This window comes from Pseudomonas sp. BGI-2 (assembly GCF_004310295.1).
GTDB lineage: Bacteria > Pseudomonadota > Gammaproteobacteria > Pseudomonadales > Pseudomonadaceae > Aquipseudomonas.
Map to the genome: position 1 here is coordinate 1 of NZ_SISB01000003.1, position 115,343 is coordinate 115,343.

Below are 115,343 nucleotides of genomic sequence, written 5' to 3' on the forward strand. Positions count from 1 at the left end.
GCGTAATCATCGAGTGCTGCGCGAGCATATTCGTAGCCCACAGGTGCATGTTCCTTCCTCGCCGACAACTGACTTCCAGCGATATCAGTATGGAAGAGAAAGGAACGGACTACCTATATCGCGAGCAAGCTCGCTCCCACATTTGATCTCCTACAAATCCGACTCTTTGACTACCCGCACCTTCGCCGCATCCAGCGCATACGCCGCATCTGCCAAATCATTGTTGACCTTCTCGATCTTCAGCGTGCCGGTCACCCACAGCGGCGTGTAGATATCATCCAGCTTCAAACCTTTCGGATAACGCACCAGCACCAACTGATTCGGCGGCGGTGGCGGCACGTGGATGCAGGCGCCCGGGTACGGTACGAGGAAGAACAGTGTGCTGCGGCCCTTGGCGTCGGACTCCAGCGGCACCGGATAACCACCGATGCGGATGTTCTTGTCGTTCATCGACGGCACGGTTTTGGTCGAATACATCACCGCCGGCAAGCCCTTGCTCTGCTTCATGCCACCCTTTTCGGTAAAGGTGCCAGTGGCTTCGGGGGAGTTGTGGTCGATTTCGGGCATGGCCTCGAGGGCCTTCTGGTCCGCCTTGGGCATCAGTTCGAGCCAGTCGGTTTCCGGCAGTTCGCCGGCATGGGCCAAACCACTGCCCAAAAGGAGGAGAGTCAAAAAAAGACGGCGCATGGAGTTGCTCGGTAAGGAAAGGACTGTATAACGCCGAGCATTCTAGCCCTCCCCGCGTGCGCCGCAGAGAGGACTTTGTCGCTTGAATCAGTTCTTTCTGATCAAGCCGTAGATCACCAGCAACACCACCGCGCCGACCAGCGCACCGATGAAGCCTGCACCTTCGCCCGCGCGATAGATGCCCAGAGCCTGACCGCCGTAAGTGGCCGCCAGCGAACCGCCGATACCGAGCAGGATGGTCATGATCCAGCCCATGCTGTCATCGCCCGGTTTCAGGAACCGAGCCAGCAGGCCGACGATCAAGCCGATAAAGATGGTTCCGATAATTCCCATGGCATTTCCCTCTGAATGGTTTTGTGTGTCCTGTCTCACCAATACGTTCCTCTTTTGGCGAGTGGCTGTTGTCGTCAGGCAAGGCGCCGCGACGAGTCATAGCCTGCTATGGCGAGGAGCGGCAACGCAGCATGACGGCAACAGACGCCGTCAAAAAGGAACAGTATTGGTGAGACAGGATACCTAGCCCCAAGCCTAGTCAGACTTTGGCATCCTGCCATGAGAGAACGGCGAGCCTTAATGGTTCCGCCGCTGCCACATGAAACTATTTATTCGGCGATGAGCGCTTCGACCTTGAGGATCTGCTGCTCCAGCGTGGCCTTGTCAGCACAGCGCAGGTTGGCGTGACCGACCTTGCGGCCGACCTTGAACGCCTTGCCATAGTGGTGCAAATGGCAATCGGCGATGGCCAGGACTTTGTCGGTCTCCGGCACTTTACCGATGAAGTTGAGCATTGCGCTCTCGCCGACCTTGGCCGTCGAGCCCAGCGGCAGGCCCGCAACGGCCCGCAGGTGGTTTTCGAACTGGCTGCATTCGGCGCCTTCGGTGGTCCAGTGCCCGGAGTTGTGCACACGCGGGGCGATTTCGTTGGCCTTGAGGCCACCGTCGACTTCGAAGAACTCAAACGCCATCACGCCGACGTATTTCAGCTGTTTAAGTACGCGGCTGGCGTAGTCTTCGGCCAGTGCTTGCAGCGGGTGATCGGTGCTGGCCACGGACAGCTTGAGGATGCCGCTGTCGTGGGTGTTGTGAACCAGCGGATAGAACTTTGTTTCGCCATCGCGAGCGCGCACGGCGATCAACGAAACTTCACCGGTGAACGGCACGAAACCTTCCAGCAGGCAGGCCACGCTGCCCAGTTCGGCGAAGGTGCCGACCACATCTTCCGGTTTGCGCAGGACTTTCTGGCCCTTGCCGTCGTAACCCAAAGTGCGGGTTTTCAGCACGGCTGGCAGACCGATAGAAGCGACGGCGGCATCCAGATCGGCTTGCGATTGAATGTCGGCGAACGCCGGGGTGGGAATCCCCAGGTCCTTGAACATGCTCTTCTCGAACCAGCGATCACGGGCGATGCGCAGGGCTTCGGCGCTTGGGTAGACCGGGACGAATTGCGACAGGAACGCCACGGTTTCAGCCGGGACGCTTTCGAACTCGAAGGTCACCAGATCGACTTCATCGGCCAACTGACGCAGGTGATCCTGATCGCCGTAATCGGCCCGCAGGTGTTCGCCCAGTGCGGCTGCGCAAGCATCCGGCGCCGGGTCCAGGAAAGCGAAGTTCATGCCCAGCGGAGTGCCCGCCAACGCCAACATGCGACCCAACTGGCCGCCACCGATTACACCGATCTTCATCGTCAACAACCTCAGGCGATGCGTGGGTCTGGATTTTCCAGGACGCTGTCTGTCTGCTCAGCGCGGAATTTTTTCAGCACCGCGTGGAATTGCGGGTGCTTGGCGCCGAGGATACTCGCCGAGAGCAGCGCTGCGTTGATCGCGCCGGCCTTGCCGATGGCCAGGGTGGCAACCGGGATGCCTGCTGGCATCTGCACGATTGAGAGCAGCGAATCGACGCCAGACAGCATCGACGACTGCACCGGAACGCCCAGCACCGGCAGGTGGGTCTTGGCCGCACACATGCCAGGCAAGTGGGCTGCGCCACCGGCACCGGCGATGATCACCTCGATGCCACGCGCCTCGGCCTCTTCGGCGTACTGGAACAGCAGGTCCGGGGTGCGGTGGGCAGAGACCACTTTCACCTCGTAAGGAATGCCGAGCTTTTCCAGCATATCGGCGGTGTGGCTAAGGGTGGACCAATCGGACTTGGAGCCCATGATCACGCCAACCAGTGCACTCATCGTCGTGCCTCTTCTCTCTGGGCGCCCGCAGGCGCGTCAAAAAACAACAAGCCACGCAAATGCGTGGCTTGATTGTACGAATTATGGCCAGTCGAACCGGCCGAAGGCCGCGCAGTATACCTCAATGAAGCAGATAAACAGCCCCCGAAACGACCATCTGTCATACGGCGCAAAGTCCCGGTTTTATTGACTCGCAGGTCAGGCAAAAACATCTTAAATCGACCTAACCTGTAGGAGCCAGGCTTGCCGGCGAAGGCGATCTTACGGACGCCTTCGCCGGCAAGCCTGGCTCCTACAAAACCTTATTGCCCGGTTGTGCCCTGGGCTGCGCCGCCTTCAAGCTTGCGCCACAACAACCGCACATTCGCCTTGCGCACCAACGCGCAGCGATACAGGCGAATCTCCAGCGGCACATGCCATTGCGGGCCGCCGCAGACCACCAGTTCACCGCGCGCCAGTTCGGCGCGAACGCTGAGTTGCGGCACCCAGGCAATTCCCAATCCCTCCAGCGCCATGCTTTTCAGGCTGTCGGCCATGGCGGTCTCATAGATGGTGGTGAATCGCAGCGCACGCTGGCGCAGCAACATGTTCACCGAACGTCCGAGAAACGCACCGGCGCTGTAGGCGAGCAGCGGCACACTGCCTTCGCCCTCCAGGTCGAACAACGGCTTGCCGTCGGCATCCGCCGCGCACACCGGCAGCATCTCGGTGTGGCCGAGGTGCAGCGACGGGAAGATTTCCGGGTCCATCTGCAATGCCGCGTCCGGGTCATAGAAGGCCAGCATCAAGTCGCAACCACCTTCACGCAGCGCATGCACCGCGTCGCCGACGTTAGTTGCCACCAACCGCGTGGCAATGTTCAGGCCTTCATTACGCAATTGCGCGATCCACCGTGGAAAGAAACCCAATGCCAACGAGTGAGCGGCAGCAACCTGCATCACCTCGCCCTGTCCGCCCTCCAGGTGATGAAGGTGGCGCAGCACTTCGCCGAGCTGTTCGACCACGGTTCGCGCGGTCACCAGGAACAGCTGCCCCGCCGCCGTCAACTCGATCGGCGTGCGCGAGCGATTGACCAGCTGCAGCCCCAGCGCCGCTTCCAGGCTGCGGATTCGGCGGCTGAACGCTGGCTGCGTTACGAACCGTCGTTCGGCAGCCTGGGAGAAGCTTCGGGTGGCGGCCAAGGCGCTAAAGTCCTCGAGCCATTTACTTTCCAGATTCATCACGTCCTCCCGGACACGCACCAATTTAGGTCACACGCTCGCCGCACACGCGGCGTCACATGGGCATTATGCCGAATGTGCATAGGCCAGTGTTTAACAGCATTGGCCGAAAATTCTGCACAAGCCTAGCATTTGCAGTGTTCCGGCACAGACCGGGTCCATATCGAGATGATTTCTATCATGTCCTCCGCTGCATCTTTCCGCATAGAAAAAGACCTGCTTGGCGTACTCGAAGTACCTGCGCAAGCGTATTACGGCATCCAGACCCTGCGAGCGGTGAACAACTTCCGTCTCTCCGGCGTTCCGATTTCGCATTACCCGAAGCTGGTTGTCGGTCTGGCGATGGTCAAGCAGGCCGCCGCTGACGCCAACCGCGAGCTGGGTCACCTGAGCGAAGCCAAGCACGCTGCCATCAGCGAAGCCTGTGCACGTTTGATCCGCGGCGATTTCCACGAAGAGTTCGTGGTGGACATGATTCAAGGCGGCGCTGGCACTTCGACCAACATGAATGCCAACGAAGTCATCGCCAACATCGCACTGGAGGCCATGGGTCATCAGAAAGGCGAATACCAATACCTGCACCCGAACAACGACGTGAACATGGCGCAGTCGACCAACGACGCCTACCCGACCGCGATCCGTCTGGGTCTGCTGCTGGGTCACGATGCGTTGCTGGCCAGTCTCGACAGCCTGATCCAGTCGTTCGCGGCCAAAGGTGTAGAGTTCAGCCACGTATTGAAGATGGGTCGTACCCAGCTGCAAGACGCCGTGCCGATGACCCTGGGTCAAGAATTCCGCGCCTTCGCCACCACGCTGGGCGAAGACCTGGCGCGTCTGAAGACACTGGCTCCTGAGCTGCTGACCGAAGTGAACCTGGGCGGCACCGCGATTGGCACCGGCATCAACGCCGACCCACGCTACCAACTCCTGGCCGTTCAGCGTCTGGCACTGATCAGCGGTCAACCGCTGGTTCCAGCCGCCGACCTGATCGAAGCCACCTCCGACATGGGCGCCTTCGTGCTGTTCTCCGGCATGCTCAAGCGCACCGCGGTCAAGCTGTCGAAAATCTGCAACGACCTGCGCCTGCTGTCCAGCGGCCCACGCACCGGCATCAACGAAATCAACCTGCCGGCGCGTCAGCCAGGCAGCTCGATCATGCCCGGCAAGGTCAACCCGGTTATCCCGGAAGCGGTCAATCAGGTGGCGTTCCAGATCATCGGCAACGACTTGGCGCTGACCATCGCGGCCGAAGGCGGCCAATTGCAGCTGAACGTGATGGAGCCGCTGATCGCGTTCAAGATCTTCGACTCGATCCGCTTGCTGCAACGCGCCATGGACATGCTGCGCGAGCACTGCATCGTCGGCATCACCGCCAACGAAGAGCGTTGCCGCGAACTGGTCGAACACTCGATTGGCCTGGTCACCGCGCTGAACCCGTACATCGGCTACGAAAACGCCACTCGCATCGCCCGTATCGCGCTGGAAAGCGGCCGCGGCGTGCTGGAACTGGTGCGTGAAGAAGGCTTGCTCGACGACGAAATGCTCGCCGACATTCTGCGCCCGGAAAACATGATTGCTCCGCGTCTGGTGCCTCTGAAGGCTTAACCGAACGCAACGCCGGCGCTTGCTCTTTTAACGAAGAGCACGAAGCGCCACGCTCACCAGGTCGAGGGACTAGACACCTCTCACCTTTTGAGGGCTTGGGGATTTATTCCCCAAGCCCTTTTTTTTAACTCATTGGCAGGAAAAAGACTTCTGTGGAAATGGGGCTCTCGCCCTCCCACACGAGCCTGACTTCAAAAAAGTCAGGTGTTTCAAAGGCTTCGTTTCGTCGCTTGCACCACAACCGTGCAGACGGATGGCACGCTCATAGGTATAGTGCCGCCCCTCTTCGCGTGAGCGGTCGTCGGTAACGAGGCCCAAACCCATGCGAAACCCGAACTAATAACAAACCTGCGATATGGGCCCGGGACGAACACTCGCCTCACTGTTGTGCCACGCGCACGTCGGTGTAACGCGATGTTTCTACCTGCCCAGCATTTGCCTACACAAAAAACAGCGAGGAATAATCCATGCTCGAAGTCATTAACGACTTCCTCTCAGGGAAAGTACTGATCGTGCTCATTGTCGGGCTCGGTAGCTACTTCACGATCCGCTCGCGTTTCGTACAATTGCGCCACTTCTTCCACATGTTCGCGGTGTTCCGCGACAGCCTGAAAAGCAGTGCCGGGCAACTCAGTTCGTTCCAGGCCTTGATGCTCAGCCTCGCCGGCCGTGTCGGCGCGGGTAACATCGCCGGTGTCGGCATCGCCGTGACCCTGGGTGGCCCAGGGGCGGTGTTCTGGATGTGGGTGACCGCGCTGGTCGGCATGTCCAGCAGCTTCTTCGAATGCTCCCTCGGCCAGCTCTACAAACGTACGGATGCCGACGGCACCTACCGTGGCGGTCCGTCCTACTACATCCAGCACGGTCTGCAGAAGCGCTGGTTGGGCATGATCATGGCATTCCTGCTGCTGATCACCTTCGGCTTCGCCTTTAACGGTCTGCAATCCCACGCCGTGACCCATTCGCTGAAAAACGCTTTCGACCTCGACCCTACTTACACCGGGCTGGCGTTGGCGGTGTTGCTGGGTCTGGTGTTCATCGGCGGGATCAAGCGGATCGCCAAGGTCGCTGACCTGTTAGTGCCGGTCAAAACCCTGGTGTACATCGGCGTGACCATCTACGTGATCGTGCTGCAATTCGACCACGTTCCGGGCATGTTGATGACCATCGTCAAAAGCGCCTTCGGTCTGGATCAAGCCTTTGGTGGCCTGATCGGCAGCGCTATTGTCATGGGCGTGAAGCGTGGCGTGTTCGCCAACGAAGCGGGCCTTGGCAGTGCGCCGAACGTAGCCGCCGTGGCTTCGGTCGAGCACCCGGTGGCACAAGGCGTGGTTCAGGCGTTCAGCGTGTTCCTCGACACCTTTGTGATCTGCACCTGCACCGCGTTGCTGATCCTGCTCTCGGGCTTCTACACACCAGGCTTCGAAGGCGACGGCATTGCCCTGACCCAAAACTCGCTGGCCGCCGTAGTCGGTGACTGGGGCCGCAGTTTCATCTCCGTGGCTCTGTCGTTGTTCGTGTTCACCTCGATCCTCTACAACTACTACCTGGGCGAGAGCAACCTGCGCTTCCTGATCGGTGAAAACCGCAAGGCGCTGATCGGCTACCGCGCACTGGTACTGGTGTTGATCTACTGGGGTGCGATCGAGAACCTGGGTACGGTGTTCGCCTTCGCTGACATCACCATGACCCTGCTGGCGTTCGTGAACCTGATCGCGCTGTTCCTGCTGTTCAAAGTCGGCATGCGCATCCTGCGTGACTACGATGACCAGCGCGCGGCCGGTATCAAGACGCCAGTGTTCGATTCGAGCAAATTCCCGGATCTGGACCTGGACTTGAAAGCCTGGCCCGCCAATCCGCCAGCCGTCGCCCCTAAGGCCGAAGCTGAACCGCAAGGCGTACCCGCAGCGCAACGCTGATCGGTAAAAAACCGGGCGCATCCCCTGCGCCCGACGTGACACACCGTGCGGTCAGCGTCATGCTCGACCGCACGCTGTCATCGTTCTCGGAGAACCCCCATGAATTCCTCGACCTATCCTGCCGCCCAGCACGTCATGGTGCTCTACACCGGCGGCACCATCGGTATGCAAGCCAGCGCCCACGGCCTGGCCCCGGCGTCCGGTTTCGAAGCGCGGATGCGCGAGTATTTGCACAGCCAACCTGATCTCATTGTGCCGCAGTGGCGCTTTCGCGAAATGTCGCCGCTGATCGACAGCGCCAACATGAGCCCGGCGTACTGGCAGCAACTGCGTGAGGCGGTGGTCGACGCCGTTGATGTCCAGGGCTGCGACAGCGTGCTGATCCTGCACGGCACCGACACCCTCGCCTACAGCGCGGCAGCCATGAGTTTTCAACTGCTCGGCCTGCACGCCCGCGTGGTGTTCACCGGGTCCATGCTGCCAGCCGGCGGGACCGACAGCGATGCCTGGGAAAACCTCAGCGGTGCGCTGGTTGCTCTGGGCCAAGGCCTGGCGCCGGGCGTGCACCTGTACTTTCACGGCGAACTACTGGACCCGACCCGTTGCGCGAAAGTTCGTAGCTTCGGTCGTCATCCGTTCAAGCGGCTGGAGCGTCAGGGCGGTGGTGCGAAAGCCACTTCGCTGCCAGCTCAATTGAATTACAACCAGAGTAAGCAACTGGCGAAAGTCGCGGTGTTGCCGTTGTTCCCCGGCATCGGCGCCGAGCAACTTGATGGCGTGCTGAACAGCGGCATTCAAGGCCTAGTCCTCGAGTGCTACGGCAGCGGCACCGGGCCCAGCGACAACCCTGAGTTTCTCGCCAGCCTGGAACGGGCACGGGACAAGGGTGTTGTGGTTGTGGCGGTTACGCAGTGCCATGAAGGTGGTGTGGAGCTGGATGTGTACGAGGCCGGCAGCCGGTTGCGTGGTGCTGGCGTGCTTTCGGGTGGCGGCATGACCCGTGAGGCGGCGTTCGGCAAGTTGCATGGGTTGTTGGGGGCTGGACTCGACACCACTGAAGTGCGGCGCCTGGTCGAGCTCGACCTCTGCGGCGAACTGGTCTGACACACTGCAGGACCTGTAGGAGCGAGGCTTGCCCGCGAAGGCGTTTTCGATAACGCCAAAAGCTTCGCGGGCAAGCCTCGCTCCTACATATGACTTGTAAGCGGCATACAACTTGCTCCGTTCCAGCATCCAACCGCTGGAACATCCCATGCTCCACTCCCACCTCACCACCCTCAACGCCGTCTCCCTGGTGCTCAACACCTTCAAGGCCGAAGGCTTGTCGAGCGAAGCGCTGCTGGCGGGAAGTGGCATCAGCGCGGCGGATCTGAGCCGGGCGGACACGCGCATCACCACCAACCAGGAGATGCAGGTCTGCGCCAACGCGGTCGCGCTCAAGCGTGATATCGGCCTGGAACTGGGGCGTCGGATGCACGTTTCGTCGTACGGAATGCTCGGTTATGCATTGCTCACCTGTGCCACCTTCGGTGACGCTTTGCGATTGGCGATGCGTTATCCGGCGCTGTTGGGAACACTTTTCGAGTTGAGTCTGGAAAATGACGGCGAGCGCATCTGGTTCGTGGCTGCCGATTACCGGGAGAACCCGGCGCTGGCGGTGTTCAACGCTGAGTTCTGTCTGGTGTCGTTGAAAGTCATTTGCGATGACCTGCTCGGGCACCCGCTGCCATTACTCGCAGCGCGTCTGGAACATGCGGCGCCGGACTACCAGGCGACCTACGCCGAACACTTCAACTGCCCATTGCACTTCGACGCGCGGGATAACGCCTTTGCCTTCGACAAGCGCTGGCTCGACCAACCCTTGCCGCTTGCCGATGTCATCACCCATCAGGCCATGGTCGAACGCTGCCGCAAGCAGAACACCGAATTTACCGGGCGTCAGGCGTGGTTGGGGCGGATTCGAGAGTTACTCCGTGCGCAACTGAATGCAGCGCCGGGGCTGGACGGTTTGGCGTTACAGATGAACTGCTCGGCGCGGACGTTGCGTCGCCATCTCAAGGACCTGGGGTGCAGCTATCAGGAATTGCTCGATGAACTGCGCTTCGAGCAGGCCAAGCTGATGCTTTGTGAGGATCATCTGCCGATTTACCGGATCGCCGAAGCGTTGGGCTTCAGCGAAACCGCGAGTTTCCGCCATGCGTTTGTGCGCTGGAGCGGTGTGACGCCCAGCCAGTTTCGGCCCTGACCCCCCACCGCTCGCTCCTACAGGGGTGGGTGCCCAACACCTGGGCAAACCCGCGCCAATAAAGGGCGAATTCCGGTCAAACCTTTTGGCCATATCGATCCCCTTTTGGCCTTTCCTGCCGTTCTCCCAAACGCCGCCTCCCGCAAGACTGTGTTCAACCGAATCAGCCTACGGAGAACAAGAAATGCTGACGATCTACTCGGACGATCACCACCTGCACCACGGCCGTTGTGAATTGATGGACGGGCAATTGATGCCCTGCTTCGAAATGCCCTCGCGAGCCGACCATGTGTTGCAACGTGTGCAAAAGCAGAATCTCGGCCCGGTCGAAGCGCCCCAGGATTTTGGCCTGGACCCGATCGCGCGCATCCACAGCCGCGACTACCTCGACTTCTTTATAGGCGCCTGGGCACGCTGGACCGAATTCAATACCGACGGCGACTTGCTGCCCTACACCTGGCCGGCCCGCACCCTGCGCCGGATCATCCCCACCAGCCTGCACGGCCAGCTCGGCTATTACAGCTTCGACGGCGGCGCACCGATTACCGCCGGCACCTGGCAAGCGGCGTACAGCGCAGCGCAAGTGGCCCTCACCGCGCAAGCCGCGATCCAGCGCGGCGCCCGCAGTGCCTTCGCGCTGTGCCGGCCACCGGGACATCACGCCGCCAGCGATTTGATGGGCGGTTATTGCTACCTCAATAATGCCGCCATTGCCGCTCAGGCGTTCCTTGATCAGGGCCACAAAAAGGTCGCGATCCTCGACGTCGATTACCACCACGGTAACGGCACTCAGTCGATTTTCTATGAACGCAGCGACGTGCTGTTCACCTCGATCCACGGCCATCCGGAAGCCGAGTTCCCGTTCTTCCTCGGTTATGAAGACGAGCTCGGCGAAGGGGCCGGCGAAGGCTTCAACTTCAACTACCCTTTGCCGGCCGGCAGCGGCTGGGACAGTTGGAGTGCCGCACTGGAGCAAGCCTGCAAAGAGATCGAACAGTACGGCGCCGACATCATCGTCGTCTCCCTGGGCGTGGATACGTTCAAGGACGATCCCATCTCCCAGTTCAAGCTCGACAGCCCGGATTACCTGGCCATGGGCGAGCGCATCGCGAAGCTCGGCAAACCGACGCTGTTCGTGATGGAAGGCGGTTACGCGGTAGAAGAAATCGGCATCAACGCCGTGAACGTTCTCGAAGGTTTTGAAAGCGCCCAATGAGGAATTAGAACAATGAACAGACTAAAGCGTTTTATTGCACCGGCGCTATGCGCCACGGTGCTCGGTGGCGCCGCCCACGCTGAAGAGCGAACGTTGCGCGTCTACAACTGGTTCGACTACATCACCCCCAAAGCGCTGGAAGACTTCAAGGCACAGAACACCCAGACCAAACTGGTCTACGACATCTTCGACACCAACGAAGCACTCGAGGCCAAGCTGCTGACCGGCAACTCTGGCTACGACGTGGTGGTGCCCTCCAACGTGTTCCTCGCCAAACAGATCGAGGCCGGCGTGTTCCAGCCGCTGGACCGCAGCAAACTGCCGAACTGGAATCACCTTGATCCGAAGCTGATGAAGCTGCTCGAAGGCAACGATCCGGGCAACAAATTCGCCGTGCCGTACATGTACGGAACCATCCTGATCGGCTTCAACCCGGACAAGGTCAAAGCCGCGCTGGGCGACAACGCGCCGGTGGACAGTTGGGATTTGATCTTCAAGGAAGAGAACATCAGCAAGCTCAAGCAGTGCGGCGTCGCCCTGCTCGATTCGCCGTCGGAGATCCTGCCGCTGGCCTTGCAATACCTCGGTCTGGACCCCAACAGCAAGAAGCCTGCGGATTACGAAAAAGCTGAAGCGCTGCTGATGAAAATCCGTCCGCACATCACCTACTTTCACTCCTCCAAATACATGGCCGACATTGCCAACGGCGATATCTGCGTCGCGGTCGGTTATTCCGGCAGCTTCTCCCAGGCCGCCAACCGCGCCAAGGAAGCCAAGAACGGTGTGATCGTCGACATGCGCCTGCCGAAAGAAGGCGCGCCGATCTGGTTCGACATGCTCGCAATTCCGAAAGGCGCGAAGAACACGGAAGACGCCTACACCTTCATCAACTACCTGTTGCAACCGCAAGTGATTGCGCCGGTCAGCGACTTCGTCGGCTACCCGAACCCGAATAAGGACGCCACGGAATTGGTCGACCCGGCGATCCGCAACAACCCGAACCTGTACCCGACCGAAACGGCCATGGGCACGCTATACACCCTGCAACCGTTGCCACGCGATGCCGAACGCGCGCGGACCCGGGCCTGGACCAAGATCAAGTCCGGGATCTGAAACCACGCCTGAAAACCGAAGACCCGCCGTGACGCGTAATGCTGTTCACTTAAGCGCGGGCAGTCATTTGTGGCGAGGGGATTTATCCCCGTTCGGCTGCGAAGCAGTCGTAAATCCAGACAACTCGGTCTGTCTGAACGGGCGCAGGGGACCGCTTCGCAGCCCAACGGGGATAAATCCCCTCGCCACAGGTTCTCGCTCGACTGATGATTGTCTTAAGTGAACAGCATTACGCCGTGACGCGGGTCTTTTTTTGCCTGCGATATTTATGTACCGCCATTCACTTCGGGCCGCCCGATACCTTGCCCTGATCCAGCGCTGCGCACTCAACAGCGGCGCGCGCTCAATCAGGAGACGACCATGTCCGAAACCGTTGCCCCGAGTGCAGAAGAGGTACTGACCCAACTGGTCACCGGCCCCTCGATCAGAGAGGTCGCCGCGAGCGCGTTGAGTCCTGCGCTCAATGCGCTTTATCCGCAGTTGAAGATTGATCCGACGCTCGCCACGGTCGTCACCCCGACCTGGGTCGATACCGGCACCGATGTCGTGTCCGGCCACAACTTGTATGAATCGCTCACCGATGTGCTGGTGCGACTTGGTTGGTCGGGAACAACGGTGACGCTCATCGATGGCGAACATTTCCTGACCCTGCAACCGGGCGCTGAACCGCTGGCTCAACTGCCGGTGAAAATCGACGCCATCGGATGCCTGCTCAACACGCTCGCACCGCAGCTGTTCATCGCCTATCAGCAACAGCAGCTTGATTACTGGAATCAGGAGACAAGCCCTTCGACCCCGCGCTGGCATTCGCTTTCGCAATCGCTGCAGGACATCTGGAACCTGGATGGGGTCACTGACTGGGATGCGGATCACAAAGCGATGGCCCGAGCAGTATTCAACCATCCGGATCGCGCAACACGGCGGTCACAGGACAAGTACCTGACCAAGGCCTGCCTGATCGACACCGACCGGGTTGAAAACGCGGTGAGCGAACATCTGCGTGTCCTGGATATCGCCGTGTTCGTGGGCACGTTGGGCACGCGAACCCTGGTGCTGACGCACTCGATTGCCGAAGGGTTCAGGTGTTACGACTCTGTTGAGGCACTGGGTAAAACATTGTTCGCCCAGCCTGGAACGTCAAGCGTTGAGCTGACACTGCAATGGCGTCTGTATGAACCCGATGGCAATTTCTTTCACCACCAGGCCTGCGCGCTGATCGCACTCGAAGCTGAAGCCATCGGTCAATTCAATACGTTTCAGCGTGCTTCTTTTACGAGTCTTTCACCACAAATCAGTGCCGCGGCAAAAAGCTTCACTGAGTTTGAAGCCCTGCCGTCGTCGCGCTTCAGCAAGGTTCAAGGGTTACTGACAGGCTGGTTGAAAAACGCTTCGTCAGCGGACCTCACTCGGTACAGCCGACATTTGATGGACCTGGCGCAGCTGCGGGAACAGGACGCTGGAAAAACCTTCGACGAAGGCATCTCGTCACTGCCGCAATTTGCGCTGCAAACCCTGCGAGAGCAGATGATCAAGGATCATCCAGCGGCAGCGGACCTGGACCTGAAAGACATTGAAATCAACATCACCAGCGTCGTAGTGCTGGGCGCCGTCGTGGTACCCGGCAAGACGCAAACCACCACGCTGTCGCTGGTCGAACTGGCGCTGCAAAACCTGATTGCCGTTCCGCTGGGCAACAAGACGGTGCGCTACAAAAACGGCAACGCGGCGCCTGCGTGGATGACCCCGGCCTATCTGGAAAAGCTCGTCACGCAGGTCGATATCGGTGCGGTTTACCCGGCACTGATCAAGCGCAAGCTGCTTGAAGACCCACCAGAAACGTTGCGACGCCAGGCTCTCTACACTCGCCATCTGCGCATCCAGCTGCCCTTGCAGGCGTTGCAGCACAAGATGCGCAGTGAGGCCGGGATTGATGAACGCGGGTATCAATACGTCAATGCGGCCATGCAGGAAAACGCTGCCGATCGCTGGGTGAACGGACAGGAGATTGTCATTCGACCGTTGGCCTTTATTACCGGTGATTCCGCCGACAGCAAAGGCGATGAAGTCGCCAACATGTTCGTCATCGGTCCTCGGCTCACCGACAAAGGACCGTGTCTGCTCTACCGGCCATTGCTCTCCCCCTCGCTGACGCAGCACCCAAGCGAGGCCAATCTGCTGTATGCGATCAAGCACGAAAAACCCCTTCGCCAATCGATCCTGGCCTGGCTGTCCGACGATGTGCGCTTCAACTACTCCCAGTATGTGTTTTCGGGTGAGTTACCTTCGGTCTGGACGCTGACCCAATTGCTGGTAGATCCCACTTCAGCCCTGGGCAAGATGGGCGCGGTTTCGCTCAGTGCGGCAGCCCTCGATGACGCGCCGCTGGCGACCCTGTTCAAAGCCAACGCCAACGCGATGATTACTCTGGCTGACCGTCAATCGGTGTCCAATGCGCAAGCTCGCTGGGCGACGCTCAAGCAAGGCACATGGATGCTGTTCAATGTCGCGTTGCCCTTCCTCGGTCGCACTGCCGGTGTTGCCGCGTGGATCTGGCAGATCATGGACGACTTGCAGGACATTACCGACGCCGCTGAGAACGACGACAGTCAACTCGCCTGGTCCGCCGTGACGGATCTCCTGTTGACGCTTGGCATGGTGCTGGCCCATCGGGCTGCCGCTCGCCATAAACCCGTCTCGCGGTTGCCCGAAAAGGTCGAGCTGCCACCCGTCACACCCGAAAGCAAGCCTGCCGGAAAAATAACGATCTCCCACCTAACCGATCTCAATCAGCTTCCACCGTCCCATGAGACATCTCTGCACGCCATCGCGACGCTGCCTACTTCATCCCTGGGCGCCTTGCTGGATGAACTGGCCATCGCCGAGCCCAAAGGAATGGCAGCCGCCTCCAGCGAGCCCGATCCTTATCAACACCTCAGTTCGCTCAACGGGAAAAGGTACGCGAAGGTCGGTCAGCGATGGTTCGAAGTCACCCTCAACGACAACAACGATGTGCAGATCATTGACTCACGCCAGTCTCCTATGCGCGCCGGACCGTTACTGATCAAGAACGCCAGAGGCGAATGGTTCATCGATACACGACTGAGGCTTAAGGCCGGAGGCAAGGAGAAACATCGGCTGGAACAACAAAACCAGCAACGCCAGGCTGAACTGAAACAGCAAATGATTGCGTTCGAAAGCCAAACCAAAAGCCGCGAGACCGAACTCAAGGAAGCTCAAAAAAACGCGCAGGCGCCTACAGCCACCGACACCCATCGCCGCTTGTACCTTGAAATGCTCGACGCGCAGATGTCGTTCATCAGCGCCAACATGGAACAGATGAAAGCCTTCAATGCTCGCGAGGCCATTCCCAATTACCGAAAAGCGATGATCAGTCGCCTGGATTTCCAGCTTTCGCTGCTGCAAAAATGGTTCGATCACCAGCGTCCGCGTTTCGGCAGTCAAATGCTTCTTTCCCTCGACCTACTCGACAAACAGCCAACGGAAGACATACAGACCGCCCGGCAAACCCATCAACTCATGAGCGATCTGACCGCAAGCTACATCAACAAAATCGAGTTCGCGCATTCGCGCTTCGAGCAACTGAACCTGCTTGGCAAAGAAGCCGTCGAAGTGATCCGCGACGTCAAAGCCAACTTGCCGACATTCAATTTACAAGACCTCAAACTGTTCCAGATCACACTGGGGCAAGAGTTGTGCCTCGACGACAGTGTTACGACCGCGCCTGAAGCGCGCCAGGCACTGGAGAACGTTGTCGAAAACGCAGCCCTCGCCATTCAGGCATCACTGGACCTGGCCGCTGACGAAGAGGTGCGGCGCCTACCGGAGCGGATCGATGGGCTGAGCGATCTGGTGGAGCAGCTCTCGATCACCGACCAGCGCATCGTCGATCTGCCCACCGAGTTTCCCGGTCAGCTCCTGCAACCATCGCTCGACTTGATGCGCCGACGTATCGACGGTTTTCAACAGCGCACCGTGAAGCATCTGGCGATGCTGCTGCGGGAACGCCAGGCACTCGAGCCGCAACCGGGCCCTTCCCGCCTGCCGACCGCTCCCGCCAAGCGAATCATCAAGACCCGCTACAAAGGTACGGTGGTCGGCCAGATAAGCGCCGATTCCGTGGCGCATGGGTCAGAACTGATTGACGTGACCTCGGCGTTGACCGGCAAAGTCATCTCGACCTTTCATGAGAAGACTCCGGGTGTCTGGGTTGAAAGAGTGGCGCCGAAACCGGTTTCCCCCGTCGTCGTCCAACCCGACTTGAGTGCAAGCAATGTGCTTGGCCAGGCCTTGCTGGACGGGTTGGATGGGTTCATTCGTCGAACAGAGGCCCACTCAAAAGGGACGCGGCGAATACCCGTGGAAATAGAGGAAATTTTTCATCAGCAGGCCCATCGATTGCAGGAAGCCGCCAGCGCAATCGAAGAAGCGCTGACTGCCACTAATTCCACTGAAGGCGGTCCGGGTTCCGCCGTCACACTGGTCAAGCAGTTGAATGATGGGGCAACCAGACTCTACAACCAGGGACGCGTGACGCGCATCAGCATGACCAAACTGCAGCCGCCGACGGCGGAGCGCGTCCGGTGGCTGCAAACCGAAGGTCAGGTCGACATCGTCAAGAACCCCGGCCGACGCTTGCTCAAAAGCCGTAAAAGAGACTACCTCGAGGAGTATGAGATCCGTGATCGCAGCACCAAAGAAGCTCTGTGGTATGCCCACTTCCACTATTCAGAGCCCGCGTCGCCTGCACAAACCTTCACGGCGGCGCACCTGAAAACCGTGCAGCAACGGCTGCTAGGGGGCGCATCCGAGTCCCGCAACGCGAACGACGATCTCCGGGCGATTTCGATCTACCGCAGCGAGATCAGCCCGCAACTGGCGACCACACTGTTCTTCACAAAAGAGCCGTCTTCGGCCTCAGGATCGTAAGGCGTACGTTGTGCTGAACCCGAGACCCGCATTAGCGGGTCTTTTTTCCCTCCGATATATATATCTACCACCCCGGAGGGCCGACGCCTGAGTACCTTCGATGCATCAAGAGGCTTTCCCTGCCTCGCTTTGCCCCAGGTATCGCCATGAGCAACAACACTTCATCGCCCCAAACTGAATCGACGCCCTTGGTGGAAACCAGTGACCTGGTGAGCCTGACCAGCCATGGTCCGATGCTCAGCGAAGTGGCATCAAACCTCCTGCGCCAGATGTTGGAAAAGTCCTGGCCAGAATTGCAAGTCGACCCAGACAAAGCCTTCGTCGCCACGCCTCGATGGCTCATCGTGGACGACCACGTCGAGGCTGGCCCGACCGAGTTCGAATCACTGACCTTGGCGCTGATGCGCCAGGGTCTGTATGGGACGGTGGCCAACTATCTCGAAGGCGAGCATTTCCTGACCCTCGAACCGGACAGCGAAAACCCGGTTCACCTCGCCGTCAGCATTGAAGACATTGCAAGAATACTCAATGACTCGGCGTCGATACTGTTCGTCGAGGCTCAAGTACGGCAGCTGGAGTTCTGGAATGCAAAGGGGCATGTGATCCCCCGCTGGCAGGAGCTTTCGGATACGTTGCGCAAGGCGTTGAACGTGCAGACGGTCAAAGGCTGGGACGCCGATGAATGCGCGATGGCGCGAGAGGTCTTCAACGCCCCGGACAAAACCACCCGTAAAAATGTAAAAAGCGAATTTTCTGCCATTCAGGCGTGCCTTCTCGATGTCGATACCGTCGAGAATGACATCGCCCGCCATCTGTTGATTGGCGGCGCGCTGGTGCTTAAGGCCACGTATCGCAAGCGCGAACTGCTGGTGATGTACACCATCGAGCGCGCCTACGAGTCGTTCAGTTCGCTGGAAGAACTGGGTAGCTCGCTTCCCGCACGCTTGGAGGAACAACAGTCAGGACGTGGTCTGACGTGGCGGCTTTACGAGCCGGAAGGCAACGTCTTCGATCACATGGCGTGGGCGTTGGTGTCGTCACAATTGGATGCCATCAACTCATTGCAGTTTCTTGAAGCACCGGCAGTCGATGTCGAGCCCGAAACCGGGCTCGACCCCACCGAAAAAGCGCAACTCCTGCAACTGAACAAAGCGATTCCCGATTGGCTGCGCAACGCCTCGTACAACGATGTTCAAGACTACAGCCGTTACATCAGCGCACTGGGCAAGCTGTACAGGCAACCGAACAGCAAACTGGCCAAAGCCGAGATCCCGTCCATCACCGATTACGCTCAGCAGTTGATGCGTGAAGCGATCATCGCGGATCCACTGGCGGTCGGCAGCGCGAATCTTGCGCTGGACGATCTGCGGATCAAAATCACCAACAGTTTTTCCGCCGACAATTTCACGCTCCCCAACCCCCTCGATCAGCGTATTGAAACGCTGGCCGACTTCGCTCTTGAGAATGAAGCGCCCTATATGGCGACATTGTTTTTCAAGGGCGGAGAGGCGGTGCCTGATTGGCTGACTGCTGAACTTCTTACCACCGTGTCAGCGCGAGTGGACGTCGGCAAAGCTTATCCAGAACTGATCAAGCCCAAGCTCCTGGAGGATCCGGTCGCCTCCCGACGTCAGGAAAACTTCTATCGCGACCAGCTGCGTTCTTTGCTGCCACTCCAGGCATTAGAGGCCAGATTCAAGCCTGAAACCGGTGTGGACGAACGCGGTTATCAATACGTCTGCGAGCTGCTCGATCCCGATGTCTCAGCCAAAACCATTGCCCTCTACCCGCTGACGATGACACCACAACATCGCTTGATCAACAGCAGCGACACAGTCGACAACATGTTCATCATCAGCCCTCGAGAGGCACACGGCGGGCCTTGCCTGCTCTATCGGCCGATGCTCGATGAGCCCCTGCTGCAATACCCCTCAAGGCAAAACCTTTTGTACGCGTTGCATCAACCCGGTGACCTCAGGGATTCGGTACTGGCCTGGCTGCCCGGTAAAAATCTGAGCTTTGAATACGCCCAGTATGTTTTCCCCACCGGACTGCCCTCTCCGTGGCTGATCGCGGAACAAGTCGTCAATCCATTGCAGCGGGCAGACAAGTTCGGGCGCGTGGTTTTCGAAAGCGTCGAGATCACCGGCGACATTCTGTCTGCGCTGTTCAAAAGCAACGCGCAGATGCTGGTCAACCTCGCCGACCGTAAATCGCGATCCAATGCCGAACGGCGCTGGAGTGTTTTGAAAGACAGTGGCTGGGCGCTCTTCAACGTCGCCTCAAATTTCCTCAGCGGTGCGGTCGGTACAGCCGTCTGGGTCTGGCAAACCATCAACCAGATTCAGCAGGCCCTCGATGCCCATGACAAGGATGACCGTTTCATCGAATGGACGTCGGTGTCGGACATTCTGCTGGCGATCGGCATTATCCTCAGCCACCACGCCGTGATGCGACGCAAGAGGGTTTCGAGCAAACCCCGAATTGAGCAGGTGTCGAAGGAGAAAGCTGCAAAACTCGTCGCCGAACCCGTGACCGTCACGCTCAATCCCACCCCGCTGGCTCCGGATCTTCCGCCCAGTCACCTTTCCTCGCTGGAGTTGGCCGGCTCGGTCCCACGCCGAGCACCGACCGCGCTGGGCGCCTACCTGGACACGCTAAAAGTCACGGCCCCCGATATTTCCAGCGCAAGCGTGACGAAGGTAAAGGAAGCTCCTCCGCATTTTTACCAACATAAACTCAGAAACTACGCACAGGTGGGTGATCGGTGGTTCTACGTCGACGTGAAAGGCGACGAAGAGGTTCATATCGTTTACCCGGATCAACCTGAGCGAAACGGTCCGATGCTGATGGATAACGGCAAAGGGCAATGGGTGCTCGACCTGCGTCTGCGTTTGCGAGGGGGCGCCGGAAATGCGTTCAGTCGCCACCAGGAGGCGGCTAACGAGCAGCGCAGAGTCAATCTGGGTGAAGCACTGAGATCCTTCAAAAGCCTCGAAAAGGCGAAGGAAACCGAACTGACAAAGTTACATGACGGCATCCGGCAAGCCAGCGCTGAAAACTACGATCAGCGCACGGCGGCGTACATGGAAAAGCTGGATGCAACGATCGGCGAGTATCGCCGGGCGCTGGAACAACTGCGCGAATGGCGCACCCTCGGCGGGACGGAAAACTACCGAGAAGACTTGCTTCGCATGAGCGTGGTGCTGCAGAAGAACCTGTCTTTGTGGTTTGTCCTGAAACGATCCGAGTATGCGCAGGCCACGAGTGTCATGACCAAGGCCGGACAAAACGAACCAGTCCCCAGGCAAACTTTCGTCGACAGTGCCCAGAAAGCGTCCGACCTCGGTCAGGAGATGAGTGAAAAGCTGACCCTGTCGGCGTTGACACTCGAGGGCATGCACGCAGCCGGACGACCTGGCATTGAACGCGCGATGGAAATCAAAAAACTGGCGCCTTCGTTTACCGTGCTGGATATCAAGGCCAACGAGATCGGCATGGCGCAGGAGCTGTGCCTCAATGAGCAGGCCAGCCCCCTGATGCAGCAGGCTCGTACTGCGGTGGCAAATATCGTTGTGAGCGCAGCGAAGGCCGCGATTCAAGTGGCGGACCTGATGAAAGTCGAAGGCGAACATTCCGGTGTAAAGGAGCATGTCGAGGATCTGAACAGTCTCGTGGAGACATTTGCCGACGCCGACCAGCGCATTCAGGAATTACCGGGCACGTACGCCGGACTGGTCAAACCGTCCAAACTCGAACATCTGCAATCACTCATCGATGAGTTCTCGCAACTGGCACACAACCGATTACAGGCGTTGCTGCCAGAGCCCATTGCTGTGCAGCCTCCTGTAGAGCGAGTGCAACCGGGCACGTCACGACAACCGATCAAAGTGCGCAAGACCCGGCCACGCGACTCCAGCAAGAATGAAACCGAAAAAACCACGGAGGATCCGCTCAAGCCGTTTACCCCCGCCGTTTATAAGCAACCCGTTCCGGTGCTGGATGATGCGGAAACGGTCGAGGCCGGCATAGAGCTGGACCTGGACACGAACACATTCATCGAACGCACCCGTAAAGACGCTCTGCTCCCAAGACGCATCCCTGCCGATATCCAGGATGTATTTGATCAGCAGGCACTGAAACTGGAGCAGGCTGCCAGCAGCGTTGATCAAGCCGTGGCCAACAGCAGGAAGGCCGGAGGTGACCCAATCCCTGTCGCCACGCTGAGCCGCGATCTACGTGATGGAGCCAGCCGTCTGCGCAAAGAAGGTGTCAGCGTTCGAGCCGACCTGTACACGCGGCGGAAACCGACCCAGAGCATTTTCAAATGGATGCATGAAAACGGGCAGCTCGACATCAGCCGCGACAAGCGAGGGCGTATCCAGACCAAAGGGCTCGGCGACTTTTTCCAGGAATACCGGATTTTCGACAAGCCCCAGAATAAGCCGTTATGGGTTGCGCATTTCCACTACGAAACCCTGACAAGCCCTGCGAACGCGCCCACCGCGGCCCATTTGAAAGTTTCAGATGACTATCTGAAAACGCTGACACCTGAACTGCAACAGGCGTTGACGACCTTCGAGCCCATCGATGGGGTGTTCAGAAAGATAGAAGATCCTGGGCTACGCAAATTGTTTCTGGACCTGGAACCACAGGCAAAAACTGCATCGTAATCCCTTAACGACGCCAGACCTTTTCCAGTCGCCCGAGTGCGGCGCTGATGGCCGCCTCGGGCACCGCCGCGAAACCCAGGACCAGCCCGGCGCGCTCGTCCACAGGTTTTGCCGAATCCGGCAACCAGTAGCTGCTCAGCGCATTGATCTCGACATCGACGCTAGCCGCCTGCTCCACCAGTTCGCGCTCGCGGGCCTGTGAGTCGACCGCCACCGTCAGATGCAGCCCTGCCGCTACACTTGGTAGGCTGCCAACGCCGGGAACGTTCTGCGGCCAACCGGCCAGCAAGGTATTGCGTCGGCTCAGGGCTGCGCGGCGCATGCGACGGATATGCCGCTGGAAATGCCCGGCAGCCATGAACTCGGCCATGACCGCTTGGGTGCTCACTTCGGAATGCCGAACGTCCACTGCTCGACGTTGCGAGAACGCCTGCACCAGCGTTGGCGGCAACACCAGGTAACCCAGTCGCAGCGCCGGGAAAGCAACTTTGCCAAACGTCCCGACGTACAAAACCCGACCCTGCCGGTCGAGTGCGGCCAACGGGGCCAAGGGCGCGCCGCTGTAGCGGTATTCGCCGTCGTAGTCGTCCTCGACGATCCATCCCTGGGTGCGTTCGGCCCAGGCCAGCAATTCGAGGCGACGAGCCAGGCTCATCACCGCCCCGGTCGGGTATTGATGCGACGGCGTGACATACGCCAGCCGACAATCGCTGAGGCCGTTCAGTTCGTTGCAATTGATGCCCTCACTGTCCACTGCCACGCCATGCAATTGCGCACCGGCCACGGCGAATGCATGACCTGCCGCCCGATACCCCGGATTTTCAATCGCCACCCCATCTCCCGGCTCTACCAGCAGCTGTGCACAAAGGCTAATCCCTTGCTGCGCGCCACTGGTGATCACTATTTGCTCAGCCGAACACTGCATCCCTCGCGAACTGCGCAAATACGCGGCGATCATGCCGCGCAAGCGCTCATCACCCGCCGGATCGCCATAACACAGCTGCTGTAAATCCGGTTTACGCCAGAAAGCCGCATTCAGCTTGGCCCAGACCTCAAAGGGGAATAAATCGAACGCCGGAACACCCACCCGAAACGCTCGCGGCGGACCACTCGGCGGGGTGGGTAAATGGTTATTCTCAACCCGCCCCAACGCCCCCCTGTGGATAACTTTACTGGATGGAACCACAGGTAAATCGAGCCAATTTGTGGATAAGGTTGTGGGTAACCCTGTTGGCAACCCTGTGGATACTTTTGTGGATAATTTTTTCGCCGGCAGAGCTTCTTGGGGTAATTGCGCAACGTAAGTCCCGTCGCCGACACGCCCCTCGATAAACCCTTCGGCGTAAAGCTGATCGTAGGCTCGCACCACGCTGTTACGTGAAATCGCCAACGCTGCTGCCAGATCCCGGCTGGCTGGTAACCGCGTGCCGCTGGCCAGCCGACCGTCGAGCACCCGCAGGCGCAATGCCTGGTACAGCTGACGGCTCAGGCCTTGGCGACGGTCGAGTTCGATACCGGCTGGGTTGAATGACAGGGACAGCGGCGCTTCGCTCATGGCAATGGACCTATGAAATTGGTCATTAATGGCTCTTACAACAGACCAATAGCCTGCCTAGGATGGAGGCATTCGCCAAGGAGTTTTTCCATGTACAACCCCAACGGCTTTGCCATCAAAGATTTACATGAACTGCAGCAGCAGATAAGGGGCACCCGTCTCGCCATGGTGGTCACCCACGGCGAGCAAGGCCTGAAAGCCAGTCATCTGCCGTTGCTGTTCAATCCTGAGCAGGGCCCGAATGGCACCCTCTACGGCCACTTCGCCCGGGGCAATCCCCAGTGGAAGGAACTGCAAAACGGTGCCGAAGCCCTGGTGATTTTTGCCGGTGCCGATGCGTACGTCAGCCCTGGGTTTTATCCAAGCAAAACCGAGCACGGCAACGTAGTGCCGACCTGGAACTACGTCGCGGTGCACGCTTACGGAACAGCCGAAGTGTTCACCGATGCCGATCGCCTGCTCAACCTCGTCAGCGATTTGACCAATCGCCATGAAGCCGGCCGCGCGCAACCGTGGAAAGTGACTGATGCGCCCGCCGACTACATCGACGGCATGCTCAAAGCCATCGTCGGATTCGCCCTGCCGATCCAGCGCCTGGAAGGCAAACGCAAGCTTAGCCAGAACCGCAGCGTTGCAGATATCGCTGGTGTGCGCGAGGGGCTCGCCGCCAGCCCTGATGTGCACGACCAGGCCCTCGCCCACTTGATGCGTTAAGGAATGAACATGAGTCTGATTGAAATCCGCCAGGTCACCGCCGACGATCACGCGGCCTGGCTGCCACTGTGGCAAGCCTACCTGCGCTTCTACAACACCGAGTTGCCCGAGGCTGTCACTGACAGCACCTGGCAGCGCATGCTCGACCGCAATGAGCCGACTCATTCGGCGTTGGCGTGGGTCGATGGCAAAGCGGTCGGCATGGTGAACTTCATCTACCATCGTTCGAACTGGAGCATCGAAAACTCCTGCTACCTTCAAGACTTGCTGGTAACGCCGCAGACTCGGGGCACCGGCATCGGCCGCAAGCTCATCGAATTTGTGTATGCCACCGCCAAAGCGGACGGTTGCTGCAAGGTCCACTGGCTGACCCACGAAACCAACGCCACCGCGATCCAGCTCTACGAGCGCATCGCCGAACGCCCCGGTTTCATCCAGTTTCGCAAAGCCCTTTAAAGTTCAAGGAGAACAACATGTCGACTTCACTCGCAGACTGGAAAGGCGTCCCGGCGCCGACGGTTCAAACCATCGAAGGGCGCTTCATTCGTCTGGAAAAACTCGACCCCGCGCGTCACGCCGATGGTTTGTGGAAAGCCCTGCAAGGCCCGGGATCGGACCCGAAACTCTGGGACTATTTGCCGTACGGTCCTTTCCCGGAGCGCAGTGCTTTCAACGATTGGCTGAACAACCATGCGGCCAATAGCGACCCGTATTTCTTCAGCGTGATCGACCGTGCCAGTGGTGAGGTGCAGGGCATTCTCAGTCTGATGTCGATTGTCCCGGCGCAAGGTCGCATCGAAATCGGCCACGTGACTTTCGGCGCGCCGATGCAGCGCTCGCCGAAAAGTACCGAGGCGGTCTACTTGCTGGCCAAGGAATCCTTTGCTCTGGGTTACCGGCGTCTGGAGTGGAAATGCAACAACGGCAACGCCCGCTCCAAGTACGCGGCAGAGCGCTTGGGCTTCAGTTTTGAAGGCGTGTTCCGCCAGCACATGGTGGTGAAGGGGCAGAACCGGGATACGGCTTGGTACTCGATTCTGGATTCGGAATGGCCGGCGATTGGTGCGGGGTTTGAGCGGTGGTTGAGTGATGAGAATCAGACGGGGTCGGGGCAGGTGAAAACGTTGGCGGAGTGCCGCGGGTGATCTTCGATGTTTGAAAGGACGCCTTCGTGGGCAAGTCGGATCGCCGCACCGCTCTCTCCTACAGGATTGTGGCAAGACACAATTCTTGTGAACGCCTATAAATCCGTAGGGGCGAGGCTTTCCCGCGAGGCATTTAATGCGTTGACGCACCGCTAAACCCAGAAACTCAACGCATCCAATGCGTTACAGCCATCAAATAAAAAATGATGGCCTAAAGGTTACGTTGGCTCAACAAGTACGTTCAGACTCGAAAGTCGACTCACACCGTTTTGTAGCAACACAAGATTTTCGGGTTCAGACATGAACCATGTAAAGGATCCCCAAGCCAAACCTGTTACTGTTTTTTTGAATCCCGCTCCTTCTCTGTCTGCATAAGCGGTCACAAAAGCAATTTGTGAGCGACTAAACCCGCCTTTGTCAGCAATCGCGTACAGCGCTTCCTGCCTACGAGGCGTAATCGCGCCGTCAGTTGCGACAACCTCAACAAATACAATCAATGGTTCGACCGGAGCAAGGTCAACCAGAATCAAGTCTGGAAGATTTTTCTGTGTTTCTATGTCGAGACCGATCATTGATGAGAGTTTAAGATCAGGATGGGCTACCTTATTTCCTGACTCACTTAGCCAAATAACGCCTGGACGCTCTAGAAACTTGGCTGCAAACACTTCAACAACCGCTTTTGAGATGTCGGAACTAGGCCCTGACGCTAGCCGACGAGTTTCTCCATTCGGGAAACTTACAAGGACTCCTTCCTTTCCCGCAGTACCTGCCCGCATAAGGGATACACGTGCTCTAGCGCTGCGTGAGAGGTGTTTTTCCTGCCACATCAAGATAGCGGCGTTCAAGTCCTCTCCTACCAGGGCAGGATCGAGAAGAGCCGCAAGCTCAGCCTTGAGTGCATAGCGAGGAACACCCGATGTCGTAGGTACATCTGCTAATTCAAGTACCGCGCCAACGACTAATAAACCTTCCCGCAAAGTTTCGTCACGAATAGGCTCACGGGTATTGTCTGCATACCAACGCCTACCAGGGACCTGGAAAGATTTTTTCCGCAAATTCGTGCGGTAATTCAACCGAGCAGTCTCGCAGCAGTCTTCTGCCTGCATATCTGTCATTCGGTAGACGTGTACCGGTCCAAGCCAGACATCCGCACCTTCGACTGCTCCGATGTAAAGCATGGCGAAAACTGTACTTGCCGCCAACTCACGTGTGCAATAAGAACGGTTAGGCGTTCCCTCTGGAAAAATCAGAGGTAGCCTTTCAGATATCAACGCCCGTGAGACATAAGGTGGTAACACTATTTCTTCCTTAGAAAAGCATGGAGCAGGCGGCTTCGATGGACTCTTTTGAACCACCGGATTCAACCAGCCTCGTTAACTCCTTCAAGGCCGTGGGTGCGGGCAATGGCAATGACTCTAGCTCGTAAGCTGAAACAGCCACTGAGCCACTAACGCAGCGAAACGCACGATCAGCCGCGCCACTATTAAGAAAAGCAGCAAGCACTGAAGCCTTAATTTTCGGAGCGTCAGTGATGGGTCTAACCATATTGATGTGGTTCTCGATAACAACTCCACCGTGTGACTGCAAAAACGCAAGGGGCAAAGCTGTCGCAATAAGGCGACGGTTCTGCTCTTTTGCAGTGGTTCGCTGCAAGAGAACACATGGTTTGGTTGTTACTAACCACTGATCAGATGGTTTCAGCTCAAAATACGGAGCGTGGTTCTTTTTTTCTGCCCTGAAAATGAATTCGCCATCAGCCGTAATGGCTTCAGCCCAAATTAGCGGCAGTCGGTTGCTGCCCGGTTGATAGGTCAATTGTGATTTATGACGATTCCAGACCAATGGACCAGTGCTGACGCCGTAACCCCAGTCAGCAAGACGGAAAGGCATATCAACAAGCGTCGCTACGAGTTCAGTTTGGTTTGAGTTTCTGGGCAGCAACCATGGCAGGGTGAGATCTTTCGGAAGTGTGATCGAGCCCGTTTTTATGGCTTCGACAACACCACCGGACGAGGTAATTTCAGAAATCGCTACCGGAACTGCCTCACCTGCTCTGCGATAGGTGGTTAGCGCCATTTCCTGAAGCACATCATCAAAAACACCTTTGCGCGCTGCAACAAAGTCGATCGCAATTGGAGGTGCTTCACGGCCTATCAACGCACGGAGGTTTTTGAAATACCCTCCGGCGAGGAAAGAAGTCGGAGTGACATAAGCGATCAATCCACCGGGCTTGGTCTGGCGAATAGCAAAATCAGTGAACAAGCCATACAAATTGGCATGTCCATACAGTGAGCGCTTGTATAGCTCTCGAGTCTCGACATCTAGCTTGGCTCTACCATATGGGGGATTCCCAATGACCAAATCAAACCCATCTTTGATTGGGCTATGTCGCAAAGAATCACAAACGGTCACCATGACTGGGAGCCGCAGACCTGAGGGGCTGCTAATTGGCAACAACACAGCGTCTAGTGCAACTTGGCTCAACCAGGCACCGAATGGATCAATCTCAAAACCATGCAAACGGTTTCCGATGCTCTGCATCAGAAGCTTTGGACTGCAATGCGCAAGCGTTTTCATGATTCGCTGCGCGATGGGCGCAAGGAACGCACCACCGCCGCACGCCGGGTCCAGAACACGACATTTCGCCCAATCAACGTTAGCCGATGTAGCTTGATCGATGAGCCTGGCAGTCAAAGCGGGCGGAGTATAAAAAATTCCATACTCACCACGATGCTCCACAGGAAGCATGCTGGTATACGTAAGACCGATTTGGTAAGCAGCAGTCTCTGAATCGAACTTAGCTGCTGCCGAACCAATCTGCTCCGCAAGAAAACTGGCGGAGTTAATGAGTGTCGAAGTCTCAAATGCAGAGATGGGTGCTCGAAGCTCTTGAGGAACTGCCTCTTGCTCGGTGAGACCTCGCCACCAAGCTTCGATTACCCGAACACCAAAGGTTCTGGCAAAGACAAGCTGATTTTCTGCGGGGATGGTGTTCGCCATCGCTCGGGCCATTGCCCGAACCGCCTTCAATGACTGAACAGGAGCCTCCAAAGAGAAAGGACTAGCCTGCTCAGCAAATGTGATTTGCGCCTCTTTTGCCATACACCCCCCATTGCGGGTCGCGATTCTACCTTGCTTTGAAGGTCTAGGCGTCCCGCCCATCGCTGTTACGCGATGTTGCGTTAAAAAAATATACTCAACAATTGGCAATTGATCGGACCACAAAAATGAGCACAAATAGAAAGCAACAAAGCTGTATGAATATACAGCCTTGTTAGCTCAATGCTAGCGCTTCGGCTAAGCGGTTATGCCGATTGATCCACCAATATTTAAGTGGAGCGGCTAGAGGGGTGGCGCACCAGGCCCAGATTTTCGATCAAGACTCCAGCCTCACGCATCCAACGCGTCGCAGCCGTCCTGAACCAAAATATGAGCAGCGTTGGCGAAGTGTTCGTAACCGTCCGCCCAGCACCCACTCCTGACAACCACCCAAATTAGCCAAGATAGTGTCCACCATTTTTTAGTGGACACTATCTTGGATACAATTGCCCCCGCCCGTCGAACCGGTCGCCGTCCCAACTTCCCGTTGGACTTCAAACGCCAAGTCGTCGAGGCCACGCTCCAGCCGGGCGCCTCCGTGTCGTTGATCGCTCGTGAGCATGACGTCAATGCCAACCTGGTGTTTCGCTGGCGGCACCAGTATCAGGAAGGGGCATTCGGCCCGGTTAACCAGATTGCAACGTTTTTGCCTGTCCAGGTGATCGAGGCGTCGACGGATGTCTCGCAAGCCGCCCGGCCGCAACTCGAGTTTCATTCCGAGCTGGTTGTTGAAGTGGGTAAAGCCACGCTACGCATCACTGGCACGCCTGACCCGCAGACGATGCAACTCGTCTTGCAGCAGTTACTGCGATGATTGCCCCGCCCGCTGGAACCCGTATCTGGATCGCCGCCGGCTTCACCGACATGCGTCGTGGCTTCGACGGCTTAGCGGCACTGGTGCAGACTCAGCTTGAAGCCGACCCGTTCTCCGGCCAGATCTTCGCTTTTCGCGGACGGCGCGGTGATCGGATCAAGCTGTTGTGGTGGGATGGCGACGGGTTGTGCCTGTTTTGCAAACGGCTGGAACAAGGACGCTTTGTCTGGCCGCAAGCAACCAATGGCAGCGTGTCGCTGACGGCCGTGCAGTTGTCGATGCTGTTTGAAGGCATTGATTGGCGTAGGCCAATTCGTACCGCGCCTGTCATCGCGGTCTGACTTGCGGCGCTGAATAACCCCGGTAACATTCGGGCATGACTTCCATGACCGACTCCCTGCCGAACGATCTTCAGGCCTTGAAGGCTCTGGTCGCTGCCCAGCGTGCAGAGATTGAGCGCTTGAAGATGATGATCGCCAAGCTGCGTCGCACGCAGTTCGGTCGTAGCTCCGAGCAACTGGACGCGATGATCGACCAGCTCCAACTGAGTCTTGAAGAGTTGCAAGTCAGCCAGACTGAACTGACACCGCCAACCGAACCGCCATCTCGCCCTGTCTCTCGGCGCAAGCCATTACCTGAACACCTGCCACGCGAGATCCACGTCCATCAGCCCGAGTCGCAATGCCCGGGCTGCGGTGAGGCGCTTCGCCATTTGGGTGAGGACGTGGCTGAAGTGCTGGAGTACGTCCCGGCGCGTTTCAAGGTGATTCGCCATGTCCGCCCCAAGCTGGTCTGCCGCTGCTGCGAGCACATCGCCCAGGTGCCGGCGCCGAGTCGCCCGATAGCTCGAGGCCTCGCTGGCCCGGGGTTATTGGCCCATGTACTGGTCTCCAAGTTTGTCGATCATCTTCCGCTGTATCGGCAATCCGAGATTTACGCCCGCGAGGGCGTAGATCTGGAGCGCTCAACCCTGGCCGACTGGGTCGGCCAGAGCAGCCAATTGCTCCGACCTCTGATCAACGCCCTCGAGCGCTATGTCATGAGCGGCCATAAAGTTCATGCCGACGACACGCCGATTGGCGTACTCGCGCCAGGCAACGGCAAAACCAAAACAGCTCGGTTGTGGACGTACGTGCGGGACGACCGACCTGCCGGTTACACGACGCCAGCGGCTGTATGGTTTGCTTACTCGCCGGATCGCAAGGGGCAACATCCGCGCGCTCACCTCAAGGGCTTCAGCGGGATCTTGCAGGCTGACGGCTACGCCGGTTTTGCTCAGCTGTATGCCTTGGGCACCATTCAGGAAGCTGCGTGCTGGGCTCACGCCCGGCGTAAGTTTTACGATGTCTACAAAGACCAGGCCTCGCCGCTTGCAGCCGAGGCGCTGCAACGGATTGCGGCCCTGTATGCCATTGAAAGCGAGATTCGCGGGCAACCACCCGATCAACGAAGAGCCGTTCGACAAAGCCGGGCAAGTCCGCTGCTTGAACAATTAAACGCTTGGCTCAACCAGACGCTGACTCAACTGTCGAAGAAATCGGCATTGGGCGGTGCGATCCTCTATGCCCTCAACCGTTGGCAGGCGCTGACGCGCTACTGCGATGACGGCCGGATCGAAATCGACAACAATGCCGCCGAACGCGCGCTGCGCGCCGTAGCGTTGGGTCGCAAGAATTACCTGTTTGTCGGTTCCGATGCCGGCGGAGAACGAGCGGCTGCGATTTACAGCCTGGTGGGTTCGGCCAAACTCAACGACCTGAACCCGCAAGCCTATTTGACACACGTGCTGGAGCGCATCGCCGACCACCCGATCAATCGGGTTGACGAACTGCTGCCCTGGAACGTTTCTCTCACACTTACAGAACTCTGCGAGGCTGCCTGATCCATGGCTAAAAATGTTCGTTTGCTAAAGCCCGAGCCTGATTTGTTGCTACTGCACATTGAGTTGAAGTGGATTGAACCTGCCATCTGGCGCCGCGTGGCGGTGCCCGAAAACATCACCTTGGGCAAGTTGCACGCGGTGATCCAGATCGCGATGGGCTGGCACGATGACCATCTGCATGAGTTTGAAATAGCCGGTGAGAATTACGGTATTCCCGACTCCGATGGGTGGGGGCCTCCCGTGAACTCGGAGACTCGCAAGACTCTGATCAAAGCGTTGAACGGGAAAAGGACATTCCGCTACGTCTATGACTTTGGCGACGGCTGGGATCACCGGATCAAAGTCGGAAAGAGATTGCCCGATGTGGCATGCCCTCAGGTGCCGTATTGCGTCGACGGTGCCAATGCTTGCCCGCCGGAAGACATCGGCGGTTGGCCGGGCTATGCCGAATTCCTTGAAGTGATGGCAGATCCCAACCACCCAGAGCATGAAGATATGCTGGAGTGGCATGGCGATAACTTCGATCCAACGGTTTTTGAGTGTGAGCGCGTCAATCAGCGGTTAAAGGGGATTAAGGTTTGAGATGCAAGGCGGTGTAGTTCGGACGCTTACAAGTGTTCCAAGTCATGGCCTTCCACATCCTTTACACACAAACACGTGATGCTGTTGAGCAGATTGCGCGCAGCTTTGATTCGGTGTGTAGCGGTTTCAAGAAGGTCAGAGGCTTTGGCCTCCGTGTCGATGAACAACGTCGGGGCGACACTGAAGTTGACTTGAAGCGGGTGGTATTTGGACATGGGGTTTCTCTCTTGAATTAAGAGCTCCCACCGTTCGCGGGTAAGCAAATTTAGGTGGCAGCTGTACGCGGGTTAGCCGACCGGACAAGAGAATTCCGGCACACCCGGAGGTGTCCCACGCACAGCCGCCCTAGACGTAAAAAGTGTGTACCAACGCACGCACTGAAATTTTGCACATTTTCGCGAATGGGCTCTGCTTCAATCCCGTTACCTCTACTCGCAAACGACGAACCGCTTGATGAGTAGTAAGCGAGCCATTGGCAAGATCTTCGAGGATGCTTTCGAGCAGAAGCGTCCTTTCCTGAACTGTCATCGTTATCCGTCACTCCACACATTCAATGAGCATCTCGATGTGCAAAATAGTGCATCCTGACCCCAGAAAACGCCCCGTATGCGCATTAAACTGCGTAAAAATGTGTTGGATTAACGAACAAACGCAAAAGATTGCACATAGTCCAAATACATCATTCTGTAAAAACCCTCCGCTATACAAGACGGCCCGCTTATAACAAAAAGGCCGTCCACATGCCCTCCTCGCCCCAGCGCCTGGCACTCAGCATCGCGTTATTGATCAGCACCGGCGCCCATGCCGCCCCGTTCAAAAATGTGCAAATCACCACGCCGACCACCACCGCGCAAACCCTCGGCGGTGGTGACACTCTGACGATCTCGGCGCCAGGCAGCATCACCAACGCTGGCAAGACAGTGAGCCTGAAAGACAGCACCAGCGGTGCGGGGGTGGTAATCGATAACTCGGGCAAGATCATCTCGACCGGCGGCCGGGTGATCGACAGCAGCGGCGACCTGACTCAGGCTCGCAACTACAGCATTTATAACCGCGCGGGCGGGCAGATCCTTGGCTTTAATGACGCGCTGCGCATCGACAGCAACTTCGCCAGCGGCAGTCTGCTGATCGACAACAGCGGCATCATCCGCTCCACCACCGGCCAAGGGCTGGACCTGGATGCGCTGCGCAGTGCGGGAGTCAAAACCACGATCATCAACCGCGCGGGCGGGTTGATTCGCGGGGACGCCAGCGATGGCATGAAAACCGGCGCCAACGCGACGATCACCAATTATGGCGAGATCTCTACCGGCGATTCTCACAACGCCGATGAGAAGTTCGACGGTATCGACATCGACACCGCGACCGGCGTGACGGTGACTAACTACGGCAGCATTTCCGGCGGCCGCCACGGCATTACCACCGACCTCGGCGCGACACTGACCAACTACGGTCAAATCACCGGTCGCAATGGCTCGGGTTTCGGCTCCGATGGCGACGGCACAGTGATCAATCACGGCACTATTACCGGTGCCTATTCGGGCCTGCAACCCAACGGCGACGGCGATGGCGTGGACATCGACAAGCTCGCCCACATCGAAAACTACGGCACCATTCAGGGTGTCGGCGCCGGCGGTGTCGACAAGGGTGGTTTCGCCAACGGCAGTGAAGGCATCGCGTTGGGCGGCGGCTATGTGTTGAACGCCAGCGGAGCGCTGATCAGCGGCGCCAACAGTGCCATTTGGGTGGACGACGGCAGCGGCGGAGCAGGCGTGGCCGCGACTACGCTGGAAAACTTCGGCACCATTCAAGGCCTCGACGGTTTCGGCGTGAAGTTCGTCGGCGGGTTCGATGACAGCGTGTTCAACGGCGGCACGATCAGCGGCAGCAACGGCCTGGCACTGGATTTGGGCGGCGGCAACGACAACCTGACCTTGCGCAACGGTAGTCGCTTCGTCGGTGTGGTCGACGGCGGCAGCGGCTACGATCGCGTGGTGATGGACGACACGGCGGGCGGCGGTTTCGGCGCGAGTCGCAACTTCGAATGGCTGGAGGTCAAGCAAGGTGCCTGGACGTTGACCGGCAGCGGTGATTTCATCGACGGCGGCGCGGTGCGTAACGGTGCGACGCTGATCAACCAGGGTGGTATTGCCGGGAATCTGACCGTCGATGCGGGTGGTGTGTATGCCGGAGGCGGTTCGGTAGGCAATTTGCAGGTCAACGGGACTTTGCGGACCAATACTCAACTTGGCACGGCGACCATCACCCACGATTTAACCATGGGCAGCGGTTCAACCCTGGCCTACGGCGTCAACGCCGATGGCAGCAGCGCACCGATCAAGGTCGGCGGCGTAGCCAACCTGAACGGCTCGACCCTGGCGGTGAACCCCGGCAGCGGCACCTATCCATGGCAGAGCCATTACACGGTGCTGCAAGCCGCGAGCATCAACGGCACCTTCGGCAAGGTCACCAGCGACTACGCGTTCCTCACGCCGACCCTCGCTTACACCCCGACCCAAGTCGACCTGACCTATACGCGCAACGATGTTGCCTTCAACCAACTTGCGATTACGGGTAACGGCAGCAATGCGGCCAACAGCCTGGCCTCGATGGGCAAAAACAACGCGCTCTACAACGCACTGCTCAACACCACCAGTGCCACGGCCGGTAATGCGATCGAGCAACTCGCCGGCGCCAGCAACGCCAACCTGACCAGCGCCACCCTCGGCGCCAGCAGCCAGATCGGCGGCAGCATGCTGTCGGCGATGCAGCAAATGGGTGGCGGTTCAGGATTGCTGGTTGGCCTGGATCAGCGGGACACCCCGGTGCTCGCCGCCACTGGCGTTCCGTCCGCAGCGCGCAACCTCAACGACCCGAATGCCCAGGGTCGACTCTGGCTGCACGCCATCGGCGGCTACGGCAAGCTCGATGGCGAGCATGGCTGCAGCGGTCTGGAACAGCGCACCAAGGGCAGCGTGCTCGGGGCCGACTGGGCGCTCAACCCGCAATGGCGCCTGGGCGTGCTCGGCGGTTACTCGAAGACGGATCTGGATGCCACGGGGGTCGATGGCAACGTCGAGAGCTGGCACGCCGGCGTTTATGCCTTGCGCCAAAGCGGCCCCTTCGCTTTGCGTCTCGGCGCCGCGTACAGCGGCCACCAAGGTGAAAGCAAACGCACCGTCGCCTTCAACGGTTTCAGCGACCGACCAAAAGGCGATTACGACGCCGACAGCCAACAGGCCTTCGCCGAATTGGGCTACGCAATGGGTAGCGGCCGTCTCAGCGCCGAACCGTTTGCCAACCTCGGCTACCAGCGTTATCACCGCGACAGCTACCAGGAAAAAGGGGGCGCCGCAGCACTTCAGGTCGACAAACAAACCCAGGACAACTTCAGCAGCACCTTCGGCCTGCGTCTGGCGCACCTGAATTCGCTGGAGAACGGCATGAGCCTGACGCCGCGTATGACCGCTGGCTGGAAGCACGCGTATGGCGATGTCAGCAGCTCGACGCGTCAGGCATTTGTGGTCGGCGGCACGGCGTTCAGCGTCGACGGCAGTTCGCTGGATCGTGACAGTCTGGTGCTGGAGGCCGGGCTGGATCTGGGCATTTCGGCGCGGCATTCGGTGGGGGTGGGTTACAGCGGGGAGATTGGGAGTAACAGCCGCAATCATGGGGTGATTGGGCAGTGGCAGATGAGTTTTTGAGTTTGTGATAGCAGGCGGCGTCTTGAATAGTTGTAAGAAAGGTCTTTCGCTTGGGCGGCCAAAAATCCTCTCGATCAAGCGAGCGGCTATTTTCTACACAACTATCTGACACCGCCCGCAAACGCGTCGGAACCGGCTGACATCGGCACAGAAACGCGCACTTTAGAGTTTGACCTTCAGTTAAATGAGGTCAAACCTGATGCCCGTTCAACACAAATTCCGCCCACAACACCTGGCGCTGGCCGTTGCGCTTGCGATAGGTTGCACCGAAATCTCACTTGCCCAACAGATCTCTGCCGAGACCATCGCGCCTGCGGCTGAAACACCGGATCAGCTCATAGCGGCTCTTGAAGCATTCATTATCGACCCCGACACCATCGAGATCCCGATCAGCAAGGTAGCGGATGGTGTTAATCGGAAACTTGGTGATGGGAATGATCTGGTCATTGTCTCTGGTCGCGGAAGAATCACCGGAATAATTGACGGTGGTGACGGTACCAACTTCATGCAACTCGACACTCCGAGTGGTGGCACGTTAGGCAAGAGTCACCGCTTCGCAGGTTTGGAGCTCAAACGAAGTATTTGGACCTTGAATGGTTCCGGTGACTTCGATATCGGTGTCCTGATCCGCCCCAATGCAACGCTAATCAATGATGGACATATCGAGGGAGGCGCGCTGGCCCAAGGTACTCTTGTCAACACTGGTCAGATTGGCGGCGGTGTGACTGTGCAATCAGGAGGCATCCTGAAAAACTCGGGGGATATTCGAGGTGACGTTGTTATTGACGAAAATGGTGTATTGGCTGGCAATGGTTTAGTCGGTGCTCTACAGGTAAACGGGAAGTTCTCCGCAGACAAAATGCACGGTGCCCCAAAAGTATCAGGTGACTTAACGCTTTCGAAAACTGCCGTACTGACCTACGAGGTCGATGCCGATCGCAAAAGTGAAGCGATATTAGTCAGTGGCACCGCCAGTCTTGGTAACGCCACGCTGAACATCGTTGCAGCCCCCGGTGACTACCCGGTGATCAGCGAAAACACCATCCTTATTGCCAATAACGTCGAAGGTGAATTTGGGAAAGTTCTCAACAACCTTGCCTTTTTAACGCCTAAGCTCGACTACTCAGATAAGAAAGTTGACCTGATCTTCATCCGTAACGATGTGCCTATCGAGAGTGTCGCGATCAGCGAGAACGGAAAGCAATTCGCTCAAAACATCGAAGAGCCGAAGGACATACCACAGGAACTGGCCTCAGCTGCAAATTCGCTACCTGCCCCTGAAAACCTGAATCAAACGACAGGTACCGACACTTCCGCTACCTCCACCACGCCAACCGCTTCTGCCGATATACCCCTGACAGCTTCTGTTCCATCCACCACCGCCGATTCGCCGGAGCCCGCCACCGCCTCCATACCAGCAGCTCCCGCCGATACACCCTCGACAGCCTCTATTCCATCCACCACCACTGACGCGCCCGCGCCCGCCACCACCTCAATTCCCTCAACAGCGACCAATCCCGTCGCCACAGCACCAAAACCAACAACCTCCGCAAATGCCGCTGTCAAAGCCCTGCTCGGTAGTGACAAAGTGACTGCCTCCTACGCAATCGAACAGCTTGCCGGCGGCAACAACGCCAACCTCGCCAAGGCAACCCTGAATAGCGACAGCCCGGTCAGCGCCACCCTGCTCTCGGCCATGCGCCAACTGGACAGCGCCAGCGGCTACAACAAACGCGGTAACCGAACCAACGCACCACGCCTGGCCGCCGGCAGCGAAGACAATGGCAGGGTCTGGCTGCAAGCCTTGGGGCACGGCGGAACGCTGGATCGCCACCACGACGCTCTGCAAACGTCCACAAAGGGTCTCGTTCTGGGTGCGGATTGGAGCGTCGATGATCAATGGCGCATAGGTGTGATGGGCGGCAAGTCAGACACTCGGCTGGACAGCCGCGAACTCGACGGCGATCTCGACAGTTGGCACTTGGGCGCCTACGCCCTGCGCCAGAGCGGCCCCATGTCGTTGCGTCTGGGCGCGACCTACAGCAATCACGACGGCAGCACTAAACGTCGAGTTGCCTTCAACGGTTTCAGCGACCGTCCCGAAGGCCGTTACGATGCCAGCACCCAGCAAGCCTTTGCAGAAGTGGGTTACAACTTCGGGCGAGCCAATGTCAGCATCGAACCGTTTGCCAGCCTTGGCTACCAACGCTATCAGCGCGACGGGTACACGGAAAAAGGTGGCGCGGCAGCGTTGAAAGTCCACGGCCAAACCCAAAACAACCTCAACAGCACATTCGGTCTGCGACTGGCGAAGATCAATACGCTGGATAACGGCATGCAACTGACACCGCGGTTCAGTGCTGGCTGGAAACACACCTACGGAGATATCGACAGCGACACCCGTCAGCGATTGGTAACGGGCGGGAAAAACTTTACCGTTTCCGGTGCGCCGCTGGATCGAGACAGCCTGCTGGTTGATGCAGGGCTGGACCTTGGCTTGTCAGCGAAACATACGCTGGGTGTCGGCCTGAATGGTGAGATCGGCACTGACAGTCGAAACCATGGAGTAACGGGTCAGTGGCGAATGGCGTTCTGATCACTGACTGAAACGGCGCAGTCCCTGTGGGAGCGAGCAGGCTCGCTCCCACATTTGCCATGCGGAACTCGGGACAAAAAAAGGGGAGCACATGCCCCCCCGAGGTTTAAAGCGGTGTATCGAGGCTGTTAATTCAGCCTTCGATCTCGATCAGGATTTCGCCCGGGTTCACCCGGTCGCCCTTGGCCACATGGATGGCGGTGACTTTGCCGGCGATGGCTGCCTGGACTTCGGTTTCCATCTTCATCGCTTCGGTGATCAGCACGGCTTGCCCTGCTTTCACGGTGTCGCCTTCCTTGACCAGCACGTCGACGATGTTGCCCGGCATGGTGGTGCTGACGTGGCCTGGCGCCGTGGCTTGCTTGCGCTTGCTGCTGCCGCCGCTGACGAACTCGTTGAGCGGTTCGAACACCACTTCTTCCGGCATGCCGTCGATGGACAGGTAGAAGTGGCGTTTGCCTTCCGCCTTGACGCCGACACCGGTGATGTCGACGCGGTAGGTTTCACCGTGGACGTCGATGACGAATTCGGTTGGTACGCCTTCGCCACCGGCCGAGGCTACACCGCCCGCCTCGGGAATCGGCAGCAGCACTTCTGGCGTCAGGGTGCCGGCAGCGCGTTCTTCTAGGAATTTGCGGCCGATGTCCGGGAACATGGCGTAGGTCAGCACGTCTTCTTCAGACTTGGCCACAGCGCCGATTTCGGCACGCAACTTGGTCATTTCCGGCTTGAGCAAGTCGGCCGGGCGGACGTCGATCACTTCTTCGCTGCCGATCGCCTGACGGCGCAGTTTCTCGTTCACGGTGCCCGGTGCTTTGCCGTAGCCACCTTGCAGGTAGAGCTTCACTTCGTTGGTGATGGTCTTGTAGCGCTCGCCGGCCAGCACGTTAAAAAACGCCTGGGTGCCGACGATTTGCGAGGTAGGGGTCACCAGCGGCGGGAAACCGAGGTCTTCACGAACCCGCGGGATTTCGGCCAGCACTTCCGCCATGCGGTTCAGTGCACCCTGCTCTTTCAGCTGGTTAGCCAGGTTGGAAATCATCCCGCCCGGCACCTGGTTGACTTGCACGCGGGTGTCAACGGCGGTGAATTCGCTTTCGAACTGGTGGTACTTCTTGCGCACGGCGTAGAAATACAGGCCGATCTCTTGCAGCAATTCCAGGTTCAGGCCGGTGTCGAATTCACTGCCTTTAAGGGCGGCGACCATCGACTCGGTGCCAGGGTGGCTGGTGCCCGAGGCGAAGCTGGAGATCGCGGTGTCGATGTGATCAGCGCCGTTTTCGATGGCCTTGAGCTGGCACATGGTCGCCATGCCAGAGGTATCGTGGGAGTGAATGAACACGGGCAGCGACTGCTCGGCTTTCAATGCCCTCACCAGTTCGCCAGTGGCGTATGGCGTCAGCAGGCCAGCCATGTCCTTGATCGCCACCGAGTCGCAACCCATAGCTTCCATTTGCTTGGCTTGCGCGACGAATGCGTCGATGGTGTGCACCGGGCTGGTGGTGTACGCGATGGTGCCTTGGGCATGTTTGCCCGCTGCTTTCACGGCTTCTATGGCGACGCGCAGGTTACGCACGTCGTTCATGGCATCGAAGATGCGGAACACGTCGATGCCGTTGACCGCAGCCTTGGCGACGAAAGCTCTGACCACGTCATCGCTGTAGTGGCGGTAGCCCAGCAGGTTCTGGCCACGCAGGAGCATTTGCAGGCGTGTGTTAGGCAGCGCCGCGCGCAGCTGGCGCAAGCGCTCCCACGGGTCTTCTTTCAGAAAGCGTACGCAGGCGTCGAAGGTCGCGCCGCCCCAGACTTCCAGCGACCAGTAGCCGACTTTGTCGAGCTTGTCGCAGATCGGCAGCATGTCTTCGGTGCGCATGCGGGTGGCGAGCAGCGATTGGTGGGCGTCGCGCAGGATTGTGTCGGTAACGTGGATTTTTTTGCTCATTGTTCTATTCCTCACAGGCCTGCGTGGGCGGCGATGGCGGCGGCGATGGCCAGGGCCAGCTCTTCGGGTTTGCGCTTGATCGAGTAGTTGGTCAGTTCAGGGTGGCTTTCAACGAAGCTGGTGTTGAACTGGCCGCTACGGAATTCCGGGTTACGCAGGATTTCCTGGTAGTACGCGGCGGTGGTCTTGACCCCTTGCAGACGCATGTCGTCGAGGGCGCGCAAGCCACGGTCCATTGCCTCTTCCCAGGTCAGCGCCCAGACCACCAGTTTCAGGCACATGGAGTCGTAGAACGGCGGAATGGTGTAGCCGGTGTAGATCGCCGTGTCGGTGCGCACGCCGGGGCCGCCGGGCGCGTAATAACGGGTGATCTTGCCAAAGCTCGGCAGGAAGTTGTTTTTCGGGTCTTCGGCGTTGATCCGGAATTGCAGCGCGAAACCGCGGTGCTGGATGTCTTCCTGTTTCACCGAAAGCGGCAGACCGGAGGCGATGCGAATCTGCTCGCGAACGATGTCGATGCCAGTGATTTCTTCGGTGATGGTGTGTTCCACCTGCACCCGGGTGTTCATCTCCATGAAGTACACCTCGCCCTCGGCGAGCAGGAACTCCACGGTGCCGGCGTTCTCGTAACCCACGGCTTTGGCTGCGCGCACCGACAGGTCGCCGATGTAGGCGCGCTGTTCCGGGGTCAGTTGCGGGCTCGGTGCAATTTCGATGAGCTTCTGGTTACGGCGCTGGATCGAGCAGTCACGCTCGAACAGGTGCACCACGTTGCCAAAGCTGTCGCCGAGGATCTGCGCTTCGATGTGTTTTGGATTGACGATGCATTTTTCCAGGAACACTTCCGCGGAACCGAAGGCCTTGGTGGCTTCGGAAATGACTCGCGGGAAGGCTTGTTCGAGTTCTTCTCGGCTGTCGCAGCGACGGATACCCCGGCCGCCACCACCGGAGGTGGCCTTGAGCATGACCGGATAACCGATGCGGTCGCCTTCAATCAAGGCTTCAGCGATGTCCGCCACGTTGCCTTCGGTCCCTGGCGTGACCGGCACGCCGGCCTTGATCATGCTGCGACGTGCTTCAGTCTTGTCGCCCATGCGGCGGATGACTTCAGCCGATGGACCAATGAATTTGATGCCGCGTTCAGCGCAGATATCTGCCAGCTCGGCGTTTTCCGAGAGGAAACCGTAGCCGGGATGCAACGCATCGCAACCGGTTTCTACCGCCAGATTCACCAGCTTGCGCGCATTCAGGTAGCCGGCCAGTGGCTCGGCACCGATGCTGTGGGCCTCGTCCGCACGCTTCACATGCAGCGCATGGCGGTCGGCGTCGGAATAGATCGCGACCGAGCGAATGCCCATCTCGGCGCAGGCACGTACGATTCGTACGGCAATCTCACCACGGTTGGCGATCAGGATCTTTTTTATCACTTGGAGGTTCCCTTGAGCCGGTGGTACCCACGACCTGCTAGACCAGGTATACGCGTGACCAAATGTTTCGATTCAGTCGCAGCCCCACACTAGCCCTCACAAGGGATTAACAAAAATGATTAATTATTGGGTCAGCCATAAGTAAAGACTTATAGTTGACGCATCAGCCCGCGGTGAGAGCGTCTATAAAATGCGTAAGTCCTTGATGCGTATGACATTGCGTCAATTACAGATCTTCAATGAGGTCTGTGATTTGCGGTCCTACAGCCGCGCAGCCGATGAAATGTCTCTCACACAACCTGCCGTGAGCCTACAGATTCGTCAACTTGAAGAGCTGATTGGTCAGCCTTTGTTCGATTACGTCGGCAAAAAACTCTACATGACCGAGGCTGCCGAAGCACTACAGCGTGCCAGTCGAGATATCTTCGGGCGCCTGGAAAACCTCGACATGCAGCTCTCGGACATGCAGGGATCGTTGCAGGGCCAGCTGAAACTGGCGGTGGAATCCAGTGCCAAATATTTCGTCCCGCACCTGTTCGCTGCGTTCAAGCGTCAGCATCCAGAGGTGAATTTACAACTGACGGTGGTCAACCGAGGGCAGGTGATCCGTCGACTGTCTGATAACCGCGACGACTTGGTGATCATGTCGATGGTGCCGCAGGACATGGGCCTGGAATTCCTGCCATTCCTGAACAACCCGATCGTTGCCGTCGCGCCGCCGGACCATCCGCTGTGCCACATGGGGCCGCTGCGCTTGCAGGACCTTGAACCGTACACACTGCTGCTGCGCGAGCCCGGTTCCGGTACGCGAATGGCTTGTGAGGAGTATTTTAAAGAGAAGCGCGTGCACTTCAACCAGACCCAGGAGGTTGCCTCGGCCGAAGCCCAGCGTGAATGTGTACTGGCGGGTCTGGGCGTCGCGCTCCTGACGCGCCACGCCCTGAACCTTGAGTTGGCGACCGGTGGATTGATCGAGTTACCGGTCGAAGAACTGCCGCTGTATCGCAGCTGGTGCCTGGTGCAAGCCAAGGCGAAACGGCTGTCGCCGGTGGCCCACGCATTCCTTGCGTTTATCCGCAGCGAGCGGGTGCAGATCAGCGCGCTGGTTGAGCGTTTCGACGGGAAGTTGCGGGAGCTGCCTGCCAGTAGTTGAGCTCGAGCTCAGGGAAATCACCGATCTCGGCCTGCAGCTGGCGGCGTTCGCAGCGATCTTCGATGGCGCGGCGAAATTCCATGCGGCGCTGATCTTCTTGCTGACGACGGGTTTTGGCGGCGCTGTTGCGTTCTTCGTAGGGCTGGGCCATTTCGAGTCTCCCAAGGCGATTACGGGAGTTTCAAGATAGGCGCGAGGGATGACGGTTTGGCGGCTTGTGCGTTACAGAGAGATGAATGTTGCCGTATTTGAGGGCGCGAGCAGGCTCGCTCCCACATTGGATCGCGGTCAAGTGTGGGAGCGAGACCGGCTTGCCGGCGATTAAGGTCGGAACGACCTTACGACGACGTCAGTCGTCGAGGGCTTTCACCGACTTGGGCGACAGCCGCAAGCTGCGCAGGCTGCGTTTGACGCTCTTGAGGTGGTTGACCAGGCTCGGCCCGCGTGCCATGGCCACGCCCATCGCCAACACGTCGATCACCACCAGGTGAGCGATACGCGAGGTCAGCGGAGTGTAGATTTCAGTGTCTTCGTGCACATCGATCGCCAGGTTGACGGTCGACAGTTCGGCCAACGGCGTCTGGCTCGGGCACAAGGTGATCAGCGAGGCGCCACTCTCGCGAACAAGGTTAGCCGTGATCAGCAAATCCTTGGAGCGCCCGGACTGGGAAATGCAGATCGCCACATCGGTCGGTTTCAAGGTGACCGCCGACATCGCCTGCATGTGCGGGTCAGAATACGCCGCCGCGGTCAGCAGCAAACGGAAGAACTTGTGCTGGGCATCCGCCGCCACCGCGCCCGAGGCACCAAAGCCATAGAACTCGACGCGCTGGGCCTGGGACATGAGCGACACAGCCCTTTGCAACTCCACCGGATCGAGCTTCTCGCGAACTTCCATCAGGGTGTGCAGGGTGGTATCGAAGATTTTCAGGCTGTAGTCGGCGACCGAATCGTCTTCATGAATCGCAAACTGGCCGAAGCTCGCGCCTGCCGCGAGGCTCTGCGCCAGCTTCAGCTTCAAGTCCTGGAAACCGGAACAACCGATGGCACGGCAGAAGCGCACGATGGTCGGCTCACTGATGCCCACGCTATGGGCCAGGTCGGCCATGGAGCTGTGCATCACCGCCGCAGGATCAAGCAGCACGTGGTCGGCGACCTTGAGCTCCGACTTGCGTAAGAGGTGGCGTGACTGGGCGATGTGTTGCAGCAGATTCAAAGGGCTGGACTCTTTGTTATTGGCAGGTGCCGGAGATGTAGCAAGCTTGTAGTTATACTACATGAATCGGCTTTTTGCCTGCTCAATGCGTAACTCGATGTCCCCATTCCACGCCACATGCGCTCCATGTAGCACTGCGGCCCTTGTAGCAGCAGGCGAAGGCTGCGTTCGGCGGTGAAGCAGCCATAAACCGAAGTATCGGATTTTTCCTGTTGAACTGCGTAACGCCCATTCACGACTGCTTCGCAGCCGAACGCAGCCTCGCGTTGCTCGTCAGCTGCTACAGGGGTTTTGTGTCGTGTTGTAGAAGTGCAGCCAGGTCATTGGCCTCGACTGGGCGGCTGATCAGGTAACCCTGCACTTCATCGCAGCGCTCGGCTTTCAAGAATTCCAGCTGCTCCGGCCGCTCGACACCTTCAGCCACCACTTTCAGCGACAAGCCGTGCGCCATGGCGATGATCGCCCGGGTGATCGCTGCGTCCTCGCTGCCCTCCCCCAGACCGCGGATAAACGCTTGATCGATCTTCACGTAATCCACCGGGATCCGCTTCAGGTAGCTCAGGGACGAATAGCCCGTGCCGAAATCGTCGATCGCCAGCTTCACGCCCAGATCCCGCAACTGCTGGAAGGTCGCGATGATGTGCTCGACGCTATCCAGTAGCTGGCTTTCGGTGAGTTCGAGTTCCAGGTAGTGCGGCGCCAGGCCGGTTTCTTCCAGCACCTGACGCACCAGACTGACGAGCTTGCCTTGGCGCAATTGATGCACCGACAAATTGACCGACACGCGAATCGGATCGAGCCCCTGGCGCTGCCATTCGCAAGCCTGCCAACAGGCTTGGCGCAACACGAACTCGCCGATCGGGCCGATCAGCCCGGTTTCCTCGGCCAGACCGATAAAGTCCCCCGGAGGCACCCGGCCCATGGTCGGATGATCCCAACGCACCAGCGCTTCGGCAGCGTTCAAGCGACCCGTCGCGAGGCAGAGTTTGGGTTGGTAATAGACTTGCAGCTGCTTTTCTTCGATGGCTTTGCGCAGCTGATTTTCAAGCTGCAATCGCTCAAGGGTGCTGGCCTGCAAGCTCTCGGTGTAGAACTGGAAGTTGTTGCCGCCCAAATGCTTGGCGTGCTGCATGGCAATGTTCGACTGGCTGACCAGCGCGGTAATTTCCCGCGCGGTGTCCGGCAGCATGCTGATGCCCATCGAGGCGCTGACCACCAGTTCGTGGCCATCGACGGTAATCGGCAAACGCAATTTGGCCGACAATCGGGTCGCCACTCGCGCAAGGCTCGACAGGTTGCCGTAGGCGTCGAATATCACCGCAAATTCGTCACCGGAAAGCCGCGCGATGGTGTCCGCCTCTGGCAGTGCATTGACCAGCCGCCGAGCCATTTTTTGCAATAATTGGTCGGCGACTTCATGGCCAAGGCTGTCATTGAGCAACTTGAAACGATCCAGGTTGATATGCAGCAGCGCCAGGCTGCGACGACCGCCTTGACGCACTCGCTGATGAGCCTCACGCAGCCGTTCGCGGAACAGCGAACGGTTGGCCAGGCCAGTGAGTTCGTCGTAATGGGTCAAATAGCGCATGCGCTCTTCGGATTCCCGTCTCGCGGACAGATCGGCGAAGAAGCCGACAATATGGCTCACATTTCCCCGAGCATCTCGAACAGCGTTCAGTTGCAGCCACTGCGGATAGAGCTCACCGTTCTTGCGAGTTTCCACCAGTTCGCCCTGCCAGGTGCCGTGTTGTTCCAGCGCTTGATGAATCGCGCCGTAGTGCCGGCGCGCATCGCGGCTGCACGGCAACTCGACGACGTTGCGCCCGATCATGTCTTCGACGTCGTAGCCGGTGACGCGGCTAAAAGCCTGATTGACTGCGATCAGCGCGTAATTCGGGTCGAAAATCACGATGCCTTCGCTGGCCGCCTCGAACACCGTCGCCGCCAGCTGACGCTGTTCTTCCTGGCCCTTGTTCGCGCTGATGTCGCGACGGGTGCCGACCATGCGGATCACCCGACCATTTTCGCTGCGCTCGACCGCTCGTCCACGGTCCTCGATCCAGACCCAGTGACCGTCGCCATGCCGCACACGGTATTCGATCTGGTAATCCTCGCTACGGCCTTTCAAATGCTCGACCAGGGCACGGCGCAGCGACGGCAGGTCTTCGGGGTGAAGCCGCGGCTTGAGGTGGCTGAGCATCGCGGTCACGAATTCCGGCTCCAGGCCGAACAATTCCTGAAGCTGGGTGTGGTGGACTTCGTCGGTTTGCAGGTTCCAGTCCCACAGCCCGAGCTCACTGGCCTTCAACGCCAGCGCCAGCCGCGCCTCACTCTTGCTCAGGGCCTGGTTGGCCGCGTCCAGTTCAAGGCTGCGTTGGGCGACACGGTTTTCCAGCCCGACCTGGGCTTCACGCAATTTTTCTTCGGCGCAGCGGCGGTGATCAATTTCTTTGGCTAATTCGTGATTGAGCTGGTCGCCGCAGCTCTGCGCCTGCTGCAAGTGTTCGATCAGGGCCTGATTCTGAAAGCGCCGCAGCAAACCGTTGTCGATCAGCCGATTGACCTGCCAAGCCACCACGCTCAACGCCCCCAACAAAATCAGCCCGAACCAACCCCAACCCTGGCCTTGTTGATCGCCGCCCCAAAATAGATAGGCGATGGCCGGCAACAGGCAGGGCAAGGTAAAGGACAGGAAAGCCGGAAGACTGACCGCGTACGCAACGCTGGCCGACAAGGCGGCGGCGCCGATCAGGCCGAACACCCAGGCTTGTTGCATGAAATTGTCAGCGGGCACCAAAGCGATACCGGCACCAGCAAGGGTCAGGCCAGTCATGGCAGAGCCCAGCAGGAACATACGACGCCAGACCGGATGGGCCTGGCGGTTAGGAATGGCCGAATCGAAGGCTGCGACTTGAATCACCCGCAAGGCCACCAGCGACAATAGCCAGATCAGCCAGACGCTGACGAGGAAGTAGCGCTGCGGACTCCAGAGCAATCCGGCGCAGACCAGGCCGTTGGTCAGCATGAACAGCGTAGGCAGCAGCGAGCCCTGGTAGAGCAGACGCGTACGCTCGACCGCCATTTCCATGGCGTACTGTTTGCGGATAACCCGAGGCTCCACAGAGGGGCCCGACAGGTCGGAGCTGAGGGTCATAGGCAATGTTCTTGTTCTTATAATGATGAGCATGAGCCCGAAACGTCGACTGAGCATACACAAGCCAATGCCCTTACCACACTGCTCCGAATCATAAATTCGGCAAAATTTCCGGCCCCCGCCGCCCCCTGAAAACCCTTCGGGCGAGCCCCGCCAACGCTTATAGCCAGTGACTGACCGGTCGTCATTCGTGCTTCTTTCATCGGCTAATGCAAAGCTCGGTTTGCCCGGTGTGACGGCGCACCCTAGAATGCCCCGATGCGCGATGATCTCTCCCTTCTGCTGAACTCCCTCAACGATGCCCAACGCCAGGCCGTAGCTGCCTCCGTGGGTCGTCAGTTGGTCCTGGCCGGTGCTGGTTCCGGTAAAACCCGAGTGCTGGTGCACCGTATCGCCTGGTTGATCCAGGTCGAGAACGCTTCGCCCCACTCGATCCTGTCGGTGACCTTCACCAATAAGGCCGCTGCCGAGATGCGTCATCGCATCGAGCAGCTGATGGGTCTCAACCCTGCCGGCATGTGGGTCGGCACCTTCCACGGCCTGGCGCACCGCTTGCTGCGGGCGCACTGGCAGGAAGCCGGCCTGAGCCAGACCTTCCAGATTCTCGACAGCGACGACCAGCAACGGCTGGTCAAGCGGGTTATCCGCGAGCTGGGGCTGGACGAGCAACGCTGGCCGGCCCGTCAGGCCCAGTGGTTTATCAACGGGCAGAAAGACGAAGGTCTGCGCCCGCAACACATTCAAGCCAGCGGCGACCTGTTCCTGGCGACCATGCGCAGCATTTATGAGGCCTACGAGGCCGCTTGCCTGCGCGCCGGCGTCATCGACTTCTCCGAATTGCTGCTGCGTGCCCTGGACCTGTGGCGCGATCACCCGGGCTTGCTGGCCCATTATCAGAAGCGCTTCCGGCACATTCTGGTGGACGAGTTCCAGGACACCAACGCCGTGCAGTACGCCTGGTTGCGTCTGCTGGCCAAGGGCGGTGACAGCTTGATGGTAGTGGGCGACGACGATCAGTCGATCTACGGCTGGCGCGGCGCGAAAATTGAGAACATTTATCAGTATTCCGACGATTTCCCGGATGCCGAGACCATTCGTCTGGAGCAGAACTATCGCTCCACCGCCGGGATTCTCAAGGCTGCCAACGCTCTGATCGCCAACAACACAGGGCGCATGGGCAAAGAGCTCTGGACCGATGGCGGCGAAGGCGAAGCGATCAATCTGTACGCCGCGTTCAACGAACACGATGAAGCACGCTACGTGGTGGAAACCATCGAAAGCGCGCTGAAAACCGGCTTGGCCCGCAGCGATATCGCGATTTTGTACCGCTCCAACGCCCAATCGCGCGTTTTGGAAGAAGCGTTGCTGCGCGAGCGCATTCCGTACCGCATCTATGGCGGTCAGCGCTTCTTCGAACGGGCAGAAATCAAGAACGCTATGGCGTACCTGCGTTTGCTGGAAGGTCGCGGCAACGATGCGGCGCTGGAGCGGGTGATCAACGTTCCGGCCCGTGGTATCGGCGAGAAAACCGTCGAAGCGATTCGCGACCATGCGCGCCACAGTGATGTATCGATGTGGGAAGCCATGCGCTTGCTGGTCGCCAATAAAGGCCTGACCGGCCGCGCCGCAGGCGCTCTTGGCGCATTTATCGAGCTGATCGAGAACCTCGCCGCCAAGTGCATGGAAATGCCGCTTCACCTGATGACCCAGACGGTTATCGAGCAGTCGGGGCTGATTGCCTACCACGAAGCGGAAAAAGGCGAAAAAGGCCAGGCCCGGGTAGAAAACCTTGAGGAACTGGTCAGCGCCGCGCGTAACTTCGAAAACGCTGAAGAAGATGAAGATCTGACGCCATTGGCGGCGTTCCTCGGTCATGCGTCGCTGGAGGCCGGGGATACCCAGGCCGATGAGCACGAAGACAGCATTCAGCTGATGACCTTGCACAGCGCCAAGGGCCTGGAATTCCCTTACGTGTTCCTGGTGGGTATGGAAGAAGGCCTGTTCCCGCACAAGATGAGCCTCGAGGAGCCGGGGCGGCTTGAAGAGGAGCGCCGTTTGGCCTACGTGGGTATCACCCGGGCCATGCAGAACCTGGTGATGACCTACGCGGAAACCCGACGCCTGTACGGCAGCGAGACCTACAACAAGGTGTCGCGTTTCGTACGGGAAGTGCCGAAAGGCCTGATCCAGGAAGTGCGGCTGTCCAACAGCGTCAGCCGCCCGTTCGGCGGTGGCCAGCAGCAAAGTTCCAGCAGTCTGTTTGGCGGCAGCGAGATTCCGGACACCGGGTTCAGCCTGGGCCAGGCCGTACGGCATTCGGTGTTTGGTGATGGCGTGATCCTGAATTTCGAAGGTGCCGGTGCTCAGGCCCGGGTGCAGGTGAACTTCGGCGAAGGCAGCAAGTGGCTGATGCTCGGTTACGCCAAGCTGGAAGCGATCTGAAGCCCGCCAGAGGGCTTATGTGGGAGCGGGCTTGCTCGCGAAAGCGGTGTGTCAGTCAACGTTGATATCGAATGACACGCCGCTTTCGCGAGCAAGCCCGCTCCCACAGGATTTCATTCCTACCGAACTAAATCCCTAATCCTACAGACCAAAGTTAACAGGCCTTATTGCGCTGACTGAAGCTGAACACAACCTGTCAGGCAAAAGCCCGAAACACTCTGCCGCTAGCCAGTAACACTTCAGCTGTGCAACATGGCGCGCGTGCCTTCCACAAATGGGAATTCCCTTTATGAAACGTTTTCTTAGCATCGCCATGGCGTTGTGCATTGGCCTGACGATGAGCCTCGACGCCAATGCCGCCAAGCGCTTTGGTGGCGGCAAGAGCTCCGGCGCTGCGCCGACTCATCAGACCAGCCAAATGGCTCCTTCTTCTGCCGCAGGTGGCGCTGCTGCCACTGCGGGTGCGGCCGGTGCCGCTGGCGCTGCCGCCAAGGCCGGTGGTGCTTCGCGCTGGCTCGGCCCTCTGGCCGGCATCGCTGCCGGCGGCCTGCTGGCCTCCATGTTCATGGGCGGCGGCTTCCAGGGCATGCAGATCTTCGACATCCTGATCATGGCCGTCATTGCCTTCCTGGTCTTCCGCTTCATCGCCGCTCGTCGTCGCAAGCAACAGGAGCATCTGTCTCCAGCTGGCGCGCCGATGCAGCGTGAAGTGTTCGAGCAGAAGCCAACAGCCATGGGTTCGATCTTCGGCGGCTCGGCTGCACCTGCTGCCGCTCGTCCGGTGATCAACGCTCCGGCCTGGTTCAATGAACAGAACTTCGTTGAAGCCGCCCGTAACCACTTCCAGTCCCTGCAGCAACACTGGGACGCCAACGAAATGGACAAGATCGCCGAGTTCGTAACCCCGCAGCTGTTGGAGTTCCTCAAACGCGAACGTGCCGACCTGGGTGAAGCTTTCCAGTCCACCTACATTGATAACCTCAATGTTCAACTGGACGGCGTGGATGATCGTGCCGACAAGACCATCGCCACCCTGACCTTCAGCGGCGTGTCGAAGACTTCGCGTTTCGACCAGGGCGAAGTGTTCAGCGAAAGCTGGAACATGGAACGTCCACAGGGCGAAAACCAGCCTTGGCTGGTGGCCGGTATCCGCCAGAACGGCTGATCCCCTCTGCGTTACGCATGCTGTAATGAAAACCCCGGCCTGGCCGGGGTTTTTCTATTTCGCAGTTGCATCTATAGCGAGCTACTGTATAAACCGCCCCAACTAAACCGCGCCATCAAGCAAGAGGATCCCGGACGTGGAAGAAATCATCGAACAACTGCGTGAAGCCAACGAACCGGTACCGGTCCCCTTGGAGTTGCCTGACGAAGACCAGATCGTGGAAATCGAGGAACAACTGTTCATCGACATTCCCTTCGTCTTCAGAGAGTTTTTGCTGACCGTCAGTGACGTCGTCTACGGCAGCCTAGAGCCGGTGACCGTCACCGACCCGCAATCTCACACCTACCTGCCGGACGTTGCTGCCAACGCCTGGGACGCTGGCGTCGACCGCAGCATGATCCCGATCTGCCAGGACGGTGACGATTACTACCTCGTCGAAGAAGATGGCACCGTGGTGCTGTGGCAGGCCGAAGAAGAACTGATTGCCGAAGAAACCTGGGAATCGGTGTGGCACTGGGCGCGGGACGTCTGGCTGGAAAGCTGAGCCGACTGACGCGCCGCGTGGTCAATGTCCGGACGTTTCCTTATGGTTGTCCAGGGTTTCGAGCAAGGCCACTTGCATCCGCGTGTGCACGCGGATGAACCAGCGCCAGAGCAACGCCGCCACAGCGGCCGCTACCACGGCTATCAGTACCAGCAACTTGTTGGTCGGCAAGATACTGGCCGACAAGGCTGCCAGCAGCAGGAAGATCACCAGCAGCGAGAGGATCGGGATCACTTCGGCGATCACCCGGCGCACTCGCTGCGTGTGGCGCCCCGCCATCTCCGGCTTCACGCCCATCTCCGCCAACAGCATCGACAACGCCTTGAGCTTGCGATAGGCGGCGATCATGAACGGCAGCGACAACAGCAACGCCCCACCCCAGATCAACGCTTTCTGCCAGCTCGGGTCGCTGATCCAGTCTTGCAGGTAAGCGGACATGCGTTCAGCGAAGAACGCGCCCGAGAAGAAGATCGCAATCACCAGCGCCAGATTGACCCCGACCTGCAACAGGATCCGCCGGATCATCGACGCCAGCAACGCGCCTTCGCCCTGAGGCTGGATGCTGCGCAGCCACTCGCCGTACATCCCCAATACCCGACCCAGTCGCTTCGGCATCACGGCGGCAAGTTTGATTGACAGCGGATCCGCCGCGCGGATCAGATACGGCGTCAGCAACGTGGTGATCACCGAGACCGCCACGGCGACCGGGTAGAGAAAGTTGCTGGTGACCTGCAGCGTCATGCCCAGCGCGGCGATGATGAAGGAGAATTCGCCGATCTGCGAAAGCCCCATCCCCACACGCAGTGAGGTGCGTCCGTCATTGCCGGCGATAAAGGCCCCGAGGCCGCAGGAAAGCATTTTGCCGAGTACAACGGCGACGGTGATCACCGCGATCGGCCAGGCGTATTGCAGCAGGATCAGCGGATCAAGCATCAAGCCGATGGCGACGAAGAAGATTGCACTGAACAGGTCGCGAACCGGCTCGATCAGGCGCTCGATCTTCAGCAATTGCCGCGACTCGGCCATGATTGCACCAATCAGGAACGCGCCCAGAACCATGCTGTATTCAAGTTTGACCACCAGCAGGCAGAAGCCGAAACACAGGCCCAGCACGGTGATCAGCAGCATTTCGTTGCTCTCGAACTTTGCTACGTAGGCCAGCAATCGCGGCACCAGCAAGATGCCAATGACCAGCGCAACGATCATGAACAGCGAGAGCTTGCCCACCGTGGAAAACACTTCGCCGGAACTGACGGTGCCGCTGACCGCGATGCTCGACAGCAAGGCGATGATGCCGATACCGAGGATGTCCTCGACGATCAGAACGCCAAAGATCAGCTGGGCAAAGCGCTCGTTCTTCATCTTCAGGTCGTTGAGCGCCTTGACGATGATGGTGGTCGAGGAAATCGCCAGGATCGCGCCGAGGAACAATGAATCCATGGTGTTCCAGTCGAACCATTGGCCGATTTCGTAGCCGATCCAGATCATCAGCACGATTTCCAGGAACGCCGCGATGAAGGCCGTTGCGCCGACCTTGAAGAGCTTGCGCAGGCTGAATTCGAGGCCTAGGCAGAACATCAGGAAAATCACCCCGAGCTCAGCGAGCGTCTTGATGGCTTCTTCGTCGTGGATCAGGCTGAACGGCGGCGTGTGCGGGCCGATGATGAAACCGGCGACGATATAACCCAGCACCACCGGCTGCTTGAAGCGGTGGAAGAGCACCGTCACCACACCTGCGACCAACATGATCACTGCCAAGTCCTGAATAAAACTGATGGCATGCATGGTGTGGGGCTCCTTAAGGCGGACTTTCGGAGGTTAACACCGCGACTTCCGCCAAAAAGGCGGTGCAATATATGGAAACAGATCGATCCGGCGTGACGGCGACCACCCGCCCGGCGTCCCGATAACTGTGGTTTGAAAAAAACCGACCAGGCACCCGCAGAGGTGCCGCCCTTCCGACATTCTGCCTTGACCCGTGAGAACGCTATGGAACCCGGAAACGCCCAGCTGTCGATGACGGTATTGATGACCCCCGACATGGCCAACTTCTCTGGCAATGTTCACGGCGGTACCCTGCTCAAATACCTCGACGAAGTGGCCTACGCCTGCGCCAGCCGTTACGCCGGCCGCTACGTGGTGACCCTGTCGGTGGACCAGGTGATTTTCCGCGAGCCGATCCATGTTGGCGAGCTGGTGACCTTCCTGGCCTCAGTCAACTACACCGGCAACACCTCCATGGAGGTGGGCATCAAGGTGGTGACCGAGAACATCCGCGAGCGCTCGGTGCGCCACACCAACAGCTGCTTCTTCACCATGGTGGCGGTGGATGACGCCCGCAAGCCGGCTGCCGTCCCGCCGCTGCAACCGCAGAACAGCGAAGACAAGCGCCGCTTCATCCAGGCCCAGCAGCGTCGGCAGATTCGTCAGGAACTGGAAAAGCGGTATCAGGAAATCAAGGGTGATGCCTGACGTGCTCGGGCTTTAGATCGCTTTCGCGGGCAAGCCTCGCTCCGACAGAACCGAGTCGTACACAAAATGTTTGGACGACTTGGTCCTGTAAGAGCGAGGCTTGCCCGCGAAGCTTTTAAAGGCTGATCGCAGTCGCTTCGAACTTCACTCGCGGATGCGCAATCCGGTCCTGAGCCCGCACCAGTTCCAGCTCATAGCTTGCACATGCCTGGGTTTCCAGCAGCACTTCATGCACCGCAGCCGCCGTAAACTCGAAGGCCGCCACCAGGCTGTCCCCCAACAGCACACGCGCCAGAAACAGACCCGACGTCAGGTCGCCAACGCCCACCGGCTGACGCGGAAACGCCAGCAGCGGCCGACGCAAGTGCCAGCTGCCTTCAGCCGTCACCAGCAACATCTCGAAGGCATCCGCCGGCTTGCCGGGATAGGCCAGATGCTTGACCAACACCGCTTTCGGCCCGCGAGCCAGCAGCGCCCGCGCCATCGCCAGGCAATCGAACAGTGACTGCGGTTTGCGCCCCGAGAAGCTGTCCAGCTCCAACTGGTTCGGGCACATGAAATCCGCCACCGAAGCTGCCTCTTCCAGCAGGAAATCGCTGACTTCGGCCGGCACGCTGCAACCCTTCTCCGGATGCCCCATCACCGGGTCGCACAAGTACAACGCCTTGGGATTCATCGATTTGATCCGTGCCACGCCGGTCAGGATCGCCCGGCCCTGCGCCGCACTGCCGAGGTAACCGGACAGTACCGCATCGCAGTTGCCCAGCTCGCCTATCGCCGCGATCCCTTCGACCAACTCGGGAATCTGATGTGGTGCCAGCACTTCGCCAGTCCACTGGCCGTACTGCGTGTGGTTGGAGAACTGCACGGTGTTGAGCGGCCAGACATTCACCCCGACCCGCTGCATTGGGAAAACCGCGGCGCTGTTGCCAGCGTGGCCGAACACCACGTGGGACTGGATGGCGAGCAGATGGGGCGTACGTTTCATGCGGTGTGTTTTCCGTCAAACGATTGAAATTCGAGCCGCGCAGTATGCGACGAAACACGGCCTGTACGACAGACCGGCGACACAGTTAAGCTGGCACTATCTTGTTGGAGCAACCTGTTGATGCTGACCCTCGGAAATATCTTCGTGCTGATGCTGCTCGCCACTGGCGGCGCGTGGCTGTGGCACAACCACGGCTTGCGCGAGCGCGCGCTGGAGCGGGTCAAGCTGCATTGCACCAAGCTCGGGATCGAGCTGCTGGACGGCAACGTGGCGTTGAAAAAGATCGCGTTCATCAAAGACGCCAACAACCGGCGGCGCCTGGCCCGTGTGTATAACTTCGAGTTCACCGTGACCGGCGAAACCCGGCATAACGGCACCATCACCCAGTTCGGCGCCCACAGCGCGCAGATCGAGCTGGCGCCCTACCCGATGCCGTTCGACGACACGCCGGTGGTGGTCGATGTCGCAAAACCCCGCGCCGAAGTGATCGAATTGAGCCAGTGGCGGCAAGAACACACCAAATGGCGTCCTTGATGACTGATGTCGTCAGTTAAATCCATTCGCGAACAAGCTCGCTCCCACAGGGAAATGCGTTCCAATGTAGGAGCGGGCTTGCTCGCGAAGAGGCCTCAAAAGCAGCACAAAAACTCGCTAACTGGATGAAACCCGGCACGCGGCCAAGCTTTTCTGCAGCACAGCAACATCCTGCGGCTCACTGAAAATCAGCTCGATCCGCGAATCCCGGCGCCATTCGCTGGGCTGCCATTCCAGTTCCGAGTTATCCAGCGCATTCGCCGACACCCAACCGTCGACGCTGTGGATAACCAGCTTCGCCCGCCGCCAGGCGATGCTTTCAAGCCACTGGCCAACACGCACCACATCGAAGGTCTGCGTCGGATGCCAACGCCAGCCTATGCTCCAACCGCCCTCCTGTGCCTGACTCAAGCAAATCGGCAGCGCAGGATCGGTCCAGATGGCCGGCATCTGCGCCAATCCCTTGGGCACGATGAAGTTATCCACACTTGCCACCGCCTGAGCACTTAGTCCCGGTAGTTTGTTCAACAGCAAGAGGGCTTGCTGCGTCCAGAACAGGGGACGAGAAGGCAGCTGCGCGGCAATTCGCTGGCGATCATTGTCGTCGAGACCTTCCGCCTTGTTCAGCAGCAACAAACCAGCGCTGCTCAACGCCTCCTGTTGCGCCTCGGGCAATGGTTTGCCAGCGGCGAGTGCCTGGGCATCCAAAACTAGCACACAAGGCTGTACCGCCAGTACACCTTGCCACGGTGCCTCACTCAATTGCCTGAGCAACTGGGCCGGGTGACCCAATCCTGAGGGTTCGATGAACAGCCGATCCGGCCGCGCCTTGCGCAGCAACCGCCCAAGGCCGATCTGAAACGGCGCACCGTTCACGCAACACAAACAGCCCCCGGCCACTTCCCCCAGTGCGATACCATCGGCGTCCTGGGTCAGAAGCGCTGCATCGAGGCCGATCTGGCCGAACTCGTTGATCAGCACCGCCCAGCGCTCATTCGCGGGCCGTTGCGCCAGCAGGTGCTTGATCAAACTGGTCTTGCCCGCGCCCAACGGACCGGCAATGACGTGAGTGGGAATGTTCTGCAACATGGTCGATGTTTTCTGAGGAGGTAATGGATGCGGTTGATGGGATTGTCATTGCTCTTGGCGCTGTGTTCCGGCGAGGCGCTGGCCCAGGCTTGCGTGGTACATAGCACAGCCGAGCGACTCGACGTGAAAGTCTGCCAGCAGAACCGCAACATCCCGGAAAAGCTCTTCGCCGACGGGTTCTGCCAACCGAACCTTCCCGGGCAGAAAGTCGAGGTGCAATACGTCGACCAATGTCCCACCGGCGCGTTCGGTGTGTGCAGCAACGCCCAAGTCGCCAATATGCCTTACCGGCAGGATATTCACTATTTCGGCGTGGCAACCGATGCTGCGTACCTGAAGCCGTTTTGCGAAGGCCAGAGTCAGGGCAACTGGCTCAAGCCTTAAGCCAGCCAGTCCAGGGTCAGAATCAAACGGCGTTCGCCCGGCGCGGGTTGCGGCGAACGGTGGATCAGGCCGAAACCTTCGTTGCCGTGCCATTTTTCGCCTTTGAGCAGTGCCACTTCGCCGCTGGCGATATTCTCGATCAGCGAATCGTCTGTGGGTTCGGCCTCAGGCTTGCCCAGTTGCCGGCGATCCATCACCCCTTCTTTCAACCACTGACTGCCGATGCCGGAATACGTAGTGATCAACCGCACAGGCACATGATCGACGTGAAAGCGCGGGCACATGGCCTTGTCCAGAACCCGCACGCGCAGGCCGATGCGCTTGGCGCCCACCAGACAGGCGAAGGCGCTGACCAGCCAGGACACATCGGCAATGAAAGCGGCATACCCTTCAAGATCGCTGAATCCCGAGGCCAATCCATGCAGGTTGGGTTCGGCGTCATCCTCAGGCAACTCCAAGACCAGTGACTCGGCCAGCGGTTCGTTCAGAGACAGCAGCAAGCGCCCGAAATCATCAATGTGCGCCGGGAGCTGGCGCTGCCAAATGGCGAGGTTTACCCCGTCATCAAGAATTCGGGCCAGGGTTTTCGGCGTGTCACCTTGAACCTGATGAACGACCGGCTGCCGCTTCAGACTGCGCGCCAACATCAGGCGGCGACCTCTTCGTGCCAAGGGCCGAACGGATCTGACAGCAAGCGCCAGCCCTCGGCACCCAACGCCATTTCATCATCGGTCAGCAGGCAATTGTCGAGTTCGGCGGTGAGTTGCGCGAAGTCGATGTTCTGACCGATGAACACCAGTTCCTGACGGCAATCACCGGTGGTAGCAGTCCAGTTTTCCATGATTCCGGCGGTGCTTTCTTCGTCCTGCGGCCACTGGGTTTTCGGCACGAAGCGCCACCAGCGCCCGGCGAAACCGTGGCGAATCAAGCCGCCGGCCTGGGACCAACTCCCGGCGTCCATATGCTTGCTGGCTAGCCAGAAGAAGCCTTTGGAACGTAGCAGTTTGCCGTTCACCCATGGCCGATCGATGAAGCTGAAGAAACGCTGCGGGTGAAACGGTCGGCGGGCTCGGTAGGCCGTCGAGGCGATGCCGTACTCCTCGGTTTCCGGCACGTGTTCCCCACGCAATTCCTGCAACCACCCCGGTGCCTGAGCAGCCTTTTCAAAGTCGAATCGACCCGTGTTGAGGATCTTTTTCAGAGGAATCTCACCCATGACCATCGGGATGATTTCTGCCTGTGAGTTGAGGCGTTCAAGGATCGCGATCAGTTCCTGGCGCTCACGGCTGCTGATCAAATCGATCTTGCTGATGAGGATCACATCGGCAAATTCGATCTGCTCGATCAACAGGTCGGTGATCGAGCGCTCGTCCTCCTCGCCCAATGTTTCACCGCGGGAAGCGAGGCTTTCGGCGGCCTGATAGTCGAGCAGGAAGTTCATGCCGTCGACCACCGTGACCATGGTGTCGAGCCGAGCGATGTCGGCCAGGCTCTGCCCGTCTTCATCACGGAAGGTGAAGGTTTCCGCCACCGGCAATGGCTCGGAGATGCCGGTGGATTCGATCAACAGGTAATCAAAACGCCCGTCCCTGGCGAGTTTGCTGACTTCTTCGAGCAGGTCTTCGCGCAAGGTGCAGCAAATGCAGCCATTGCTCATCTCCACGAGTTTTTCTTCGGCGCGGTTCAGGCTGACATCGCGCTGGACTTCGCTGCCATCGATGTTGATCTCGCTCATATCGTTGACGATTACGGCGACACGCAGGTTCTCGCGGTTACGCAGCACGTAGTTGAGCAGCGTGCTTTTACCGGCGCCGAGAAAGCCTGACAGGACGGTCACGGGGAGACGATTGGGCATCAGGAATTCCTCACAGAGATGCCCGATCGCAATGTCGGGCTCATTTCAATGTTATAGTATAACGATACAATCAAGCCAGCCCACGCTTGCCCACAACAGCAAAGGGCACGATGCTAAACCCCGTCCGGTCCGTGAGAAATCTCATGCGTATTGCCCTGAAATCAGCGTTGATAAGCTTTTCGCTGTTGCTCTCCGTAGACGCATGGGCGCAAATCCCGAGCCTGGCCAAATGCACCCGAAGCGCCAATCTGCTCGCCTGTGCGGATGCCGACGGCAACGCCTATAGCGTCAACACCGTCGGCAGTACGATTTATTTGCGCGGCTTCGAACTGGCGGGCAAACGCTATTGGGCGCAGACCAACAGCCGCTACGGACAACTCACCTTCTTCACCGGTATCGCCTCCGACGGCGAAGCCTGGGTCGGTTACAACCGTCGGGTCGGCTGGACCACGATCAACCGGTTCTCCAGCTCCGGCGGCAGCAGCGCCAAATTCACCTGCAGCCGGATCACCGGCTGCTAGGCCTTCGCATTTTTCTGCTGCTGTTGCCAGGCGATGTAACTGTTGAGCGGTGGATTCTTCTGAAAATAGCGCTGCAATCCGTCGAATAATCCGTCAGCCACAGCCTGCTGGTGGCGCGCGGTCACGAGTCGCTGGCTGTCACGGGCGTTGGACATGAAGCCGGTTTCCACCAGGATCGACGGCACGTCCGGCGACTTCAGCACTGCGAATCCCGCTTGCTCCACGCGCTTTTGATGCAGCGTGGTGATACCCGCCAGACTGCCGAGGACTGTGCTGCCCAGCTGCAAACTCGCGGCGATGGTGGCGTTCATCGACATGTCGAGAATCACCCCGGCGAGCATCGGGTCCTTGTCCTTGAGGTTGAGCAGACTGGTGGCGCCCAACAAGTCTGCGCCGTTTTCACGTTGCGCCATGAAACGCGCCGTGGCCGAAGTGGCGCCGCCCTCAGACAAGCAATACACCGACGCGCCTGAAGCGGTGAGACGCGGCGCCGCGTCCGCATGCACCGAGATGAACATATCCGCATTGTGCTTGCGGGCAATCTCGACACGTTTGCGCAGCGGAACGAAGAAGTCGTCGTTGCGCACCAGTTTCACGTCGAAGCCCTTCTCACGTTTCAGTCGCTTGGCCAAAAGCTGAGCGATCGATAGGACGACGTCTTTCTCTCGCTCCCCTTTGGCGGCCACCGCGCCGGGGTCTTTGCCGCCGTGACCAGGGTCGACCACCACGATGATGTCGCGCTTGGGGTGAGGCTTGTCGATGCTCGCCTCGGGTGCCACTGCGATGTGCATAGGCGCCGCCGACCTCAGATCGAGCACCAGCCGATCGCCTTGGCCATCCTGTGGCGGCAGGAGAAAGCTGTTGAGCTGCACCGCGGCGCAGAGGTCGAGGACGATCCGCGTATCGCCCTGGCCAAAATGCCCGGAGCGAATCGACCGAATGACCGTATTGCCAAGCGCCAGCTGACTGAAGTCGCCACTGAGGGTGGCACCACTCAGATCGATGATCAGTCGTTCGGGAGCGCTCAGTGAAAAGGTCTTGTACTGCACCGGCCCACTCAAATCGAACACCAGACGTAGCTTGTCATCCGAACGCCAGAGCCGCGCGTTGCGAATCTGCGTGGCCGAAACACCGAAGGGTAAAGCGAAGGCTGCGCTGGCCAGCATCCAGTTGAGCAAGTGACGTCTGTGCATTTTGAAAGCCGCTCGTGAAAAAGGCGTAGTCGATTTTAATGTAATAACATAACATGCGATATAAACTCCCACGATGGACCTGCTCATGAATGCGCTGACTCTGCCGGATATCGCCGCGCAGGCTTCACGCCAAGCCCTGCCACTCGAATGGGTGGGCATGTGCGGCATTGCTCTTCCTGTTTTATTCGATGGTCAACGGCTGAGCGCAAAGGCTGACGCAGGCGTGAGCCTCGATGATGGAGAAGCACGCGGCATTCACATGTCCCGGCTGTATTTGGCGTTGGAAATGCTTGAGCGGGAAATCCTGACACCCGCCCTGTTACGGCGAGTGCTGCAAAGCTTTCTCAATAGTCATGAAGGACTGTCCCACAGCGCCTACTTAAAAATTGATGCGGATTTACTGCTCAAAAGACCGGCGCTGATCAGCCCTTTGGCTGGCTGGAAAACCTATCCAGTGAGCATCGAAGCGCGTTTGAAAAACGCGATGTTCCACGTGGAACTAAAAATCGACGTTCCTTATTCCTCAACCTGCCCCTGTTCAGCCGCACTTTCTCGGCAGTTGATTCAGCAACAATTCGTCGACGACTTCGCCAACAAGTCCCTGCAACACGCCGATGTATTGGCGTGGCTTGGCTCTACGAAAGGCATCGTTGCAACACCTCACAGCCAACGCAGCCATGCACTTTTACACCTGAGACTGGACGATTATCTGGATGACCTGCCGCTGATTGCGTTCATCAATGACGCCGAAGCCGCACTGGGGACCGCCGTGCAAACCGCGGTAAAGCGCGCCGATGAGCAAGCCTTCGCTCTGGCCAATGGTCAAAATTTGATGTTCTGCGAGGACGCCGCCCGCCGCTTGAATCTGGCCCTGAAACGCTCGCCCGGTATCAACGCCTTCCACATACGCGTCGTCCACGCCGAAAGCCTCCATGCCCACGATGCCGTCGCCGAGAGCCGATGGAACTGGGTGGATGCATGATCCGATGCCACGCTTTGCGCTGGGGCGCACCCGGGCAACCGCTCACACCGCCCGTTGATTTCGAATTACCTAAAGGCAGTCTGACTGCCGTGATCGGGGCCAATGGCTCGGGTAAAAGCAGTCTGCTGAAAGTCATCGCGGGGCTACAAAAACCACTGACTGGAAAAATCGTCCTCGATGTTCCACGCAAGGGCTCGCTTTCCTTTCTCCCCCAGCAACAACACCTGGATCGGCAATTTCCCATCAGCCTTCAGGAGTTGGTAGCCGCTGGTTTCTGGGGCAGCAAACAGTCACAAGAGGTGCGCAGCGATCGCCTCAGAGCCGTGCTGGAAAACTGGTGCCTCACGGGTTTGGAACAGCGCCCGTTGATGGCCCTCTCCGGCGGCGAATTGCAGCGCGCCCTGCTCGCCCGCCTGAGTCTCGCCGAAGCGCCGTTGCTGTTGCTCGACGAACCCCACGCCGCGCTCGATGAGCTCGGTCAGGCACTGCTCTGGAAACACCTCCATGCCTGGCACGCCGAAGGTCGAACCCTGGTGGTCGTGTGTCATGACCTGGCCGCGGTTCGCCAACACATTCCTCAAAGCTTGCTGATCAAAAGCAGCGGCTGCGTCGTTGGACCGAGTACCGAGCTGATCCACCAACAACCGCATACGCAGGTGGCCTGATGCTCGCTGCCGCTCATCTTTGGCAACCCTTCCACGAGTTCGTGTTCATGCGCCGGGCACTCATTGGCGGATTGGTCCTGGCTTGCAGCACGGCTCCGCTGGGCGTGTTTCTGATCCTTCGACGCATGAGCCTGATCGGCGACGCGGTGGCTCACGGCATCCTGCCTGGTGCAGCGCTCGGCTTCTGGTTCGCCGGTTTGAGTCTGCCGGCACTGACCCTCGGCGGCCTCGGCGCAGGCCTGAGCATGGCCGGACTCGCGGCCTGGATTACCCGCCGGACGGGACTGCGCGAAGACGCGAGCCTCGCCGCGATCTACCCGATTTCCCTCGCCAGCGGCGTGCTGATCCTTGGCATCGCCGGCAAACGTCTGGACCTGCTTCATCTGTTGTTCGGCTCGGCACTGGCAGTCGATGGGCCGACGCTGACAGGCATGCTGTGGATCTCCGGGTTTAGCCTGATCGCCATGGCGCTCATCTACAAACCGTTATTGCTGGACACCCTCGATCCGCTTTTTCTGCAAACCGTCAGCCGCCTCGGTCCATTGGCACATGGCGTATTTCTGACCCTGGTGGTGCTGAATCTTGTGATCGGCTTCCAGGCCATTGGTGCATTGATGGTGGTCGGTTTGATGATGTTGCCCGCCGCCGCGTCGCGCTTCTGGAGTCGTCGTTTGCCGGTGTTGATCGGGATCGCCGCCCTGCTCGGCTGCCTCTCGGTGTGGCTCGGGTTGTTGCTGTCGTTCTACTACTCGCTGCCCAGCGGTCCGGCGATCGTGCTGGTGGCGGGCGGCGTGTATGCGCTGTCCGTGGTGTTCGGTCCGGTGCACGGTTTGCTGCGCCGCCCGCCTTTGCTCACATCCCAATGAGGTACTTCCCGATGCGCGCTTTACTCGTGCTGTTCAGTTTGATGCTGTCGATGTCGCTGTCGGCGGCGGAAAAACTTCAGGTGGTCACCAGTTTCAGCATCCTCGCCGACATGACCCATCAGGTCGGCGGCGACCATATCCAGATCACCAACATGGTCGGTCCCGACGCCGACGCCCACACGTACGAGCCAACCCCGGACGATGCCAAGGTCTTGCTCAAGGCCAGACTCATCATCAAAAACGGTTTGGGTTTCGAACCATGGCTGGACCGTCTGGTGACCAGCACCGAAACCAAAGCCCCTGTCATCAGCGCGAGCCACGGTGTCATCCCGCGCTCCCTGGATGAGGACGGCGAGACCGTGCCCGACCCTCACGCCTGGCATAACCTGGCCAACACCGAGCTGTATATCAGCAACATCACCAAAGCGCTGATCGCCGCCGACCCGGCGAACAAAGCCGACTACGAACGCAACAGCCAGGCCTACCTGAAACAAATCTACGCACTGCTCGCCGAAGCCAAGGCCAAGCTCGGTTCGCTGCCACCGGGCAACCGCAAGATCGTCACCTCTCATGACGCATTCGGTTATCTGGGACAGGCCTACGGCATCCACTTCATGGCGCCGCAAGGTCTGTCCACTGAACGCGAACCTTCAGCCGCCGAAGTCGCTGCGTTGATTACCCAGATTCGCCAGGCCAAGGTCAAAGCGGTGTTCATGGAAAACATCAAGGACGCGCGCCTGCTCAAGCAGATTGCCGACGAAAGCGGCGCGCACATCGGTGGCACGCTGTACTCCGATGCGCTCGCCGCGACCGGTCCGGCGAGTACCTTTGCCGGACTGTTCGAATACAACCTGAACACCCTCTACGACGCGTTGAGCAAGCCATGATCCGCAAGAATCCATCAGGGGATTTACCACTGATTGCGGAGTCCGCGTATGTGGATAAAACTGCAATCATCTGCGGCAAAGTGGTGATCGGCGAAAACGTGTTCGTCGGTCCTTACGCAGTCATTCGCGCCGATGAAGTGGATGCGTCAGGCGAGATGGAACCGATCACCATCGGCGCCAATTCGAACATCCAGGATGGCGTAGTGATCCACTCCAAGTCCGGCGCAGCGGTGACCATCGGCGAGTTCAGTTCGATCGCTCACCGCTCCATCGTTCATGGCCCGTGCACGGTAGGCGATCGGGTATTCATCGGTTTCAACAGCGTGCTGTTCAACTGCGCAGTCGGCGATGGCTGCGTGGTGCGGCACAACTCGGTGGTCGACGGTCGCGACTTGCCCGAAGACTTTTACGTGCCCTCCACCACCCGCATCGGCCCCAACACCGACCTCTCGCAGTTTCCACCGGTGAGCGTCAGCGCCTCTGAATTTTCCGAGGACGTAGCGCGCACCAACGTCGATCTGGTGCGCGGCTACAAAGCCCTGCAGAACGAGTTCTGACCATGAGCAGCGTGCTGATTCGCAATGCCAGATTGGTAAATGAAGGTCGGGAATTCGATGGCGATCTGCTGGTGAGCAACGGCCGGATCGTGAAGATAGCCGCAAGCATCGACGGAGAAAATACCGACGTCGAAATCGATGCAAACGGGCAGTGGCTAGTGCCCGGAATGATCGACGACCAAGTGCATTTCCGAGATCCCGGGGCGCCTCACAAGGGTAGCTTTTACACCGAGTCGCGGGCGGCCGTGGCCGGCGGCATCACCAGTTTCATGGACATGCCCAATACAAATCCGGCAACCCTGACACTCGCGTCACTCGCGTCACTCGCGGACAAGAAGCGTCGAGCGGCGATCAACTCTGTCGCCAACTACGGTTTTCACTTCGGCGTGAGCAACGACAACCTCGACACCGTTGCGGCGCTCAATCCCTGCGAAGTGGCCGGGGTGAAAGTGTTCATGGGGGCCTCGACCGGCAACATGCTGGTGGACGATCCGCAGACGCTTGAACGACTGTTCGCCGAAGTGCCAACCATTCTGCTCGCCCATTGCGAACACGCGCCGAGCATCGAAGCCAATGCCGCGAAGGTGCTTGAGCTGGTTGGGGAACACATTCCCGCCGCCGTCCACCCACAGATTCGTGACGCCGAAGCGTGCTTTCGCTCCTCCTCAATGGCCGTGGACCTGGCCAAGCGGCATGGCACCCGACTGCATGTTTTGCATTTGACCACCGCGCGGGAACTGGCGCTGTTCGAAGACAAACCGCTGACACAGAAACGCATTACCGCTGAAGTCTGCCTGCATCATTTGCTGTTCGATGATCGCGACTACCTGAGCCTCGGAAACCTGATCAAGTGCAATCCGGCGATCAAGAGCCAGGCTGATCGCGATGCCTTGCGTCATGCCTTGCTGAGTAATCGACTGGACGTTATCGGCAGCGATCACGCGCCGCACACCTGGGCGGAAAAACAACGGCCCTACCACCAGGCCCCTTCCGGTTTGCCATTGGTGCAACACGCCCTGCCCGCGCTGCTGGAACTGGTGGTTGATGAAATGCTGCCGATAACTACCCTCGTGGCCAAGACCAGTCACCGCGTGGCTGATCTGTTCGCCATTCCCGACCGCGGTTATCTGCGCGAAGGCTACTGGGCCGATCTCGTTCTGATCAAACCCGAGCCTGGCGGTGTTGCCGTATCCAGGGAGCCGGTCTTGTCGCAATGCGGCTGGACGCCCTTTGCCCGGCAGCGTTTTCGCCACAGCGTCAGCACCACGATCGTATCGGGGCAAATTGCCTGGCACGACAAACGTCTTAATGACAACTGCCAAGGTTTACCCCTACGGTTTATGCGCTAACGCGCGTTTATAAGCACTCGAGAGCACCGACATGATTCACATCACCCTGAGCGATGGTTCATTGCGTGAATACGACCAACCGTTGTCGGTGTTTGAGTTCGCCGCGAGCATCGGCGCCGGGCTGGCCAAAGCAGCCGTGGCCGGCCGGGTGGACGGCGTTCTGGTGGACTGTGAGTTCATGATCGAGGCCGACGCCCGGGTCAGCATCGTCACGCCTCAAGAGCCCGATGGGCTGGAGATCTTGCGACGCTCCTGCGCATTGATGCTGGCGGTGGCCATTAAACAACTCTATCCAAAAGCGCAATTGCAGACCGGATCGGCACTGGGTGATGGCTTCTTTTACGAGTTTGCGTTTGAGCGTCTGTTAAACCTGGCCGACCTCGCTGGCATCGAAGCACGCATGAAGACGTTAGCGGCAACCAATCATTCGATACGGCGCCGAAAACCGATATCCGCATCGACGCCCGCGGAGAAGTTATTGCCCTACGTCCTTGCGGGTTTCGAGTGTGTGTCAGCGGGACCGCATGTTCCCGCAACCCGAGTGTTGCAGGCATTCGCGCTCGATCACATCAGCGGCGCTGCGCCACAGCGGATCTATGGCACCTGCTGGTCCTGCGAACAGGAACTGGAAGACTGGCGGGCGCCGCCGCACGTGATCATCATCAGCATGGACGAGCGTCAGGCGGATTACGCACAGTCGGTAACCGAGGTTTTGCGCCGAAGCGGCGTACGCGCTCGCGCGGATCTGCGCAGCGAGAAAGTCCGCCACAAGATCCGCGAGCACAGTCAGCACGTGCCGTATCTGGTGGTGATCGGAGAGAAAGAAAAAGCGGGTGGGTTTGTCAGTGTGCGCAGCCGTACCGGGGAGGATTTCGGCAGGATGGACGTTGATGCGGTGTGTGACTGGTTGAGGTCAACAGGTGTAGCGGGTATCTGAACTGGTGCCTTCGTGGGCAAGTCGGATCGCCGACTTGCCCACGAAGCCTTTAGGCTCTCGGCTTAACGGTCCCGCAATCCTGCCCCAACCACACGGCGCGGGTATCGAGGCTACCCTTCTGCTGAATGCCGGTCGCGTTGAACGTACCGTTGACCTTGGTCGTGAACTCACGATCACTGAGGAAGGTGGCGACACCCGCACCCTGCGCTTTCGGACAGCTGAAACGGAATTTCCACTGATTACCACTGCGGTCAGTGATTTCCTGTTTGCAGTCCGATTGCGGATCCGTCAGCGGAATATTGTCTGACTTCACTTGCTCCGGCGTCAGACACGCCCGAATCCCCTTTCCGCCTATGGTGATGCCCTGCTTCTCCAACTGCGCGCGCTGTTCCGGGGTCATCTGGCCCTGCAACTGGCCCAGGATCAACTGCAAGTCCGGCAGGTTCTGGTCATCGACCTTCATGTTGCTGGTGGTCAATTCCCACAAACCTGGCTGCAGCATCTGTGCCTGAGCGGCCACAGGAAGTGCTAAACCAAAAGCCACGGCCAAACCCAGCAGACGAACGTTCATCGAGTAACTCCTGATCAGTAGTGGCCGTTAGACGTCAGCCATTGGCTTCAGTTCATGGGCCAATTAAATAGCGACATTCTGCACGGAACATGGTCTGTTAAGCATTGAATCTTCAGGAGCAAGGCTGCCCCATGGATTACTTTGGACCGCACATTTTCGGCTACACGATCGCACTACTACATACGCTGGGCCTGATCGCAGCCATCCACGCCGTGCTCACCGTCCGCACCGCTCAGGGATCTATCGCCTGGGCCCTCTCGTTGATCTTCATGCCTTACCTCACGCTCATTCCGTACCTGGTCTTCGGCCGCAGCACTTTCGATGGTTACATCATGGCGCGGCGCCAGGCCAACGAAGAGATGCGCAAGGCAATCTCCGAGCTCAACTGGCGCCCCTGGGTGGAAGAAGCGCTGACCGCACGCGCCTCCAACGCTTACGCGTCCCTGAGGGCAATGCCGAAACTGGGGCGCATGCCGTGCCTGGCGAACAACGAAGTGAGCTTGCTGATTAATGGCCAAGCCACCTTCGAAGCAATTTTCGAAGCCATCGACAGCGCGAAAGAGGCCGTGCTGATTCAATTCTTCATCATCCATGACGACCGCCTCGGCCAACGCCTGCAAAGCCTGCTGCTGAAGAAAGCCGCCGAAGGCGTGGCGGTACACTTGCTGTACGACCGCATCGGCAGTCATTCCCTGCCCCACAGTTACGTGCAACCGTTGCGCGATGCCGGCGTCGAGGTCAAAGCCTTCGCCTCCCGCAGCGGCTGGCTCAACCGCTTCCAGGTCAACTTCCGTAATCACCGCAAGATCGTCGTGGTCGACGGCATTCTGGGCTTCGTCGGCGGGCATAATGTCGGCGACGAATACATGGGCGAGAAACCACCGTTGGCGCCCTGGCGCGACACTCACGTTCGCGTGCGCGGGCCGGTGGTTGCCTGCATGCAGGAATCGTTTGCCGAAGACTGGTTCTGGGCGGCGCGATCGTTGCCACCGCTGATCCTGCCGGACGAGTATCCGGACGACGGTGTGCTCTGCCAATTACTCGCCAGCGGCCCGGCCGATTCCTACGAAACCTGTTCGTTATTCTTCGTCGAATCCATCCATGCGGCGACAGAACGGGTATGGATCACCAGCCCATACTTCATCCCCGACGAAGCCGTGTTCGCAGCGTTGAGACTGGCGGTTCTGCGAGGCGTGGATGTGCGGTTGCTGCTGCCTTCACGACCGGACCACCGAATCGTCTACGCCGCCTCGAGCCTCTATGCGTTCGAAGCCGTACGCGCAGGGGTGCGAGTGTTCCGGTACCAGCCGGGGTTCCTGCATCAGAAAGTGGTGTTGATCGACAGCGAAATCAGCGCCATCGGCAGCGCCAATATGGATAACCGTTCGTTCCGGCTCAATTTCGAAGTGATGTTGCTGACCGTCGACAGCGCATTTGCCGCCGAGGTGGAACAGATGCTCAACGATGACTTCGCCCAGGCCCACGAGATCGCCAAAGAAGAAAGCCGGGAGACCCGCCGCCTGCAACAGGTCGGCATGCGGATCGCCCGGCTTATTTCACCGATTCTCTAAAGGTAGATGTCGTCTCGCGTCCATGGCAGTTCATGGCTGCCATCGGCGTGGGCTTTTACCGCGAGGATCTGGTGCAGATTGATCCAGCCTCTGGCGAACGCATAAGCGCATCCGGCCAGGTACAACCGCCAGATCCGCAGCGCCTGTTCGGGAACCAGTTTGGAAGCCGCTTCCAGATTGTCCTCCAGGCGTTCGCTCCAATGATCGAGGGTACGCGCGTAGTGCAGGCGCAGACTCTCGACGTCGACGATCTCCAGCCCGGCTTCGCTGATCTCAGCGGAGATCATCGACAGGTGCGGCAACTCGCCGTTGGGGAACACATACTTCTCGATGAAATCACCGACACCGCGTCCCACTGGACGGCCATCAGTGTGTTTGGCGGTAATGCCGTGGTTCATCACCAGGCCGCCCTCTTTCACCGCGCCGAACAAGGTTTTGCAGTACTCGGCCAGGTTGGCGTGGCCGACGTGTTCAAACATGCCGACGCTGACCACTTTGTGGAAGCGCCCGTCCTGGGGCAGATCGCGGTAGTCGAGCAGTTGCAGTTCGACCAGATCGTCCAGGCCTTCGGCGCTCACCCTCTCACGGGCCAGGGCCAGTTGCTCTTTACTCAGGGTAATTCCGAACACTTTCGCGCCGAACTCACGGGCCGCAAACCGGGCCAGCCCGCCCCAACCGCAACCGACATCCAGCAGGTATTCACCCGGTTGCAGCCGCAGCTTGCGACACAGGTGACGGAATTTGGCTTGTTGGGCTTGCTCCAGCGTTTCGCTGCCGGTCTCGAAATACGCGCAGGAATACGCCATGTCACTGTCGAGCCACAGCTGATAAAACGCATTGGAAAGGTCGTAGTGGTAGGAAATCGCCTTCGCGTCGGTTTCCTTGTCATGGGCGGTGCGCACTGGCTGACTGTCTTGGTCACCGAGCAATTTCTGGCTCCACTCATCACAGATACGTATCACGTCGCTGATGGAACCTTCGAGCTCAAGTTTACCTTCGACGAACGCCGCGCCAAGCGCGTCCAGGCTTGGATGGGTGAACTGGGAAACCATTTGTGGGTCCTTGACCACAATCGTGACGCTGGGCGTCGGCCCCAGATTGAATTCATGGCCGTCCCAGAGTCGCAGGCGTAACGGTAACTGCAGATTCTGTAGGGCCGGTGGAAGTTGCGCGAGCATAGAGAATCACCCCTTGTTTCAGACGTCTGATTTGAGGGTAGACCATCCTTGAAAAATAGCTGGCTATCGATTTAATAGCGTTTTTGTATAACTCGCGGCGCTGTAACCAGCTGTCGGGGGCGATGGTCCTTACCCTAGATGACTACGAACTTGAAGTGCAGTTCTAAAAAGTTAGTGTTGCCTTCATCTCCTTGGTTTAGAGCCTTTCAAGCCTCGTCTTTGATTTTCAATAATGGCTCCTGAAAACGCAGCAGACGCCCCGCGTTTCCGAGCACCAGCAACGTACTGAGGTTATGCAGCAACGCCGCAATCATCGCCCCCGCAGCACCGAGCCAGCCGAATGCGGCGAAGGCAACAATCGCGAGGGTCCAGCCCAGGCCGATGATCACGTTGACCTGCAAGGTCTGCCGGCATTGGCGACTCAACCGTACACAGGTTCCAAGACGACGCAGGTCGCTGCCAATCAGCACAATGTCCGCCGACGCCAGTGCGATGTCCGCACCTCCCGCACCCATGGCCACACCCACGACGCCGGCCTTGAGTGCCAGCGAATCGTTGATGCCATCCCCCACCACCATCGGCCGGAAACCGTTGTCGATTTCCGTCAGCACGCGGTTGAGTTTGTCCTCAGGCAACGCCTGCGCTTCAACATCGCTGATGCCGACATCGCGCGCCAGTGTGTGCGCCACGCTTTGCCGATCTCCAGTGAGCAGCAACTGGCGACCCAAACCCAGCTCACGTAATTCGCTCAAGGCAAATCGCGCCTCAGGTTTGACGCTGTCGGCCAGCAGCAGCCAGGCAAGGAATTCACCGTTGAGTGCAAGCCCGGCAATCGGGCCGTCGTGTTCGGGAACGGCTGAAGTGGCGATGCCCAGTTGCGCAAACAACTCAGGACGACCTAGCGCTGCCTCGCCCTGTTCCGTCATCGCCACCACGCCCAGACCCTGGCGCTCATGGATGTCCGAGAGCAGCAGAAAATGTTCTTGAGTGACCAACCCGGCGAGCGCACGGCTGACCGGATGACTGCTGGCCGAGCCGAGACTCGCGGCGAGTTTCAGCACGTGGCTGCGGTCCTCCAGCGGGCTGTCGATCGACTGCAACCGCAGGGTGCCAAACGTCAGGGTTCCGGTCTTGTCGACCACCAGCGAAGTCAGGTCCGCCAGCTCTTCAAGAAACGCCGAACTGCGGATCAGAATCCCGTGCCGCGCCGCCACCGCCACGCCGGCAATCGCCGTGGCCGGAGCCGATAACACCAACGCGCAAGGACACGCCGCCACCAGCACCGCGAGCATCGCCTGGGCATCGTTGGTGACAAACCAGGTCACCGCGGCCAACAGCAACACCAGCACCATGTAGCTGCCGGCGTAACGTTCGAGCAAACGCGTGATCGGTGGCTTGGAGCGCTCGGCGCTTTGCATCAGGGCGATGACTTTACCGAGGGTCGACTCATTACCGGTGCGCGTCACTGCGATGCGCAGCAGACCGTCGAGGTTGATTGCCCCGCCGAAGACCTGCATGCCGACGCCTGCCTCGATCGGCACCGACTCACCGGTAATCGATGCCGTGTCGAGGCTCGCCTGACCGGACAACACTCGACCGTCGGCCGGCACCCGATCACCCGCGCGCACCTCCACAATGTCGCCGGGCTTGAGTGAGCCGTTGTCGACTTCAACGATGGCCCCGTCAGCCTGAACCTTGCGCGCGTGACTGCGGGTCAGTTTGCCGAGGGCACGAATCGCTTCCTGGGAACCGATCACGCTGCGCTCTTCCAGTACGTGGCCGAAGATCATGATGATCGGCAGCAGCGCGGCGGTCAGCAGGTCACCCGTGGCCCAGGCGCCGAGCATGGCGAGGGCGATCAGCTGATCGGTGATCCCGTGCAGGCTCGGATACCGCAGGCTGTACCACGCCGAACGCATCACCGGCACGGCCACCAGTAACGAAGCAAAACCCAACAGCAATTGGCTGACGCCGGTCTGCTCCGGCGACAGCCAACGCCAGATCAACCCGAGGCTGAGCAAGCCCAGTGCGAGCATGGCCAGAGTCAACTGGCGTGCAGCGCTGCGTTGTTCAGCCGAGGACAACATGCTCGGTGCGGCGGCGGTTTGGGCGGTCATTGTGCTGCTCCCTGAATGATCAGGCGGGAATCGTCTTTCGGGTTGACCGTCGTCACCGATCCGGCCTGGCCGAGAATCTTCGGCATCCGCTCACGGTAAATGCGCAGCAACATTTGCGGGTCGGTGCCCTGTTGTTGCGCCTTGGCCAGGCTCAACACCGTGGCCGTATCAGCCGAAGCTTTGGCCAGCCGTTCGCTCGCCTGGGCATGGGCGACTTGCAGCGTTCGGTCACCTTGTTCATTGGCCGCCTGGGTCAGTTTCTCGGCTTCGGTGCGCGCATTGGCCACGGTTTTATCGGCTTGCTGGCTGGCGGTCAGCACCGCATTGAACGCATTCACCGCTGGGCCGGGCAGACTCGATTGCACGTCGACTCGCGACACTTCGATACCCAGTCACTGCCCCGTCGCGGTCAGTTCAGTCAGTCGTTGGTTAATGCCCTGCACCAAATCACCCCGCAGGCGTTCGCGGCGTTCGGCCGCCTGATTGTCGGCGCCGATCAGTTCGGGGCGCGCCACCAGAATGGTGTCCAGGTCTCGCGCGGCAGTCAGTGCAACGGCGCTGCGAGTGACCAACCGATCGAGTGCCGGCAGCACATGTTCACCTTGAAGCACGAAGGCGTAAGGTTCGGTGACCTTATAGAAAACCCGCACATCCAGTTGCACCACGCCCGCATCACCGGTCAGCAAATAGCCCGAGCCCGCAAGCGCATCGCTCAGCGGTGTCGCGAAAGAGGCCAACCGATCGGCCTGTAACGCAGCATCGCTGCGAAGCAGATTCACCACCCGACGCTCGATCACCCGGTCGGCTGCGGGTAACAAAATTACCTGCTCAAAAGGACGCGGCCAAGCCAGCAGCAACCCGGCATTCTGGATGCGATCCAGCGCGCCGAAGTGCAAAACCACCGCTCGATTCTGCGGATCAATCTGCCGCACATTGGAGAATGCCCAGGCCAACGCGGCAAGAACTGTCACCGCGTATAGCGCCAGAAAAGCCAATCGCCCGGCTTGAATCCAGGGACTACTTAACTCATGTGTTCCACGTGGAACTAAATTCATGGCTGTGACCCGGACTTGTTTTCGAGGGTCGGCGGACCATCGACCAACACCCGGAAAGGCGCGGCATCGGTGCGCAATATCAGTTTGGTGCCCGGGGTGACGATCGTGCCCAAGGTATCGAGGGAGCGCAGCAAGTTATAAAGCTGCGGCGAACCGGCGTAGGCACGGCCATAAATCTGCGCAGCTTCGACGCGGGATTGGGCTTCGATATCAGCGGCTTTTACCGTCGCATCGGCTTGTACGATGCGCGCATCACGTTCGGCAGCCGAGCGGATTTGCGCGGCTTCTCGCTTGCCGATGGCGGTGCGTTCGGTGGCGATTGTTTCACGCTCGGCGCGCATGCGGTCAACTGTAGCGGTGAGCGTCACCGACGGCAGGGTCAAACGCTCGATGCCCACTTGCAGCACCCGAACGCCATACGTGGTCAGCAACTGCTGATCGATCTGCTGACGCAGCTGTGCCTCGAAATCTGCGATGTGAACCTGATTGGCGTCGGTGTTTACCAGGTTGGCCAGATCGAAACTGCTCGCGGTGGTCTCCAGTGCAGACCCCACAAACGTGCGAATCTGCCGCGCCGCTTCATCCGGCTGATTCTGCACGGCCCGCATAAAACGCTGCACGTTGTCCGGATCGCCCTGCACCTGCCACGCCACGTACGCCTGAACAATGATGCGCAAACCGTCGCGCGTACCCACATCCTGCAAACCGCTGGAGGTGGTACGCAGCCGCAAGTCGACAGGAATGGCCGCTTCAAACGGTGCCGGCCAACGCCAGCCAAGGCCCGGTTCCAGCAACACCCGCGACGGATTGCCAAAGCGAGTGATCACCGTAGCCTCCCCCGAGCGCACTTGCACCAGACTCGCTGCCGCGATGGCGAATGCCACGAGCAACGCTGCCCAGCCCATGCGCCGCCACGGGAACGGGCCGGCTTCTTGTGGATCACCGTGATGATGGTGGTGACCGTGGTGATGTCCGCCATGACCGTGATCGTGGCCGGCGTGGTCATCGTGATCGTGAGTATGCGACTGGCTCAATTGGCAGCTCCTGGCTGAGCGCTATTGCGCGGCGACGCAGGATCGGCCGGCAGCGTGAAAGTACGTAGGTCGATGGTCGGTGCATTGTTGCTGCCGCCCAGACGATGATCGAGAACCAACAACTTGGCGTTGGCCAAGCCTTGGGTCAGTTGGCTGAAATACTGTTCCAGCACGAACGCTTGACCGGCACTGGCATACGCTTTTTGTTCGGCCGTGAATTTCAGATCCGCCGCCTGAGCGGTGGAGTTGATTTCATGCGCACTGGCTGTCGCTTGATCGCGAGCGATGCTGGCTTGCAACTGCGCCTGGTTGGTCGCCTCCGCTGCCGCACCGCGCTCGCGGGAGATCAATGCCTGGGCACCAATCTGCGCAGCTTGAACACCGTGATAGGCGTTAGCCGCACCGGCCGGCGGGTGAATGGCTTCAACCACCGTGGCGAGAATTTCCACGCCACTATCGAGTTTCTGCAAATCAGCCTGCACGGCGCGACCGATCTCTTCGGCCAGCCCTACCCTGTCTTCGCCGAGCAAACCATCGAGGGTCCGCGAGGCAAAATCGTGAACCAGAATCCGGCTGGCGGTGCTGCGAATCAACGTCGGTACATCGGCGCTGTTGTACGTCGCGGCCAACGCGGATTGATCGGTCAGGCCGATGCGATAGACAAAACGCACGTCCATGTTGACGATCTGAAAGCTCTGCTTGTCGGCACGACTGCTGGCGATGACCTGGGATTTATCGTTCACATGGCTGGCGTCCCACAAGCGATTGGCAATCGCCGGTGCCGGCCCTTCCGCAGGCTCCAAGACGACCGGCGCCGACGTTTCGCCAACGCTGGTCGCCAACTCGTGAACCACGCCGTTTTCAACGCTCAACACCCGGCCCAACGGCCACGGCAAACCAGCGTGCAACCCCGGGCCGAACACTTCCACCGGTTTGCCGAAACGTTCGTAGATACCCCGCGCTTGCAGCGAAATTTCGTGAATACCGGTAAGCGACCATCCCACGATCGCCACCACCGCCATCACCGGCAAAAATGCACGGCGCATATAGGTGAAAGCCCAAATTTGCCGCAAGTCGATGCCGAAGCGGTTGTGCAGTTCATGCTGCAACGCCAGCAACGGTTGTGGCGGCCAGCGCAGCATGTCGGCCACGAAGCTGCGTGCAAGCAACGTCGGCTCAAGTTGTTCACGGCGAGGACTGAACAGCGACAGCACGGCGCGTAGCATTAACTCGACCGCGACCAGCCCTGGCAGCAAGCCGATCAGCACGGCGAGGCGTACCGGCCACACCGAAGTTTCGCTGCCGAACAACAAACACAAAGCGCTGAGCACCAGGCAAATGATCGCCACCCGGCTCATCTGCGCCAACTGCCCCGCTTCTGGCCATTGGGCGACGTTTTCCTGGGCGAGCTGACGCTCAAGCACCAGCAAACCGAAGGCCAGCAATAACGACAGCGCGGCGCCGACGCTCGCCCATAACCCCAGTGCAGCGGGCGGCAACGCGAGGTTCCAGAACTGACTGATGCTGAAGATCGTCAACAGCGCCCAAGCGGCGAGCCAGAGGGTCGGTGCGCCGATCTGCCCGAGCATGCTCACCCAGCGCTGACTGAGTCGCTCCAGCAATCGCTCATACCAGCCTTCCGGCGCAACGGTGTCGTCCGCGACCACCACCGGCAGCGTCGGGCTCATCGCCTGCGCACGCCATTGAGTCACCCACCACGCCGATTGCAGACCGGCAATCAGCACCAGCAAACCGGCGCTCTGACTGACCAGCAACGGAGCCCACAGCGACAGCGGCGCAAACAGCCCGACGAAAAACGCCAACACCAGACCGACCGCCGCCAAGGCGCTCAGGCCGATGGCGAACTGACGCAATCGCCGCCCTTGAAAGACCGCTTGCTGAAAGCGCGGCAGCCCTGCTACCTGCGTTCCATCGACTTCGAGATCGACTTGCATACCACCCCAGTGCTCATCATTTAGCTGTATCGCAATTCGTTACGATATAACGAAGTTGGTGAAATTTTTGTACTAATTCGCTTTATCTAAAGACGCCCAACCTGTCGCCTTGCTGAAGCCTTGACCGAAACAGCCACCAACGCACATATTACGTCCGTAATTTTTCATCAAAGGCTACGGTTACCCAACCCATTTTCCTTTCAGTCCAGGAGTACATCCATGAGCACTTATGACGTCGTGATACTGGGCGGTGGCCCCGGTGGTTACAACGCAGCGATCCGCGCAGGTCAGCTGGGCCTGAAAGCGGCGTGCGTGGAAGGTCGCGCGACGCTCGGCGGGACCTGCCTTAACGTCGGTTGCATGCCCTCCAAAGCACTTCTGCATGCCTCGGAACTCTACGACGCGGCCATGGGCACGGAATTCGCCAACCTGGGGATCGAGGTCAAGCCCACCCTCAACCTCGCCCAGATGATGAAGCAGAAAGATGAAAGCGTGACCGGGCTGACCAAGGGCATCGAATTTCTGTTCCGCAAAAACAAAGTCGACTGGATCAAAGGCTGGGGCCACATCGACGGACCGGGCAAAGTGACGGTGACCGACAACCAGGGTGGCAAGACCGAACTGAGCGCCAAGGACATCATCATCGCCACCGGCTCCGAGCCCACTCCCCTGCCCGGCGTCGAGATCGATAACAAACGCATTCTCGACTCCACCGGCGCGCTGTCACTGACCGAAGTGCCGAAGCACCTGGTGGTGATCGGTGCCGGCGTGATCGGCCTGGAACTGGGCTCGGTATGGCGGCGCTTGGGCGCTCAGGTGACCGTGGTCGAATTTCTCGACCGGATCTGCCCCGGCGTGGACGGTGAAGCAGGTAAAACCCTGCAACGCTCGCTGAGCAAACAGGGCATCAGCTTCAAGTTGAGCTCGAAAGTGACCAGCGCCACCCCCTCGGCAAACGGCGTTCAGCTCAGCGTGGAGCCGGCGGCTGGCGGCACCGCCGAGCTGCTCGAAGCCGATTACGTGCTGGTTTCTATCGGGCGTCGGCCTTACACCGAGGGTCTGGGTCTGGAAAACGTCAGCCTCACCACCGACAAGCGCGGCATGCTCGCCAACAAGGGCCACCGCACCGAAGCCGCTGGCGTATGGGTGATCGGCGACGTCACGTCCGGGCCCATGCTCGCCCACAAGGCCGAAGATGAAGCCATGGCCTGCATCGAACAGATCGTCGGCAAGGCGGGCGAGGTCAACTACGACCTGATCCCCAACGTCATTTACACCAGGCCTGAACTGGCCAGCGTCGGCAAGACTGAAGAGCAGCTAAAGGCTGAAGGTCGCGCGTACAAAGTCGGTAAATTCCCCTTCACCGCCAACAGCCGGGCGAAGATCAACCACGAGACCGAAGGCTTCGCCAAAGTGCTGGCCGATGAGCGCACCGACGAGATACTCGGCGTGCACCTTGTGGGGCCGAGTGTCAGTGAAATGATTGGCGAGTATTGCGTGGCGATGGAGTTCAGCGCTTCGGCTGAAGACATTGCGCTGACATGCCATCCGCATCCGACGCGGTCCGAGGCGTTGCGTCAGGCGGCGATGAATGTGGAGGGGATGGCGACACAGATGTGAGTGAGCCTGTCAGATTGATGCCGTAAGTCAGGCCGCCTTCGCGAGCAAGCCCGCTCCCACATGGGTTGTGTGAACATCACAAATCACCCTGTGGGAGCGGGCTTGCTCGCGAAGGGATCGACTCGGTCTAGAGCGGTAAATGCCCCAACGGCAACGCCCCCGGCGTCTTCACCGTGTGAATCGCAAAGTTGCTGCGGATGTCGCTCACGCCCGGCAATTTCAGCAATCGCTCCGTAAGAAAGCGGTCATACCCGCGCAAATCCGGCACCACCACTTGCAGCAGAAAATCCGATTCCCCTGACACCAGAAACGCCGAAATCACCTCGGGCAGTGCCGTCACGGCCTGGCGAAAGGCTTCGGCCTGTTCATCGTTGTGGCGCTCCACCTTGACCCCGACGAACACCGTCAGCCCAAGCCCCACTTCGTCACGATCAAGATTGGCCTGATAACCGCGAATCACACCGGCTTCCTCCAGCATCCGCACCCGGCGCAAACATGGCGAAGCGGACAAACCGATCTCATCGGCCAATTGCACATTGCTCAGGCGACCATCCCGTTGCAGGGCTGCGAGGATTTTCCGGTCGTAGGCGTCCAGTTTCATGGTTTGGCAGATCCTGATGGTTTGATCGCGACGAAGTGGCAGGTTATGCCAATTATCGATGCTTTAGAAGCTGACTACGCAAGCACCTGCCCCTCCCTTCAGCCCTAGACTGGCGCTACCGAATCGACAACGAATGGGGTGCAACGTGGAAGGACTCTGGCTGTTTTTCATGGCGCTGGCGGTGGTGTATCTGTTGCCCGGCCCGGACATGATTCTGCTGCTGCAAACCGGCGCCCGCCAAGGCAAAGGCGCAGCATTGGCGACGGCGGTGGGTCTGGGCATTGCTCGAGGTTGCCATGTGGCGTTAGCCGCGTTAGGGCTCGCGGCGCTGTTCAAAGCCGCGCCGTGGACCTTCGACGTAGTGCGCCTGGCGGGGGCCGCTTACCTGCTGTGGATCGGCATTCAGTGCCTGCGAACCACGATGTTGCCGAACCTGAATGGCAGCAACGCCCCTCTCGAAAAACCTCGCTGGCAGGACGCGATCCTGCGCGGTTTGCTGACCAACCTGCTCAACCCCAAGGCGTTGCTGTTCTGCTCGGTGTTGCTGCCGCAGTTCATCACCCCCCACACCGGACCGGTGCTCGCGCAATTTGCGGTATTGGGCGTGCTGCTGGTCGGCGTCGGTTTGCTCTTCGACAGCGCCTACGCCTTGACCGGCGCCGCACTGGGCCGGTGGCTGCAACGCAGTCCCTCGGCCCAACGCCTGCAACAGTGGTTATTCGGCAGCCTGTTGATCGGCTTCGCCGTGCGGCTGACCTTTGTTCAACAGGCCTGAGCCTTACTGCGCTTTACGACGGCGGCGCCGGTTGATCAACAACAGCGCCGCTGCCGTTACGGCAATAACGCCGCCGATCTGCAATGGCCACTTGTACGGTCGCAGCACCGAACGGGTGGCGTCAGTCGCCTGGGTCACATAACGTTTGCTGGCATTCTCGAAGTCGGGATACGGGCACTGGTGGCCGAAATCCACCGCCCAATCCACGTAGGGCCCTTCTTTGACGTAGCGCTGGTAAAGCGCACTCTGGTCTTCAAGGCTGCTGTTCCACCCCGCCGCCGCACACAACACCGCCGCGAAGGCCTGGCTGGTGTGAGGCAGGTTATCGGCGGCGCGACTGGCCAAGGCTGTTGCGACGAATCGATAGTGATAGCGCTCGTCGGGCTGCGCGGCGCTGGCTTGCTGGCGCTGGACTTCACCTTCGGCCACCAATGGGCCGACCTTGAGTTCAGCCGTCTCCAGGCTGTAATTGCCGCCAAACGTGGCGTAGTCCGGGGCCACTTCATAACCGAGAATGTCCATGCCCCACTCGCGTGCGGTCCAGGCGGCATTGAACAGGGCGGCGGCGCGCTTGGTCGGCCACCACGCAGCATCGGCAAGCTGCCGTTGTTGCGCATACAACCGGGCCTTTTTCTGTAGATCGGGATTGTCGAAGTACACCAGTGCTTCGTCGTAGCGCTCTTCGCGCAGCAACCGACGCCCGAGCAGATTGCGCAGTTGCGCCGCCACCGGCAACGGCACGTAGTTGTCGCGATCCTGCTGGCTGAGCGCTGGCGGCGCCGGCACTTGGGTGTCGACGTAGTGCTTGAGTTCATCGACCGTCAATACGCGCTCGGCAACGGTCGCGGCATCGAACCAATAGATGCTTTGGCTGCGATAAAGCTGATCGAACGCTTGCAGATAATCCCCGCGTTGCAACGCCAGAATCGCGCTTTCACCCTCGACCCGGCACTTGGGCTGGAGGCTTTCGAAATCGTAGTCGGGCGTGCGTCGCTCGCCCCATGACTCGTTCTGCGGGAAAGCCTGGGCAGCCTTGGCATACGCCGCAGTCGCTGCGGTTTTGTCGCCATCACGCAGCGCCAGTTTCGCCCGCAGCCACCACGCCAGACCACCGTCCCCGGCATGTTCGAGGAACGCTTTGGCGCTGGCGTAATCGCCCTGTTGATAATTCATCGCCGCCAGTCTGTCAGCGTTGTCCAGACTGCCCCGCGTGCTGCTTTGCAGCAGCTTGATCAGTTTCAACTCGTTCGGCGGCTGATCACCGAATGACCAGCCCAAGCGACTGATCAGCGACGCCGTCACCAGTTGTTGCACCGGTTTGCCCTTGAGCAACTCGGCCAACTGATCGTCAGGCATCGCCAGCAGATCCGCCATCAACAGCTTCAGCGAGGTGTAACCCACCGCCGAACCGTGACGATTTTGCGTGGCGTACAGGTTGATGGCGCTGTTCCAGTCGCCAGCGGTGCGCGCCACGCGGGCTTCTTCGCCGATGCTGGCGACACCGAGTTCCAGAGGGTCGCTGAAGCCTTCGACGCTCAGCTGAAGGGTCTGCTCGAAGGCTTTTCGCGACTGCGCCAGCAGGTCGGGCGTTGCGTCTGCTTCGGTGCTCATGGCAAATAGCGCCCGACCTAGCGAATACGCTGCCCAAGTGCTGCGCAACGCGCGTTGATCCGCTGGCAGCGCCAGCACTCTCTGGAAGTACTCGGCGGCCAGTGCGTGATCACCGGCGTTGAACGCCACTGCACCCGCCAGATAGAACCGAAGCTCGGCCGGCAAGCTCGCGCCCTCGGTGTCGACTTGATGGGCATCGGTCAGCGCGCGAAGTTGTTTGACCAGTGCTTGCTGCTCCAGCGTCAAACCAGCCTGCTCGGCCTTGTCCCGCTGCGCTGCGTAGTCGGTCGCCTCCATGCTGTAAGGGGACGCCTCAACGTTCTTGAGCCCTGCGATCACATGCCCGAGGCGATTGATCTCGAACTGGAAGTTGCCTTCCGGCAGTTCCGCCAGCGACTGCGCACGGTTGTCCAGCAAGCGCATCGGGAAGTCCGGCCCGCAGGCCAGCGCCGAACCCAGCGGCAGGCTGAGGCTCAGGCAAAGCAAATGACGGGGCCAGTTACGGGTGAACATTTGAACCTCCTTGATCAAGGTGTGCGCAGCGAGCCCAACCGATGGCGCGCTGCTCGCCGGCCGGTATCCGGCCGTCGCGCAGGCGGGTGAAGGTAAGCAGATCCGGGCTTTGTTGCAACGCATATCCGGCCAGCGCATCGGCGCCATCGCAGCCGCGAACCGCCAGCGTCACGCGTTCGGGCCAGGCGCTGTCGAGGTTGCCTTGATTGCTGACGCTGATGTCATAGAGGTCGTCTTGCGCGATGAGTTTCAAACTCAAACGACTGTCGAGCGAATCTCCGCGAGCGACAGCACTCAGCGTGGCCAGACTCCAGGCCCGGCGATCACCCGCCAGCGGCAGGCGAAACCAGATCAGGCCGGCCAGATGCGCCGGTGGGTCGGCGCGCAGTTCGGCGGCGAGCGTGCTCAGCTGCAAGGGGTCCGCCAGCAATTCCCGACGTTTGCCGGTGCGCTCGATAGGCACTTCGCTTTCAACGACTGGCGCTCCACTGGCACCCGGCAACAGGGCAACGCCATAGGCGGGTAGCGCCAGGTAGAAGGGTTTCGAGGTGATTCGGCTCCAGGCCTTGGCCCATTGCCTGGCTTGGTCCGGGTCAAACAAACCACGACGCGGATCACTCACCGCGTGGACCTGCAATACGCTGCTGTCGACGGTCGCCAAGAGTGCCGGCAACTCGGGGCTGTCGAGCCAGGCCGGCAATGCGGTGATGCTTAACGGCAACAAGGTGGGTACAACCGCGCGCAGGTGCGTGAGAAATTCGCGGTAAGCCGGTAGCCGAGCGCTGCCCGCGTCGTGGTCGATTTCCACGCCGGAGAGCGTCAGCCCCTGCCCTTGCCAATCGCTGAGCACTTGCTGAATCTGCGCCGTGACCTCGTCCTGATCCAGCGCCTTGAGCTGGCCATCAAGACGAATCACCGCAATCAGCGGCCGACCATCACGTTTGAGCAGCGCCGGATCTATTCGCGTCCGGCTCCAGCCCGCCTGCGGGAACGCCTGCAAGGCCAGCACTCGTAATGTTGAAAAGTCAGCGCGACTGTCCCGCAGTGCGGCGTCATGCGCCGACGTCCATTGCCGTTGCCAGACGTAGAGTTGCTGATCAAGCGGCGGCGCGCCGTGTTGCTCGCAACCGTTGAGCTGCACCAGCGCGATAAGCAGGAGCGAAAGACGAACTAAAAACATGAAATCCCTGACCTGAAAACACAGGGCTACAGGGTACACAAAACCTGTGGGAGAGTGCCTACACCAGTGGCTTGCGGGCAATGATCACCTGACTTTTCGCCACGACCGCGTCCAGCGCCTGCTTGATCTGCGCGCCACGGGGCGACGCCAGGATGGCCTGCCACGTGTCGGCCCAGTGGTTGAGCAACGGGTGGTCGGGATTGCTGAAATCGACCTTGGCTTCCCAGAACAACAGCATCCACATCGACCAGTAAAACCCGTACTGGCTGTGGCTGAGCACTTCCAGGCCGGCGTCGCTGACCATCGCCTTGAACTGCTCTTCGCTGATGATGCGAATGTGGTTGGGCTTCTGGAAATACTCGGGCGCCGCAATGTCTTTTTGCAGGTCTTCGGAACTTGGGTGCGGGACGCTGAGCAAATACAACGCGCCCGGTTTGCCAACCCGCACCAGTTCAGCGAGGAACTGCGCCGGATCGTCCACGTGTTCGATGACTTCGGTGGACACCACGCGGGTGGCCGTTGCATCGGCAATCGGCAGCGGATTGCAGTCGGTGACGTGGCATTCGACGTCACGCGCCGGCGTGTCGCTCAGGCGCTGACGGGTGGCTTCGACCTTGGCCGCGTCGATGTCGGCGATGATGATCTTCGCCCCGCGCATACCGCAGAAATGCACGTTGCCGCCGTCACCGCAGCCGACGTCCAGCAGCGTGTCCTCGGCAGTGACCGGGAACCCGGTAAACAGCTCGCCGGTTTGCTGATTGAACCAGCCACTGAGCATCGCGTCGTGCAGGCCGAGCATGTACGGATCGACCTTCTCGACCTTGTCCGCTACCGGCTGCGCGGGAGCGGGCGTACCCGCCGTGAGTTTCTTCAAAAGGCTCAGCATGAGGTAGCTCCAGAGGTTTGGGCGGCTGTTCGGGACGTGCCCAGGCGGTTGACCAGCGAGGCACCGCGGTTACGCATGGGCATTTCGATAAAGCGGTAGTTGAGTTCGCTCAACAACGCGATCAGCCCGCCAGCAATCATCAGCGTCAGGATCGGATGATCGCCGGGATTAGGCAAACCGGCAGCCTGCAAACGGAAAGTGAATTCACGCACCAGCAAATACGCCGGAATGTGGATCAGGTAGATCCCGTAGGAGCGACTGCCGACCCACGTCATCAGGTTCTTGAACACGCCGCGTGGCATCAGGTAATCGCGATTGTAGGAAGCAATCCACACCAGCACCGCGCACAACACGGCAATCGCGCCGATGCGGTAGTTGGTGAAGGTGAAGCGGTCCGTCGCCATGAAACTGAGTACCAGCGACAGCGCGACCAGCGCCGCCACACCGGTCCATGGACGGCGCAAAAACGTCGGCTCCCAGCGCAGATACGAAGGCTGCGCACTCCACATCGCCAGCAAGATGCCGAGTGCCAGCGCATCGGTGCGAACCATCATCAGCATCGGCGTGCGCAATGTGAACAACTGCACCGCGACCAGCGCCAGCAAGGCCCAGACCAGGTGCTTGCGACAGATCAGGATCAACAGCGGAAACAGCAAATAAAACTGTTCCTCCAACGACAGGCTCCAGTACACGAAACTGGTGCCGTACTCATAGTTATAGAAACTGTCGGCGAAGCGGAAGTTGGCGTACTGCGCGACCCCGGCCAGCGTCGCTTGCAGGTTGGCCTGCTGCGTCCCGAACGCCCCGGAGCGATTGAGGAAAATACACGCCAGCAGCATCAGCGCCAACCACAACCACGCCGACGGCAGCAATCGAAAGGCTCGGCGCAGCCAGAAATTGCGCGTCTGCTGCCAGTATTCCTGACGCGTGCTGCAACCCTGCAACGCCGGGATCAGGCTGCGCGCGATGACGAATCCGGAGATCGCAAAAAACAGATCCACGCCCCACCACGGCTGACCCCACGCGGTAATGCCTTGCAACAGTGGCACCGGGGCCGCAAACAGGCTGTCTTTCAGGTGATGGAACAACACACCGAGCACCGCAATGCCGCGCAGCAACTCGATGTCCATGATCCGTCTGTCGTTACTCATGTCGTCCTCCTGGACGCTGCTCCGTTATCCACCCTATTCAACACTGCGCGGATCATGCTTCGGGGGTCTCCAAAGCGACCCGGGTTTCAAGGAGCTGCGCGAAGAAGGCTTTCAATCGTTGCTCGGCGGTGGCCTGGCTGCAGAATTTTTCGAGGCTGGCCACCGAATGCGTGGACATCTGCGCGTAACGCTCGGCGTCATTTTTGGCGATGTCATAGCTGGCCTGATAAGCGCGGCACAACGACGCCCAGTTCGTGACGTAACGCAGGGTTCGGAACGCCCGGCGTGGGTCGTGAGGCCAGGCTGTCAGCTCGTCGGTGGAGTCGATCAGGAACGCGTTATCGGCATCCAGGTAATCGATCATTGCCGTAGTGCGTGGCGCCACCGCCGGTTTGCCGCAGGACATGAATTCCATCAGCGGCAAGCACTGGCCTTCGCCGTAGGACGTGTTGACCACGTAGCTGGTTGCTTGCACCAACTGCTCGTAGTCCGCATCCGCGAGGTAGCCGTAAATCAGCACGATGCGGCAGCGATAAGACTGGTTTTTGTACAAATGGTGAAGGATGTCAGTCAGCGCGTCTTCGGCGTCGTGGTGGGTCAGTTTGAGCACCAGCGTTGCGTCATCCACCTCGCGGAACGTCACGCAGAAGGCACTGAGCATGTCTTCCCAATTCTTGCGCCCGTCACCCGGGTTGAACACCGAGGTGTAGATCACGCCGTCGAGCACCAGCTCGTGCTCACGGGGCGGCGCCGCAAAATCGATACCTTCACCGGCGCGTAACTGCGCCGGCCCAAAGGCCCGCAAATCGAGCGTGCGGCTGTCTGCCACCAGGCCTTTTATCTTCAGTCGCACCTGGCTGGCGAGTGGTTGACGCTGCAACTGCGCGCCACGCGCCGAGAATCGGTCCCATACCGGCGCCGGCACCGCGACGATCGGATAGTCGGCGCCCATCGCCTCGCGCACGGCGTCAACGGTGTAGCCGGAATGGGTAATCGCCGCTCCTGAGGCGCGCAAAACCGTGCGCCAGTCATTGCGCGGCTCACCGGCAAAGGGTTCATTGGGAATGGTGCTGAATTCCCACGCGAACACCGGCAAGGTCGGACACGCGAAGTGCACTGGCGTGCGATGAGGTGGCGAGAACGACAGGAACACGCAGTCTTCACCACGGGACAGCGCGTCGAGGTACAAGGCATCGACTTCGGTCTGCGGGTCGCTGACTTCCACCACGCGCCCCAGACGCTCCAGCACCGGCCGATACTCCTTGAGCACGAAGTAATAGCTGTACTCCGAACGGCCGAGGTTCTGGGCAATCGTGTGCTGGTTGGTTTCCGAATGAATGATGATCAGCATGAGGCGTTATCCGTCACGGCCGCTGCCGGCAAAGCTTGCGGTGTCAGCCCGAAAAAATCCGCCAGGCGCTTTTGCACCGGGGCGAAAGCGCAGTAGTCGTGCATGCGCTCGACCGCGTCGCGAGACATGCGCTGGTACTCCAGCGGTTGCTCCTTGGCCATCCGGTAGCTGTTTTCGTAGGCAGTTTTCAGCGAACCCCAGTCCGGGCGATAACGCAGGGTCCGGTAGATGATCCGGGTGTCCTGCGGCCAGATGGTCAGCTCTTCGCTGGACTTGACCACAAACGCCACACGCTCATCGATGTAATCCTCCATGGCGGTGTGGTCCGGGGCGATCACCGGCTTGCCGCTGGCCATGAACTCCATCAACGGTAGGCACAGACCCTCGCAGCGTGATGCATTGACGTAATAACTGGCCGCTTCGTACAGCCGGGCGTATTGCGGATCGTCCAGGTAACCGTGCATCACCACCACCCGACAGGCGAACGGCGAGAGTTGCGCGAGCAAGGTCATCAGCTCGTCGTAGTAGGACGAAAGATCGCTTTGGGTAATCTTCAGCACCAGCGTGGCGTCATCCGTTTCGCGGAAGGCCCAGCAGAAAGCGGTGATCAATTGATGCCAGTTCTTGCGACCGTCCCGGGGGTTGAACACCGTGACGTAAACTACGCCGCCGACCTGAGTATCGACCTGCGCGGTGGTGTCCGGCCATTGACGCGGTTCAGGCTCATGCACGGCCATCGTCTGCGGGCCTGCGATGGCCGGCAAAAATCCGGCAAGCCGTGCATGAACGGCATCTGAAAGAAGATCGCGAACACCTTCCCAGTACCACTGGCTCAGAAAGTGCGTGCGATGCATCGGGACGGGCAGGGTTTTGCCCATGTCCCGGCGCCACATATGCAGGTAATGGCGAGCAATGACGAAACGGCGTTTCAAGGTCAGCGGCGGTGGCTTCGCGGCTTCCGCTTCAGCCTCTCGCGCGGCGATTTCTTCAGCCGTGGGCACGACAGGAATCAATGCGTCGGCGCTAAGCCCGAGGGTATGGGTATCGAAAATGCAGCCCTTGATCTCCAGTGTCGAACCGGCATTGACCGGGACGCTGGTGTGGTTGTTGCGAATGGCCGCGAAGTTCTCCCATAAGGGCGTGGGCAAAACCAGCACAGGGAAATCGTCACCCATGGCCCGCCGAATCGCCCGGGCCGTGTGGCTGGAAAGCGTGATGACCCGGCCTTGACGCGCCAGCATCTGCGTCCAGTCCTGGCGCGGGTCGTTGTCCCACTGCTCATCAGGAATGGAGTCGAATTCCCAGGCCACCACGCAGATCGTCGGGCATTCAAGGTCGTTCGGGGTTTTCTGCGGCGGCGTAAAGGACAGGAACAGGCTGTCTTCGCCGGCGGCCAGCAATTGTCGATAGAGAGGATCGACCTCGGCGGTGGAGGACACCACATGCACCCGCCCGAGGCTTTCGAGCACCGGGCGATAAGCCTTGAGCACGAAGTAATAACTGTATTCAGGACGACCGAGGCTCTGGCTGATGGAGTTGTCGTTGACGTCCGAGTAAAGAATGAAATTCATGGCATCCCACGATGAAACCGCCATCCCGGCAGCCTCACTCTATGACGGCAAAGCAACGGAGATCCGGGGTTTGCCGGTCGTCGTCCATCGTCTTTTTGCCCGTCTACGTTCTTGTTTTAATGGTCAGCTTCGCGGGGTGTGAATACCACCCGGCCGAACCCTGGGTAATCGTGACGAGGGGCATTCTAAACACATCCGTTAAGGATTCGTGAACCGCCCGGCGAGAATAAATCGGGCTACGCTAATGAGAACTGACTGGTCACGGTGGGACCTGTTGAAATTACCGAGCAATTGGCACAGATTGGCTACCAAACAACTACAACAAACGTTTCGCCTGTCTTTCGACCAAGGAATCCACCCGGTCTGTCAGACATCTCCATATAGCCTGTGGGGAATGGACGAAATGCATGACCAAGGGGCCGCTGTTTGAAAAAGCGTCTGTTCGTTACGGGTCTCAGTGGATTCGTAGGACAACACATCCAATCTCGCCTGAAGGCTGATGCCTCGGAATGGGAGCTTCTGCCTGTCGCCTCCCGTTACGATCTCGCTGAGCCCGGCACCCTCGACGGCCTCTGGCCCGAGTTGCCCGACGCGGTCATTCACCTCGCCGGCCAGACCTTCGTTCCCGAAGCCTTCCGCGATCCGGCACGCACGCTGAATATCAACCTGCTCGGCACCTTGAACCTGCTTCAGGCACTCAAGGCCCGGGGGTTCAGCGGGACTTTCCTGTACGTCAGCTCCGGCGACGTCTACGGCCAGGTGATCGAATCACACCTGCCGATTACCGAACTTCAGCCACCCTGCCCGCGCAATCCCTATGCCGTGAGCAAACTGTCGGCCGAGTTTCTGAGCCTGCAATGGGGCCTGAGCGAAGGCTGGCCGGTACTGGTCGCGCGCCCGTTCAACCACATCGGCATCGGTCAGAAAGAGAGCTTCGTCATCGCCAGCGCCGCGCGGCAAATCAACCGCATCAAACAAGGCCTGCAAGCCCCGCAACTGGAAGTCGGTGACATCGACGTCACGCGCGACTTCCTGGATGTGGGCGATGTGGTGTCGGCCTATCTGGCGCTGCTGGAAAAGGGCACGCCGGGGCAGGTCTACAACATTTGCTCGGGGCGCGAGCAGAGCATTCGCAGTCTGATCGAACAACTGGGGGACCTCGCCCAGGTCGACATGCAATTGATCCAGGACCCTGCGCGTCTTCGGCGCGCGGATCAGCGTCGCGTTTGCGGCAGCTCTGCCAAGCTTGCCCAGACCACAGGATGGACGCCTGAAATCACAACACAACAATCCCTGCGGGCGATCCTGTCCGACTGGGAGAAGCGAGTAAAAGAAGAATGACAAAAAGTGCATTGATCACGGGGATCACCGGTCAGGACGGCGCGTATCTGGCCAAATTGCTGCTCGACAAGGGTTATAAAGTCCACGGCCTGGTGGCACGGCGCAGCAGCGATGCGCGCTGGCGCCTGCGTGAGATGGGGGTCGAGGGCGACATCGTTTACCTGGACGGCGACATGGCCGATGCCTGCTCGGTGCAGCGCGCGGTGATCAAGTCCGCCCCGGACGAAATCTACAACCTGGCGGCGCAAAGCTTTGTTGCGGCCTCCTGGGATCAACCGGTCACCACCGGCATCGTCGATGGGCTGGGCGTGACTCACCTGCTCGAAGCGATCCGCCAGTTCAGTCCGCACACGCGTTTTTATCAGGCGTCGACCAGCGAAATGTTTGGCCTGATCCAGGCCGAGCAGCAGGACGAGAACACGCCGTTCTACCCGCGCAGCCCTTACGGCGTGGCCAAGCTGTACGGCCACTGGATCACCGTGAACTACCGCGAAAGCTTCAACCTGCACGCCAGCAGCGGCATCCTGTTCAACCACGAATCACCCCTGCGCGGCATCGAATTCGTGACCCGCAAAGTGACCGACGCCGCCGCCCGTATCAAGCAGGGCAAACAGCAGGAACTGCGCCTGGGCAACATCGACGCCAAACGCGACTGGGGCTTTGCCGGCGACTACGTCGAAGCCATGTGGCTGATGCTGCAACAGGACAAGCCTGACGATTTTGTGGTCGCCACCGGCGTGACCACCACCGTGCGCGAGATGTGCCGCATTGCCTTCGATCACGTGGGCCTCAACTACCGCGACTTCGTGAAGATCGACCCGGCATTCTTCCGCCCGGCCGAGGTTGAAGTGCTGCTGGGCAACCCCGCCAAAGCCCAGCGTGTATTGGGCTGGAAGCCAAAAACCGACCTGGATACCTTGATCCGCATGATGATGGATGCGGACATGAAACGCGTTGCCAAGGAGTAGGCCATGCTGATTCCTGTGATTCTCTCCGGCGGTGCCGGTACTCGCTTGTGGCCGGTGTCCCGCGAGGGCCATCCCAAGCCGTTCATGACCCTGCCCGACGGTCAGTCGCTGCTGGGCAAGACCTATCGGCGTGCGGCCGGTTTGCTCGATGGCGGGGGCGATATCGTCACGGTGACCAACCGCGACTACTACTTCCAGAGCAAGGATCACTATCAGGAGGCGCAGCTAAATCGCCATCGCGGGCACTTTCTGCTTGAGCCGACGGGCCGTAATACGGCCCCGGCCATCGCGGCCGCCGCCCTGTCGCTGCAAGCCTTGCACGGCGATGACGCGATCATGGTGGTGATGCCCGCCGACCATTTGATCCTCAACGAAGACGCCTTGAAGTCGGCGGTTGAACACGCCGTGGCACTGGCCAAAGATGGATTCCTGGTGACATTCGGCGTGGTACCGACCGCCCCGGAAACCGGTTTCGGCTATATCGAAACCGGCGCGGCGCTGGATGGAAAAGGCGCCACGAAAGTGCAGCGCTTCGTTGAAAAACCGGATCTGCAAACCGCCACGCATTACCTGGAAAGCGGAAAATTCCTGTGGAACTCGGGGATGTTCTGCTTCTCGGTCGCGACCCTGCTGGCCGAATTGCAGGTTCATGCCCCCGAGCTGCTGGAGCAGACGCAAACCTGCATGGCGCAAAGCGCCCCCGTGGAAACGGCCGGGTGCCTGCAACAGGAACTGTCCCCCGCATTGTTTGCCGAGATCACCGACATTTCCATCGACTACGCCTTGATGGAACGCTCCGACAAAGTGGTCGTGGTGCCCGCCGGTTTCGACTGGAGCGACATCGGCTCCTGGAGCGCGGTGGCCGCGCTGGTGCCCGCAGACGCGCAAAATAACCGTGCCAGCGGTGACGCGGTGTTCATCGACAGCCACAACAACTTTGTCCAGAGCGAAGACCGGCTGGTGGCGACGGTGGGTGTGGATAACTTGATCATCATCGACACCGCCGACGCGGTGCTGGTGGCCCACGCCGATCGCGCGCAGGATGTGCGCCGGGTGGCCAAGCAGCTCAAAGATAAAAAGCACGAGGCCTATCGCCTGCACCGTACGGTCAGCCGGCCGTGGGGCACCTACACCGTGCTCGAGGAAGGCCCGCGCTTCAAGATCAAGCGCATCGTGGTCAAGCCCGGCGCCAAGTTGTCGCTGCAAATGCACCACCACCGCAATGAACACTGGGTGGTCGTCGAAGGCATGGCCAAGGTGACCAACAACGGTAGCGGCACCCACCTGGTGGCCAAGAATGAATCGACCTTTATTGCCGCCGGTCACAAGCATCGTCTGGAAAACCCGGGCGTGATCGACCTGGTGATCATTGAAGTGCAAAGCGGCGAATACCTGGGAGAGGACGATATCGTTCGCTTCGAAGACCAATACGGCAGGACGGTTTGAATGCTGCTTTCCCTATACCGCTCACTGTGCAGCCATCGAGGGTTCATCCTCGGTAGCGTCCAGCGAGAGTTTCAGGCGCGTTATCGCAATTCGCTGTTCGGTGCCCTGTGGCCGGTGCTCAACCCACTGTCGATGATCATCGTCTACACCGTGGTTTTTTCGCACATCATGCGCGCCCGTCTGCCGGGTGTGGATGACAGCATGGCCTACAGCGTGTACCTGTGTGCCGGTTTGCTCGCGTGGGGACTGTTTGCGGAAATCACCCTGCGCAGCCAGAACATGTTTCTGGAAAACGCCAACCTGTTGAAGAAAATCAGCTTCCCGCGGGTCTGCCTGCCGGTGATTGTATTGATCAACGCCGGCATCAACTTCGCGATCATCATCGGCCTTTTCCTGGTTTTCCTGCTGTTCACTGGACGTTGGCCGGGCATGGCGCTGCTGGCGTTGATACCGCTGATGGCCTTGCAAATGATGTTCTGTGCCGGGCTGGGGATGATGCTCGGCGTGCTGAACGTATTCTTCCGTGATGTCGGACAACTCTTCGGCATCTGCCTGCAATTCTGGTTCTGGCTGACGCCCATTGTGTACCCGATGAGCATCCTGCCGGATTGGGTTCAGCGCCTGCTGCAACTCAACCCCCTGACCAACCTGATCGTCAGCTATCAAAACATGTTTCTTTATGGGCAATGGCCGGTCTGGAGTTCGCTGCTGCCGATTTTTGTCACCGGCGTGGTGTTCTGTCTGATCGGGCTGCGTCTGTTTCGCCAGCGCGTCGGCGAAATGGTGGATGAACTCTGATGGGGCATATACGCGTCACCGGCCTGGGCAAGGCCTACAAGCAATACCCGACCCGCTGGAGCCGACTGGCCGAGTGGCTGATCCCGTTTTCGCCCCTGCGTCATCACCAGCACTGGGTGCTGCAAGACGTCGAGTTCGAGATTGCCCCCGGTGAAGCGGTGGGCATCGTCGGGGTCAACGGTGCGGGCAAAAGTACCTTGTTGAAGATGATCACCGGCACCACCCAACCGACGTGCGGCAAGATCGAGCTCGAAGGCCGGGTAGCGGCGCTGCTGGAACTGGGCATGGGGTTTCACCCGGACTTTACCGGCCGACAGAATGCAATCATGGCCGGGCAATTACTGGGCATGCAGGTCGATGAGATTGAAGCGCTGATGCCCGAGATCGAACATTTCGCGGAAATCGGCGAAGCCATCGACCATCCGGTGCGTACCTACTCCAGCGGCATGCAGATGCGCCTGGCGTTCAGCGTGGCCACCGCACGACGTCCGGACATCCTGATCGTCGACGAAGCCCTGTCCGTGGGCGATGCCTACTTCCAGCACAAGAGCTTCGAACGCATCCGCAGCTTCCGCAAGGCCGGCACCACCTTGCTGATCGTGTCCCACGACCGTTCAGCCATCCAGGCGATTTGCGATTCGGCAATCCTGCTCAAGGACGGCCGCATGGCCATGCACGGCAAACCCGAAGCGGTCCTGGATTATTACAACGCCATGATGGCCGAACGTGAAGGCCAGATCGTGCGTCAGGAAATGCTCGCGGACGGGGAAGTGCAAACGGTTTCCGGTACCGGTGAAGCGGGCATCCTCAGCGTGCGGTTGCTGGACGAGAATGAACGTTCCATCGACGCCGCCGAGGTCGGTCAGCCCGTGGTGCTGGAAGTCCAGGTCGAAGTCCGTCAGGACATCGAGCGATTGGTGCTCGGCTTCATCCTCAAGGACCGTCTGGGTCAGATGATGTATGGCATCAACACCCATCGCCAGGACAAGGCCCTGACCGACCTGCACGCCGGGGAACGCTACACGTACCGTTTTGCCTTCGTCATGGGCCTGGGCAAGGGCAACTATTCCGTGTCCCTAAGCCTGTCGCGACTGGATTCGCACCTGGATCGCAACTACGAATGGCGCGATTACGGGCTGGTGTTCCATGTGATCAACAACCGGCATGAAGACTTCGTCGGCTGCTCGTGGCTGGCGGCGAAAACCACCATTACCCGCTCCGGGTCGATTGTTTCGGAGCGCACGCCGTGACGCGTCTTCTGGTGGAATGCACCCACGTGTTCCAGCACCCCAAGGTCAATTCGGGCATTCAGCGGGTGGTGCGTAACGTCATCAATCAGCTGCCGGACAGTGTCGACGGTGTCGAGTGCATCCCGGTCGTGATGCTCAACGGCAAACTCTATCGGGTGCTGAAACTCGGCGCGTTGAACATACCGTTTTTCGATGGATTGATGACCTTTGGCGGGCGCCTGGGGCGGCTGGCTCACCGTTTTTGGCAACTGCACCAACGCTTGCACAACCGCAGCCACTCGCGAGTGGTCAAGCGCCTGCTGCACGTGGCCTACCGCCTCACGGCGATCAGCTGTTTCAGCATTCCGTTGCGTCTGATCGATGGCATCAACCAGTATCAACTGCCCAAGCGTTGCTCGCCGTTGCAGCATCAACCGGGGGATCAATTGGTGCTGCTGGACTCGTCCTGGCATTCCGATCTGTTCCCGGTGGTCGAACAGCTCAAGCGTGAAGGCGTGGGCATCGTTTCAGTGATCTATGACCTTATCCCGCTGACGCATCCGCAGTTCTACGACACGCGGCTGGTGCAGATTTTCAACGAGTGGTTCAACTGGGTCACCCAAACCGCCGACGGCTACGTGGCAATTTCCGCCACGGTCCGTGATCAGGTGCGTGAGGAATTGCAGCGTCGGCTGGGTCCGGCCAAAGCCAATACGTTGTGGTTCGATTATTTTCACCTTGGCTCCGAGCTGGACCTGAGCGAAGCCACCGCCGTCATCGAGCCGCGCCTGGCCCGTGTATTCAAAACACCGGAACCGGTGTTTTTGATGGTCAGCACCATCGAGCCGCGTAAAAACCACGATTACCTGCTCGACGCTTTCGAACGGGCCTGGGCCTCGGGTTCGCAAGCCCGGCTATGTATCGCCGGCCGAGTCGGCTGGAAGTGCGACGCCCTGCTCGCCCGCGTGCGCAATCACCCGCAGTTGAACCAACGCCTGTTCATGTTCAACGACCTGAGCGACACCAGCCTCGAACACGCCTATTCCCACGCCAGCGCGTTGGTGTTTCCGTCCTGGGTCGAAGGCTTCGGTCTGCCCTTGGTCGAAGCGATGCAGCGCGGTTTGCCGGCCATGGGCAGCGACATTCCGGTCTTCCGTGAAATCGGTGGCGAGTTCATGGCGTACTTTGACCTGGCCGAGCCGCAAAGCCTGGCGGACCTGGTCACCGGTTTCGAACGTTCCGGGCAATTTCCGGCCGCTCGCAATGTGGCGGACTGGCAGTGGATCGGCTGGCAGGAAGCCAGTGCGCAACTGGCCGAACGAACCCTGCGCAATCTTGTAGAAGCGCCGGCCGTGCAAGAGAGGCAACATGCGAATTGCCCTTAACGCCCGGATCCTTCAAGCCCCGCGCACCGGCATCGGCCATTATGTTGCCGAACTGGCGAACGCCCTTGCTGGCGAGCCCGATGTCGAACTGACGCTGTTCCACGGTTGGGGCTGGAGTTCGGACTTGCCGGAAGCCGCCATGCCTGGTTATTCGCGACTGACGCCGTTGCTGCGACAGGTTCCAGGGGCCTATCAGGCCCGGCGCTGGCTGGAGCAGAAACGCTTCGATCAGGGTCGCTCGCAGACCATCGACCTCTATCACGAACCGAGCCTGTGGCCGCTGTCGTTCGACGGCCCGACGGTCATCACCCTGCATGACCTGACGCACCTGCACTACCCCGAAACGCAACCACCCGCGCGCTTGCGAGAAATCGAGCGGCGGCTGGCCGACGGCGTGCAGCGGGCGCGTCTGATTCTCACCGACTCGCAGTACATTGCCGACGAAGCCCAGGCGTATTTCGCATTGCCCGCCGAGCGTTTTGTCGTCGCGCCGCTGGGCGTGGCCGCACGTTTCCATCCACGGGAACCTGAAGCCATCGACGCGGTGCTCAAGGCCCATGGCGTTGAGGCGCGGGAATACTTCCTGTGCGTCGGCACCCTCGAGCCGCGCAAGAACCTGACGCTTGCCCTGCGCGCCCATGCCCGATTACCGGAAGCCGTACGCCAGCGTTTTCCACTGCTGATCGCCGGCATGGCCGGTTGGCAGGGCGAGCAGTTCAGTGATGAATTGCGCGCAGCCCTGGCCACCGGCGATGTGTGCCTGCTCGGGTATCTACCCGATGAGGCTCTGGCACAGCTGCTCGCCGGAGCCCGGGCATTGATTTTTCCTTCGTTGTACGAAGGGTTCGGCCTGCCCGTTCTGGAAGCCATGGCCAGCGGCACCCCGGTGATTCTGACCCAGCATTCGGCCATGCCGGAAGTCGCGGGCGCCGCAGGCAACTACGTCACGCCGGACGATCCACACACCTTGCGCGATGCCATGAGCCGGCTCATTGACGACCCGCTGCATTGGCAGGCATGTCGCGAAGCCGGTTTGCAACAAGCGAAGCTTTTTTCCTGGGAGCGTTGCGCGAAGGTCACGGCCCGCGCTTACCGCCAGGCTATGGGAGACTGATATGCGCGTACTGCACTTTTACAAGACCTACCTTCCGGACTCGATGGGTGGCATCGAACAGGTCATTTTTCAGCTGTGCGAGAGTGGTGCGCGGCACGCGATCGACAGCACGGTACTGACCTTGAGCAACGACCCGGCGCCTGGTGCGTTGCAGATCCGCCAGCACCAGGTTCATCAGGCCAGGATGGATTTTCAACTGGCCTCCACCGGTTTTTCCTACAGCGTCTTCAAGCAGTTTCGTGAGCTGGCGGCTGAGGCCGACGTGATCAACTACCACTTCCCCTGGCCCTTCATGGACCTGGTGCATTTTTTCAGCGCCACCCAAAAACCCTGCGTGGTGAGTTACCACTCGGACATCATTCGCCAGCGCCATTTGCTCAGACTCTACCGTCCATTGATGCGTCGTTTTCTGGACAGTGCCGATCGAATCGTCGCGGCCTCCCCCAACTACTTTCACACCAGTGACGTGCTCCAGGACTACCGCGAGAAAACCCGAGTCATCACCTACGGGCTGGACAAGTCAGGTTATCCACAGCCCGAAGCTGAACGTACTGAACGCTGGCGTAAACAGGTGGGTGACCGGTTCTTCCTGTTCGTCGGCGTCATGCGCTACTACAAGGGGCTGCATATTCTGCTCGAAGCGATGCAAGGGCTGAATTATCCAGTGGTGATCGTCGGCGCCGGACCGCTGGAAGCCGAACTGCATGCGCAAGCCAAGGCATTGGGTTTGCAGAATCTGCACTTCCTGGGGCGTTTGGGTGACGAGGACAAGGTTGCCTTGCTTGAGCTGAGTTACGCGGTCGTGTTTCCGTCGCATCTACGCTCGGAAGCGTTCGGCATCTCGCTACTCGAAGGCGCGATGTACGGCAAACCGATGATCTCCAGCGAAATCGGCACCGGCACCAGCTACATCAACATCCACAACGAAACCGGGCTGGTGGTGCCGCCCAGTAATCCACAGGCGTTCCGTGAAGCCATGCGCACGTTGTGGGAAAACCCGACGCGTGCGGCGGAAATGGGCGTGAAGGCTGAGGCGCGTTATCGCCAGTTATTCACAGCCGATGAAATGGGCCGCAAGTGGACCGAGCTGTACGAAGAACTGCTGGAAGAAAAATCCCTGTCCTACGCCTGATTGCTTTTTTGTGGGAGCGGGCTTGCTCGCGAAAGCGGTGGTTCAGTCAACATCAATGCTGAATGACACACCGCCTTCGCGAGCAAGCCCGCTCCCACAGTAGTTCAGCTGTGTGGCGCGGGTTTTGGTACGGCAACGTTATCCAGCATCCGGTTCACCGCCAGTTCCGCCAGCATGACGATCTGTTGAATCGCCATCGCCGTGTGCCGGTGCGGCCCTTCCAGATACCCCGCAAAATCACTCGCCATCACACTGGCCTGGGCCAACGATTCACAGGTGTGGGCCAACAGGTCTTCGTCTTTGATATCCGGCGCGATCATGAACATCGTGCTTGCCTTGCGGGCCACGGGGGACTTGAGGGCGGACGGGTTGAGGTAGTGATCCAACGCGCGCTCGGCGGCTTCGTTGAGTTTTTTGGAATCGATGGATTCGTAGGGGGAAACGTCGTCGGTTTCCGGGGGATTGGGTGTTTCTTTGAACATGGTGACACTCCGAATGAAAGGTTTGGCTGCCCTGATCGCTGCGACGCGATGTGAAGGAGGCAGCTGTACGCGGGGTCGCTGACCGAGCCATTCGGAAACTCGGCATACCCGAAGGTATCCCGCGCACAGCCACCATCAAGCAAACAACTAGCACCGAAGCGCTGTGGTTTGGGCCGGCGATTATGCACCAAATGAACTGAACGGACTGCGACGCCCGGTCGCTGATGTGCAGCGACCCCCAAAGCCTATCCCCCCGGCTTCCGACACGACAGCCGATAGAACGTGTCGGAATCGTCCCCGGAACGCTCAAGTTTGTAGGACGTTCGCACATATTTTCAGGTCGACGGAGATCAAATGTGGGAGCGGGCTTGCTCGCGAAGGCTGTTTAACATTCAACATGGAGGTTGTCTGACACACCGCCTTCGCGGGCAAGCCTCGCTCCTACAGGGGGTCGCCTGTGCTTTCCGGATTGGTTACAGATCCAGCACTAACGGCTGCGACCCTTGCGCCGGCACCGCGCAACAAATCAGCACCTCTCCAGCATCAGGCACCTCCGTCGGGGGCTGTGGATAACTCACCTCCCCGCTGATCAGCCGGGTCTTGCAGGTCCCGCAGGAACCGCCGCGGCAGCTGAATTCCGGGCGCAATCCGCGGCTTTCCGCCAACTCCAGCAAACTGCCGCCATCGGGCTGCCAGCGCGCCTCTTTCGCGGAGCGCTGGAACACGACGGGCACTGAAACGGTAGCGGCCGGTGGTTGCTCGATGACCATGGCGTCCGGGTCCGGCGTGCGCCGCAGCGTCGACGGGCCAAAGGTTTCGGCATGAATCCTTGCGTCGCGAATGTCCAGATCCCGCAGTTTGTCGTACAGACCCTGGGTAAAACTGCCCGGGCCGCAGAGGACAAAGTCCACCTGGTCGTAGTCTTCCACCTCAAGAATCGTCTTGAGCAGGTCGGCGTCGATGCGCCCGGTCAGGTCAAAATCTTCACCCTCCAGGGCGTCTGGTTCCGGCTGACTGAGCAACCGCAGCACGCGCACCGCGTCACCCAACCCATGAAGCAAGCGGTCCAGTTCAGGACGAAACGGTTGATCGGCCAAGGTTCGCGAACTCTGGAAAAACCAGGTGGGCCGAATGCTCCGCGTGCGCAGGCCTTGATAAACCACCTCACGCACCATCGACAGCAGCGGTGTGATGCCGACACCGGCAGCCAGCAGCACCAGCGGCCGACGCTCATTGGCCGCCACGGTGAAATGCCCCTGAGGCGCCCGGGCTTCCAGCACATCGCCGACACCGATCTGCTCATGCAGATGCGAAGACACCAACCCTTCACGCTTCACACTGATACGGAAAAAGTCATCGGACGGCGCGCTCGACAGGCTGTACGTGCGGATATGCACATCGCTCGCAATGTTGAATCGCAGGGGCAAATGCTGCCCGGCCTGAAACACCGGCAACCCGGCGTCATCGGCAGGCTCCAGATAGATCGAACGGATGTTGTGGCTTTCCTGTTCGATGCGCGTCACCCGCAGCGGCCTCCAGTGATCGCCCAGGGCCTTGGCTTGCAGGCGTGCATTCGCCTGCGCCCAGGTGCCAGTCATCAAACTGGTGGGTGACACGCCGTCAAAGCGCCAGCGCAAGGCCAGTGCCGCAGGCCGGCGCACCACGCGCTCCACTTCGAAGGTCCACAAGCGCTCGGCCCCTTGAAAGGCTTCGACCTGCGGGCCTTCGAGGATGACTTGCGTGCGGCCGCTGAGGTGCAGCAGGTCGCCCGTATTGAAATCGATGAACAACAAACCGGCTCGAGGGTTGATCAGCAGGTTGCCCAAAGTATTGAAGAACAGGTTGCCGGCGAAGTCCGGGATGGTCAGGCGATTGCCTTCCACTTGTACGAAACCGGCCTGGCCTCCCCGATGGGAAACGTCCACCGAGCGTTGGCCATCGACGTCCACATAACTGGCGACAAAGAAGGTATCGGCGCCGGCGATCATCGCTTGGGCCGCGTCATCCAACACATTGAGGTGCTGCGCGACACGGGTCCCCGGATCCGCCAAGGGCACCGAGCGAAACTGGCGCAGTTGAATGAATTGCGGGCAATTGCCGAAAGACTGCTCCACCGTCACCCCGAAGCCGTCCGCGGTGACAGCGCCCACTCGGCCATTCATACGGTTGCGACGACGGGTGTGCAGCTCGATACCGAGCAGTCCGATTGCCGCGCCTTCTTGCAACTGCGCAGGGTCGTCGCTGCCGGGCAGGCTGGCGAACTGCAACAGCGCAGGCGCTGGAGAATGAGCAAAACCCGGCGTCCCTTCCAGAATACTGGCCCAAGGGTTGCCGTCAGCATCCACCGCGCCGTACAGCATGAACGGCAATTGCTGATAGAACTGGCGGTGCTGATCCGGCATCTCGCCGCGAATCACCCTACGGCCTAATGTGTCCATTCGCTCGGCCACACCCACGTGAGCCTGCAACTGTTTCTCACCAGCGTGCCAAGGTGAACGGTCCATAACGGCTTCTCCCCTGCGCTCATCGCGCAACCAAAACGGCCCGACTGAGTCGGGCCGTGAGCATCAGGCAGTTTTTTGCAAGCCGGCGACGGTGCGCGGCATGCCGACAAACCCTGGCAAGGCTTCGATGCGCGCCAGCCAGGCGCGGATGTTGGCGTAGTCGTCCAGCGACACGTTACCTTCGGGAGCATGGGCGATGTAGCTGTAGGCCGAGACATCGGCGATGGTCGGCTCGTTGCCGACAAGGTAGTGGGTCGCGGCCAGTTCCTGATCGATTAGTTTGAGCCAGGTGTGGGAGTAGGCGATTATCTCTTCAGCGTTGTAAGGCGCACCAAACACTGTGATCAGCCTTGCTCTTGCCGGGCCAAAGGCAATCGGCCCGGCGGCGATCGACAACCAGCGCTGAACCCTGGCCGCACCGATCGGATCGGTGGGCAGCCAGCGACCGTTGCCGTATTTCTGCGCCAGATAAACCAGGATCGCGTTGGAATCGGCCAGCACAACGCCTTGATCATCAATCGCCGGCACCTGACCTAACAGATTGAGTGCCAGATAATCCGGCTGCTTGTGCGCGCCTTTGGCCAGATCGACAAAGATCAGCTCGGTCGGCAGTTGCAGCAGGGACAACATCAGCTCCACACGGTGAGCGTGGCCAGAGCGCGGGAAGTTGTAGAGTTTGATGGCTTGCATGGTCGACTCCGCTGGGTAGTGGCGCCGTTCAGGGAAGATCAGCGCCGATGGAAGCTATCTTCCGTCATCAACCAAAACAACAGAATAACCAGCAAACGCAATCCATTATTTCAAACAGCGCAATAAACCGTCAGCCGTGCAGGGCCGGGTGCTCACGCAACGCCCTCACCGCAAAGTCCACAAAACTGCGAACCCGTACCGGAGCCTTGCGACCTCCCTGGTAAACCACATGAATGGGCAATGGCGGCAGTTCGTAGTCAGCCAGAACAACTTCCAGCTCACCGGAAGCCACCTTGCTCGCCACTTGATACGACAAGACTCGGGTCAGGCCCAGTCCCATGCACGCGGCGGTAATGGCTGCTTGATTGGCCGTGACCACGAGTCGCGGCTCCGGGCGTACGCTCAATGGCTCCCCCGTCTCAAGGAACGGCCAGGTTCTCAGTTGGCCAATGGATGAGGTGGCGATAATCGGCGCCCCATTCAAATCATTAGGGTGGCGAGGCTTGCCACGGCTCGCCAGAAACGCCGGAGAAGCGCAAATCACCCGCCGCACCTCGCCCACACGAATCGCATGTTGGTTGCTGTCCGGCAACTCACCGATGCGCACCGCCACATCGATGCCCTCCTCGACCATGCTGACAACCCGGTCGACGAGCAGCGCATTGATGGTGACTTCAGGAAACTGATTGAGGTAACCCACCGTGAGCGGCGTAACGAATAACTCACCGAACAACACCGGCGCGGTGATTGTCAGTTGCCCACGGGGCTGGGCGTGACTGCCGGCAGCCGAATCTTCCGCTTCCTGCACCTCGGCGAGAATCCTCCGACAATCTTCCAGAAAACGCTGCCCCGCCTCGCTCAAATGCACGCTGCGGGTGGTACGGGTGAGCAACTGCGTGCCAATGCGCTTCTCGAGCGCCGCCACCGCCCGGGTCACGCTGGCGGCCGACATCCCCAAACGCCGGGCTGCCGCTGAGAAGCCTTGGTCCTGGGCGACGGCGGCGAAGACCTGCATTTCCTGGAATCTGTCCATGGGGCAATGTCCTTCATTCGGATAAAAAAAATCGCAACCAAAGGCTGCGATTTTTAGTGTTCAGTCAGCTGTGGATAACTTATTCCACCGTCACAGACTTTGCCAGGTTCCGCGGCTGATCAACGTCCGTGCCTTTCAACACTGCGACGTAATACGACAGCAACTGCAGCGGGATGGTGTAGAGGATCGGCGACAGGATGTCGTGGATGTGCGGCATGTGGACAACGTGGGTGCCTTCGCCATTGGTCATGCCAGCCTTTTCGTCTGCGAAGACGATCAACTGGCCGCCACGGGCGCGGACTTCCTGGAGGTTGGACTTCAGCTTCTCCAGCAGTTCGTTGTTCGGCGCCACGGTGACCACGGGCATGTCGTTATCCACAAGCGCCAACGGGCCGTGCTTCAGTTCGCCCGCCGGGTAGGCTTCAGCGTGGATGTAGGAGATTTCCTTGAGTTTCAGGGCCCCTTCCATCGCTACCGGGAATTGCGCGCCACGACCGAGGAACAGGGTGTGGTTCTTCTCGGCGAACAGCTCGGCGATTTTCTCCACGGTGCTGTCCATGGCCAGGGCTTCGCCCAGGCGGGTTGGCAGACGACGCAGTTCTTCAACCAGGGTGGCTTCGACGCCATTGGCCAATGTGCCGCGAACCTGGCCCAGAGACAGGGTCAGCAACAACAGGCCGACCAATTGGGTGGTGAACGCTTTGGTCGAGGCCACGCCGATTTCGCGACCGGCCTGGGTCAGCAGGGTCAGGTCGGATTCACGCACCAGCGAGCTGATGCCGACGTTGCAGATTGCCAGGCTGGCGAGGTAGCCCAATTCCTTGGCGTTGCGCAGGGCGGCCAGGGTGTCGGCGGTTTCGCCGGACTGGGAGATGGTGACGAACAGGGTGTTCGGCTGCACCACGACTTTGCGGTAGCGGAATTCGCTGGCCACTTCGACCTGGCACGGGATACCGGCCAATTCTTCCAACCAGTAACGAGCAACCATACCGGCGTGGTAGCTGGTGCCGCAGGCGACGATCTGCACGTTGCGTACTTTGGCGAACAGCTCCGCGGCCTGTGGGCCGAAAGCTTGTACCAGCACACCATTCGGGCTCAGACGACCTTCGAGGGTGCGTTGAACCACGGCCGGTTGCTCGTGGATTTCCTTGAGCATGAAGTGGCGGTATTCGCCTTTATCGGCCGCTTCGGCGCCGTCACGATACTGCACGGTTTCACGCTCGACGGCTTGGCCTTTCACGTCCCAGATGTGCACGCTGTCGCGGCGAATTTCGGCAATATCGCCTTCTTCCAGGTACATGAAGCGGTCGGTGACCTGACGCAGGGCCAACTGATCGGAAGCGAGGAAGTTTTCACCCAGGCCCAGACCGATAACCAATGGGCTGCCGCTGCGAGCTGCCACCAGGCGATCCGGTTGATCGGCGCTGATAACGGCCAGACCATAAGCGCCGTGCAGCTCTTTAACAGTGGCTTTGAGGGCCACGGTCAGATCGCGCAGATCCTTGAGTTTGTGGTTCAGCAGGTGAGCGATGACTTCAGTGTCGGTGTCCGAAGTGAACACGTAACCCAGAGCTTTCAGCTGTTCGCGCAGGGCTTCGTGGTTTTCGATGATGCCGTTGTGCACCACGGCCAGGTCGCCGGAGAAATGCGGGTGCGCATTGCGCTCGCACGGCGCACCGTGAGTGGCCCAACGGGTGTGGGCGATGCCGAGGCGACCGACCAGCGGTTCGGCTTCAAGGGCGATTTCCAGCTCGCTGACCTTGCCCGGACGACGCATGCGCTCAAGCTTTTCGTCGTTGGTGAAGACCGCCACACCGGCGCTGTCATAGCCACGGTATTCCAGGCGCTTGAGGCCTTCGAGCAGGATGGCGGTGATGTTACGTTCTGCGACTGCCCCGACAATTCCACACATGCTATTTCTCCTGACTGACAGCCGCGCAAATCAAATTGACGCCGCGGGCTTGAATCTGATCGCGTGCCGCAACCGGCAGGCGTTCATCGGTAATAAGGGTATGGACGCTGCTCCAGGGCAGTTCCAGGTTGGGAATCTTGCGGCCGATCTTGTCGGCCTCCACCATTACGATCACTTCACGGGTGACGTCAGCCATGACTCGGCTCAGACCCAGCAATTCATTGAAGGTGGTGGTACCGCGAACCAGATCGATGCCATCGGCACCGATGAACAACTGGTCGAAATCGTAAGAACGTAGTACCTGCTCGGCGACCTGCCCCTGAAAGGACTCGGAATGCGGGTCCCAGGTGCCACCGGTCATCAACAGCACCGGTTCGTGTTCGAGTTCGCTCAATGCATTGGCAACGTGCAGGGAATTGGTCATCACCACCAGCCCCGGCTGCTGGCCGAGTTCCGGAATCATGGCAGCGGTGGTGCTGCCGCTGTCAATGATGATCCGCGCATGCTCGCGAATCCGCGTAACGGCGGCGCGGGCAATGGCTTGCTTGTATTTGGAGACCGGTTGGCCGATGTCGGCGACCAGTTCCTGAGGCATGGTGATCGCTCCGCCATAACGGCGCAGCAACAGGCCATTACTTTCGAGCGCGGCCAAATCCTTGCGAACCGTAACTTCCGAAGTTTCGAAGCGCTTGGCCAGCTCATCCACACTGACTTCGCCCTGTTCAGTGAGCAAGGCGAGGATATTGTGGCGACGCTGAGGTGTATTGCGTTTCGACATGAGCGGGTAAGTTTCGATTCGAAAGATAACGGAAGCAATCAAAACCTATTGGCGAAACTTCGTCAAGCAGGATGCGAAAAAATATCTGTAGATAAAAAGCTTCGCGGGCAAGTCGGATCGCCGCCCGCTCGCTCCTACGGTTCAGCGTCGTTCACACATTATGTGAACACCTGAAAACTTGTAGGAGCGAGCGGGCGGCGATCCGACTTGCCCGCGAAGGCGATCTCAAGACCGCCGAAAGCGCTGTGGATAACTCAGCTCTTTTTGATCTTCACCGGCCGTTTCCAGCCATCAATGTTCTTCTGACGTGCCCGACCCACCGCCAACTGTGCGTTATCCACATTCTGGGTGATGGTCGAACCAGCTGCCGTCGTCGCACCGGAAGAGATATCCACAGGCGCCACCAACGAGTTGTTGGAACCGATGAACACATCTTCACCCAGCACGGTTTTCCATTTGTTGGCACCGTCGTAGTTGCAGGTGATGGTGCCCGCGCCAATGTTGGTACGCGCGCCGATTTCAGCGTCACCCAGGTAAGTCAGGTGACCGGCCTTGGCGCCTTCACCCAGATGAGCGTTTTTCAGCTCGACAAAGTTACCCACATGCGCGCGCGCCTCAAGCACCGTACCCGGGCGAAGGCGTGCGAATGGACCGGCATCGCTGCCTTCACCCAGGATCGCGCCTTCGATATGGCTGTTGGCCTTGATCACCACGCCTTTGCGCAGGGTGCTGTCCTTGATCACACAGTTCGGGCCGATCACCACGTCATCTTCAATGACGACGTTGCCTTCGAGGATCACGTTGATATCGATCAGCACGTCGCGGCCGACGGTGACTTCACCACGCACGTCGAAGCGTGCCGGGTCACGCAAGGTCACGCCTTGAGCCATCAAACGGCGACCGGCACGCAATTGATAGTGACGTTCGAGTTCGGAAAGCTGCTTGCGATCGTTGGCGCCCTGCACTTCCATGGCGTCATGGGGTTGCTCGGTGGCCACCACCAGACCATCGCTGACCGCCATAGCAATCACGTCGGTCAGGTAGTACTCGCCCTGGGCATTGTTGTTGGAGAGACGGCTCATCCAGCCGCCCAGTTGCGCAAAAGGCAGCGCCAGAATGCCGGTGTTGCCTTCGGTGATTGCGCGCTCGGTTTCGTTGGCATCTTTCTGCTCGACGATCGCCGTGACCTTGCCCGCGGCATCGCGGACGATGCGGCCGTAACCGGTCGGGTCTTCAAGCTCAACGGTGAGCAAGCCCAGTTGCTGCGGTGCGACTTTCTTGAGCAAACGTTGCAGGGTTTCGACTTCAATCAACGGTACGTCACCGTACAGGATCAACACGGTGTCGGACTCGATGAACGGTACGGCCTGAGCCACCGCATGACCGGTACCCAGCTGTTTGTCCTGCAGGACGAAATTCAGATCGTCTGCCGCCAGGCGCTCGCGCACCGCTTCGGCGCCATGACCAATCACCACGTGGATGCGCTGTGGATCAAGTTGCCGGGCGCTGTGGATAACATGGCCAAGCATCGAATTGCCGGCAATCGGGTGCAGGACTTTTGGCAACGCCGAACGCATGCGAGTGCCTTGGCCGGCAGCGAGTATAACGATTTCAAGAGACATGACTGGCTACCAATCCTGGGTGGTCAGCGGCTGCGACCAGGTTATGAAAATCGGAAAAGAAAAAAGGGTAGCCGAGGCTACCCTTTTTAATCAATCGCGCAACAAACAATGGCCTATTAGTGGCCAAACTTCTTGCGGATCTGCTGGACGGTGCGCAGCTGAGCTGCAGCCTCGGCCAGACGTGCGGCAGCAGAACCGTAATCGAATTCTGCACCACGGTCATGCAAGGCCTTCTCGGCAGCCTTAACGGCTTCCTGAGCGGAGGCTTCGTCCAGGTCGGCAGCACGTTGCACAGTGTCGGCAAGCACCTTGACCATGTTCGGCTGAACCTCGAGGAAACCACCGGAGATGTAAAACACCTCCTCTTCCCCGCCCTGCTTGACCAGGCGGATCGGGCCCGGTTTGAGATTAGTGATCAGCGGCGCGTGACCCAGGGCGATACCAAGATCACCCAGTGCACCGTGCGCAACCACCATCTCGACCAAGCCGGAAAAGATTTCCCCTTCCGCGCTGACGATATCGCAATGGACTGTCATAGCCATCTGATTGCCTCAACCTAAATTAGCGCCCGTTGCCGGGCGCCGGGATTACAGTTTCTTGGCTTTCTCGATCGCTTCTTCGATGCCGCCGACCATGTAGAACGCTTGTTCTGGCAGGTGGTCGTAGTCACCGTTGAGGATGCCTTTGAAGCCAGCAATGGTGTCTTTCAGGGAAACGTATTTACCCGATGCACCGGTGAAGACTTCAGCCACGAAGAACGGCTGCGACAAGAAACGCTGGATCTTACGAGCACGGTTTACCAACTGCTTGTCGGCTTCCGACAGCTCGTCCATACCCAGGATCGCAATGATGTCCTTCAGTTCTTTGTAACGTTGCAGAACATACTGTACGCCGCGAGCGGTGTCGTAGTGGTCCTGGCCGATTACGTTCGGGTCCAGCTGGCGCGAAGTCGAGTCGAGTGGATCGACCGCTGGGTAGATACCCAGGGAAGCGATGTCACGGGACAGAACGACGGTGGCGTCCAAGTGGGCGAAGGTGGTCGCTGGCGACGGGTCAGTCAAGTCATCCGCCGGTACGTATACCGCCTGGATCGAGGTGATCGAACCGTTTTTGGTCGAAGTGATACGCTCTTGCAGAGTACCCATCTCTTCGGCCAGGGTCGGCTGGTAACCTACTGCGGAAGGCATACGGCCCAGCAGTGCGGATACTTCAGTACCGGCCAGGGTGTAACGATAGATGTTGTCGACGAACAGCAGAACGTCGTTACCTTCGTCACGGAACTTCTCGGCCATGGTCAGGCCGGTCAGTGCTACGCGCAGACGGTTACCCGGCGGCTCGTTCATCTGACCGTAAACCAGTGCCACTTTGTCCAGAACGTTGGAATCCTTCATCTCGTGGTAGAAGTCGTTACCCTCACGAGTACGCTCACCCACACCGGCGAACACGGAATAACCGCTGTGCTCGATGGCGATGTTACGGATCAGTTCCATCATGTTTACGGTTTTGCCTACACCGGCACCACCGAACAGACCGACTTTACCACCCTTGGCGAACGGGCAAACCAGGTCGATAACCTTGATGCCGGTTTCCAGCAGGTCGTTGCCGCCCGCTTGTTCAGCGAAGGTTGGCGCAGGACGGTGAATGCCCCAGCGCTCTTCGGTGTCGATCGGGCCAGCTTCGTCGATCGGGTTGCCGAGTACGTCCATGATCCGGCCCAGCGTCGCTTTACCGACCGGTACGGAGATGGCAGCGCCAGAGTCGGTGACTTCCAGACCGCGCTTCAAGCCTTCGGTGGAACCCATCGCAATGGTACGAACCACGCCGTCGCCCAGCTGTTGCTGAACTTCGAGGGTGGTTTCAGCCGCGCTCACTACTTTCAGCGCGTTGTAGATGCTCGGTACGCTGTCGCGTGGAAATTCCACGTCGATAACGGCGCCGATGATTTGAACGATACGTCCGCTACTCATAGCTGGATCCTCTGAATATTTGAACCGTTAAACCGCGGCAGCGCCGCCGACGATTTCCGAGATCTCTTGGGTGATCGCAGCCTGACGCGCCTTGTTGTAGACCAGCTGCAAATCGCTGATCAAATCACCGGCGTTGTCGGTAGCGTTCTTCATCGCGATCATCCGCGCAGCCTGTTCAGCCGCGTTGTTCTCGACCACCGCCTGGTAGACCTGCGACTCCACGTAACGGACCATCAAGCCGTCAAGCAGCTCTTTGGCGTCCGGTTCGTACAGATAATCCCAGTGGTGCTTGAGTTCCTGTTCCGGGGTTGCCACCAGTGGAATCAACTGCTCCACGGTTGGCGATTGCGTCATGGTGTTGATGAACTTGTTGGACACCACGGACAGGCGATCAATACGGCCGTCCAGGTAGGCATCCAGCATCACCTTGACGCTGCCAATCAGATCATTGATCGACGGCTCTTCACCCAGGTGGCTGATAGCTGCAACGACGTTACCGCCGAAGTTGCGGAAGAAAGCCGCACCCTTGCTACCAATAACACACAGATCAATCTCGACGCCGTTATCGCGGTTTACCGCCATGTCCTTGACCAAGGCCTTGAACAGGTTGGTGTTCAAGCCACCACACAGACCACGGTCACTGCTCACCACGACGTAACCGACGCGCTTTACTTCACGGTCGATCATGAACGGGTGGCGATATTCCGGGTTGGCGTTGGCCAGATGGCCAATAACCTGGCGGATGCGCTCCGCATAAGGACGGCTAGCCGACATGCGCATTTGTGCCTTGCGCATTTTGCTGACCGCCACTTTTTCCATGGCGCTGGTAATCTTTTGCGTGCTTTTGATGCTCGCAATCTTACTGCGAATCTCTTTTGCGCCTGCCATGTAACACCTATCAGGTTAGCAAGCGGGAGCCTTGCGGCTCCCGCTGCGGCTTACCAGGTTTGGGTGGCCTTGAACTTCTCGATACCGGCTTTCAGGCCAGCGTCGATTTCGTCATTGAAGTCACCCTTCACGTTGATCTTCGCCATCAAATCGGCGTGATCGCGGTTGAAGAAAGCAATCAGCGCTTGTTCAAAGCTGCCGATCTTGGCGATTTCGACGTCAGTCAGGAACCCACGCTCAGCGGCATACAGCGACAGCGCCATGTCAGCGATCGACATTGGTGCGTATTGCTTCTGCTTCATCAGCTCGGTAACGCGCTGACCATGCTCAAGTTGCTTACGGGTCGCTTCGTCCAGGTCAGAAGCGAACTGGGCGAATGCCGCCAGTTCACGGTACTGAGCCAGAGCGGTACGGATACCACCGGAGAGCTTCTTGATGATCTTGGTCTGAGCGGCACCACCCACACGGGATACCGAAACACCGGCGTTCACAGCAGGACGGATCCCGGAGTTGAACATGGCCGATTCCAGGAAGATCTGACCGTCGGTGATGGAAATCACGTTGGTCGGAACGAACGCGGAAACGTCGCCAGCCTGGGTTTCGATGATCGGCAGTGCGGTCAGGGAACCGGTTTTGCCGGTCACTGCGCCGTTGGTGAACTTCTCTACGTACTCTTCCGAAACGCGGGATGCGCGCTCCAGCAGACGGGAGTGGAGATAGAACACGTCGCCTGGGTAAGCTTCACGGCCTGGTGGACGGCGCAGCAGCAGGGAAATCTGGCGGTAAGCCACTGCTTGCTTGGACAGATCGTCATAAACGATCAGCGCGTCTTCACCGCGGTCGCGGAAGAATTCACCCATGGTGCAACCGGAGTACGGTGCCAGGAATTGCAGTGCTGCAGATTCCGAAGCGCTCGCGGCCACGACGATGGTGTTAGCCAGTGCGCCGTTTTCTTCCAGCTTGCGAACAACGTTGGCGATGGTCGATTGTTTCTGACCGATTGCTACGTAGACGCAGAAAATGCCGCTGTCTTTCTGGTTGATGATCGCGTCGATCGCCAGAGCGGTTTTACCGATCTGACGGTCACCGATGATCAGCTCACGCTGGCCACGGCCGACAGGGATCATGGCATCGACAGCCTTGTAGCCAGTCTGTACAGGCTGGTCTACCGACTTACGCCAGATCACGCCTGGAGCAACTTTCTCGACCGCATCGGTCTCGGTGTTGTTCAGCGGACCTTTGCCGTCAACAGGGTTACCCAGTGCGTCGACTACGCGACCCAGCAGTTCCTTACCAACCGGAACTTCGAGGATGCGGCCAGTGCACTTGGCGCTCATGCCTTCAGCCAGAGTCTGGTAAGAGCCCAATACAACGGCACCTACAGAGTCTTGCTCCAGGTTGAGAGCCATACCGAAGACGCCGCCCGGAAACTCGATCATCTCGCCGTACATGACGTCGGCCAGACCGTGAATCCGCACGATACCGTCAGATACGCTGACGACAGTGCCTTCGTTACGGGCTTGGGAGGTCACGTCGAGCTTGTCGATGCGGCCCTTGATAATTTCACTTATTTCGGAAGGATTGAGTTGCTGCATTGCTCTGCTGCCCCTTCAAACTCAAGATTTCAATGCTTCGGCAAGGCTCGCGAGTTTGCCGCGAACCGAGCCATCGATAACCAGGTCGCCGGCGCGGATGACAATGCCCCCAATAAGGGATTTGTCTTCCTCGACTTGCAGGCGCACTTCCCGGTTGAGTCGTGCACTGAGAACCTTGGCGAGTTTGTCTTGCTGTTCTTGGTTCAATGCAAAAGCACTGGTCACTTCAACGTCTACCGATTTCTCTTGTTCGGCCTTGTACAGGTCAAACAGAGCGGCAATCTCCGGCAACAGCGGGAGACGGTCGTTTTCGGCAACGACGTGAATGAAGTTCTGTGCCTTGGCATCAAACTTGTCGCCGCACACGTCAATAAACGTGGCGGCCTTGTCTGCGCTCGTCAGTCGCGGGGCCTTGAGCACGCGCTGCATAGTGTCGTCTTGCGACACTGCTGCAGCCAGGCCGAGCATGGCTGACCAAGAGGCCAGTTGCTGGTGGGCCTGGGCGTGCTCGAAGGCTGCCTTAGCGTAAGGTCGGGCCAACGTGGTCAATTCTGCCATGATCGCCCTCGCTTAAATTTCAGCAGCCAGTTTGTTTACCAGCTCCGCGTGCGCGTTTTGATCGATTGTGGAACCCAGGATCTTCTCGGCGCCGGAGACTGCCAGGCTACCCAGTTGGGTACGCAGCGCGTCTTTGACACTGTTCAGTTCCTGCTCGATCTCGGCCTGAGCCTGAACCTTCACACGGTCAGCGTCGATACGGGCTTTTTCAACAGCCTCTTCAACGATCTGGTTACCGCGTTTCTTGGCTTGCTCAATGATTTCGGCTGCCTGAGCTTTTGCTTCGCGCAGTTGCTGACCCGCTTTATCTTGGGCCAGCTCCAGGTCGCGAGCTGCTCGGGCGGCAGCGTCCAGTCCATCCGCGATCTTCTTCTGACGTTCGTGCAAAGCCGCGATGACCGGAGGCCACACGAACTTCATGCAAAACAGTACAAAAATGAAGAACGCAACGGACTGGCCAATCAGGGTTGCATTAATGTTCACGCCAACACCTCGCTCGTTCGTTGCACATCACACCAATTACTCGAAGGTTCGAGTAATTAGCCAGCGAGTTGACCAACGAATGGGTTCGCGAAGGTGAAGAACAGAGCGATACCAACACCGATCATGGTCACGGCGTCGAGCAGACCGGCAACGATGAACATTTTAACTTGCAGCATTGGAACCATTTCTGGCTGACGCGCTGCGCCTTCCAGGAACTTGCCGCCCAACAGGCCGAAACCAATTGCGGTACCCAGTGCGCCCAGGCCGATCAACAGTGCAACAGCGATAGCGGTTAGACCAACTACAGTTTCCATCTTTCCTCCCGACTTTTACGTCGTATGGTTTAGGTTTTTTAGATTTTAAAGCGGTAAAACAAATCGTTTCATAGCCCTGTTCGGGCACCCACTCGTTTCACCGAGTGGGACATCAGACCAGTCGAGACTGGTCTTAATGGTTTTCTTCGTGCGCCATCGACAGGTAAACGATGGTCAGCATCATGAAGATAAACGCCTGCAGGGTGATGATCAGGATGTGGAACACAGCCCACGCCCACTGCAGAACTACGCCCAGGCCGCTAAGCCAGAGCAGACCGCTGCCGAACATCACAGCAATCAGAATGAAGACCAGTTCGCCGGCGTACATATTGCCGAACAGACGCAGTGCCAGGGAGATAGGCTTGGCGATCAGCGTCACGAACTCCAGCAGGAAGTTCACCGGAATCAGCAGGGCTTGAAGAAAGATATTCTTGCTGCCGAACGGGTGCAGGGTCAGTTCGCCGATGAAGCCGCCGATGCCCTTGACCTTGATGCTGTAGAAAATGATCAACGCGAACACCGACAGGGCCATGCCCAGGGTAGCGTTCGGGTCAGTGGTCGATACGGCACGGAACGGAATGTGCGCATCGCCAGTGATCAGGATGGCCAGCTGAGGAATCCAGTCGACCGGGATCAGGTCGACGGCGTTCATCAGGAAGACCCAGACGAAGATGGTCAGTGCCAGCGGTGCAATCACCGGGCTACGGCCATGGAAGCTGTCTTTCACGCTGCCATCGACGAATTCGACCAATACTTCAACGAAGTTCTGCAAAGCACCAGGTACACCCGTAGTCGCCTTCTTTGCCGCCATGCGGAAAAGAAGAACGAAGATCAGACCCAACGCGACCGACCAGCCGAGCGTATCGACGTGGAAAGCCCAGAAGCCCATTTCTTTGGCTTCTGCTGCGGTGTGGGCAAAACCCCACCCGCCAGTTGGGTGCTGCCCGAAGGTCAGGTTCTGCAAGTGGTGCTGGATATAGCCCGAAGCGGTTGTTTCTGCCATGGTTGCCTCAAACGCCCTAAGGTCTCGAAAGTCTTGTTCTCATCAGCAGGGGCGCGAACCAGCTGACCAGTTGGGTCAACACGAAGACGCCGAATACAGCTAGCGGCGCCAATGGCTTCACACCTGCGAACGTCAATGCAAAGAGCACTGCCGTCAAAATCAGTTTGCCCGCCTCGCCGGCATAAAAAGACCGGACGATGGCTTGAGCTGCTCGGGCGCCGGAAAACCGAAATGCCCTGTGAGCGAAATAAACATTGGGCAGCAAGGCTATCAGGCCTCCGCAGAGTCCTGAGTACCCGGCTACGACTCCATGCCAGTACCAGAGCGCCAAAGCGGCCAGTACCAAAACGACAAATTGAGCCAGTAAGACCGGAAAAACTGCCAGGCGATGGAACGGCAAGCGGTTTGGCGTGCGGCTCTCCATCGTTTTTGCTCCCCAATGATCGGCTGCCAGAATTCAATAACTTGGCATAATTTGTGCCGACAAAATGCGCGCAGAGTATAGGGGCGGTTCTGCCCCTATTCAACTGTCAGGTAGTGATTTCCACCTGCTCGCTACATGAGGAAATGTTTCAGCGGATGTGTGCAAGCACACCTTGAAGCTCATCGAGGGAGTTGTAACCGATCACCAGCTGCCCCTTCCCCTTTTTCCCGTGGCGGATCTGCACCGCAGAGCCTAGGCGCTCAGCCAGACGCTGTTCGAGTCGAGCAATATCCGGGTCCGGTTTAACCGGTTCAGCAGGCTCCTGTTTGCCACTCAACCACTGGCGAACCAGTGCCTCAGTCTGGCGCACTGTCAGCCCCCGTGCGACAACATGTCGCGCCCCTTCAACCTGTTGATTCTCCGGTAAACCGAGCAAAGCACGGGCATGACCCATTTCCAGGTCGCCGTGCGACAGCATGGTTTTGATGACTTCCGGCAACGCGATCAAGCGTAGCAGGTTGGCCACGGTCACGCGGGATTTGCCCACGGCTTCGGCCACTTGTTGCTGTGTCAGCTGGAATTCCTGCTGCAAACGCTGCAAGGCCACGGCTTCTTCGATCGGATTGAGGTCTTCACGCTGGATGTTCTCGATCAGCGCCATGGCGATCGCGGTTTCATCCGGCACATCGCGAACCATCGCCGGGATGGTCTCCTGACCAGCCTGCTGGCTGGCGCGCCAGCGGCGTTCACCGGCGATGATTTCGAAGCGACCGCTGCCGATCGGACGGACCACGATCGGCTGCATCACGCCCTGGGCCTTGATCGACTGCGCCAGCTCCTCCAGCGCCTGTGGGTCCATGTCCCGACGCGGCTGGTACTTGCCGCGCTGGATCAGGTCCAGGGGCAGATGCTGCAGCTCACGCTGATCGGCCTGCACCGCTTGTTCTTCCAGCGAGCTGACAGTCGAACCACTCAGCAGTGCATCCAGTCCACGTCCGAGACCTCGTTTCTTGACGGCCATGGGGATTCCTTAAGTTGCCTGAGCAGCGGCGGTGCGTGAGTTTTTGCGTTGACGGCGAACCATCTCGCCGGCCAATGCCAGATAGGCAATGGCGCCCCGCGATGATTTGTCGTACGCCAGCGCCGGCATGCCATAGCTTGGCGCTTCGGCCAGGCGGATGTTGCGCGGAATCACTGTGTCGTAGAGCTGCTCGCCGAAGTGTTCCTTGAGCTGCGCCGAAACATCGTTCATCAGGCTCAGGCGCGGGTCATACATGGTCCGCAACAGACCTTCGACTTTCAGGTTCGGGTTCAGCAGTTCTGCGATGCGCTTGATGTTATCCACAAGGTCACTCAAGCCTTCGAGCGCAAAGTACTCGCACTGCATGGGGATAATCACCCCGTCAGCCGCAACCAGTGCGTTAAGCGTGAGCATCGACAGCGACGGCGGGCAGTCGATCAAAATGTAATCGTAGTTTTCACGGATCGGCGCCAACGCACTGCGCAGGCGGCTTTCCTTCATCTGCATTTCCAGCAGAACCACTTCGGCCGCGGTCAAGTCACGGTTGGCCGGCAGCAGTTGGTAACCACCGTGCTCGGAGTAGTGCATGGCCTGGGCCAGATCGCATTCGCCGATCAGCAGGTCGTAGACCGAGTTTTCCAGGCCGTGTTTATCCACACCGCTACCCATGGTGGCGTTGCCCTGTGGATCGAGATCGATCAACAGCACCCGACGCTTGGTAGCGACCAGGGAAGCTGCGAGGTTGATGCAGGTGGTGGTCTTGCCCACACCACCCTTTTGGTTCGCTATCGCGAATACCTTAGCCATTCTTGCTTGTGTTCCCAATCATGCCGTGCGGCGCAGTATCAGCAGATGGCGTTGGCCTTGGCAACCGGGTACGGCCAGGGCGTGTTCGCTATCGAGGTGGAAGTCTGCCGGCAATGCTACCAGCTCATCGGCGGGATGAACGCCCTTCATTGCCAGCCAACGTGTATCGGTGTCGCCAAGGTGGCGAGTCCAGTTGCTGAAGTTCTCCATGCTGCTGAACGCCCGGGAAATAATCCCGTTGAAAGGCTGCGCAGGCTGGAAGGCTTCGACGCGACTGTGGATAACTTGAAGATTATCCAGTTTGAGTTCGAGTTTGACCTGGGTCAGGAAGCGGGTTTTCTTGCCGTTGCTGTCCAGACAGGTCACTTGCGACTCTGGAAACAGAATGGCCAACGGAATTCCCGGCATGCCACCGCCGCTGCCAACGTCCAGCCAGCGACCGTTTTCGACGAACGACATCACGCTCAAACTATCGAGCAAGTGACGGGAAACCATTTCATCCGGATCGCGCACTGCGGTTAGGTTGTAAGCCTTGTTCCATTTGATCAACAGGGCCAGGTAACCCAGCAGCTGCGCGTGCTGGGTTTCTGTCAGTGTGACACCGAGCTGGCGAGCACCTGTGGATAACTCTTCTGCGTGTTGCGAGGTGACCAACGAACTCAAGCGCTTTGCTCCAACTGACGGCCCGCGCCGCGTTTTTTCAAATGAATCATCAACAGCGAAATCGCTGCCGGCGTCACGCCCGGGATACGCGACGCCTGGCCCAGAGTCTCTGGACGGGTCGCACCGAGCTTGCCCTGGATCTCTTTGGAGAGACCGGAAATATTCGTGTAATCGATATCCACAGGCAGTTTTGTGTCTTCGCTGGCCCGCAGACGGGCGA

At 59.3% G+C, this 115,343-nt stretch carries 94 protein-coding genes and 3 pseudogenes (1 of these 97 running past the window's edge); 43 read left to right on the forward strand and 54 right to left on the reverse strand.

Annotated features, from left to right (window positions below):
* Positions 1 to 150: 150 nt before the first annotated feature.
* The 5 genes from EYC95_RS02505 to EYC95_RS02530 form a co-directional block, all read right to left on the reverse strand.
* Positions 151 to 687 (reverse strand): DUF3299 domain-containing protein, encoded by a 537-nt coding sequence (locus tag EYC95_RS02505; RefSeq protein ID WP_131058956.1) that lies wholly within the window; start codon positions 685 to 687, stop codon positions 151 to 153.
* 87 nt (positions 688 to 774) lie between these two features.
* Entirely contained in the window at positions 775 to 1,020 is a 246-nt protein-coding gene (locus tag EYC95_RS02510) for a GlsB/YeaQ/YmgE family stress response membrane protein (RefSeq protein WP_131058957.1), read from the reverse strand.
* Positions 1,021 to 1,289: 269 nt separating this feature from the next.
* The gene (locus tag EYC95_RS02520; RefSeq protein ID WP_131058958.1) at positions 1,290 to 2,372 is read right to left on the reverse strand and encodes a 5-(carboxyamino)imidazole ribonucleotide synthase; all 1,083 of its coding nucleotides are present in this window, start codon (positions 2,370 to 2,372) and stop codon (positions 1,290 to 1,292) included.
* A gap of 11 nt (positions 2,373 to 2,383) precedes the next feature.
* On the reverse strand, positions 2,384 to 2,875 hold the full coding sequence (gene purE / locus EYC95_RS02525) for a 5-(carboxyamino)imidazole ribonucleotide mutase (protein ID WP_008150032.1): 492 nt from the start codon (positions 2,873 to 2,875) through the stop codon (positions 2,384 to 2,386).
* Between the two features lie 302 nt (positions 2,876 to 3,177).
* Positions 3,178 to 4,095 carry a LysR substrate-binding domain-containing protein gene (locus EYC95_RS02530; protein ID WP_131058959.1) on the reverse strand — a complete coding sequence of 306 codons (918 nt, stop codon included), beginning with the start codon at positions 4,093 to 4,095 and terminating at the stop codon, positions 3,178 to 3,180.
* A gap of 180 nt (positions 4,096 to 4,275) precedes the next feature.
* Here EYC95_RS02530 and aspA point away from each other — a divergent pair, with 180 nt between their 5' ends.
* The 8 genes from aspA (at position 4,276) to EYC95_RS02570 (ending at position 21,813) form a co-directional block, all read left to right on the forward strand.
* Positions 4,276 to 5,700, forward strand: a complete 1,425-nt coding sequence (gene aspA, locus EYC95_RS02535) for an aspartate ammonia-lyase (protein WP_131058960.1) — start codon at positions 4,276 to 4,278, stop codon at positions 5,698 to 5,700.
* A 467-nt stretch (positions 5,701 to 6,167) separates the two neighbouring features.
* Positions 6,168 to 7,619, forward strand: coding sequence for a sodium:alanine symporter family protein (locus EYC95_RS02540; protein ID WP_131058961.1), 1,452 nt, complete (start codon positions 6,168 to 6,170; stop codon positions 7,617 to 7,619).
* A gap of 99 nt (positions 7,620 to 7,718) precedes the next feature.
* Complete coding sequence (locus tag EYC95_RS02545) at positions 7,719 to 8,723, forward strand: asparaginase (protein WP_131058962.1); 1,005 nt, start codon at positions 7,719 to 7,721, stop codon at positions 8,721 to 8,723.
* 148 nt (positions 8,724 to 8,871) lie between these two features.
* Positions 8,872 to 9,864, forward strand: coding sequence for an AraC family transcriptional regulator (locus tag EYC95_RS02550; protein ID WP_131058963.1), 993 nt, complete (start codon positions 8,872 to 8,874; stop codon positions 9,862 to 9,864).
* Between the two features lie 184 nt (positions 9,865 to 10,048).
* Complete coding sequence (locus EYC95_RS02555) at positions 10,049 to 11,080, forward strand: histone deacetylase family protein (protein ID WP_131058964.1); 1,032 nt, start codon at positions 10,049 to 10,051, stop codon at positions 11,078 to 11,080.
* 12 nt (positions 11,081 to 11,092) lie between these two features.
* A complete protein-coding gene (locus EYC95_RS02560) occupies positions 11,093 to 12,193 on the forward strand; it encodes a polyamine ABC transporter substrate-binding protein (RefSeq protein WP_131058965.1) in 1,101 nt (366 codons plus the stop codon).
* A gap of 360 nt (positions 12,194 to 12,553) precedes the next feature.
* Positions 12,554 to 17,140, forward strand: coding sequence for a dermonecrotic toxin domain-containing protein (locus tag EYC95_RS02565; protein WP_131058966.1), 4,587 nt, complete (start codon positions 12,554 to 12,556; stop codon positions 17,138 to 17,140).
* Positions 17,141 to 17,286: 146 nt separating this feature from the next.
* On the forward strand, positions 17,287 to 21,813 hold the full coding sequence (locus tag EYC95_RS02570; RefSeq protein WP_131058967.1) for a dermonecrotic toxin domain-containing protein: 4,527 nt from the start codon (positions 17,287 to 17,289) through the stop codon (positions 21,811 to 21,813).
* Between the two features lie 4 nt (positions 21,814 to 21,817).
* On the opposite strand, the gene EYC95_RS02575 is transcribed toward EYC95_RS02570, so the two are convergent.
* Positions 21,818 to 23,368, reverse strand: a complete 1,551-nt coding sequence (locus EYC95_RS02575) for a PLP-dependent aminotransferase family protein (RefSeq protein WP_131058968.1) — start codon at positions 23,366 to 23,368, stop codon at positions 21,818 to 21,820.
* Between the two features lie 90 nt (positions 23,369 to 23,458).
* Here EYC95_RS02575 and EYC95_RS02580 point away from each other — a divergent pair, with 90 nt between their 5' ends.
* Genes EYC95_RS02580 through EYC95_RS02590 form a run of 3 tightly spaced genes read left to right on the forward strand, consistent with a single transcriptional unit; the run spans position 23,459 to position 25,227 of the window.
* Positions 23,459 to 24,082, forward strand: a complete 624-nt coding sequence (locus EYC95_RS02580; RefSeq protein ID WP_131058969.1) for an FMN-binding negative transcriptional regulator — start codon at positions 23,459 to 23,461, stop codon at positions 24,080 to 24,082.
* Positions 24,083 to 24,091: 9 nt separating this feature from the next.
* Positions 24,092 to 24,538, forward strand: coding sequence for a GNAT family N-acetyltransferase (locus EYC95_RS02585; RefSeq protein ID WP_131058970.1), 447 nt, complete (start codon positions 24,092 to 24,094; stop codon positions 24,536 to 24,538).
* A gap of 17 nt (positions 24,539 to 24,555) precedes the next feature.
* Positions 24,556 to 25,227, forward strand: coding sequence for a GNAT family N-acetyltransferase (locus EYC95_RS02590; RefSeq protein WP_131058971.1), 672 nt, complete (start codon positions 24,556 to 24,558; stop codon positions 25,225 to 25,227).
* 218 nt (positions 25,228 to 25,445) lie between these two features.
* Here the strand turns inward: EYC95_RS02590 and EYC95_RS02595 are convergent, their stop codons facing one another.
* Together EYC95_RS02595 and EYC95_RS02600 are read right to left on the reverse strand one after the other, a co-directional pair.
* Entirely contained in the window at positions 25,446 to 26,582 is a 1,137-nt protein-coding gene (locus tag EYC95_RS02595; protein WP_256656901.1) for a BsuBI/PstI family type II restriction endonuclease, read from the reverse strand.
* Complete coding sequence (locus EYC95_RS02600) at positions 26,536 to 28,329, reverse strand: class I SAM-dependent DNA methyltransferase (RefSeq protein WP_131058972.1); 1,794 nt, start codon at positions 28,327 to 28,329, stop codon at positions 26,536 to 26,538. Before EYC95_RS02600 ends, EYC95_RS02595 begins: the two co-directional genes overlap by 47 nt.
* A gap of 433 nt (positions 28,330 to 28,762) precedes the next feature.
* Here EYC95_RS02600 and EYC95_RS30960 point away from each other — a divergent pair, with 433 nt between their 5' ends.
* The 4 genes from EYC95_RS30960 to EYC95_RS02620 are packed head-to-tail and all read left to right on the forward strand — an operon-like array spanning position 28,763 to position 31,604.
* The gene (locus tag EYC95_RS30960) at positions 28,763 to 29,140 is read left to right on the forward strand and encodes a transposase (protein ID WP_165557417.1); all 378 of its coding nucleotides are present in this window, start codon (positions 28,763 to 28,765) and stop codon (positions 29,138 to 29,140) included.
* On the forward strand, positions 29,137 to 29,481 hold the full coding sequence (gene tnpB / locus EYC95_RS02610) for an IS66 family insertion sequence element accessory protein TnpB (RefSeq protein ID WP_131058974.1): 345 nt from the start codon (positions 29,137 to 29,139) through the stop codon (positions 29,479 to 29,481). The genes EYC95_RS30960 and tnpB overlap by 4 nt, the downstream gene beginning before the upstream one ends.
* 35 nt (positions 29,482 to 29,516) lie before the next feature.
* Positions 29,517 to 31,022 carry an IS66 family transposase gene (locus EYC95_RS02615; RefSeq protein ID WP_131058975.1) on the forward strand — a complete coding sequence of 502 codons (1,506 nt, stop codon included), beginning with the start codon at positions 29,517 to 29,519 and terminating at the stop codon, positions 31,020 to 31,022.
* Positions 31,023 to 31,025: 3 nt separating this feature from the next.
* Positions 31,026 to 31,604, forward strand: coding sequence for a plasmid pRiA4b ORF-3 family protein (locus EYC95_RS02620; protein ID WP_131058976.1), 579 nt, complete (start codon positions 31,026 to 31,028; stop codon positions 31,602 to 31,604).
* 32 nt (positions 31,605 to 31,636) lie between these two features.
* Here EYC95_RS02620 and EYC95_RS02625 read toward each other — a convergent pair.
* Positions 31,637 to 31,819: pseudogene (locus tag EYC95_RS02625) on the reverse strand (hypothetical protein); the annotation flags it as partial.
* A gap of 145 nt (positions 31,820 to 31,964) precedes the next feature.
* Positions 31,965 to 32,138, reverse strand: a pseudogene (locus tag EYC95_RS30450) (transcriptional regulator); the annotation flags it as partial.
* A 206-nt stretch (positions 32,139 to 32,344) separates the two neighbouring features.
* On the opposite strand from EYC95_RS30450, the gene EYC95_RS02635 reads away from it, so the two are divergent.
* Together EYC95_RS02635 and EYC95_RS02640 are read left to right on the forward strand one after the other, a co-directional pair.
* Positions 32,345 to 35,308 (forward strand): autotransporter domain-containing protein, encoded by a 2,964-nt coding sequence (locus tag EYC95_RS02635; RefSeq protein WP_131058977.1) that lies wholly within the window; start codon positions 32,345 to 32,347, stop codon positions 35,306 to 35,308.
* A gap of 199 nt (positions 35,309 to 35,507) precedes the next feature.
* A complete protein-coding gene (locus EYC95_RS02640) occupies positions 35,508 to 37,904 on the forward strand; it encodes an autotransporter domain-containing protein (RefSeq protein ID WP_131058978.1) in 2,397 nt (798 codons plus the stop codon).
* A 133-nt stretch (positions 37,905 to 38,037) separates the two neighbouring features.
* Here EYC95_RS02640 and oadA read toward each other — a convergent pair whose 3' ends face one another.
* Together oadA and EYC95_RS02650 are read right to left on the reverse strand one after the other, a co-directional pair.
* Complete coding sequence (gene oadA / locus EYC95_RS02645; protein ID WP_131058979.1) at positions 38,038 to 39,846, reverse strand: sodium-extruding oxaloacetate decarboxylase subunit alpha; 1,809 nt, start codon at positions 39,844 to 39,846, stop codon at positions 38,038 to 38,040.
* Positions 39,847 to 39,857: 11 nt separating this feature from the next.
* On the reverse strand, positions 39,858 to 41,273 hold the full coding sequence (locus tag EYC95_RS02650) for an acetyl-CoA carboxylase biotin carboxylase subunit (RefSeq protein WP_008156643.1): 1,416 nt from the start codon (positions 41,271 to 41,273) through the stop codon (positions 39,858 to 39,860).
* A gap of 190 nt (positions 41,274 to 41,463) precedes the next feature.
* Here EYC95_RS02650 and EYC95_RS02655 point away from each other — a divergent pair, with 190 nt between their 5' ends.
* On the forward strand, positions 41,464 to 42,426 hold the full coding sequence (locus EYC95_RS02655; RefSeq protein ID WP_131058980.1) for a LysR family transcriptional regulator: 963 nt from the start codon (positions 41,464 to 41,466) through the stop codon (positions 42,424 to 42,426).
* On the opposite strand, the gene EYC95_RS02660 is transcribed toward EYC95_RS02655, so the two are convergent.
* The 3 genes from EYC95_RS02660 to EYC95_RS02670 all read right to left on the reverse strand — a co-directional run bounded on the left by EYC95_RS02660 (position 42,368) and on the right by EYC95_RS02670 (position 46,796).
* Complete coding sequence (locus tag EYC95_RS02660; RefSeq protein WP_131058981.1) at positions 42,368 to 42,577, reverse strand: PA3496 family putative envelope integrity protein; 210 nt, start codon at positions 42,575 to 42,577, stop codon at positions 42,368 to 42,370. The genes EYC95_RS02655 and EYC95_RS02660 overlap by 59 nt on opposite strands.
* Before the next feature lie 198 nt (positions 42,578 to 42,775).
* Complete coding sequence (gene hexR / locus EYC95_RS02665) at positions 42,776 to 43,642, reverse strand: transcriptional regulator HexR (protein WP_008027445.1); 867 nt, start codon at positions 43,640 to 43,642, stop codon at positions 42,776 to 42,778.
* Between the two features lie 280 nt (positions 43,643 to 43,922).
* A complete protein-coding gene (locus EYC95_RS02670; RefSeq protein ID WP_131058982.1) occupies positions 43,923 to 46,796 on the reverse strand; it encodes a bifunctional diguanylate cyclase/phosphodiesterase in 2,874 nt (957 codons plus the stop codon).
* Positions 46,797 to 47,054: 258 nt separating this feature from the next.
* Here EYC95_RS02670 and uvrD point away from each other — a divergent pair, with 258 nt between their 5' ends.
* From uvrD to EYC95_RS02685, 3 genes are all read left to right on the forward strand, one after another.
* Positions 47,055 to 49,238 carry a DNA helicase II gene (gene uvrD, locus EYC95_RS02675; RefSeq protein WP_131058983.1) on the forward strand — a complete coding sequence of 728 codons (2,184 nt, stop codon included), beginning with the start codon at positions 47,055 to 47,057 and terminating at the stop codon, positions 49,236 to 49,238.
* Between the two features lie 289 nt (positions 49,239 to 49,527).
* Complete coding sequence (locus EYC95_RS02680) at positions 49,528 to 50,403, forward strand: Tim44 domain-containing protein (RefSeq protein WP_131058984.1); 876 nt, start codon at positions 49,528 to 49,530, stop codon at positions 50,401 to 50,403.
* A 136-nt stretch (positions 50,404 to 50,539) separates the two neighbouring features.
* Complete coding sequence (locus EYC95_RS02685; RefSeq protein ID WP_007943369.1) at positions 50,540 to 50,947, forward strand: SMI1/KNR4 family protein; 408 nt, start codon at positions 50,540 to 50,542, stop codon at positions 50,945 to 50,947.
* Between the two features lie 21 nt (positions 50,948 to 50,968).
* On the opposite strand, the gene EYC95_RS02690 is transcribed toward EYC95_RS02685, so the two are convergent.
* Positions 50,969 to 52,732 carry a cation:proton antiporter gene (locus tag EYC95_RS02690; RefSeq protein ID WP_131058985.1) on the reverse strand — a complete coding sequence of 588 codons (1,764 nt, stop codon included), beginning with the start codon at positions 52,730 to 52,732 and terminating at the stop codon, positions 50,969 to 50,971.
* Positions 52,733 to 52,936: 204 nt separating this feature from the next.
* Here EYC95_RS02690 and EYC95_RS02695 point away from each other — a divergent pair, with 204 nt between their 5' ends.
* The gene (locus tag EYC95_RS02695; protein ID WP_131058986.1) at positions 52,937 to 53,419 is read left to right on the forward strand and encodes an acyl-CoA thioesterase; all 483 of its coding nucleotides are present in this window, start codon (positions 52,937 to 52,939) and stop codon (positions 53,417 to 53,419) included.
* 115 nt (positions 53,420 to 53,534) lie between these two features.
* Here the strand turns inward: EYC95_RS02695 and pdxY are convergent, their stop codons facing one another.
* Positions 53,535 to 54,407, reverse strand: coding sequence for a pyridoxal kinase PdxY (pdxY, locus tag EYC95_RS02700; RefSeq protein ID WP_131058987.1), 873 nt, complete (start codon positions 54,405 to 54,407; stop codon positions 53,535 to 53,537).
* A gap of 120 nt (positions 54,408 to 54,527) precedes the next feature.
* Here pdxY and EYC95_RS02705 point away from each other — a divergent pair, with 120 nt between their 5' ends.
* Positions 54,528 to 54,941, forward strand: coding sequence for a DUF3301 domain-containing protein (locus tag EYC95_RS02705; protein ID WP_131058988.1), 414 nt, complete (start codon positions 54,528 to 54,530; stop codon positions 54,939 to 54,941).
* Positions 54,942 to 55,058: 117 nt separating this feature from the next.
* On the opposite strand, the gene EYC95_RS02710 is transcribed toward EYC95_RS02705, so the two are convergent.
* On the reverse strand, positions 55,059 to 56,030 hold the full coding sequence (locus tag EYC95_RS02710) for a GTP-binding protein (protein WP_131058989.1): 972 nt from the start codon (positions 56,028 to 56,030) through the stop codon (positions 55,059 to 55,061).
* 27 nt (positions 56,031 to 56,057) lie between these two features.
* Between EYC95_RS02710 and EYC95_RS02715 the strand changes: the two genes are divergently transcribed.
* On the forward strand, positions 56,058 to 56,414 hold the full coding sequence (locus tag EYC95_RS02715; RefSeq protein WP_131058990.1) for an NADH:ubiquinone oxidoreductase: 357 nt from the start codon (positions 56,058 to 56,060) through the stop codon (positions 56,412 to 56,414).
* Here EYC95_RS02715 and EYC95_RS02720 read toward each other — a convergent pair.
* Positions 56,411 to 57,061 carry a DUF1826 domain-containing protein gene (locus tag EYC95_RS02720; RefSeq protein ID WP_131058991.1) on the reverse strand — a complete coding sequence of 217 codons (651 nt, stop codon included), beginning with the start codon at positions 57,059 to 57,061 and terminating at the stop codon, positions 56,411 to 56,413. The two genes, EYC95_RS02715 and EYC95_RS02720, sit on opposite strands and share 4 nt — an antisense overlap.
* Positions 57,061 to 58,269 (reverse strand): zinc metallochaperone GTPase ZigA, encoded by a 1,209-nt coding sequence (zigA, locus tag EYC95_RS02725; protein WP_131058992.1) that lies wholly within the window; start codon positions 58,267 to 58,269, stop codon positions 57,061 to 57,063. Before zigA ends, EYC95_RS02720 begins: the two co-directional genes overlap by 1 nt.
* A gap of 143 nt (positions 58,270 to 58,412) precedes the next feature.
* Here zigA and EYC95_RS02730 point away from each other — a divergent pair, with 143 nt between their 5' ends.
* On the forward strand, positions 58,413 to 58,790 hold the full coding sequence (locus EYC95_RS02730; protein WP_131058993.1) for a glutamine synthetase: 378 nt from the start codon (positions 58,413 to 58,415) through the stop codon (positions 58,788 to 58,790).
* On the opposite strand, the gene EYC95_RS02735 is transcribed toward EYC95_RS02730, so the two are convergent.
* Positions 58,787 to 59,983 carry an N-acetylmuramoyl-L-alanine amidase gene (locus EYC95_RS02735; RefSeq protein WP_131058994.1) on the reverse strand — a complete coding sequence of 399 codons (1,197 nt, stop codon included), beginning with the start codon at positions 59,981 to 59,983 and terminating at the stop codon, positions 58,787 to 58,789. The genes EYC95_RS02730 and EYC95_RS02735 overlap by 4 nt on opposite strands.
* Positions 59,984 to 60,068: 85 nt before the next feature.
* Between EYC95_RS02735 and folE2 the strand changes: the two genes are divergently transcribed.
* The 7 genes from folE2 to EYC95_RS02770 are packed head-to-tail and all read left to right on the forward strand — an operon-like array spanning position 60,069 to position 66,226.
* Entirely contained in the window at positions 60,069 to 60,965 is an 897-nt protein-coding gene (gene folE2, locus EYC95_RS02740) for a GTP cyclohydrolase FolE2 (protein ID WP_131059144.1), read from the forward strand.
* On the forward strand, positions 60,962 to 61,630 hold the full coding sequence (locus tag EYC95_RS02745) for a metal ABC transporter ATP-binding protein (protein ID WP_131058995.1): 669 nt from the start codon (positions 60,962 to 60,964) through the stop codon (positions 61,628 to 61,630). The genes folE2 and EYC95_RS02745 overlap by 4 nt, the downstream gene beginning before the upstream one ends.
* Entirely contained in the window at positions 61,630 to 62,496 is an 867-nt protein-coding gene (locus tag EYC95_RS02750; RefSeq protein ID WP_131058996.1) for a metal ABC transporter permease, read from the forward strand. Before EYC95_RS02745 ends, EYC95_RS02750 begins: the two co-directional genes overlap by 1 nt.
* A gap of 11 nt (positions 62,497 to 62,507) precedes the next feature.
* Positions 62,508 to 63,383 (forward strand): metal ABC transporter substrate-binding protein, encoded by an 876-nt coding sequence (locus EYC95_RS02755; RefSeq protein ID WP_131058997.1) that lies wholly within the window; start codon positions 62,508 to 62,510, stop codon positions 63,381 to 63,383.
* Positions 63,380 to 63,940: a DapH/DapD/GlmU-related protein gene (locus tag EYC95_RS02760; protein ID WP_077748526.1), complete on the forward strand. Its 561-nt coding sequence runs from the start codon at positions 63,380 to 63,382 to the stop codon at positions 63,938 to 63,940. The genes EYC95_RS02755 and EYC95_RS02760 overlap by 4 nt, the downstream gene beginning before the upstream one ends.
* 2 nt (positions 63,941 to 63,942) lie before the next feature.
* Entirely contained in the window at positions 63,943 to 65,289 is a 1,347-nt protein-coding gene (locus tag EYC95_RS02765; RefSeq protein WP_131058998.1) for a dihydroorotase, read from the forward strand.
* 31 nt (positions 65,290 to 65,320) lie between these two features.
* Complete coding sequence (locus EYC95_RS02770; RefSeq protein WP_131058999.1) at positions 65,321 to 66,226, forward strand: His/Gly/Thr/Pro-type tRNA ligase C-terminal domain-containing protein; 906 nt, start codon at positions 65,321 to 65,323, stop codon at positions 66,224 to 66,226.
* Positions 66,227 to 66,275: 49 nt separating this feature from the next.
* On the opposite strand, the gene EYC95_RS02775 is transcribed toward EYC95_RS02770, so the two are convergent.
* Positions 66,276 to 66,797 carry a DUF3617 domain-containing protein gene (locus EYC95_RS02775; protein ID WP_131059000.1) on the reverse strand — a complete coding sequence of 174 codons (522 nt, stop codon included), beginning with the start codon at positions 66,795 to 66,797 and terminating at the stop codon, positions 66,276 to 66,278.
* Between the two features lie 131 nt (positions 66,798 to 66,928).
* Here EYC95_RS02775 and cls point away from each other — a divergent pair, with 131 nt between their 5' ends.
* Entirely contained in the window at positions 66,929 to 68,368 is a 1,440-nt protein-coding gene (cls, locus tag EYC95_RS02780; protein ID WP_131059001.1) for a cardiolipin synthase, read from the forward strand.
* Here cls and cfaB read toward each other — a convergent pair.
* The 5 genes and pseudogenes from cfaB to hflK (EYC95_RS02805) all read right to left on the reverse strand — a co-directional run bounded on the left by cfaB (position 68,365) and on the right by hflK (EYC95_RS02805) (position 75,707).
* On the reverse strand, positions 68,365 to 69,546 hold the full coding sequence (cfaB, locus tag EYC95_RS02785; RefSeq protein WP_131059002.1) for a C17 cyclopropane fatty acid synthase CfaB: 1,182 nt from the start codon (positions 69,544 to 69,546) through the stop codon (positions 68,365 to 68,367). The genes cls and cfaB overlap by 4 nt on opposite strands.
* Positions 69,547 to 69,752: 206 nt before the next feature.
* The gene (locus EYC95_RS02790) at positions 69,753 to 71,663 is read right to left on the reverse strand and encodes a cation-translocating P-type ATPase (protein ID WP_131059003.1); all 1,911 of its coding nucleotides are present in this window, start codon (positions 71,661 to 71,663) and stop codon (positions 69,753 to 69,755) included.
* A pseudogene (gene hflK / locus EYC95_RS02795) lies at positions 71,660 to 72,718 on the reverse strand (protease modulator HflK). Before hflK (EYC95_RS02795) ends, EYC95_RS02790 begins: the two are co-directional and overlap by 4 nt.
* Positions 72,715 to 73,752, reverse strand: coding sequence for a protease modulator HflC (gene hflC / locus EYC95_RS02800; protein WP_131059004.1), 1,038 nt, complete (start codon positions 73,750 to 73,752; stop codon positions 72,715 to 72,717). Before hflC ends, hflK (EYC95_RS02795) begins: the two are co-directional and overlap by 4 nt.
* Positions 73,749 to 75,707 (reverse strand): protease modulator HflK, encoded by a 1,959-nt coding sequence (gene hflK, locus EYC95_RS02805; RefSeq protein ID WP_131059005.1) that lies wholly within the window; start codon positions 75,705 to 75,707, stop codon positions 73,749 to 73,751. Before hflK (EYC95_RS02805) ends, hflC begins: the two co-directional genes overlap by 4 nt.
* Before the next feature lie 219 nt (positions 75,708 to 75,926).
* On the opposite strand from hflK (EYC95_RS02805), the gene lpdA reads away from it, so the two are divergent.
* Complete coding sequence (gene lpdA / locus EYC95_RS02810; protein ID WP_131059006.1) at positions 75,927 to 77,327, forward strand: dihydrolipoyl dehydrogenase; 1,401 nt, start codon at positions 75,927 to 75,929, stop codon at positions 77,325 to 77,327.
* A gap of 127 nt (positions 77,328 to 77,454) precedes the next feature.
* Here lpdA and EYC95_RS02815 read toward each other — a convergent pair whose 3' ends face one another.
* Positions 77,455 to 77,928: an Lrp/AsnC family transcriptional regulator gene (locus EYC95_RS02815; protein WP_131059007.1), complete on the reverse strand. Its 474-nt coding sequence runs from the start codon at positions 77,926 to 77,928 to the stop codon at positions 77,455 to 77,457.
* Positions 77,929 to 78,073: 145 nt separating this feature from the next.
* On the opposite strand from EYC95_RS02815, the gene EYC95_RS02820 reads away from it, so the two are divergent.
* Positions 78,074 to 78,703 (forward strand): LysE family translocator, encoded by a 630-nt coding sequence (locus tag EYC95_RS02820; protein ID WP_131059008.1) that lies wholly within the window; start codon positions 78,074 to 78,076, stop codon positions 78,701 to 78,703.
* A gap of 3 nt (positions 78,704 to 78,706) precedes the next feature.
* On the opposite strand, the gene EYC95_RS02825 is transcribed toward EYC95_RS02820, so the two are convergent.
* Genes EYC95_RS02825 through EYC95_RS02850 form a run of 6 tightly spaced genes read right to left on the reverse strand, consistent with a single transcriptional unit; the run spans position 78,707 to position 86,966 of the window.
* Positions 78,707 to 80,827: a hypothetical protein gene (locus EYC95_RS02825; protein ID WP_131059009.1), complete on the reverse strand. Its 2,121-nt coding sequence runs from the start codon at positions 80,825 to 80,827 to the stop codon at positions 78,707 to 78,709.
* Positions 80,814 to 82,007 (reverse strand): DUF3142 domain-containing protein, encoded by a 1,194-nt coding sequence (locus EYC95_RS02830; RefSeq protein WP_131059010.1) that lies wholly within the window; start codon positions 82,005 to 82,007, stop codon positions 80,814 to 80,816. Before EYC95_RS02830 ends, EYC95_RS02825 begins: the two co-directional genes overlap by 14 nt.
* A gap of 58 nt (positions 82,008 to 82,065) precedes the next feature.
* The gene (locus EYC95_RS02835; protein ID WP_131059011.1) at positions 82,066 to 82,893 is read right to left on the reverse strand and encodes a class I SAM-dependent methyltransferase; all 828 of its coding nucleotides are present in this window, start codon (positions 82,891 to 82,893) and stop codon (positions 82,066 to 82,068) included.
* Complete coding sequence (locus EYC95_RS02840) at positions 82,887 to 84,044, reverse strand: acyltransferase (RefSeq protein ID WP_131059012.1); 1,158 nt, start codon at positions 84,042 to 84,044, stop codon at positions 82,887 to 82,889. Before EYC95_RS02840 ends, EYC95_RS02835 begins: the two co-directional genes overlap by 7 nt.
* Positions 84,045 to 84,096: 52 nt before the next feature.
* The gene (locus EYC95_RS02845) at positions 84,097 to 85,395 is read right to left on the reverse strand and encodes a glycosyltransferase (RefSeq protein ID WP_131059013.1); all 1,299 of its coding nucleotides are present in this window, start codon (positions 85,393 to 85,395) and stop codon (positions 84,097 to 84,099) included.
* Positions 85,389 to 86,966 carry a glycosyltransferase gene (locus EYC95_RS02850; protein ID WP_256656899.1) on the reverse strand — a complete coding sequence of 526 codons (1,578 nt, stop codon included), beginning with the start codon at positions 86,964 to 86,966 and terminating at the stop codon, positions 85,389 to 85,391. The genes EYC95_RS02845 and EYC95_RS02850 overlap by 7 nt, the downstream gene beginning before the upstream one ends.
* Before the next feature lie 426 nt (positions 86,967 to 87,392).
* Here EYC95_RS02850 and EYC95_RS02855 point away from each other — a divergent pair, with 426 nt between their 5' ends.
* The 8 genes from EYC95_RS02855 to EYC95_RS02890 are packed head-to-tail and all read left to right on the forward strand — an operon-like array spanning position 87,393 to position 96,379.
* Complete coding sequence (locus EYC95_RS02855) at positions 87,393 to 88,307, forward strand: GDP-mannose 4,6-dehydratase (RefSeq protein WP_131059015.1); 915 nt, start codon at positions 87,393 to 87,395, stop codon at positions 88,305 to 88,307.
* Positions 88,304 to 89,275, forward strand: coding sequence for a GDP-mannose 4,6-dehydratase (gmd, locus tag EYC95_RS02860; protein WP_131059016.1), 972 nt, complete (start codon positions 88,304 to 88,306; stop codon positions 89,273 to 89,275). The genes EYC95_RS02855 and gmd overlap by 4 nt, the downstream gene beginning before the upstream one ends.
* A gap of 3 nt (positions 89,276 to 89,278) precedes the next feature.
* Positions 89,279 to 90,721 carry a mannose-1-phosphate guanylyltransferase/mannose-6-phosphate isomerase gene (locus EYC95_RS02865; protein WP_131059017.1) on the forward strand — a complete coding sequence of 481 codons (1,443 nt, stop codon included), beginning with the start codon at positions 89,279 to 89,281 and terminating at the stop codon, positions 90,719 to 90,721.
* Positions 90,722 to 91,519, forward strand: a complete 798-nt coding sequence (locus tag EYC95_RS02870; RefSeq protein WP_131059018.1) for an ABC transporter permease — start codon at positions 90,722 to 90,724, stop codon at positions 91,517 to 91,519.
* Complete coding sequence (locus EYC95_RS02875; protein WP_131059019.1) at positions 91,519 to 92,769, forward strand: ABC transporter ATP-binding protein; 1,251 nt, start codon at positions 91,519 to 91,521, stop codon at positions 92,767 to 92,769. Before EYC95_RS02870 ends, EYC95_RS02875 begins: the two co-directional genes overlap by 1 nt.
* Positions 92,766 to 94,133, forward strand: coding sequence for a glycosyltransferase family 1 protein (locus tag EYC95_RS02880; RefSeq protein ID WP_131059020.1), 1,368 nt, complete (start codon positions 92,766 to 92,768; stop codon positions 94,131 to 94,133). The genes EYC95_RS02875 and EYC95_RS02880 overlap by 4 nt, the downstream gene beginning before the upstream one ends.
* Positions 94,117 to 95,247 (forward strand): glycosyltransferase family 1 protein, encoded by a 1,131-nt coding sequence (locus EYC95_RS02885; protein WP_131059021.1) that lies wholly within the window; start codon positions 94,117 to 94,119, stop codon positions 95,245 to 95,247. The genes EYC95_RS02880 and EYC95_RS02885 overlap by 17 nt, the downstream gene beginning before the upstream one ends.
* Before the next feature lies 1 nt (position 95,248).
* Positions 95,249 to 96,379, forward strand: a complete 1,131-nt coding sequence (locus EYC95_RS02890) for a glycosyltransferase family 4 protein (protein WP_131059022.1) — start codon at positions 95,249 to 95,251, stop codon at positions 96,377 to 96,379.
* A gap of 104 nt (positions 96,380 to 96,483) precedes the next feature.
* Here EYC95_RS02890 and EYC95_RS02895 read toward each other — a convergent pair whose 3' ends face one another.
* From EYC95_RS02895 to mnmG, 20 genes are all read right to left on the reverse strand, one after another.
* Complete coding sequence (locus tag EYC95_RS02895; protein ID WP_131059023.1) at positions 96,484 to 96,861, reverse strand: DUF6124 family protein; 378 nt, start codon at positions 96,859 to 96,861, stop codon at positions 96,484 to 96,486.
* 473 nt (positions 96,862 to 97,334) lie between these two features.
* Positions 97,335 to 99,365: a pyridoxamine 5'-phosphate oxidase family protein gene (locus EYC95_RS02905; RefSeq protein ID WP_131059024.1), complete on the reverse strand. Its 2,031-nt coding sequence runs from the start codon at positions 99,363 to 99,365 to the stop codon at positions 97,335 to 97,337.
* Between the two features lie 63 nt (positions 99,366 to 99,428).
* The gene (locus EYC95_RS02910; RefSeq protein WP_131059025.1) at positions 99,429 to 100,055 is read right to left on the reverse strand and encodes a glutathione S-transferase family protein; all 627 of its coding nucleotides are present in this window, start codon (positions 100,053 to 100,055) and stop codon (positions 99,429 to 99,431) included.
* Positions 100,056 to 100,185: 130 nt separating this feature from the next.
* On the reverse strand, positions 100,186 to 101,088 hold the full coding sequence (locus EYC95_RS02915; protein WP_131059026.1) for a LysR family transcriptional regulator: 903 nt from the start codon (positions 101,086 to 101,088) through the stop codon (positions 100,186 to 100,188).
* A 79-nt stretch (positions 101,089 to 101,167) separates the two neighbouring features.
* Positions 101,168 to 103,000, reverse strand: coding sequence for a glutamine--fructose-6-phosphate transaminase (isomerizing) (glmS, locus tag EYC95_RS02920; protein ID WP_131059027.1), 1,833 nt, complete (start codon positions 102,998 to 103,000; stop codon positions 101,168 to 101,170).
* 1 nt (position 103,001) lies between these two features.
* Positions 103,002 to 103,778, reverse strand: coding sequence for a DeoR/GlpR family DNA-binding transcription regulator (locus tag EYC95_RS02925; protein WP_131059028.1), 777 nt, complete (start codon positions 103,776 to 103,778; stop codon positions 103,002 to 103,004).
* A 254-nt stretch (positions 103,779 to 104,032) separates the two neighbouring features.
* Complete coding sequence (glmU, locus tag EYC95_RS02930) at positions 104,033 to 105,400, reverse strand: bifunctional UDP-N-acetylglucosamine diphosphorylase/glucosamine-1-phosphate N-acetyltransferase GlmU (protein ID WP_131059029.1); 1,368 nt, start codon at positions 105,398 to 105,400, stop codon at positions 104,033 to 104,035.
* A gap of 116 nt (positions 105,401 to 105,516) precedes the next feature.
* Positions 105,517 to 105,942 carry a F0F1 ATP synthase subunit epsilon gene (locus EYC95_RS02935; RefSeq protein WP_131059030.1) on the reverse strand — a complete coding sequence of 142 codons (426 nt, stop codon included), beginning with the start codon at positions 105,940 to 105,942 and terminating at the stop codon, positions 105,517 to 105,519.
* Between the two features lie 45 nt (positions 105,943 to 105,987).
* On the reverse strand, positions 105,988 to 107,367 hold the full coding sequence (gene atpD, locus EYC95_RS02940) for a F0F1 ATP synthase subunit beta (RefSeq protein WP_008155715.1): 1,380 nt from the start codon (positions 107,365 to 107,367) through the stop codon (positions 105,988 to 105,990).
* 27 nt (positions 107,368 to 107,394) lie between these two features.
* The gene (gene atpG / locus EYC95_RS02945) at positions 107,395 to 108,255 is read right to left on the reverse strand and encodes a F0F1 ATP synthase subunit gamma (RefSeq protein WP_131059031.1); all 861 of its coding nucleotides are present in this window, start codon (positions 108,253 to 108,255) and stop codon (positions 107,395 to 107,397) included.
* Positions 108,256 to 108,305: 50 nt separating this feature from the next.
* Positions 108,306 to 109,850 (reverse strand): F0F1 ATP synthase subunit alpha, encoded by a 1,545-nt coding sequence (atpA, locus tag EYC95_RS02950; RefSeq protein WP_131059032.1) that lies wholly within the window; start codon positions 109,848 to 109,850, stop codon positions 108,306 to 108,308.
* Between the two features lie 21 nt (positions 109,851 to 109,871).
* Positions 109,872 to 110,408 carry a F0F1 ATP synthase subunit delta gene (locus EYC95_RS02955; protein ID WP_109626976.1) on the reverse strand — a complete coding sequence of 179 codons (537 nt, stop codon included), beginning with the start codon at positions 110,406 to 110,408 and terminating at the stop codon, positions 109,872 to 109,874.
* A 12-nt stretch (positions 110,409 to 110,420) separates the two neighbouring features.
* Positions 110,421 to 110,891 (reverse strand): F0F1 ATP synthase subunit B, encoded by a 471-nt coding sequence (locus EYC95_RS02960; RefSeq protein WP_131059033.1) that lies wholly within the window; start codon positions 110,889 to 110,891, stop codon positions 110,421 to 110,423.
* A 56-nt stretch (positions 110,892 to 110,947) separates the two neighbouring features.
* On the reverse strand, positions 110,948 to 111,205 hold the full coding sequence (atpE, locus tag EYC95_RS02965) for a F0F1 ATP synthase subunit C (RefSeq protein ID WP_002555987.1): 258 nt from the start codon (positions 111,203 to 111,205) through the stop codon (positions 110,948 to 110,950).
* A 133-nt stretch (positions 111,206 to 111,338) separates the two neighbouring features.
* On the reverse strand, positions 111,339 to 112,208 hold the full coding sequence (gene atpB / locus EYC95_RS02970) for a F0F1 ATP synthase subunit A (RefSeq protein WP_131059034.1): 870 nt from the start codon (positions 112,206 to 112,208) through the stop codon (positions 111,339 to 111,341).
* Positions 112,209 to 112,224: 16 nt separating this feature from the next.
* Positions 112,225 to 112,632 carry a F0F1 ATP synthase subunit I gene (locus EYC95_RS02975; protein WP_007948092.1) on the reverse strand — a complete coding sequence of 136 codons (408 nt, stop codon included), beginning with the start codon at positions 112,630 to 112,632 and terminating at the stop codon, positions 112,225 to 112,227.
* A 148-nt stretch (positions 112,633 to 112,780) separates the two neighbouring features.
* Positions 112,781 to 113,653, reverse strand: coding sequence for a ParB/RepB/Spo0J family partition protein (locus EYC95_RS02980; protein WP_131059035.1), 873 nt, complete (start codon positions 113,651 to 113,653; stop codon positions 112,781 to 112,783).
* Positions 113,654 to 113,662: 9 nt separating this feature from the next.
* Entirely contained in the window at positions 113,663 to 114,460 is a 798-nt protein-coding gene (locus EYC95_RS02985; protein WP_008155709.1) for a ParA family protein, read from the reverse strand.
* Positions 114,461 to 114,478: 18 nt separating this feature from the next.
* Positions 114,479 to 115,123: a 16S rRNA (guanine(527)-N(7))-methyltransferase RsmG gene (gene rsmG, locus EYC95_RS02990; RefSeq protein ID WP_131059036.1), complete on the reverse strand. Its 645-nt coding sequence runs from the start codon at positions 115,121 to 115,123 to the stop codon at positions 114,479 to 114,481.
* Positions 115,120 to 115,343, reverse strand: partial view of a tRNA uridine-5-carboxymethylaminomethyl(34) synthesis enzyme MnmG gene (gene mnmG / locus EYC95_RS02995; protein WP_131059037.1) — the final stretch only. It continues 1,675 nt past the right edge of the window; 224 of the gene's 1,899 nt are visible here — the last part of the coding sequence; the start codon falls outside the window, past its right edge; its stop codon occupies positions 115,120 to 115,122. Before mnmG ends, rsmG begins: the two co-directional genes overlap by 4 nt.

Bases quoted from the DNA above. Each gene is read 5' to 3' on its own strand.
- EYC95_RS02985 (WP_008155709.1), bottom strand. From the start codon at position 114,460: ATGGCTAAGGTATTCGCGATAGCGAACCAAAAGGGTGGTGTGGGCAAG.
- EYC95_RS02505 (WP_131058956.1), bottom strand. From the start codon at position 687: ATGCGCCGTCTTTTTTTGACTCTCCTCCTTTTGGGCAGTGGTTTGGCC.
- lpdA (WP_131059006.1), top strand. From the start codon at position 75,927: ATGAGCACTTATGACGTCGTGATACTGGGCGGTGGCCCCGGTGGTTAC.
- EYC95_RS02890 (WP_131059022.1), top strand. From the start codon at position 95,249: ATGCGCGTACTGCACTTTTACAAGACCTACCTTCCGGACTCGATGGGT.
- cls (WP_131059001.1), top strand. From the start codon at position 66,929: ATGGATTACTTTGGACCGCACATTTTCGGCTACACGATCGCACTACTA.
- glmU (WP_131059029.1), bottom strand. From the start codon at position 105,400: ATGTCTCTTGAAATCGTTATACTCGCTGCCGGCCAAGGCACTCGCATG.
- EYC95_RS02540 (WP_131058961.1), top strand. From the start codon at position 6,168: ATGCTCGAAGTCATTAACGACTTCCTCTCAGGGAAAGTACTGATCGTG.
- EYC95_RS02680 (WP_131058984.1), top strand. From the start codon at position 49,528: ATGAAACGTTTTCTTAGCATCGCCATGGCGTTGTGCATTGGCCTGACG.
- EYC95_RS02635 (WP_131058977.1), top strand. From the start codon at position 32,345: ATGCCCTCCTCGCCCCAGCGCCTGGCACTCAGCATCGCGTTATTGATC.
- folE2 (WP_131059144.1), top strand. From the start codon at position 60,069: ATGAATGCGCTGACTCTGCCGGATATCGCCGCGCAGGCTTCACGCCAA.
- EYC95_RS02845 (WP_131059013.1), bottom strand. From the start codon at position 85,395: ATGCTGATCATCATTCATTCGGAAACCAACCAGCACACGATTGCCCAG.
- EYC95_RS02830 (WP_131059010.1), bottom strand. From the start codon at position 82,007: ATGTTTTTAGTTCGTCTTTCGCTCCTGCTTATCGCGCTGGTGCAGCTC.
- zigA (WP_131058992.1), bottom strand. From the start codon at position 58,269: ATGCCCAATCGTCTCCCCGTGACCGTCCTGTCAGGCTTTCTCGGCGCC.
- EYC95_RS02520 (WP_131058958.1), bottom strand. From the start codon at position 2,372: ATGAAGATCGGTGTAATCGGTGGCGGCCAGTTGGGTCGCATGTTGGCG.
- tnpB (WP_131058974.1), top strand. From the start codon at position 29,137: ATGATTGCCCCGCCCGCTGGAACCCGTATCTGGATCGCCGCCGGCTTC.
- EYC95_RS02655 (WP_131058980.1), top strand. From the start codon at position 41,464: ATGCGTAAGTCCTTGATGCGTATGACATTGCGTCAATTACAGATCTTC.
- EYC95_RS02745 (WP_131058995.1), top strand. From the start codon at position 60,962: ATGATCCGATGCCACGCTTTGCGCTGGGGCGCACCCGGGCAACCGCTC.
- EYC95_RS02915 (WP_131059026.1), bottom strand. From the start codon at position 101,088: ATGGACAGATTCCAGGAAATGCAGGTCTTCGCCGCCGTCGCCCAGGAC.
- pdxY (WP_131058987.1), bottom strand. From the start codon at position 54,407: ATGAAACGTACGCCCCATCTGCTCGCCATCCAGTCCCACGTGGTGTTC.
- atpB (WP_131059034.1), bottom strand. From the start codon at position 112,208: ATGGCAGAAACAACCGCTTCGGGCTATATCCAGCACCACTTGCAGAAC.
- EYC95_RS02850 (WP_256656899.1), bottom strand. From the start codon at position 86,966: ATGAATTTCATTCTTTACTCGGACGTCAACGACAACTCCATCAGCCAG.
- EYC95_RS02580 (WP_131058969.1), top strand. From the start codon at position 23,459: ATGTACAACCCCAACGGCTTTGCCATCAAAGATTTACATGAACTGCAG.
- EYC95_RS02550 (WP_131058963.1), top strand. From the start codon at position 8,872: ATGCTCCACTCCCACCTCACCACCCTCAACGCCGTCTCCCTGGTGCTC.
- EYC95_RS02790 (WP_131059003.1), bottom strand. From the start codon at position 71,663: ATGACCGCCCAAACCGCCGCCGCACCGAGCATGTTGTCCTCGGCTGAA.
- EYC95_RS02575 (WP_131058968.1), bottom strand. From the start codon at position 23,368: ATGAGCGAAGCGCCGCTGTCCCTGTCATTCAACCCAGCCGGTATCGAA.
- EYC95_RS02975 (WP_007948092.1), bottom strand. From the start codon at position 112,632: ATGGAGAGCCGCACGCCAAACCGCTTGCCGTTCCATCGCCTGGCAGTT.
- EYC95_RS02885 (WP_131059021.1), top strand. From the start codon at position 94,117: ATGCGAATTGCCCTTAACGCCCGGATCCTTCAAGCCCCGCGCACCGGC.
- atpA (WP_131059032.1), bottom strand. From the start codon at position 109,850: ATGCAGCAACTCAATCCTTCCGAAATAAGTGAAATTATCAAGGGCCGC.
- EYC95_RS02600 (WP_131058972.1), bottom strand. From the start codon at position 28,329: ATGGCAAAAGAGGCGCAAATCACATTTGCTGAGCAGGCTAGTCCTTTC.
- EYC95_RS02510 (WP_131058957.1), bottom strand. From the start codon at position 1,020: ATGGGAATTATCGGAACCATCTTTATCGGCTTGATCGTCGGCCTGCTG.
- glmS (WP_131059027.1), bottom strand. From the start codon at position 103,000: ATGTGTGGAATTGTCGGGGCAGTCGCAGAACGTAACATCACCGCCATC.
- EYC95_RS02825 (WP_131059009.1), bottom strand. From the start codon at position 80,827: ATGTTCACCCGTAACTGGCCCCGTCATTTGCTTTGCCTGAGCCTCAGC.
- uvrD (WP_131058983.1), top strand. From the start codon at position 47,055: ATGCGCGATGATCTCTCCCTTCTGCTGAACTCCCTCAACGATGCCCAA.
- EYC95_RS02530 (WP_131058959.1), bottom strand. From the start codon at position 4,095: ATGAATCTGGAAAGTAAATGGCTCGAGGACTTTAGCGCCTTGGCCGCC.
- EYC95_RS02760 (WP_077748526.1), top strand. From the start codon at position 63,380: ATGATCCGCAAGAATCCATCAGGGGATTTACCACTGATTGCGGAGTCC.
- EYC95_RS02615 (WP_131058975.1), top strand. From the start codon at position 29,517: ATGACTTCCATGACCGACTCCCTGCCGAACGATCTTCAGGCCTTGAAG.
- EYC95_RS02620 (WP_131058976.1), top strand. From the start codon at position 31,026: ATGGCTAAAAATGTTCGTTTGCTAAAGCCCGAGCCTGATTTGTTGCTA.
- EYC95_RS02695 (WP_131058986.1), top strand. From the start codon at position 52,937: ATGGAACCCGGAAACGCCCAGCTGTCGATGACGGTATTGATGACCCCC.
- EYC95_RS02835 (WP_131059011.1), bottom strand. From the start codon at position 82,893: ATGCTGAGCCTTTTGAAGAAACTCACGGCGGGTACGCCCGCTCCCGCG.
- EYC95_RS02570 (WP_131058967.1), top strand. From the start codon at position 17,287: ATGAGCAACAACACTTCATCGCCCCAAACTGAATCGACGCCCTTGGTG.
- EYC95_RS02670 (WP_131058982.1), bottom strand. From the start codon at position 46,796: ATGACCCTCAGCTCCGACCTGTCGGGCCCCTCTGTGGAGCCTCGGGTT.
- gmd (WP_131059016.1), top strand. From the start codon at position 88,304: ATGACAAAAAGTGCATTGATCACGGGGATCACCGGTCAGGACGGCGCG.
- EYC95_RS02935 (WP_131059030.1), bottom strand. From the start codon at position 105,942: ATGGCTATGACAGTCCATTGCGATATCGTCAGCGCGGAAGGGGAAATC.
- EYC95_RS02905 (WP_131059024.1), bottom strand. From the start codon at position 99,365: ATGGACCGTTCACCTTGGCACGCTGGTGAGAAACAGTTGCAGGCTCAC.
- EYC95_RS02955 (WP_109626976.1), bottom strand. From the start codon at position 110,408: ATGGCAGAATTGACCACGTTGGCCCGACCTTACGCTAAGGCAGCCTTC.
- atpG (WP_131059031.1), bottom strand. From the start codon at position 108,255: ATGGCAGGCGCAAAAGAGATTCGCAGTAAGATTGCGAGCATCAAAAGC.
- EYC95_RS02840 (WP_131059012.1), bottom strand. From the start codon at position 84,044: ATGAGTAACGACAGACGGATCATGGACATCGAGTTGCTGCGCGGCATT.
- EYC95_RS02815 (WP_131059007.1), bottom strand. From the start codon at position 77,928: ATGAAACTGGACGCCTACGACCGGAAAATCCTCGCAGCCCTGCAACGG.
- oadA (WP_131058979.1), bottom strand. From the start codon at position 39,846: ATGAGCAAAAAAATCCACGTTACCGACACAATCCTGCGCGACGCCCAC.
- atpD (WP_008155715.1), bottom strand. From the start codon at position 107,367: ATGAGTAGCGGACGTATCGTTCAAATCATCGGCGCCGTTATCGACGTG.
- EYC95_RS02565 (WP_131058966.1), top strand. From the start codon at position 12,554: ATGTCCGAAACCGTTGCCCCGAGTGCAGAAGAGGTACTGACCCAACTG.
- EYC95_RS02735 (WP_131058994.1), bottom strand. From the start codon at position 59,983: ATGCACAGACGTCACTTGCTCAACTGGATGCTGGCCAGCGCAGCCTTC.
- EYC95_RS02770 (WP_131058999.1), top strand. From the start codon at position 65,321: ATGATTCACATCACCCTGAGCGATGGTTCATTGCGTGAATACGACCAA.
- EYC95_RS02910 (WP_131059025.1), bottom strand. From the start codon at position 100,055: ATGCAAGCCATCAAACTCTACAACTTCCCGCGCTCTGGCCACGCTCAC.
- atpE (WP_002555987.1), bottom strand. From the start codon at position 111,205: ATGGAAACTGTAGTTGGTCTAACCGCTATCGCTGTTGCACTGTTGATC.
- EYC95_RS02775 (WP_131059000.1), bottom strand. From the start codon at position 66,797: ATGAACGTTCGTCTGCTGGGTTTGGCCGTGGCTTTTGGTTTAGCACTT.
- EYC95_RS02715 (WP_131058990.1), top strand. From the start codon at position 56,058: ATGCGGTTGATGGGATTGTCATTGCTCTTGGCGCTGTGTTCCGGCGAG.
- EYC95_RS02755 (WP_131058997.1), top strand. From the start codon at position 62,508: ATGCGCGCTTTACTCGTGCTGTTCAGTTTGATGCTGTCGATGTCGCTG.
- EYC95_RS02765 (WP_131058998.1), top strand. From the start codon at position 63,943: ATGAGCAGCGTGCTGATTCGCAATGCCAGATTGGTAAATGAAGGTCGG.
- EYC95_RS02545 (WP_131058962.1), top strand. From the start codon at position 7,719: ATGAATTCCTCGACCTATCCTGCCGCCCAGCACGTCATGGTGCTCTAC.
- EYC95_RS02720 (WP_131058991.1), bottom strand. From the start codon at position 57,061: ATGTTGGCGCGCAGTCTGAAGCGGCAGCCGGTCGTTCATCAGGTTCAA.
- EYC95_RS02690 (WP_131058985.1), bottom strand. From the start codon at position 52,732: ATGCATGCCATCAGTTTTATTCAGGACTTGGCAGTGATCATGTTGGTC.
- aspA (WP_131058960.1), top strand. From the start codon at position 4,276: ATGTCCTCCGCTGCATCTTTCCGCATAGAAAAAGACCTGCTTGGCGTA.
- cfaB (WP_131059002.1), bottom strand. From the start codon at position 69,546: ATGCTCGCGCAACTTCCACCGGCCCTACAGAATCTGCAGTTACCGTTA.
- EYC95_RS02865 (WP_131059017.1), top strand. From the start codon at position 89,279: ATGCTGATTCCTGTGATTCTCTCCGGCGGTGCCGGTACTCGCTTGTGG.
- EYC95_RS02560 (WP_131058965.1), top strand. From the start codon at position 11,093: ATGAACAGACTAAAGCGTTTTATTGCACCGGCGCTATGCGCCACGGTG.
- EYC95_RS02925 (WP_131059028.1), bottom strand. From the start codon at position 103,778: ATGTCGAAACGCAATACACCTCAGCGTCGCCACAATATCCTCGCCTTG.
- EYC95_RS02895 (WP_131059023.1), bottom strand. From the start codon at position 96,861: ATGTTCAAAGAAACACCCAATCCCCCGGAAACCGACGACGTTTCCCCC.
- EYC95_RS02730 (WP_131058993.1), top strand. From the start codon at position 58,413: ATGCGTATTGCCCTGAAATCAGCGTTGATAAGCTTTTCGCTGTTGCTC.
- hflK (WP_131059005.1), bottom strand. From the start codon at position 75,707: ATGCAAGTCGATCTCGAAGTCGATGGAACGCAGGTAGCAGGGCTGCCG.
- EYC95_RS02750 (WP_131058996.1), top strand. From the start codon at position 61,630: ATGCTCGCTGCCGCTCATCTTTGGCAACCCTTCCACGAGTTCGTGTTC.
- EYC95_RS02705 (WP_131058988.1), top strand. From the start codon at position 54,528: ATGCTGACCCTCGGAAATATCTTCGTGCTGATGCTGCTCGCCACTGGC.
- purE (WP_008150032.1), bottom strand. From the start codon at position 2,875: ATGAGTGCACTGGTTGGCGTGATCATGGGCTCCAAGTCCGATTGGTCC.
- EYC95_RS02590 (WP_131058971.1), top strand. From the start codon at position 24,556: ATGTCGACTTCACTCGCAGACTGGAAAGGCGTCCCGGCGCCGACGGTT.
- EYC95_RS02875 (WP_131059019.1), top strand. From the start codon at position 91,519: ATGGGGCATATACGCGTCACCGGCCTGGGCAAGGCCTACAAGCAATAC.
- EYC95_RS02555 (WP_131058964.1), top strand. From the start codon at position 10,049: ATGCTGACGATCTACTCGGACGATCACCACCTGCACCACGGCCGTTGT.
- EYC95_RS02660 (WP_131058981.1), bottom strand. From the start codon at position 42,577: ATGGCCCAGCCCTACGAAGAACGCAACAGCGCCGCCAAAACCCGTCGT.
- EYC95_RS02710 (WP_131058989.1), bottom strand. From the start codon at position 56,030: ATGTTGCAGAACATTCCCACTCACGTCATTGCCGGTCCGTTGGGCGCG.
- EYC95_RS02640 (WP_131058978.1), top strand. From the start codon at position 35,508: ATGCCCGTTCAACACAAATTCCGCCCACAACACCTGGCGCTGGCCGTT.
- EYC95_RS02585 (WP_131058970.1), top strand. From the start codon at position 24,092: ATGAGTCTGATTGAAATCCGCCAGGTCACCGCCGACGATCACGCGGCC.
- EYC95_RS02980 (WP_131059035.1), bottom strand. From the start codon at position 113,653: ATGGCCGTCAAGAAACGAGGTCTCGGACGTGGACTGGATGCACTGCTG.
- EYC95_RS02870 (WP_131059018.1), top strand. From the start codon at position 90,722: ATGCTGCTTTCCCTATACCGCTCACTGTGCAGCCATCGAGGGTTCATC.